112 protein-coding genes, 1 tRNA gene and 2 pseudogenes (2 of these 115 running past the window's edge) are annotated in these 112289 nt (G+C 62.2%); 50 read left to right on the top strand and 65 right to left on the bottom strand.

Features of this window, described 5'->3' with window-relative positions; genetic code table 11:
• A protein-coding gene (locus VIZ63_RS08435; RefSeq protein WP_331609115.1) for a class I SAM-dependent methyltransferase crosses the window boundary here: on the bottom strand, positions 1-110 show its 5' portion. It extends 616 nt beyond the left edge of the window; 110 of the gene's 726 nt are visible here — the first part of the coding sequence; the start codon lies at positions 108-110; the stop codon falls past the left edge of the window.
• 309 nt (positions 111-419) lie between these two features.
• On the opposite strand from VIZ63_RS08435, the gene VIZ63_RS08430 reads away from it, so the two are divergent.
• Positions 420-1274, top strand: a complete 855-nt coding sequence (locus tag VIZ63_RS08430) for a peptidylprolyl isomerase (RefSeq protein WP_349261156.1) — start codon at positions 420-422, stop codon at positions 1272-1274.
• 303 nt (positions 1275-1577) lie between these two features.
• Here the strand turns inward: VIZ63_RS08430 and VIZ63_RS08425 are convergent, their stop codons facing one another.
• From VIZ63_RS08425 to VIZ63_RS08410, 4 genes are all read right to left on the bottom strand, one after another.
• Positions 1578-3122, bottom strand: coding sequence for a PH domain-containing protein (locus VIZ63_RS08425; RefSeq protein WP_331609113.1), 1545 nt, complete (start codon positions 3120-3122; stop codon positions 1578-1580).
• Positions 3112-3570 (bottom strand): PH domain-containing protein, encoded by a 459-nt coding sequence (locus VIZ63_RS08420; RefSeq protein WP_331609112.1) that lies wholly within the window; start codon positions 3568-3570, stop codon positions 3112-3114. Before VIZ63_RS08420 ends, VIZ63_RS08425 begins: the two co-directional genes overlap by 11 nt.
• A gap of 237 nt (positions 3571-3807) precedes the next feature.
• On the bottom strand, positions 3808-4965 hold the full coding sequence (locus VIZ63_RS08415) for an acyl-CoA dehydrogenase family protein (RefSeq protein ID WP_331609111.1): 1158 nt from the start codon (positions 4963-4965) through the stop codon (positions 3808-3810).
• A 155-nt stretch (positions 4966-5120) separates the two neighbouring features.
• A complete protein-coding gene (locus tag VIZ63_RS08410; protein WP_331609110.1) occupies positions 5121-5906 on the bottom strand; it encodes an SDR family NAD(P)-dependent oxidoreductase in 786 nt (261 codons plus the stop codon).
• Positions 5907-6069: 163 nt separating this feature from the next.
• On the opposite strand from VIZ63_RS08410, the gene VIZ63_RS08405 reads away from it, so the two are divergent.
• The 3 genes from VIZ63_RS08405 (at position 6070) to VIZ63_RS08395 (ending at position 10828) form a co-directional block, all read left to right on the top strand.
• Complete coding sequence (locus VIZ63_RS08405; RefSeq protein WP_331609108.1) at positions 6070-7605, top strand: acyl-CoA synthetase; 1536 nt, start codon at positions 6070-6072, stop codon at positions 7603-7605.
• Positions 7606-7883: 278 nt separating this feature from the next.
• On the top strand, positions 7884-9107 hold the full coding sequence (locus VIZ63_RS08400; RefSeq protein WP_331609107.1) for a hypothetical protein: 1224 nt from the start codon (positions 7884-7886) through the stop codon (positions 9105-9107).
• A 173-nt stretch (positions 9108-9280) separates the two neighbouring features.
• Positions 9281-10828, top strand: a complete 1548-nt coding sequence (locus tag VIZ63_RS08395; protein ID WP_331609106.1) for an ATP-dependent DNA ligase — start codon at positions 9281-9283, stop codon at positions 10826-10828.
• A gap of 68 nt (positions 10829-10896) precedes the next feature.
• On the opposite strand, the gene VIZ63_RS08390 is transcribed toward VIZ63_RS08395, so the two are convergent.
• A complete protein-coding gene (locus VIZ63_RS08390) occupies positions 10897-11532 on the bottom strand; it encodes a glutathione S-transferase (RefSeq protein WP_331609104.1) in 636 nt (211 codons plus the stop codon).
• A 173-nt stretch (positions 11533-11705) separates the two neighbouring features.
• Here VIZ63_RS08390 and VIZ63_RS08385 point away from each other — a divergent pair, with 173 nt between their 5' ends.
• The 4 genes from VIZ63_RS08385 to VIZ63_RS08370 all read left to right on the top strand — a co-directional run bounded on the left by VIZ63_RS08385 (position 11706) and on the right by VIZ63_RS08370 (position 14233).
• Positions 11706-12107 (top strand): hypothetical protein, encoded by a 402-nt coding sequence (locus VIZ63_RS08385; protein ID WP_331609103.1) that lies wholly within the window; start codon positions 11706-11708, stop codon positions 12105-12107.
• Positions 12108-12306: 199 nt separating this feature from the next.
• Positions 12307-13176, top strand: coding sequence for an RNA polymerase sigma factor SigJ (sigJ, locus tag VIZ63_RS08380; protein ID WP_331609102.1), 870 nt, complete (start codon positions 12307-12309; stop codon positions 13174-13176).
• A gap of 70 nt (positions 13177-13246) precedes the next feature.
• Positions 13247-13720, top strand: a complete 474-nt coding sequence (locus VIZ63_RS08375) for a carboxymuconolactone decarboxylase family protein (RefSeq protein WP_331609101.1) — start codon at positions 13247-13249, stop codon at positions 13718-13720.
• Between the two features lie 108 nt (positions 13721-13828).
• Complete coding sequence (locus VIZ63_RS08370) at positions 13829-14233, top strand: cupin domain-containing protein (protein WP_331609100.1); 405 nt, start codon at positions 13829-13831, stop codon at positions 14231-14233.
• Between the two features lie 95 nt (positions 14234-14328).
• Here the strand turns inward: VIZ63_RS08370 and VIZ63_RS08365 are convergent, their stop codons facing one another.
• From VIZ63_RS08365 to VIZ63_RS08355, 3 genes are all read right to left on the bottom strand, one after another.
• Complete coding sequence (locus VIZ63_RS08365) at positions 14329-16104, bottom strand: DUF885 domain-containing protein (protein WP_331609099.1); 1776 nt, start codon at positions 16102-16104, stop codon at positions 14329-14331.
• A 152-nt stretch (positions 16105-16256) separates the two neighbouring features.
• Positions 16257-17273: a PstS family phosphate ABC transporter substrate-binding protein gene (locus tag VIZ63_RS08360; protein ID WP_331609098.1), complete on the bottom strand. Its 1017-nt coding sequence runs from the start codon at positions 17271-17273 to the stop codon at positions 16257-16259.
• A gap of 308 nt (positions 17274-17581) precedes the next feature.
• Positions 17582-18103 carry a DUF2938 domain-containing protein gene (locus VIZ63_RS08355; protein ID WP_331609097.1) on the bottom strand — a complete coding sequence of 174 codons (522 nt, stop codon included), beginning with the start codon at positions 18101-18103 and terminating at the stop codon, positions 17582-17584.
• A gap of 134 nt (positions 18104-18237) precedes the next feature.
• On the opposite strand from VIZ63_RS08355, the gene VIZ63_RS08350 reads away from it, so the two are divergent.
• Positions 18238-18678, top strand: a complete 441-nt coding sequence (locus VIZ63_RS08350; protein WP_349261152.1) for a helix-turn-helix domain-containing protein — start codon at positions 18238-18240, stop codon at positions 18676-18678.
• Positions 18679-19086: 408 nt separating this feature from the next.
• On the opposite strand, the gene VIZ63_RS08345 is transcribed toward VIZ63_RS08350, so the two are convergent.
• The gene (locus tag VIZ63_RS08345; RefSeq protein WP_331609096.1) at positions 19087-19278 is read right to left on the bottom strand and encodes a hypothetical protein; all 192 of its coding nucleotides are present in this window, start codon (positions 19276-19278) and stop codon (positions 19087-19089) included.
• Positions 19279-19382: 104 nt separating this feature from the next.
• Positions 19383-19505, bottom strand: a complete 123-nt coding sequence (locus VIZ63_RS08340; protein ID WP_331609138.1) for a hypothetical protein — start codon at positions 19503-19505, stop codon at positions 19383-19385.
• Between VIZ63_RS08340 and VIZ63_RS08335 the strand changes: the two genes are divergently transcribed.
• The 4 genes from VIZ63_RS08335 (at position 19476) to VIZ63_RS08320 (ending at position 21621) form a co-directional block, all read left to right on the top strand.
• Positions 19476-19949 (top strand): excalibur calcium-binding domain-containing protein, encoded by a 474-nt coding sequence (locus tag VIZ63_RS08335; RefSeq protein ID WP_349261154.1) that lies wholly within the window; start codon positions 19476-19478, stop codon positions 19947-19949. The genes VIZ63_RS08340 and VIZ63_RS08335 overlap by 30 nt on opposite strands.
• Positions 19950-20028: 79 nt before the next feature.
• On the top strand, positions 20029-20412 hold the full coding sequence (locus tag VIZ63_RS08330; protein ID WP_331609095.1) for an RDD family protein: 384 nt from the start codon (positions 20029-20031) through the stop codon (positions 20410-20412).
• Between the two features lie 46 nt (positions 20413-20458).
• On the top strand, positions 20459-21121 hold the full coding sequence (locus tag VIZ63_RS08325) for an outer membrane beta-barrel protein (RefSeq protein WP_331609094.1): 663 nt from the start codon (positions 20459-20461) through the stop codon (positions 21119-21121).
• A 110-nt stretch (positions 21122-21231) separates the two neighbouring features.
• Positions 21232-21621: a VOC family protein gene (locus VIZ63_RS08320; RefSeq protein ID WP_331609093.1), complete on the top strand. Its 390-nt coding sequence runs from the start codon at positions 21232-21234 to the stop codon at positions 21619-21621.
• A gap of 177 nt (positions 21622-21798) precedes the next feature.
• Here VIZ63_RS08320 and VIZ63_RS08315 read toward each other — a convergent pair whose 3' ends face one another.
• Complete coding sequence (locus VIZ63_RS08315; RefSeq protein ID WP_331609092.1) at positions 21799-22509, bottom strand: UPF0149 family protein; 711 nt, start codon at positions 22507-22509, stop codon at positions 21799-21801.
• A gap of 115 nt (positions 22510-22624) precedes the next feature.
• Here VIZ63_RS08315 and VIZ63_RS08310 point away from each other — a divergent pair, with 115 nt between their 5' ends.
• From VIZ63_RS08310 to VIZ63_RS08290, 5 genes and pseudogenes are all read left to right on the top strand, one after another.
• Positions 22625-23002, top strand: a complete 378-nt coding sequence (locus VIZ63_RS08310) for a hypothetical protein (protein WP_331609091.1) — start codon at positions 22625-22627, stop codon at positions 23000-23002.
• A 10-nt stretch (positions 23003-23012) separates the two neighbouring features.
• Positions 23013-23695, top strand: a pseudogene (locus VIZ63_RS25380) (FMN-binding negative transcriptional regulator).
• A 100-nt stretch (positions 23696-23795) separates the two neighbouring features.
• Positions 23796-24890: a J domain-containing protein gene (locus VIZ63_RS08300; protein ID WP_331609090.1), complete on the top strand. Its 1095-nt coding sequence runs from the start codon at positions 23796-23798 to the stop codon at positions 24888-24890.
• Between the two features lie 141 nt (positions 24891-25031).
• Positions 25032-26309 carry a Xaa-Pro peptidase family protein gene (locus tag VIZ63_RS08295; RefSeq protein ID WP_331609089.1) on the top strand — a complete coding sequence of 426 codons (1278 nt, stop codon included), beginning with the start codon at positions 25032-25034 and terminating at the stop codon, positions 26307-26309.
• Between the two features lie 136 nt (positions 26310-26445).
• A complete protein-coding gene (locus VIZ63_RS08290) occupies positions 26446-26733 on the top strand; it encodes a hypothetical protein (protein WP_331609088.1) in 288 nt (95 codons plus the stop codon).
• 66 nt (positions 26734-26799) lie between these two features.
• On the opposite strand, the gene VIZ63_RS08285 is transcribed toward VIZ63_RS08290, so the two are convergent.
• Positions 26800-27306: an MOSC domain-containing protein gene (locus tag VIZ63_RS08285; RefSeq protein ID WP_331609087.1), complete on the bottom strand. Its 507-nt coding sequence runs from the start codon at positions 27304-27306 to the stop codon at positions 26800-26802.
• A gap of 141 nt (positions 27307-27447) precedes the next feature.
• On the bottom strand, positions 27448-28395 hold the full coding sequence (locus VIZ63_RS08280; protein WP_331609086.1) for an AEC family transporter: 948 nt from the start codon (positions 28393-28395) through the stop codon (positions 27448-27450).
• A gap of 186 nt (positions 28396-28581) precedes the next feature.
• Between VIZ63_RS08280 and VIZ63_RS08275 the strand changes: the two genes are divergently transcribed.
• Positions 28582-29064 (top strand): glutathione peroxidase, encoded by a 483-nt coding sequence (locus VIZ63_RS08275; protein WP_331609085.1) that lies wholly within the window; start codon positions 28582-28584, stop codon positions 29062-29064.
• 121 nt (positions 29065-29185) lie between these two features.
• Here VIZ63_RS08275 and VIZ63_RS08270 read toward each other — a convergent pair whose 3' ends face one another.
• On the bottom strand, positions 29186-29632 hold the full coding sequence (locus VIZ63_RS08270) for a CBS domain-containing protein (protein ID WP_331609084.1): 447 nt from the start codon (positions 29630-29632) through the stop codon (positions 29186-29188).
• A gap of 206 nt (positions 29633-29838) precedes the next feature.
• On the opposite strand from VIZ63_RS08270, the gene VIZ63_RS08265 reads away from it, so the two are divergent.
• On the top strand, positions 29839-30405 hold the full coding sequence (locus VIZ63_RS08265; RefSeq protein ID WP_331609083.1) for an isoprenylcysteine carboxylmethyltransferase family protein: 567 nt from the start codon (positions 29839-29841) through the stop codon (positions 30403-30405).
• Positions 30406-30547: 142 nt separating this feature from the next.
• Positions 30548-31963, top strand: coding sequence for a short-chain fatty acid transporter (locus VIZ63_RS08260; RefSeq protein ID WP_331609081.1), 1416 nt, complete (start codon positions 30548-30550; stop codon positions 31961-31963).
• Positions 31964-32129: 166 nt separating this feature from the next.
• Here VIZ63_RS08260 and VIZ63_RS08255 read toward each other — a convergent pair whose 3' ends face one another.
• The gene (locus VIZ63_RS08255; RefSeq protein WP_331609080.1) at positions 32130-33314 is read right to left on the bottom strand and encodes a GGDEF domain-containing protein; all 1185 of its coding nucleotides are present in this window, start codon (positions 33312-33314) and stop codon (positions 32130-32132) included.
• Positions 33315-33426: 112 nt separating this feature from the next.
• On the bottom strand, positions 33427-34233 hold the full coding sequence (locus VIZ63_RS08250; RefSeq protein ID WP_331609079.1) for a tyrosine-protein phosphatase: 807 nt from the start codon (positions 34231-34233) through the stop codon (positions 33427-33429).
• Positions 34234-34393: 160 nt separating this feature from the next.
• On the opposite strand from VIZ63_RS08250, the gene VIZ63_RS08245 reads away from it, so the two are divergent.
• Positions 34394-35227: a hypothetical protein gene (locus VIZ63_RS08245; protein WP_331609077.1), complete on the top strand. Its 834-nt coding sequence runs from the start codon at positions 34394-34396 to the stop codon at positions 35225-35227.
• Positions 35227-36312, top strand: coding sequence for a porin (locus VIZ63_RS08240; RefSeq protein ID WP_331609076.1), 1086 nt, complete (start codon positions 35227-35229; stop codon positions 36310-36312). Before VIZ63_RS08245 ends, VIZ63_RS08240 begins: the two co-directional genes overlap by 1 nt.
• A 7-nt stretch (positions 36313-36319) precedes the next feature.
• Here the strand turns inward: VIZ63_RS08240 and VIZ63_RS08235 are convergent, their stop codons facing one another.
• On the bottom strand, positions 36320-36724 hold the full coding sequence (locus VIZ63_RS08235; RefSeq protein WP_331609075.1) for a hypothetical protein: 405 nt from the start codon (positions 36722-36724) through the stop codon (positions 36320-36322).
• A 92-nt stretch (positions 36725-36816) separates the two neighbouring features.
• Here VIZ63_RS08235 and VIZ63_RS08230 point away from each other — a divergent pair, with 92 nt between their 5' ends.
• Complete coding sequence (locus VIZ63_RS08230) at positions 36817-38058, top strand: CaiB/BaiF CoA-transferase family protein (protein ID WP_331609074.1); 1242 nt, start codon at positions 36817-36819, stop codon at positions 38056-38058.
• A 121-nt stretch (positions 38059-38179) separates the two neighbouring features.
• Here VIZ63_RS08230 and VIZ63_RS08225 read toward each other — a convergent pair whose 3' ends face one another.
• Both VIZ63_RS08225 and VIZ63_RS08220 read right to left on the bottom strand, forming a co-directional pair.
• Positions 38180-38425 (bottom strand): hypothetical protein, encoded by a 246-nt coding sequence (locus VIZ63_RS08225; RefSeq protein ID WP_331609073.1) that lies wholly within the window; start codon positions 38423-38425, stop codon positions 38180-38182.
• A gap of 90 nt (positions 38426-38515) precedes the next feature.
• Positions 38516-38860 (bottom strand): energy transducer TonB, encoded by a 345-nt coding sequence (locus VIZ63_RS08220; protein WP_331609072.1) that lies wholly within the window; start codon positions 38858-38860, stop codon positions 38516-38518.
• A 233-nt stretch (positions 38861-39093) separates the two neighbouring features.
• Between VIZ63_RS08220 and VIZ63_RS08215 the strand changes: the two genes are divergently transcribed.
• Complete coding sequence (locus VIZ63_RS08215; RefSeq protein WP_331609071.1) at positions 39094-39705, top strand: TetR/AcrR family transcriptional regulator; 612 nt, start codon at positions 39094-39096, stop codon at positions 39703-39705.
• A 42-nt stretch (positions 39706-39747) separates the two neighbouring features.
• Here VIZ63_RS08215 and VIZ63_RS08210 read toward each other — a convergent pair whose 3' ends face one another.
• The gene (locus VIZ63_RS08210; protein WP_331609070.1) at positions 39748-41661 is read right to left on the bottom strand and encodes an ATP-binding cassette domain-containing protein; all 1914 of its coding nucleotides are present in this window, start codon (positions 41659-41661) and stop codon (positions 39748-39750) included.
• A 188-nt stretch (positions 41662-41849) separates the two neighbouring features.
• A complete protein-coding gene (locus VIZ63_RS08205) occupies positions 41850-44282 on the bottom strand; it encodes a putative bifunctional diguanylate cyclase/phosphodiesterase (protein ID WP_331609069.1) in 2433 nt (810 codons plus the stop codon).
• Positions 44283-44607: 325 nt separating this feature from the next.
• On the opposite strand from VIZ63_RS08205, the gene VIZ63_RS08200 reads away from it, so the two are divergent.
• Positions 44608-45294: a M15 family metallopeptidase gene (locus VIZ63_RS08200; protein WP_331609067.1), complete on the top strand. Its 687-nt coding sequence runs from the start codon at positions 44608-44610 to the stop codon at positions 45292-45294.
• 22 nt (positions 45295-45316) lie between these two features.
• Here the strand turns inward: VIZ63_RS08200 and VIZ63_RS08195 are convergent, their stop codons facing one another.
• The 6 genes from VIZ63_RS08195 to VIZ63_RS08170 all read right to left on the bottom strand — a co-directional run bounded on the left by VIZ63_RS08195 (position 45317) and on the right by VIZ63_RS08170 (position 52329).
• Positions 45317-46153: an SDR family NAD(P)-dependent oxidoreductase gene (locus VIZ63_RS08195; protein WP_331609066.1), complete on the bottom strand. Its 837-nt coding sequence runs from the start codon at positions 46151-46153 to the stop codon at positions 45317-45319.
• Positions 46154-46223: 70 nt separating this feature from the next.
• Positions 46224-47474 carry an MgtC/SapB family protein gene (locus VIZ63_RS08190; RefSeq protein WP_331609065.1) on the bottom strand — a complete coding sequence of 417 codons (1251 nt, stop codon included), beginning with the start codon at positions 47472-47474 and terminating at the stop codon, positions 46224-46226.
• Between the two features lie 127 nt (positions 47475-47601).
• Positions 47602-48597 (bottom strand): hypothetical protein, encoded by a 996-nt coding sequence (locus tag VIZ63_RS08185; RefSeq protein ID WP_331609064.1) that lies wholly within the window; start codon positions 48595-48597, stop codon positions 47602-47604.
• A 133-nt stretch (positions 48598-48730) separates the two neighbouring features.
• The gene (xth, locus tag VIZ63_RS08180; protein WP_331609063.1) at positions 48731-49504 is read right to left on the bottom strand and encodes an exodeoxyribonuclease III; all 774 of its coding nucleotides are present in this window, start codon (positions 49502-49504) and stop codon (positions 48731-48733) included.
• Between the two features lie 78 nt (positions 49505-49582).
• On the bottom strand, positions 49583-51004 hold the full coding sequence (locus tag VIZ63_RS08175) for a pitrilysin family protein (RefSeq protein ID WP_331609062.1): 1422 nt from the start codon (positions 51002-51004) through the stop codon (positions 49583-49585).
• Complete coding sequence (locus VIZ63_RS08170) at positions 51001-52329, bottom strand: pitrilysin family protein (protein WP_331609061.1); 1329 nt, start codon at positions 52327-52329, stop codon at positions 51001-51003. Before VIZ63_RS08170 ends, VIZ63_RS08175 begins: the two co-directional genes overlap by 4 nt.
• Before the next feature lie 359 nt (positions 52330-52688).
• On the opposite strand from VIZ63_RS08170, the gene VIZ63_RS08165 reads away from it, so the two are divergent.
• The gene (locus VIZ63_RS08165) at positions 52689-53087 is read left to right on the top strand and encodes a polymer-forming cytoskeletal protein (protein ID WP_331609060.1); all 399 of its coding nucleotides are present in this window, start codon (positions 52689-52691) and stop codon (positions 53085-53087) included.
• A 182-nt stretch (positions 53088-53269) separates the two neighbouring features.
• Here VIZ63_RS08165 and VIZ63_RS08160 read toward each other — a convergent pair whose 3' ends face one another.
• The gene (locus VIZ63_RS08160) at positions 53270-55633 is read right to left on the bottom strand and encodes a PQQ-dependent sugar dehydrogenase (RefSeq protein WP_331609059.1); all 2364 of its coding nucleotides are present in this window, start codon (positions 55631-55633) and stop codon (positions 53270-53272) included.
• Between the two features lie 290 nt (positions 55634-55923).
• Here VIZ63_RS08160 and VIZ63_RS08155 point away from each other — a divergent pair, with 290 nt between their 5' ends.
• Entirely contained in the window at positions 55924-56691 is a 768-nt protein-coding gene (locus VIZ63_RS08155) for a glycerophosphodiester phosphodiesterase family protein (protein WP_331609058.1), read from the top strand.
• 120 nt (positions 56692-56811) lie between these two features.
• On the opposite strand, the gene VIZ63_RS08150 is transcribed toward VIZ63_RS08155, so the two are convergent.
• The 3 genes from VIZ63_RS08150 to VIZ63_RS08140 all read right to left on the bottom strand — a co-directional run bounded on the left by VIZ63_RS08150 (position 56812) and on the right by VIZ63_RS08140 (position 60352).
• Positions 56812-57843, bottom strand: a complete 1032-nt coding sequence (locus VIZ63_RS08150) for a YheT family hydrolase (protein WP_331609057.1) — start codon at positions 57841-57843, stop codon at positions 56812-56814.
• The gene (locus tag VIZ63_RS08145) at positions 57840-58892 is read right to left on the bottom strand and encodes a saccharopine dehydrogenase family protein (RefSeq protein WP_331609056.1); all 1053 of its coding nucleotides are present in this window, start codon (positions 58890-58892) and stop codon (positions 57840-57842) included. Before VIZ63_RS08145 ends, VIZ63_RS08150 begins: the two co-directional genes overlap by 4 nt.
• 86 nt (positions 58893-58978) lie before the next feature.
• The gene (locus tag VIZ63_RS08140; RefSeq protein ID WP_331609055.1) at positions 58979-60352 is read right to left on the bottom strand and encodes a response regulator; all 1374 of its coding nucleotides are present in this window, start codon (positions 60350-60352) and stop codon (positions 58979-58981) included.
• 164 nt (positions 60353-60516) lie between these two features.
• Here VIZ63_RS08140 and fusA point away from each other — a divergent pair, with 164 nt between their 5' ends.
• Positions 60517-62565, top strand: coding sequence for an elongation factor G (fusA, locus tag VIZ63_RS08135; protein WP_331609054.1), 2049 nt, complete (start codon positions 60517-60519; stop codon positions 62563-62565).
• A 6-nt stretch (positions 62566-62571) separates the two neighbouring features.
• On the opposite strand, the gene VIZ63_RS08130 is transcribed toward fusA, so the two are convergent.
• The 3 genes from VIZ63_RS08130 to VIZ63_RS08120 all read right to left on the bottom strand — a co-directional run bounded on the left by VIZ63_RS08130 (position 62572) and on the right by VIZ63_RS08120 (position 66997).
• The gene (locus VIZ63_RS08130) at positions 62572-63390 is read right to left on the bottom strand and encodes a hypothetical protein (RefSeq protein ID WP_331609053.1); all 819 of its coding nucleotides are present in this window, start codon (positions 63388-63390) and stop codon (positions 62572-62574) included.
• Positions 63387-64244 carry a DUF6279 family lipoprotein gene (locus tag VIZ63_RS08125; protein WP_331609052.1) on the bottom strand — a complete coding sequence of 286 codons (858 nt, stop codon included), beginning with the start codon at positions 64242-64244 and terminating at the stop codon, positions 63387-63389. Before VIZ63_RS08125 ends, VIZ63_RS08130 begins: the two co-directional genes overlap by 4 nt.
• 173 nt (positions 64245-64417) lie before the next feature.
• The gene (locus VIZ63_RS08120; RefSeq protein WP_331609051.1) at positions 64418-66997 is read right to left on the bottom strand and encodes an exo 1,3/1,4-beta-D-glucan glucohydrolase; all 2580 of its coding nucleotides are present in this window, start codon (positions 66995-66997) and stop codon (positions 64418-64420) included.
• Positions 66998-67211: 214 nt separating this feature from the next.
• Here VIZ63_RS08120 and VIZ63_RS08115 point away from each other — a divergent pair, with 214 nt between their 5' ends.
• The gene (locus VIZ63_RS08115; RefSeq protein ID WP_331609050.1) at positions 67212-69347 is read left to right on the top strand and encodes a hypothetical protein; all 2136 of its coding nucleotides are present in this window, start codon (positions 67212-67214) and stop codon (positions 69345-69347) included.
• Between the two features lie 81 nt (positions 69348-69428).
• Positions 69429-70031 (top strand): YdbL family protein, encoded by a 603-nt coding sequence (locus VIZ63_RS08110; protein WP_331609049.1) that lies wholly within the window; start codon positions 69429-69431, stop codon positions 70029-70031.
• Positions 70032-70429: 398 nt separating this feature from the next.
• On the opposite strand, the gene VIZ63_RS08105 is transcribed toward VIZ63_RS08110, so the two are convergent.
• Positions 70430-72481 (bottom strand): ATP-binding protein, encoded by a 2052-nt coding sequence (locus VIZ63_RS08105; RefSeq protein ID WP_331609048.1) that lies wholly within the window; start codon positions 72479-72481, stop codon positions 70430-70432.
• A 55-nt stretch (positions 72482-72536) separates the two neighbouring features.
• On the bottom strand, positions 72537-73229 hold the full coding sequence (gene pdsR / locus VIZ63_RS08100) for a proteobacterial dedicated sortase system response regulator (protein WP_331609047.1): 693 nt from the start codon (positions 73227-73229) through the stop codon (positions 72537-72539).
• Positions 73230-73423: 194 nt separating this feature from the next.
• Here pdsR and VIZ63_RS08095 point away from each other — a divergent pair, with 194 nt between their 5' ends.
• Positions 73424-73642, top strand: a complete 219-nt coding sequence (locus VIZ63_RS08095) for a hypothetical protein (RefSeq protein ID WP_331609046.1) — start codon at positions 73424-73426, stop codon at positions 73640-73642.
• A gap of 36 nt (positions 73643-73678) precedes the next feature.
• On the opposite strand, the gene VIZ63_RS08090 is transcribed toward VIZ63_RS08095, so the two are convergent.
• Positions 73679-74863 (bottom strand): acyl-CoA dehydrogenase family protein, encoded by a 1185-nt coding sequence (locus VIZ63_RS08090; RefSeq protein ID WP_331609045.1) that lies wholly within the window; start codon positions 74861-74863, stop codon positions 73679-73681.
• Positions 74864-75032: 169 nt separating this feature from the next.
• On the opposite strand from VIZ63_RS08090, the gene VIZ63_RS08085 reads away from it, so the two are divergent.
• A complete protein-coding gene (locus VIZ63_RS08085; RefSeq protein ID WP_331609044.1) occupies positions 75033-75500 on the top strand; it encodes a DUF962 domain-containing protein in 468 nt (155 codons plus the stop codon).
• Between the two features lie 95 nt (positions 75501-75595).
• Positions 75596-76288 (top strand): OmpA family protein, encoded by a 693-nt coding sequence (locus VIZ63_RS08080; protein WP_331609043.1) that lies wholly within the window; start codon positions 75596-75598, stop codon positions 76286-76288.
• 81 nt (positions 76289-76369) lie between these two features.
• Here the strand turns inward: VIZ63_RS08080 and rpoH are convergent, their stop codons facing one another.
• The 4 genes from rpoH to ftsY form a co-directional block, all read right to left on the bottom strand.
• On the bottom strand, positions 76370-77254 hold the full coding sequence (gene rpoH, locus VIZ63_RS08075; RefSeq protein WP_331609042.1) for an RNA polymerase sigma factor RpoH: 885 nt from the start codon (positions 77252-77254) through the stop codon (positions 76370-76372).
• 182 nt (positions 77255-77436) lie between these two features.
• On the bottom strand, positions 77437-78351 hold the full coding sequence (gene ftsX / locus VIZ63_RS08070; protein ID WP_331609041.1) for a permease-like cell division protein FtsX: 915 nt from the start codon (positions 78349-78351) through the stop codon (positions 77437-77439).
• A gap of 2 nt (positions 78352-78353) precedes the next feature.
• Positions 78354-79061: a cell division ATP-binding protein FtsE gene (gene ftsE, locus VIZ63_RS08065; RefSeq protein WP_331609040.1), complete on the bottom strand. Its 708-nt coding sequence runs from the start codon at positions 79059-79061 to the stop codon at positions 78354-78356.
• Entirely contained in the window at positions 79061-80035 is a 975-nt protein-coding gene (gene ftsY / locus VIZ63_RS08060; RefSeq protein ID WP_331609039.1) for a signal recognition particle-docking protein FtsY, read from the bottom strand. Before ftsY ends, ftsE begins: the two co-directional genes overlap by 1 nt.
• Before the next feature lie 102 nt (positions 80036-80137).
• Here ftsY and rsmD point away from each other — a divergent pair, with 102 nt between their 5' ends.
• Both rsmD and coaD read left to right on the top strand, forming a co-directional pair.
• Positions 80138-80743, top strand: a complete 606-nt coding sequence (gene rsmD, locus VIZ63_RS08055; protein WP_331609038.1) for a 16S rRNA (guanine(966)-N(2))-methyltransferase RsmD — start codon at positions 80138-80140, stop codon at positions 80741-80743.
• A 12-nt stretch (positions 80744-80755) separates the two neighbouring features.
• Positions 80756-81250: a pantetheine-phosphate adenylyltransferase gene (coaD, locus tag VIZ63_RS08050; RefSeq protein ID WP_331609037.1), complete on the top strand. Its 495-nt coding sequence runs from the start codon at positions 80756-80758 to the stop codon at positions 81248-81250.
• Positions 81251-81260: 10 nt separating this feature from the next.
• Here coaD and mutM read toward each other — a convergent pair whose 3' ends face one another.
• Positions 81261-82076, bottom strand: a complete 816-nt coding sequence (gene mutM, locus VIZ63_RS08045; protein WP_331609036.1) for a bifunctional DNA-formamidopyrimidine glycosylase/DNA-(apurinic or apyrimidinic site) lyase — start codon at positions 82074-82076, stop codon at positions 81261-81263.
• Positions 82077-82262: 186 nt separating this feature from the next.
• Between mutM and VIZ63_RS08040 the strand changes: the two genes are divergently transcribed.
• Complete coding sequence (locus VIZ63_RS08040; RefSeq protein ID WP_331609035.1) at positions 82263-83441, top strand: DesA family fatty acid desaturase; 1179 nt, start codon at positions 82263-82265, stop codon at positions 83439-83441.
• A gap of 425 nt (positions 83442-83866) precedes the next feature.
• Here the strand turns inward: VIZ63_RS08040 and rpmG are convergent, their stop codons facing one another.
• The 3 genes from rpmG to radC all read right to left on the bottom strand — a co-directional run bounded on the left by rpmG (position 83867) and on the right by radC (position 85087).
• Positions 83867-84022, bottom strand: a complete 156-nt coding sequence (gene rpmG / locus VIZ63_RS08035) for a 50S ribosomal protein L33 (protein WP_331609034.1) — start codon at positions 84020-84022, stop codon at positions 83867-83869.
• A gap of 16 nt (positions 84023-84038) precedes the next feature.
• Positions 84039-84275, bottom strand: coding sequence for a 50S ribosomal protein L28 (rpmB, locus tag VIZ63_RS08030; RefSeq protein ID WP_331609033.1), 237 nt, complete (start codon positions 84273-84275; stop codon positions 84039-84041).
• Positions 84276-84412: 137 nt separating this feature from the next.
• A complete protein-coding gene (radC, locus tag VIZ63_RS08025; RefSeq protein ID WP_331609135.1) occupies positions 84413-85087 on the bottom strand; it encodes a RadC family protein in 675 nt (224 codons plus the stop codon).
• Positions 85088-85276: 189 nt separating this feature from the next.
• Here radC and coaBC point away from each other — a divergent pair, with 189 nt between their 5' ends.
• Positions 85277-86542, top strand: coding sequence for a bifunctional phosphopantothenoylcysteine decarboxylase/phosphopantothenate--cysteine ligase CoaBC (coaBC, locus tag VIZ63_RS08020; RefSeq protein ID WP_331609032.1), 1266 nt, complete (start codon positions 85277-85279; stop codon positions 86540-86542).
• Positions 86529-87026 (top strand): dUTP diphosphatase, encoded by a 498-nt coding sequence (dut, locus tag VIZ63_RS08015; RefSeq protein ID WP_331609031.1) that lies wholly within the window; start codon positions 86529-86531, stop codon positions 87024-87026. The genes coaBC and dut overlap by 14 nt, the downstream gene beginning before the upstream one ends.
• Before the next feature lie 218 nt (positions 87027-87244).
• Here dut and VIZ63_RS08010 read toward each other — a convergent pair whose 3' ends face one another.
• Positions 87245-87889 (bottom strand): DUF4124 domain-containing protein, encoded by a 645-nt coding sequence (locus tag VIZ63_RS08010; protein ID WP_331609030.1) that lies wholly within the window; start codon positions 87887-87889, stop codon positions 87245-87247.
• Between the two features lie 136 nt (positions 87890-88025).
• Positions 88026-88661 carry an orotate phosphoribosyltransferase gene (gene pyrE / locus VIZ63_RS08005; RefSeq protein ID WP_331609029.1) on the bottom strand — a complete coding sequence of 212 codons (636 nt, stop codon included), beginning with the start codon at positions 88659-88661 and terminating at the stop codon, positions 88026-88028.
• 167 nt (positions 88662-88828) lie between these two features.
• Between pyrE and VIZ63_RS08000 the strand changes: the two genes are divergently transcribed.
• Entirely contained in the window at positions 88829-90139 is a 1311-nt protein-coding gene (locus tag VIZ63_RS08000) for an AmpG family muropeptide MFS transporter (RefSeq protein WP_331609028.1), read from the top strand.
• Positions 90140-90324: 185 nt separating this feature from the next.
• On the opposite strand, the gene VIZ63_RS07995 is transcribed toward VIZ63_RS08000, so the two are convergent.
• From VIZ63_RS07995 to VIZ63_RS07985, 3 genes are all read right to left on the bottom strand, one after another.
• Positions 90325-90660: a DUF6763 family protein gene (locus VIZ63_RS07995; RefSeq protein WP_331609027.1), complete on the bottom strand. Its 336-nt coding sequence runs from the start codon at positions 90658-90660 to the stop codon at positions 90325-90327.
• A 252-nt stretch (positions 90661-90912) separates the two neighbouring features.
• A complete protein-coding gene (trmB, locus tag VIZ63_RS07990; RefSeq protein WP_331609026.1) occupies positions 90913-91629 on the bottom strand; it encodes a tRNA (guanosine(46)-N7)-methyltransferase TrmB in 717 nt (238 codons plus the stop codon).
• 64 nt (positions 91630-91693) lie between these two features.
• A complete protein-coding gene (locus tag VIZ63_RS07985; protein WP_331609025.1) occupies positions 91694-92581 on the bottom strand; it encodes a LysR family transcriptional regulator in 888 nt (295 codons plus the stop codon).
• A 71-nt stretch (positions 92582-92652) separates the two neighbouring features.
• On the opposite strand from VIZ63_RS07985, the gene VIZ63_RS07980 reads away from it, so the two are divergent.
• The 3 genes from VIZ63_RS07980 to VIZ63_RS07970 all read left to right on the top strand — a co-directional run bounded on the left by VIZ63_RS07980 (position 92653) and on the right by VIZ63_RS07970 (position 95352).
• A tRNA-Gly gene (locus tag VIZ63_RS07980) sits at positions 92653-92726 on the top strand.
• Positions 92727-93035: 309 nt separating this feature from the next.
• The gene (locus VIZ63_RS07975; RefSeq protein ID WP_331609024.1) at positions 93036-94421 is read left to right on the top strand and encodes a nodulation protein NfeD; all 1386 of its coding nucleotides are present in this window, start codon (positions 93036-93038) and stop codon (positions 94419-94421) included.
• Between the two features lie 187 nt (positions 94422-94608).
• Complete coding sequence (locus tag VIZ63_RS07970) at positions 94609-95352, top strand: slipin family protein (RefSeq protein WP_331609023.1); 744 nt, start codon at positions 94609-94611, stop codon at positions 95350-95352.
• A gap of 87 nt (positions 95353-95439) precedes the next feature.
• Here the strand turns inward: VIZ63_RS07970 and VIZ63_RS07965 are convergent, their stop codons facing one another.
• The 3 genes from VIZ63_RS07965 to VIZ63_RS07955 are packed head-to-tail and all read right to left on the bottom strand — an operon-like array spanning position 95440 to position 97793.
• Entirely contained in the window at positions 95440-96810 is a 1371-nt protein-coding gene (locus VIZ63_RS07965; RefSeq protein ID WP_331609021.1) for a sensor histidine kinase, read from the bottom strand.
• Entirely contained in the window at positions 96807-97472 is a 666-nt protein-coding gene (locus tag VIZ63_RS07960) for a response regulator transcription factor (RefSeq protein WP_331609020.1), read from the bottom strand. Before VIZ63_RS07960 ends, VIZ63_RS07965 begins: the two co-directional genes overlap by 4 nt.
• Entirely contained in the window at positions 97473-97793 is a 321-nt protein-coding gene (locus tag VIZ63_RS07955; RefSeq protein WP_331609019.1) for a PepSY domain-containing protein, read from the bottom strand.
• A gap of 111 nt (positions 97794-97904) precedes the next feature.
• Between VIZ63_RS07955 and VIZ63_RS07950 the strand changes: the two genes are divergently transcribed.
• From VIZ63_RS07950 to VIZ63_RS07935, 4 genes and pseudogenes are all read left to right on the top strand, one after another.
• Positions 97905-98195, top strand: a complete 291-nt coding sequence (locus tag VIZ63_RS07950; protein ID WP_331609018.1) for a PepSY domain-containing protein — start codon at positions 97905-97907, stop codon at positions 98193-98195.
• Positions 98196-98580: 385 nt separating this feature from the next.
• Positions 98581-99216 (top strand): UPF0149 family protein, encoded by a 636-nt coding sequence (locus VIZ63_RS07945; RefSeq protein WP_331609017.1) that lies wholly within the window; start codon positions 98581-98583, stop codon positions 99214-99216.
• Between the two features lie 96 nt (positions 99217-99312).
• Positions 99313-99537 carry a hypothetical protein gene (locus tag VIZ63_RS07940; protein ID WP_331609016.1) on the top strand — a complete coding sequence of 75 codons (225 nt, stop codon included), beginning with the start codon at positions 99313-99315 and terminating at the stop codon, positions 99535-99537.
• A gap of 302 nt (positions 99538-99839) precedes the next feature.
• A pseudogene (locus VIZ63_RS07935) lies at positions 99840-100168 on the top strand (transposase); the annotation flags it as partial.
• A gap of 52 nt (positions 100169-100220) precedes the next feature.
• Here the strand turns inward: VIZ63_RS07935 and VIZ63_RS07930 are convergent.
• Complete coding sequence (locus VIZ63_RS07930; RefSeq protein WP_331609015.1) at positions 100221-100751, bottom strand: dihydrofolate reductase family protein; 531 nt, start codon at positions 100749-100751, stop codon at positions 100221-100223.
• A 324-nt stretch (positions 100752-101075) separates the two neighbouring features.
• Here VIZ63_RS07930 and VIZ63_RS07925 point away from each other — a divergent pair, with 324 nt between their 5' ends.
• Together VIZ63_RS07925 and VIZ63_RS07920 are read left to right on the top strand one after the other, a co-directional pair.
• Positions 101076-101360: an EF-hand domain-containing protein gene (locus VIZ63_RS07925; protein ID WP_331609014.1), complete on the top strand. Its 285-nt coding sequence runs from the start codon at positions 101076-101078 to the stop codon at positions 101358-101360.
• Between the two features lie 8 nt (positions 101361-101368).
• Entirely contained in the window at positions 101369-101926 is a 558-nt protein-coding gene (locus VIZ63_RS07920; RefSeq protein WP_331609013.1) for a GyrI-like domain-containing protein, read from the top strand.
• A 46-nt stretch (positions 101927-101972) separates the two neighbouring features.
• Here the strand turns inward: VIZ63_RS07920 and VIZ63_RS07915 are convergent, their stop codons facing one another.
• The 6 genes from VIZ63_RS07915 to VIZ63_RS07890 form a co-directional block, all read right to left on the bottom strand.
• Positions 101973-102362, bottom strand: coding sequence for a GFA family protein (locus VIZ63_RS07915; RefSeq protein WP_331609012.1), 390 nt, complete (start codon positions 102360-102362; stop codon positions 101973-101975).
• A 76-nt stretch (positions 102363-102438) separates the two neighbouring features.
• Positions 102439-102843 (bottom strand): PPOX class F420-dependent oxidoreductase, encoded by a 405-nt coding sequence (locus VIZ63_RS07910; protein WP_331609010.1) that lies wholly within the window; start codon positions 102841-102843, stop codon positions 102439-102441.
• A 120-nt stretch (positions 102844-102963) separates the two neighbouring features.
• The gene (locus tag VIZ63_RS07905) at positions 102964-104235 is read right to left on the bottom strand and encodes an FAD-dependent oxidoreductase (RefSeq protein ID WP_331609009.1); all 1272 of its coding nucleotides are present in this window, start codon (positions 104233-104235) and stop codon (positions 102964-102966) included.
• A 447-nt stretch (positions 104236-104682) separates the two neighbouring features.
• On the bottom strand, positions 104683-105996 hold the full coding sequence (locus VIZ63_RS07900) for a Gfo/Idh/MocA family oxidoreductase (RefSeq protein ID WP_331609008.1): 1314 nt from the start codon (positions 105994-105996) through the stop codon (positions 104683-104685).
• Positions 105997-106001: 5 nt separating this feature from the next.
• Positions 106002-107084, bottom strand: coding sequence for a Gfo/Idh/MocA family oxidoreductase (locus VIZ63_RS07895; RefSeq protein ID WP_331609007.1), 1083 nt, complete (start codon positions 107082-107084; stop codon positions 106002-106004).
• Positions 107085-107371: 287 nt separating this feature from the next.
• A complete protein-coding gene (locus VIZ63_RS07890; protein WP_331609006.1) occupies positions 107372-108475 on the bottom strand; it encodes a sensor histidine kinase in 1104 nt (367 codons plus the stop codon).
• Between the two features lie 486 nt (positions 108476-108961).
• Between VIZ63_RS07890 and VIZ63_RS07885 the strand changes: the two genes are divergently transcribed.
• Entirely contained in the window at positions 108962-109561 is a 600-nt protein-coding gene (locus tag VIZ63_RS07885) for a hypothetical protein (RefSeq protein WP_331609005.1), read from the top strand.
• Positions 109562-109612: 51 nt separating this feature from the next.
• Here VIZ63_RS07885 and VIZ63_RS07880 read toward each other — a convergent pair whose 3' ends face one another.
• The 4 genes from VIZ63_RS07880 to VIZ63_RS07865 form a co-directional block, all read right to left on the bottom strand.
• Entirely contained in the window at positions 109613-110302 is a 690-nt protein-coding gene (locus tag VIZ63_RS07880; RefSeq protein WP_331609004.1) for a class D sortase, read from the bottom strand.
• 161 nt (positions 110303-110463) lie between these two features.
• Positions 110464-111636 carry a hybrid sensor histidine kinase/response regulator gene (locus tag VIZ63_RS07875; protein ID WP_331609003.1) on the bottom strand — a complete coding sequence of 391 codons (1173 nt, stop codon included), beginning with the start codon at positions 111634-111636 and terminating at the stop codon, positions 110464-110466.
• The gene (locus VIZ63_RS07870; protein WP_331609002.1) at positions 111633-112262 is read right to left on the bottom strand and encodes a chemotaxis protein CheB; all 630 of its coding nucleotides are present in this window, start codon (positions 112260-112262) and stop codon (positions 111633-111635) included. The genes VIZ63_RS07875 and VIZ63_RS07870 overlap by 4 nt, the downstream gene beginning before the upstream one ends.
• On the bottom strand, positions 112262-112289 hold the 3' portion of the coding sequence (locus VIZ63_RS07865; RefSeq protein ID WP_331609001.1) for a CheR family methyltransferase. It continues 794 nt past the right edge of the window; the window shows 28 of its 822 coding nt (coding positions 795-822); its start codon lies off the right edge, out of view; its stop codon occupies positions 112262-112264. The genes VIZ63_RS07870 and VIZ63_RS07865 overlap by 1 nt, the downstream gene beginning before the upstream one ends.

Here is a 112289-nt window from a genome sequence, read left to right as displayed (position 1 = left end):
GAATCAAGCAGGAAGTGCAGGCAATTCTTGATCGGTGCCGTCTTGGCCCACTGCGCATCGTAGTTGGCGGCCTGTTGATCGAATATTGTCTTTATCTCGTCTTGATTCATATCGTGCTCTCGGTTGTTGCGCCTGACAGCGTTTCACGCGCGGCAACCGCTTGTTGGCGCGCAATCCACAGGAGCGGATCCTACCCGATGCCGCTGCCAACACCGGGAGCAACCGCGGCGAAGCCGACCATGCAAGGTCGAGCGCGTCCGCGGCCCAGTCAACTACCGATCGTCGATCACGTCGAGGTTGAGTTGCAACGCGACTGCGTGGAATATCGGGATCACCCGATGTAACGGTCGACACTCATGCACAGCAATCCCGATTGGTTTCGAGCTCCAGTTCAGAGTTTCGGTTTCGTCGCCATCGTGATGACGGTCGCGATGCTCGCTGCGTCTGCGAACGCTGCAGGACGCACGATGCCGGAGGTGCTCGCCGCCTCGAAGCCGGCGGATTGGCGTCCGCTCGATCCGGCCAACACGCTGTACATGGACATTCCGGCCGGACGGGTGGTGATCGAACTGGCGCCGCAGTTCGCGCCACGGCATGTGGAGAACGTGCGAACGTTGGTGCACGACGGGTACTTCGATGGGCTCGCGATCACGCGATCGCAGGATAACTTCGTGGTGCAGTGGAGCGATCCGACCGGCGCGCGACCGTTGGGTGCAGCGAAGAAGACGCTGCCAGGTGAGTTCACTCGGCCTGCACAGGGTCTGTCATTCACTGCACTTCCAGACCCGGACACATACGCACCGCAGACCGGATTCGTCGATGGCTTTCCCGCTGCGCGAGATGCAGCGACCGGGACGGCGTGGGCAGTGCATTGCTACGGCGTGGTTGGCGTCGGACGCGACAACGCTGCGGATAGCGGCGGCGGGACCGAGCTCTATGTCGTGACTGGCCACGCACCGCGACAACTCGATCGCAATATCACGGTGCTTGGACGCGTAGTGCAGGGAATGGAGTTGCTCTCGGCATTGCCGCGAGGACCGGCGCCCATGGGTATGTACGAGAAGCCCGAGCAATACACTCCGATTGCGCATATCCGGCTCGCCGCCGATCTGCCGGTCGATCAGCGACTGAAGATCGAAGTCCTGCGTACGGACACGGCAACGTTCACCGATCTGATCGAGTCGCGCCGCAATCGTCGCGACGACTGGTACAAGGTTCCTGCCGGGCGGATCGACGTCTGCAATGTGCCGTTGCCGGTGCGCATCGCGCCCTGATTTATGTGTTTCTCAGGCTCCGGCTTGAGCCCGATGGCGCCGACTTAAGGAAGGTCTGATTAATTCCGTTCGTGCTGAGTTTATCGAAGCACGTCCCGAAAATAATGCACCAGTTTCAACAGTGCAGCGTTCACCCTTCGACTGGGCTCAGGGCGAACGGAGAATAAATCAGAGGTTCCTTGAGCCTGCAAGTTCGAACTTGGAGCTTTGTGAGTCCGACTTTCCCGTGGGATTTTCTACGGTCACAGTCGGACATCTGAGGCTCGGGGATGTTCGACTGCAGTCAGACCCAAAAAATGGTCTTCACCCAGCAGTTGCTCGTCTCCGCGCAACGTCGATATGCGAGTGATACAGGCGCACCGCGAGAGCCTGTGCGATGTCACGCGGCAGGAAGCGGACGTAGATGCTGCTGTTCATTCCGCCGCCTGCGGTGTCGATCGACACATTGGCCATGCGGTGACGTCGATCGAATGGCGACGCCGTGAGTTTCACGGACTGCAGGCGATTGCGCGGCGTGACGATCAGTCGCCGGGTCAACCAGCCGTAACGAAACAGAATGGCGTCGGGTGTCAACGCCCAGCGCGTGTGCTTCACATAGACGTGCGCGCGCCACCAGCCAATCAGGGCCATGCCGAGCAGGAATATTGCAATCCAGCGCGCATCCGGCCTGAACGGCGCTTCGGGCAGCAGGTGCAGCGCAGCCGCCGCCGCGCCGGTGACGATGAGCGCGAAATACAGGCTATGACGGAACAGCCGCATCCGTGCGCCGGCCGCCAGTGGTTGCCAGTCCGGCTGCGTCGTCGGATCGACATCGGGCAATGCGATGGCCAGCAGAGCGGATGCCTGCACCGGCGTGCAGATGGGCGCGAGCCAGCGCGTGCGAACCTGCGATTTCTGTTTCCCATCGTCGGACGAACCACTGTCGCCGGCCAGATCGACGCGTAACGACACTCGCCCGAACAGGCGATGCAGCAGCGACTCGGTCTGATGGACCGACTGAATGCGGCGGATGCGCAGCGTCAGCGCCAGGCGCGTCAACAGGCCGTGACGCACGCGCAGATCCTGCCCGTGCCGGGTCAGTGTGAAGTCGAACAGCGTGACGAGCGCGAAGCCGACGGACAGCAGTCGCAGGGCCAGGATGAACGTGATCACGCCCGCAAGCGCCAGCCCCGCCTGCATTGCAATGCCCAGCGCCGCGAGATGGTTCAGCCGTGAATCGCCGAACCAGGCTTCCGCTGCCTGGCGCGACAGTTCAAAGGCGCCGGCCTGGTAGAGGAAGCCGAACAGCGCCGCGACGACGATCATGCCGCGGTTGTCGATGAGACCGAAACGAATCAGTTCTGCAGGCGGCAGATTCAGGAGCACCTCGTCCTCTGCATCGACGGTCTCGCGCGACTCGGCAGGCTGCGAGCGTGTGAACACATGATCGCGCAGCTGCTGCGTGGCTTCGAGACTGAGCACGCGAATCGTGGCTTCGGCCTTGCCGCCGGTGGAAGTGGCGATACTGACCTCCGCAACGCCGAGCAACCGATGCAGCAGGCCGCGCTTGACGTCGATGTTCTCGATGCGCGGGTACTCGATCTGGCGCACGTTGCGAAAGAACAGCCCTTCGTTGATCACCAGGCCGCGCGGGCCGAAACCGTACCGGTAGAGCCATTGCTGCCATAGCGCGCCGATGAGCAACGGCACGATGATGAGTGCGCCCCAGATTTCAGCGTCGTTGCGCGCACCGAAAATGATGAACGCAATCACGGGCACGATGAACTGACGGATGAAGGTCGTCAGCGCGAACAGCCAGGACAGCGGGTGCAGTCGCAGTTCCGGCTTGAAGTCGCCGTCAGACGCCACTTGCGCTGCTCTCGGCCAGCAATGCGTCGCGCAAGGCGATGGCGTCGGAATGCGCCAGGCCCGGCAGCTCGATCATCGTGTACCGGCTGCCGGCCGTGTACAGCTTGAGCGTGCCGACGCCATAGCGACGTTGCAGCGGACCCTGCGAAACGTCGGTGTGCTGAATGCGCGCGCGCGGCAGCGCAATGTGTGAGCGCCACAGCACGCCGCGCTCGATCACGATGCCGGTCGCGTCGACGCCGTAGCGCAGGTGGCGATAGTAGATGGGCGGCCAGAGCCATGTGAGCAACAGTCCCGTGAGAGCCACGACGATGACGGCGCTGGCCCACAGGCTGCCACTGCGCGGCAGCAGCATGACCGTGACGCCGAACAGCACAACGAGGAGGGCAATGACACATTGCCAGCGCCAGACGCTGATGATTGCGGGATCGGTGTTCTCGGTTTGCATTCGGGTCCAGTTCAGAGAAGCGCGCTGGCATTCTAGATGAAAGGGCTGTTCGGCAGAGGCGTTCTAGAAATCCAGAAGTGCAGGCTGGGCAGGACCGCAATGGCTGACGCGGAGCGGACCTGAGTCAGTAGTGATGGAGAGATCCGGATGTGGGTCCGGCTTCGGCCGGACTGCGAGGCGCAGAATGTCCCGCTAAAGCCGGACCCACAGTAGAAGGCCGCAGTCACGGTGTGGCGGCTACGCCTTGGTCAACTTTCTATCGTCCAGCTCCAGCGACCGCCCGATGATCTCGCGCATGATTTCATTGCTGCCGGCCAGGATGCGGCTGATGCGCGCGCCGGTGTACATGCGGCAGATCGGGTATTCGTCCATGTAGCCGGCGCCGCCGTGCAGCTGCACGCATTCGTCGACGACGCGACCTTCCAGTTCAGTGGTGAGCAGCTTCACCTTGGCGGCGGTGACGGGATCGAGGCGGCCGGCATTGTGTTCCATCACGCAATGGTCGACGTAGACCTGCAGGGCGTCGATCTCTGCGCGCATCTGCGCGAGCTTGAAACGCGAATTCTGGAAGGTGCCGATCGGCTGGCCGAAGGCTTTGCGCTCCGTGACGAACTGCAGCGTGACGTCGAATGCATTCTGTGCCACCGAAATGGCGCCAGCGGCGGTGATCAGGCGTTCCTCGGCCAGGAAATGCGTCAGCGAATGGAAGCCCTTGCCGGGTTCTCCGAGCACATTGTTCTTCGGGACCTTGACGTCGTGAAAGAACAGCTCGGACGTATCTTGCGCCTTCAATCCCATCTTCTTCAGGTTGCGGCCGCGCCGGAATCCCTCCATGCCGCGCTCGACGATGAACAGGCCAAGTCCGTGGCGTTTCTGCGGATCGGTGCGCGCCACGACGATGAAAACATCGCCGATCTGACCGTTGGAGATATAGGTCTTCGAGCCGTTCAGCAGCCAGTGATCGCCCTTGTCCTCAGCGCGTGTCTTGATGCCTGCCAGGTCACTGCCCGCGCCCGGCTCCGTCATCGCGATGCCCAGGATCGTCTCGCCACTGACGCACTTCGGCAGGAACCGTGATTTCTGCTCCTCCGTGCCGAGTGCGCCGATGTACGGCGCCACCAGTCGCGAATGCAGCGTCATGAAGAAGCCGCCCTCACCGTAGCGATTGTTCTCCTCGATGAGGATCTGCTCGTAGCGAAAGTCCTGTACTCCGGCGCCGCCGTACTGCGGATCCGCCCACATCAGCAGGTACCCCTGCTCGCCGGCTTTGCGAAAGGCCTCGCGATCGACGCAGCCCTGCTCGCGCCAGCGCTCGCCGTGGGGTCCGATTTCCGCTTGAAAGAATCGCCGCGCGGAATCGCGGAACTGTTCGTGTTCGGATTCGAAGAGACGCATAAGGATAATTGATAGTGGATAGTTGACAGTTTTGGAGCGAGAAAGGCTTCCTCACTGGAGAGAAGTGGAGAGTTGAAAGTGGATAGCGACGAGCGGCGGCGTTTCTTCTCTCGAACTATCAACTCTCAACTTTCCACTATCAACTCTCTTGATGTTTATCTCGGCGCCATCCTGATCGCCCCATCCAGTCGCACGTCTTCGCCGTTGAAGTAGCTGTTGCGGCACATCTCTACGGCAAGCGACGCATATTCTTCCGGCAGGCCGAGGCGCTTGGGGAAGGGGACGGAGGCGGCGAGTGCGGTTTTCACGTTTTCCGGCGCTCCCTGCATCAACGGCGTGTCGAAGATACCTGGCAGGATCGTGTTGACGCGAATGCCTTCGCTCATGAGATCACGTGCGATCGGCAGCGTCATGCCCACGACGCCGGCCTTCGATGCGGAGTAGGCCGCCTGTCCCATCTGGCCGTCTTCGGCCGCTACGGAGGCCGTGTTGATGATGACGCCGCGTTCGCCCTGCGGGTCGAGCGGCTGTAGCGTGACCATTCCTGCGGCGGACTTCGCGATGCAGCGGAACGTGCCGATGAGATTGATCTGGATGATCTTGTCGAAGGCATGGAGCGGGAAGTGCTTGATCTCCCCGGTCTGCTTGTCGCGGCTCACGGTCTTGAAGGCATTGCCGGTGCCGGCGCAGTTGACCAGGATGCGTTCCTGACCGATGGCGGCGCGGGCCTGAGCGAAGCCGGTGTCGACGTCGGCGTCCGATGTGACATCGACCTTGCAGAAGATGCCGCCGAGTTCCTGTGCCAGGGCCGTGCCTTTGTCGGCATTCATATCGAAGATCGCGACTTTGACGCCGTGTGCTGCGAGTGCACGTGCGGTCGCTGCACCGAGTCCGGAAGCTCCGCCGGTGATGACGGCGGCGATGGAGTTACTGAGGAGCATGTTGTTCTCTGTCTACGGGACGGAAAGGCCACTAGACACGACGACGCTGCCTTAATCAATCGTCGGAACGGATGATTGACCTGTCATCGGGACCGAGGGCAGAGTCTGTTGTGCAGATCCCGGCGTCCGCCGACCGACAGCACAAGAATACGAGCATCGCCGCATGCATCCGAGCGTTCATTCGCGCAGCCACCCTGACAAGGCCGCCTGCATCATGGCAGGCAGCGGTGAAGTCATTACCTACCGGCAGCTGAATGAACGGTCGAACCAGGGAGCGCACCTGCTGCGATCGCTGGGCCTGCGACGCGGTGATGTCGTCGCGCTCTGTGCGGAAAATCATCCACGCTATTTCGAGATCGCATGGGCGGCGCAACGCACGGGGCTGTACCTCACGTGCATCTCCACCAAGCTCACGGCGTCCGAGGTCGAGTACATCGTTCGCGACTGCGGCGCCAGGGCCGTCATCGTGTCCGCGGCCTTGCAGCCGCTGGCTGCAGCGCTGACAGCGACGCTTGCCGATCTGCCGCTGCTGATGGTGGGTGCATCGATCGCATCCTGGCGTTCGTGGAAGAGTGCCTGCGCAACCCTGCCAGTAATGCCGGTCTGCGACGAAAGCCCAGGCACCGACATGCTGTACTCCTCTGGTACGACCGGACGGCCCAAGGGCATCAAACCGACACTGCCTGCCGATTCAGTGGATGCGCCCCGCGTACTGACTCAGCTCGTCCGCAAGCTGTACGGTCTCGACGAAAGTGCCGTGTACCTGTCACCGGCGCCGCTGTATCACGCTGCCCCTCTGCGCTGGTGCATGGCGATTCATCAGCTCGGCGGCACGGTCATCGTCATGGAGTCATTCGATCCCGAAGCGGCCCTCGCTGCTATCGAGAAACATCGCGTGAACTGCGCGCAGTGGGTGCCCACTCATTTCGTCCGACTTCTGCGACTGCCGGCCGCAGTCCGGGCGCGTTACGACGTATCGTCGTTGCGTACGGTGCTGCACGCAGCGGCGCCCTGTGCCGTGGAAGTGAAGGAGCAGATGATCGCGTGGTGGGGTCCGATCCTGTTCGAGTACTACGCGGGCACGGAAGGCAATGGCATGACCGCCATCTCGTCGTCGGAATGGATGAAGAAGAAAGGATCGGTCGGCCGTGCGGTCTACGGCGATCTGAGGATCTGCGATGACGAGGGCGAGCCCGTTCCACCTCTTACTGCGGGCACCGTGTATTTCGGCGGCACGCCGTCGTTCGAGTATCACAACGACGCACAGAAGACCCATGAGTGCCGCAATCGCCACGGATGGACCACGCTCGGCGACGTCGGCTACGTCGATGAAGATGGCTACCTGTTCCTGACGGACCGCAAGGCGTTCATGATCATCTCCGGTGGCGTGAACATCTATCCGCAGGAAATCGAGAATGTGCTGATCACGCATCCCGCCGTCATGGATGTGGCCGTCATCGGTGCGCCCGACCCGGAGATGGGCGAGAAAGTCGTCGCGATCGTGCAGCCGGTCGACTTCGCCTCTGCGGATGCCGCTCTGGTGCAGGAACTGCTGGCGTTCGTCCGGGCCCGGCTGAGTCATGTGAAAGCGCCCCGCTTGATCGAGTTCACTCGCGAACTGCCGCGTCATCCAAACGGCAAGCTGTACAAGCGCCTGCTGCGCGATGCCTGCTGGGGTCGCGAAAGCCGGATCGTTTAGGGAATCTCGGATTTATTCTCCGTTCGCCCTGAAAATTCCTCTCTGGGTCTGCCTGTCCCCACGGGGAAGTCGGACCCACAAAGAGCCACTCAGACCGTCCCGAGCGCACAATTGTCAGGATGCGCTTCGGTAGGCTCAGCATGAACGGAATTGATGAGCCCCGCCGTAGATAAGCATCCCCTCACCCCATCATCGCGGGAACTTGCTCCCCGCCCCCGTGCTTTTGCTGACGTAGGCTCAAGGAAGAAAGGCATAGTGCGGGTGACTCAGTGGCGGAAGTGAAGAAGTTCCATGAACAAGCGAACAGCTGGTTGTCGGCCGGCAAGATGACTATGGGTCGGATACCTTGCGGCGGTGTGTTCAATGGCGTGGTAGTAACGGCGCTATTGCTGGCGGCGTCGCCGTGCGTGCGCGCACAGAACGAGCCGCCGCCTGAGCAAACGGAATCCAGCGTCGCCGAGTCCGGCGCCCCCGAGTCCAGCCCAGCGGAATCCACCGCCGCCCCGGCTATGGAAGAAGACCAGCTCGCACCCGTCAAACCGACCGCCCAGGAGCTCAGCGCCATGGACGTCTGTACGGGAATGCACGACGAGAGCGCCCTGTCGATGATGGAGCGCGCGCGCCGCCGCCTGTCCATCACGGCATGCGCCTCTTCCGCCTGGCTCGACGGGTTGTTCGGCGACCAGATGCTCTACGAGGAATATCGCGAGACTTACGGCACCGTCTCGATGGGCACGCTGTGGAGCGACTACGACGGATTCGACCCACGCCTGCGCTTCCGCGTCCGCCTGCAACTACCCCAGTGGGACGAGCGGATTTCCGCCTTCGCCGGTCGTGTCGGCGAGGAGGACTACATCAGCGACGTCGAAGACGACTTTGATGCATTGCCGACGCGCCAGTTCGGTAACCTCGAGGACGAAAGCGTGTTGCTCGGCCTGGGCTACGCCAATCCGAAACGCACCGGCAACGATTTCGATGCCAGCGTCGGTGTGCGTCTGGCCTCGCCGATCGATCCCTATGTGCGGACGCGGTATGAAATCGTGCGCAACTTCTCCGAACACTATGTGTTCAGCGCCCGCGAAACCGTTTTCTGGCAGAACTCCGAAGGGTTGGGCAGCACCACCCGTTTCTACCTCGATCGTGCCATGTCCGATCGGTTCCTGGTGCGCTGGCTGAATCTCGGCAAGTACACCGAAGAAACGGAAGGTCTCGAATGGTATTCGCAGGTGACTCTGTTCCAGAGCGTGGGCGATCGGATGGGCCTCGCCTGGCAGGCACAGATCGAAGGCGCCACCGACAACGAAGTGCAGATCACGCGCACCGCGGTACGGCTGATCATGCGCCGGCAGTTCCGCAACTTCGACTGGCTGTTCCTCGAACTGCGCGGCGGCGTCGGCTGGCCGCGCGAGGAACTGGAGGAAGACCGCAAGCCCAGCCCCGAACTCGGTATCGCGCTGGAGATGCAGTTCGGAAAGCGCCGCCCGCGGTGGCACAACAGATGAGTAGTTGATAGTGGATATTTGATAGTGAATAGCTGAAGAGTCGCCACTGTCCACTTGGTGATTTTCTCATCCGGCATGGCAGCTATACAGACGCGTTGGCAGTGAACAGTGCATAACTGAAAGACGAGCTTTTCACTATCCACTTTCAACTCCACTATTAACTGCCTTCCCCTGTGTTTTTCTCCGACCTCGTCGCCGCTTCGAATCGCATTGCCGCCACGCGCAGTCGTCTCGCGAAGCTGCGCGAGCTGGCGCAATGCCTGCGGGCAATGACACCCGAAGAGATCGAGGCTGGCGCCTTGTGGCTCGCCGGTGAAACCCGGCAGGGCAAGATCGGCGTCGGATATTCGGTAGTGCAACAAGTGCGGGGAACTGTTGCTGCGTCGGCCGCGCAGCTTTCTCTGCACGATATCGATGTCGCGCTGACGGAGTTGCAGGAGACAAAGGGTTCGGGTTCTGCGGCCCGACGGCGAGCTGTGCTCGAAAACGTGCTGGCGCGAGCGACGGCTGACGAACAGGACTTTCTGTTGCGCCTGATCGTCGGCGAGCTTCGTCAAGGCGCGTTAGCGGGGCTCATGGTCGATGCGATCGCGGAGGCGGCGGGCCTACCGTCCCAGGAGGTGCGACGCGCATCGATGTACGCCGGCAATGTCGGCGTGCTCGCACATGTGGCATTGACAGAAGGGCGCGAAGGCCTGCAGCGGTTTCGCATCGAGGTGTTGTCGCCTATCGCACCGATGCTGGCGCAAACCGCGACCGATGTCGCCGACGCGTTGACGCAGTTGGGTGGCGAAGCCGCCTTCGAGTGGAAAGTCGACGGCGCGCGCGTGCAGGTACACAAGGCGGGTGAGGTCGTGCGCGTGTACACCCGCAACCTCAATGAAGTCACGGATGCCGTGCCCGAAGTGGTGGCGGCAGTACGGTCGATTCCGGCGCAGGTGATCGTGCTGGACGGCGAGACGATCGCGCTCGATGCCAATGCGCGGCCGCTGCCGTTCCAGATCACGATGCGCCGTTTCGGTCGTCGCCTCGATATCGAATCACTTCGCAAGGAACTGCCGCTGCACGTTTACTTCTTCGACTGCCTGCAGCTCGACGGCGAGACCCTGGCCGATCGAACGGCCCATGAACGATTTGCTGCGATGGATCGGACGTTGCCGGCGGCGATCCGCGTCCCGCGCATTGTCGCGACCGATGAGGCGACGGCGCAGGCGTTCTACGACGATGCGCTGTCGCGCGGCCACGAAGGGGTGATGGCGAAGTCGCTTCACTCCATCTACGAGGCTGGCAATCGTGGCGCAGGCTGGCTCAAGATCAAGCGCGTCCACACGCTCGATCTCGTCGTGCTCGCGGCGGAATGGGGCAGTGGTCGACGCAAAGGCTGGTTATCGAACCTGCACCTGGGCGCCCGCGATCCGGCCAACGGCGGTTTCGTCATGCTCGGCAAGACATTCAAAGGTCTGACCGATGCGATGCTGGACTGGCAGACGAAGGAGTTCCTGGCTCGCGAGGTCCGACGCGACAACTACACCGTGTACGTGCGTCCGGAGATCGTCGTCGAGATCGCTTTCAACGACATTCAGGCGAGTTCACAGTACGAGGGTGGTTATGCATTGCGCTTCGCGCGTGTGAAAGCGTATCGCCCCGACAAGACAGTAGAGCAGTCGGACACCATCGATGAGGTCCGGCGGATACTTGCGGCGCAGAGCCTAGGCAACTAACAATTCACAATTGGCAATGAAACTCTCTGGAATTGCCAATTGTTCATTGTCGATTATCCATTGCGCTTCTATTCATTGCGCTCCGCACCTCTCGGCATCAACTCATACGGATGCTTCCAGCCTGGCAGTGCCCGAATGCGCTGTATCCATGCCGTGAGATTCGGGAATTCGCTGCGATCGATCGTCGTCGCTTCGTCGTAGTAGTGATAACCGACCAGCGAGAAGTCGGCGATGGTGGGTGAATCGCCGAGCAGGAAAGCGCGGGTCGCCAGGTGCTTGTCGACAATCTGAAATGCGCCGACCGCGCGTGCGCGCAGGAACTCGACCACGGCTGGATCATTTTTGCCGGCGATACCGACCATCCAGCGCAGCGTCGCGTAGTAGCTGGTGAATTTGTGATTGTCGAACAGCATCCAGCGCAGGACTTCCATTCGTTCTGCGTCGTTGCGGCCGCCGAACCGGCCGGTCTGCTGCGCCAGCCACGTCAGGATCGCGCCGCTCTGGGTCAGTCGGAGTCCGTCCGCTTCCAGCATCGGCACTTCGCCGAGTTCATTGACCGACTGCCGATAGGTGTCGCTGCGGGTCTCGCCGCCGAAATAGTCGACGAACACCGGTTCCCATGGCAGGCCGCAGAACTCGAGCATCAATGCAACTTTGTAGCAGTTGCCCGATTCGCCGACGCAGTGCAGTCGATACTGGCCCATGATCCCTCCCGTTATCTGCTTCACTGTAGGGGCAGCATGCCGGTACGTAAATGTCAGAAACGGACAATCGTGCATGGGCCGCTGTATGATCGCGCCGCGTTAACTTTCATTGATCGGACACGCGTGCGGCGTCAATTTTTGCTTTACGCCGCTGGCCACAGAAGGAAAGAACCATGGTCGGGGATATTGCCGTTCGTCGACGTGGCGGATTCAAACGCGCACTGTGGATCGTGCTCGCCCTGCTGCTGCTGGGAACGATCCTGTGGACCTGGTTCTCCCTGTCCTGGTCGTATTCCGACGGCGACCGCGCCGGCGTGCTGCTGAAGTTCTCCAAGAAGGGCTGGATCTGCAAGACCTACGAAGGCCAGCTCGCCCTTTACGTGGTCGGCGGGGTCGCACCCCAGTTGTGGGATTTCAGCGTTCGCGATCCGGCAGTCGCGGAGAAGATCACCGAGGCGGTCGGACAGGAAATTCAGCTCCACTACACGGAGCATCGCGGCGTACCCACGAACTGCTTCGCCGAAACGCCTTACTTCGCTGACGACTTCACCATCGTCACCAGCCCACGGAATTGAGAACGTAAGAAGTTCACCCGGAGATCTGGCCAACGGCGACCAACGGAAGTCCCATGGGGGAATTCCGCGGGACCTGGATCAAGTGCCTCTCAGATTTCGTACCTCCGTGTTCTCCGTGTGAAATCCGATTTCTCAGTCCCGCGGTCACAGATCGGAAGGCTCGCCCGTCTTGGGGGCAACGGTTTCAGTTCGAGGCGCTATGTCTTCCAAAGCCGACATATTCACGCAGCACCGACCGCGACTGTGGGGTGTCGCGTATCGCATGCTGGGAGCCAAAGCCGATGCTGAGGATGTGCTGCAGGACGCGTACCTGCGATGGCACAGCACGGACTCCGCGCAGGTCGAGTCGCCGGAAGCGTGGTTGATGACCGCGACGACCCGTCTCTCCATCGACCGGCTGCGTCACAGGAAGATCGAACGAGAGGCGTACTTTGGCCCGTGGCTGCCCGAACCGCTGAGTGCCGCCGATACACAGACGCCGGAAGTGGCGGCGGAGCTCGACAGCGACGTGTCCATCGCGTTCATGGCGATGCTGGAAGCGTTGTCACCGGAAGAGCGCGCCGCGTTCATCCTGCATGACATCATCGACGACGATTACGCGGACATCGCTGATGCGCTGGGGAAATCGGAAGCCGCTTGCAGGCAGATGGTGCATCGTGCGCGGGAGCGAGTGACCTCGCGTCGTCGCCGCTTCGTGGTCGACGATGCGACGCGCACACGGATGCTGCAGAAGTTCATCTGCGCGATGGCCACCGGCGATCGCCAGCAGATCAAGGCCGTCTTCGACGAGAACAGTGTCCACGTATCGGATGGCGGCGGTAAGGCCACGGCCGCGCATCGGCCGCTGCACGGAGCCGAGCGCATCTCCATGCTCTGGTATGCAGTGACGCGCCGTTTGTCGGGTGATTTCAGGTACAGCATCGTGCGTGTCAACGGCGAACCCGGCCTGGCGCTGTTCATCCGCGGTCGCCTGTTCGCCGTCACCGCGGTCGAGACGGATGGCGAGAAAATTCACGGCTACTACAGCATCACCAATCCCGAGAAGCTGCAGGGCTTCCTCGCCGGCTGATCTTCCGTCCTGTCACAGCCGTCGCGCCTCGCGCGTCTGGGTTTCACAACAACCCGCGGAGGAGCTGAAAATGACGACTCGTATCGCTTTTCAACCGGCCAGGATGGAGGGCATCACTCAGGCCATGGCCGGCCTGCATGCGGTGGTCGACCGCTCGACCCTTGAACCGACGCTGGTCCACCTGGCGCGTATTCGCGCTTCACAGATCAATGGCTGCGGCTTCTGTATCGACATGCACACCAAGGAAGCGCGTGCCGGCGGCGAGACGGAGCAGCGTCTCTACCTGCTGAGCGCCTGGCGTGAAGCGAACGTTTACACAGAGCGCGAACGCGCGGCGCTTGCCTGGGCGGAAGCCGTGACGACGCTGGAGCACCAGGACGTTCCCGATTCGGCGTACGAGCCTGCCCGCGCACAGTTCAGTGAAACGGAATTGCTGACGCTGACGCTCGCCATCGTCGAGATCAACGGCTGGAATCGTTTTGCGATCTCGATGCGCTACGTGGCCGGCGATTACAAGGTGGGCAGCCTTTCCAAGGGCTCATAGAACGTAGAGCCGCAAAAGACCGCACAAAAGATGCAGTTGGCGGAAAGTCATTGCCTTCTCGCGGTCCTTTGCGGCCTATTTCTTCCGTGGTTCATCGAAGGAGTCGATATGCGAATCATCACGACAGGCTGCGCGCTGCTGATCTGCACGTTCTCATTGAGCCCAGTGGCAGCGGAAACGGCCGCTGGCGCGAAGGCCGTTCCGCTTCTGACCAAGCCGCTCAGCGGCATCGACGGCAAGGAAGGCTTGATGCTGACGGTCGAGTATCCGCCCGGTGGGTCGTCGCCCAGTCATCGTCACAACGCGAACACGTTCGTGTATGTCCTCGAAGGCAGCATCGTCATGCAGGTGGCGGACGGCGAGGAGGTCACGCTGAACCCAGGTGAGACGTTCTACGAACAGCCCTCCGACATTCACGCAGTGTCGCGCAATGCGAGCAGGACACAGCCCGCGAAGTTTCTCGTATTCATGGTCAAGGATGTCGGTGCGCCAGTGTCGGAGCCGGTGCGATAGAGGCCACTGGGCTGCTGGCCAGAATGCTGAGCATGCCTTCTTGCTGCTGGGCTCTGGCCAGCAGACCAGAGCCCAGGACCCAGCAGCCCCGTGCGCTACTTCCCCTTTACCGACCGCACATACCGCTCGACTTCCTTCTCCAGCGCACCGAGCGGGGTCGTGCCGGTATTCAGCACAGTGCTGTGGAAATCGCGCAGCGAGAACTTGTCGCCCAGCTCCTTACGCGCATGATCGCGGATCTCCAGGATCCGTAGCTGGCCAATCATGTACGAGCAGGCCTGGCCCGGATTCACCACGTAGCGATCGATCTCGCTCGCTTCGATGCCGTAGTCGATGGCCTGCTGTCGCGTCCATTTCTTGGCGTGCAGTCCGGTGTCGACGACCAATCGGCGCGCGCGCCACAGTTCCGCGCTGAGTTGTCCAAGCAGGCCTTCGGGATCGCCGTCGTACCAGCCCGATTCAGCCGCGAGCTTCTCCGCATACAGCGCCCAGCCCTCGGACATCGCTGAAATGCCGCCGAGTGCGCGCGCCTGACGGAAGCGCGGCAGTGCGGCGTTCTCCTGTTCGAGCGCGATCTGGAAGTGATGACCCGGAATCGTCTCGTGATAGACCAGCGTACGCAGGCCGAGTCTGGTCATGCGCTGCACGCGCAGCGGCATCTGGAAGATGGCGGGTCGTGAGCCGTCGAGGGGCGCGCGGTTGTAGTTCGCTGCGGCGCTGGCTTCGCGGAAGCGTGGGAAGGGCTGCGCGATCACGGGTGTCGTCGGCATCCGCGCGAACATCGGTGTGCTGCGAACGACCGCATCCTTCATCAGGCCGTCGATATCTTTCATGATCTGCTCGCGCGACGCGTCGGACGTGGGATCCGGGTAACGCAGATCGTCCTCGAGCTTCTTCATGCGCTCCTGCACCGTGCCTTCGGTACGGCCGAGCTGACGCAGGATGCCATCCATCTGCGACAGGATGGCGTCGACCCGCCGCAGTCCGATCTGGTGGATTTCTTCCGGCGTGAGCGTCGTCGTGGTGAAGCGCTGCAATGAGTTGGCATAGGCGGCATCGCCGCCGTTGAAGCGCCACAGCCCGGCATCGTCCGTCGTCTTCGGCCCGATGCTATCCAGCAGCACGATGGCCTTCTGCCAGGATGGATAAATTTCCTTCTGCACCAGCGTCGCCACCTGCTGCTGCAGTTCGGCGCGCTTGTCTGCGGGAAGCCCGGCGATCGCAGCTGCTTTCTGTGCGAACACCGTGACGAGCGGATTCTGGTCGACGGGCGCATCGGCAAACGTACGCATCGATGCGAGCGTCGCCTGCACGATGAATCGTGGTGGCAACATGCCCTTGTCGGCGAGTTGCCTTGCCTCCGTGACTACTTCGTTCATGCGGTCATCGGCCAGCGCCAGGCGTGCGACGAAGTTCTCTGCGTCTTTCGGCGTGTTCAGCGGATGTCGCAGCGTGAATGTTTCGACCAGGTCGACGTTGGCACCGCTGAACTGCTGCAGCGGAAAATAGAAGTCGCGATACGGCTCTGCCTTGACCACCGCTTCCAGCAGCCATTGCATGAGGTCCGCAGAGACCCGCTGGGTGTCGTCGAATCTGGAACGATCGAAACGGGCCAGTTCGTCCAGTCCCTTGCGCGCCAGTTGCGTGCGCTGTTGCTGATAAGCGCGCGTCAGTGGCGTGAGCTGACGCTCCAGTCGATCCTGTTCGTCGCCGCTGAAGTAGCGCAGCGAAGTCGCCAGGTCGGGATTGCCGCGAACCCAGTCGGCGGTGAAGCGATCGAAGAATGCATCGATGGTGTCGGCCGCCTGGATCTGCCAGGGCATGGCCATCGCGAATACGATCAGGCTGGCGCGCAGAAAGGACTGGATCATCGTGGTCTCCGGAGGTCGGGAACGGATGTTCTCTTCATATTCCTGTGGGTTCGACTTTAGTCGAACTGAGGGCCGGGCCCATAGCGACAGGAAATGTCCGGCTAAAGCCGGACCCACTGGAACATAAAGTAGCAAGCCGCGCCATCGCGCTGCTATTGCTTCGCCTCGCGGCTCAGCACATCTTCGATCGTCACCCCGACTTCCGGCACGCCGCCAAACACGGTGCCGAGCCGGTTGTTATGCACATGTTCGAGTGCGATCTGCGTCGCCTCCGGGGGTAGCGGTACGAAGCCGACTTCCTTGACCAATTCGGGTCCCTCCGTCAGATAGAACTCGATGAACTGGCGGACTTCGGGTCGCTGCAGCGACGATTCCTTGACGTAGATGAACAGCGGGCGCGAAAGCGGCTGGTAGCTGCCGTCGAGAACCGTCTCGAGGCTGGGCAGCACGGCAGTGCCGTCAGGCCGCTCGATCGGCAGCAGTCGCATGCGGTCCTTGTGCCCGATGTAGTACGCATAGCCGAAGTAGCCGAGCGCATTCTTGTTGTTCTCGACGCCCTGGACGAGCACGTTGTCGTCTTCGCTCGCCGTGTAATCGCCGCGGCTGGCCTTGGGTTTGTGCGCGACTGCTTCGGTGAAGTAGTCGAACGTGCCGGAATCCGCACCGGGACCGAACAGCATCAGGCGCGTGTCGGGCCATTCGTCGCGCACCTGCTTCCAGGTCGTGATCTTGCCCTGTGCAGCCGGCTCCCACATTTTCTTGAGATCGTCGATGGTGAGTGACTTCACCCAGTCGTTCGCCGGATTCACCACGATCGTGATGGCGTCGAAGGCGATCGGCAGCTCCAGGTACTTGACGCCGGAGGCGCGGCACTTCTCCATTTCTTCGATGAGGATCGGTCGCGATGCATTGGCGACATCGATTTCGCCGCGGCAGAGCTTCTTGAAGCCGCCGCCGGTGCCGGAGAGGCCGACCGTGACCCGCACCCGATTGTTGCCAGCGAGCTGGAATTCCTCGGCTACTGCCTCGGCGACCGGAAACACGGTGCTGGAACCGTCGATGCGGATCACCGCCAGCTCATCGCTGCCGCCGGAACCGCCGCAGCCGGTCAAAGTCGCGAGGCCGACGGCCGTGACGATCCATCGGGTCAAGGTAGGTACTGCGGTCACTGGCGATGCCTCTGTGCACTTCGATTGCGAGGCGCCGATTCTATTGATCGGCGCGCCCCGTGGCGACAGCGGTTTTCGCCCAGGGGCAATATCGTGCTTCACGCTACGAGTGTTTGCCCGCCATGCGTACTGATTGAGGGAATGGCTTCATGCAGCATTTCTCACGCTGTCACGCAAATCAGGGCCCATCGATGGTTCCAGTCAGGATGCGTGGAGTTTCCGCAGCGTTCATTGGCATTCTGGGATAGGGCATTCTCGGATGGGCAGCCATCGCCGCGACGCTGGAATGCAAACGAGTAAGGAATTAATCAGTGAGAAGCTGCGCACTGGAAAGCCTCCAGTGATCTCGCGAGCAACGCAGCCACATACAGGCCGACACCGAAGATCGCGTGAGTGACCAGACTGCGCAGACGAGCCTGAGTTGGACGAGGAGTGCGGCTGGCAGCAATACCACCCCCCATCCCCGGCTGCATCAGCATGAAGGGTGCGACCACGCTGCCTATGCCAACGAGCAAGGCGGCGCCGATGGTCGGATGGCATGACCAGCGAAGACCGAAGATCGCGAGCAGCAGGCCTGCGAACGCGACACCGATCAGGTAGTGAGCGCTCCAGCCGATCAGTAGCTCGCCGCGAATGCGAGGCGTCGTTGCAATCGGATCCTGACGAACCTGCCCGCGTGCAACATTGGCCAACCATCGGCCCACCAGGCCGTAGTCAGGCGAAGGAACACCGAACAGCCGTGTCCGCGCTACCGCCACCAGGTCCGTGAACGTTGTTGCTCCGGCTCCGATGATCAGAGCAGGCAGCAAATATTCAAGCGCGTCATCCACGGTCGATACCCTCCACGTCGATCGATAAGACCCGCGCACCCGATCTGTTGTTGTCCGCGCGCATGTGAATCCTCTTGTTGAGTTCGGAGTCCTTGAAGTGCACTGTGCCACTTCAAGTCGACTTGAGGTCAAGCATGAAAGGTCCCACCAACGAACTGGACATCGCCGAGGTCGCCCGCAGTGCCGGGATTCCCGCCTCCACGCTGCGGTACTACGAAGAGAAAGGACTGATCAGGTCCATTGGTCGGCATGGCCTGCGTCGGATGTTCGATCCGCGCGTGCTGGAGCGGCTCGCTCTGATTGCGGTCGGACGCGCAGCGGGCTTCTCGCTCGAAGAGATCGCGCGCATGTTCACGCCGGATGGCAAACCGCGCATCGATCGGAAGCTGCTTGCCGCAAAGGCCGAAGAGCTGGACGCCACGATCCGGAAGCTCACCGCGATGCGTGACGGTTTACGACATGCCGCCGCATGTACCGCACCGAGTCATATGGAATGTCCCAGTTTCCGCAGGCTCGTGAAGGCTGCCGCGTCGGGAGTGATCAGATCACCGAAGAAGAAAAGTCTGGGTCGGTGATCGGCGGTTGCAGTAACCGGCGCCAAACCGGTGGTGGCGTGTAGCGCTGTTCCGATCCACTGCCTGAGAGAGCGATCCGTGCAACGACAGGTACGGATAATTGCCCTGGTCCAGACTCGTCCCGGAAACAGACTCGTCAGGCCGCTTCGCTATCCCGCTTGCTGTTGACGGATTGCGCGTCGCGGGAGCACGCTTCGGTCAAAGACAACGCAGAAGCGTTGAGAACGATAAATCAGACGGGTGGGATATGGAGATCGGTAGGGAAACGGTTCGCTGCTGGATGAGCTGTCCGATGTCCATCAATCAGACGCGTGAACCTCAGGAGCAACGCTCTCCGAGACGCTGTTGCTTTGGACCGCTTAGACGGATTCCGCCTGAATCTCTATTCCTGATTCGTTGAATTGCCTTCTAGCCGGGAGCGCGTCGTAGATGTCGTGCAGCGTTTGTGAAGGCGTCGTTGAACGAGCCTACATCCCGCACGTAGTCCGGTCGTGCGCTGGATGCGGGCGCGAGTTGCATATCCATGTGCCTGGCGAGCATGGTCGTGGATTCCAGATACGCGTGGGAGATCGAGTCACCATCCCGGCCGGTCTGGCTCAAGTTGTCTCTTGATGCGCTTCAGAGCACCGGGTAATTCACAAGAATCGGCTTGGAGGGATTTGCACAGAGCTCTTTGTAGGATGGCGCAGAGATATTGATCCCCGTCAGTTGCGCCAGGCGAAACCAACAACACAATGAAAGCCCACGGAACGCTGATCAAATGGAACGACAACAGAGGCTTCGGCTTCGTCGCGCTTTTGCAAAGCCACGAAGAACTCTTCGTACACATATCCGCCTTTCCCAGAGACGGCATTCGGCCTCGAATCGGCGAGACGATCTCATTCGAAGTGCGGAGCGGACCGGATGGCCGGAAGCGCGCGGAACGCGTGGAGCGTCCAGAATCTCGTCCGCCGCCGCGACCGATCCGCCGCGCTCCCGTCGCGTATAAGCGCAGTCCGTTGAGTGCGGCGCTTTCGACCGTCATCGTGGCCGTCCTCGTGTTCGCTGGCTACAGCGCCTATACATCGCGTTGGGATGCGAGCAATGGCGCATCGTTTGCCGTTCCGCAATCTGTCGAATCCAGTAACCAGCAGTTCAGTTGCGATGGTCGGACCCACTGCTCTCAGATGACTTCTTGCGCTGAGGCGACGTACTTCCTGAGGCACTGCCCGAATACACAGATGGACGGCAACAACGACGGTGAGCCCTGCGAACAGCAATGGTGTAACTGACGTACGCCGCGTGGACGCGGAGTTTTCGTCGTCGTTCTGGTTCTGTACTACTTCGTATCTCGCGGATGGAGGTGACACCGTGGAATATCCAAACGTTCTTCGCCGATATCTCGCCACCGTGATCGACTTCTTCGTTCTGTGGTGCATCGTCTACGCGTTCTCGCGCCTGCCGAATGTCAGCGAGAGCAGCACCCTGGTTTACTGGGTGCTGGGTCTTTCGTTGTTGCTCTACGAACCCTTGCTGACGACTTACGCCTGCACGCTTGGGCAAATGGTGATGCGGGTTCGAGTCAGAACGCCAGATGGTCTGAGACGCGTTCGTATCGATCAGGCGATCGGTCGCACGGTCGTGAAGTACCTGCTCGGAATCATCTCGTTTCTCACCGTCCCGGCACGCAAGGATCGGCGCGCGATTCACGATCTGGCGTCCGGAACCATCGTCTTCGAAGCTGCAAAGGCGTGATGCCAGCGACGCCAGTCGTCGAACACGAAAAAAAAAGGGAGGTCGTATGAGTTGTTTCGTTTGGGTAGCCACTATTGCATTGACCTTGACGGGAACAGCTGCTGGAGCCGAGGAAGTAGAGGAGAAGGGCTTCTACGTTGGCGCCGCCGTCGGTCAGGCGAATCATGATTTCGCGAAGAGCGACGGAATCAATATCGCCATCTTTGGAGAAGGGTTCGTCCTCCATGTCAATCCAGTTAGCGTCGATACCGAGGACGCTGTGTCTGCGTGGAACGCGACGCTGGGTTATCGGATCAACCGATACGTCGCGGCAGAGATCAGTTACATGGACTTCGGCGATGTCAACGTCGTCGAGACGTACGACACTGCAGGCTTGGTGCCTTTCTTCCCGGACATCACCCGGGACTTCAACGTTGCGTTGGCCGGTTCGGCTGCCTCAGTTCTGGGTTCGATTCCGGTGGGTGGGGGATTCGAACTTCAAGCTCGCATCGGCTATCTGTTTGCGCATCAGGACGTGGTGGAAGGACCCTTTGCGCAGCACCAGTCGCTCGGCAACGACGCATGGATCGGCGGCGTCGGCGCCACGTGGTCGTTTGCGAAACGATGGGCTGTCCGACTCGAGTACCTGCGGACGGATCGCGACGCTCGCGAGCGGCTCGGCGAGAGCAAAGTGGAGATCCTGAATCTGGGTGCGCTGTTTCGGCTGTAGCCGCATTCGAACTGGCGGGGCGGCACGAGCACAGCGACTACTATCAAGAATGGGCATCTTTCGGAGCGGTCTTCGTTCGGTGCATCGAGCGTGACTTGAGGAGAGTCGGTATGGACCCACAGCTTCCGATTCGCAGCCTGGATTACACGGTCATCTTCGCCAGAAACATGCCGGCCATGCGCGCGTTCTACGGCACGACGCTCGGCTTCCCGCTGCACAAGACACTGGGTTCGCAATGGCTGGAGTTTCGCGTCGGCTCGAACCTGCTGGCGCTCACCGAGCGTGGTGTGATCTTCAATGATCCGGCACCGCCCGAGGGTGCGCTGTCTTTGCAGTTGGCATTCCGGGTCGCCCCCAGTGAGGTTGCGACCTGTGCTGCCACTCTTACCAAGAGGGGCGTCCAGATCATGTCCGGGCCCACCGATCAGCCATGGGGTCATCGGACGTTGTTCTTCCGTGATCCTGACGGCAACGTTCTGGAGATCTATGCGGAGATCTAGCCGGATCGGCCAGTGGGCGCGGACATCGGGGTCTCAAGTATTATCCGACTGAAGCCCAATGCTACTTACTTAGCGTGTGTATCAAGAGATAAAGACTTTCCCCGTGTTCCCCGTGGAGATCTTCCGCTTTTCTTAACCTGGGGCCGCCGCGATGCTTATGGCCGAGTCGACGATCGCTCAGTGAACCCGCATCGCGCAGCACTGCTTGTATTTCTTGCCGCTGCCGCATGGACACAGATCATTCCTGCCGACCTTGGGGCTGGAGCGAACGACGGAGCTGCGAGCCTGTGGCATGTCGCCTGAGCGTTGTTGCAGGAAGTGCTCGTACAGCTGCCGCATTCCGTACGTCATGGCTTTCAGGAAATCCTTGCGCAAGGGCGGCGGCGGCAGCTTGAAGCGGCGGGAGTCGGTCGATTCGTTTTCCTGGGACAACGCCAGCATCGGCACGATGGCCTCGCTGAGCACCTGGTCCGTGAATACCTCCGCCCATTGATCGGAGCGCAGCGCCACGCCTTGCATGAAGCCTGTCGCCCATTCATTGCCGCGGAGGTGGCCGTCATCGTCGGTGAGGAACACGGGGCTGTAGATTTTGTCCGCACTGAGCGTGCCCGCAATCGTGTTCCAGAATTTCTTGGCCATGCCGAAAATCCGCTCGTATTCCTGCTGACTGCCGAACGCCTCGTACCCGGACGGCCCCGACCCCATGACAATGGGCCAGTACTCGCTCGGCAGCACCACGTCGGGTCCAATCACCAGGGCACTGAAGAAGCCGTCGAGCCGCTCGATGGTCATCGCCGTCTTGACGCTGTCGAGAAAGTCGGACAGCTCGTCGATTTCATCCTCGCTGATGCGGGAGTCCAGGGGCAGGGTGGGATTAGCGTGTGTCATGGCCGGAGTGTGACCGATCGGGTGACATTGTAGGAAGGTGGCAGCGAAGGTTTGATTTCGCGGCTGAGGGCCCCGATGATCGGACCGCGGCAGAGTGTTGGCAGAGGTGAACACGATGGACTACCAGGCCCGCTGTCATTGCGGACGCGTGCGCTTCTCGTTTCGCAGCCCCGAGATCAGGACCGGGGTGCGCTGCGATTGTTCGCTGTGCCTGCGCCGGGGCGCGGTGCTGTCGTCCACCTACATTCCGTCGGCCGATTTCACGCCGCATCACGATCCGCGCGATCTGGGCGTATATCTCTGGAACGAGAGGGTGCTCAACAACTATTTCTGCAAGGCCTGCGGAATTTTCACGTACGTCGGCGATGGCGAGAATGCCAGGGATGGTTATCGCGTCAATCTGGGCTGCGTCGAGGGTATCGATCCGCTCGCGCTCGACATCCGTGTCATCGACGGTCAGTCCGTGCCGCTGGTTCACGCAGTGGATCCATGAAGGAACCGGGATGTACTTACCTGCGCATTTCGCAGAGACGCGAGTCGAAGAGCTGCATCGCGTCATTACTGAATATCCGCTGGGCGCATTCGTGATCCACGGACCGAACGGTCTGGACGCCAATCATCTGCCCTTCGAGCTGGATGCAAGTGCCGGCGGGCAGGGGCGCCTCCTGGCGCATGTCGCTCGCGCCAATCCGGTCTGGCAGGACGTGAAGGATGGCGATGAGGTTCTCGTCATTTTTCGCCGGCGGAAGCCTACATCTCGCCGAACTGGTATCCGAGCAAGCACGAGGCCCACCGGCAGGTGCCGACCTGGAACTATCAGGCGGTGCATGTACATGGAAAGGTCACAGTGCGTGATGACGAACGTTTCGTGCGCGGTCTCGTCGCGCGTCTGACGCGCACGCACGAGGCGGGCACGGGTTCGGAGCGGCCGTGGAAGATCACCGATTCATCAAAGGAATACATCGATCAGATGCTGGCCGCGATCGTGGGTATCGACCTCGAGATCACGCAGATGATCGGCAAATGGAAGCTCGGTCAGAACAAGGACGCGCGCGATCGCAGCAACGTGGCCGAGGAACTGCGCAAACGGGGCGAGCAGGTGATTTCCGCAGCGATGATGGATACGGTGAGCGGGAAATCGACTGATGGCGCCTCGATGAGCCGCGGGTGTCCCGATTTCCCTTAATCCATACGCCTAAGCGGCGACCGGGGGCGAAGTCTGGTTGCTACGCCTCCCGGCGCCTCCCACAATGCGGGCTCCGTTCGCACCCACTCCCGCTGGATTCATGTCCCGAACCTCTTTACAGATCTCTTCGCGCGCGGCCCCTGCGCGCCTGACGCTGGACCAGGAGCGATTCCATTACCTGATCGCGCAGATCGAGCGTACACGCGCGGCGCATACGCAGTGGGAGGCGACCATCGCAGGGTTTCGCCAGAACCAGCTGCAGAAACTGCAGCCATTGCGCGATTCGCTCACCGGCGTCTGCAGGCAGAGCGTATTCGCGCTCGACCGCCTGATCGACCAGACCGGATGGTCGCGTGCCGAGCGTGCCGAGTTGCGCCAGATTCTGCGCGGGTCGTCCGAAGTGCTGCTGGAAGTGAATGGCGCTGACGCGGAGATACGGGCGCTCTATGACAAGCACAGCGACGTGGATTTCGCGACATTGAAGCAGGACGAGTTGCAGCGCCTGAAGGCAGAAGCCGAGGAGATGACGGGCCTGAATCTCGGCGAAGACGAGGGCATTCTCACCGAGGAAGATCTGGTCCAGCGGATGTACCAGGAAATGGCGGCGCGGGAAGCGGCGGACGCGGACCGGTTGAATGAAAAGGCGCAGCGACGCCGCAAGTCGGCGGCCGAGCGGCGCAGCGAAGAAAACGCGCAGCTCGCGCGGCAATCGTTGCGTGAGATCTATCGAAAACTGGCGAGTGCGGTGCATCCCGATCGTGAAGCCGATCCACAGCGGCGCGAAGAAAAAAACGAACTGATGCAGCGGATCAACCAGGCCTATGCAGCGAACGATCTGCTGGCCCTGTTCGAAGCGCAGATGCAGATCGAGAAGCTGGATGGCCACGCCATCGGCAAGGTGAGCCAGGAACGGCTGAAGCAGTACAACAGACTGCTGGCCGAGCAGCTCAACAAAGCCAAGGCAACGCTCACGGATCTGCGATCCAGCTTCTGCGTCGATCACGGACTGGATCAGCACGGCGTCGTGAGCCCGCAGAAACTGCATATCCTGATCCAGCGGCAGGCCCGCGGCCTGCGAGGCGAGATCGCCCAGCAGCAACAGTTCCTGCGCGTCCTCGCCAGCAAGACATCGACCAAGCGCTGGCTGAAACAGCAGCGACGGTTCGATTACTCGGCTGACGACGATGACGTCTGACCTGGCGAATGCGGGTCGCGAGCAGGATGTGACAGTGGCCTGCTGAACTCAGGCTGTGGTTCGGCTTTGGTTTCTGGACCGCCGGGCTGAATCGTACGATCCTGCAGCCAGGCCCAACCGAATCACAACGAGGGAGCTGCAATGCATTCAGGCCGACGAGCGTTCCTGGGAATGGCGGTGGCGGCGGGTGCAGTGGCATTCAGACCCCCGGCGCTGTTTGCGCAGAACTCCGACTCAGCTCCGCCACCTCCGCGCGATGCAGGAGTGCCTGATATCGCCCTGCCGCCGCCCATCCAGACGGCCGAGTATCTGCAACGCATCGCGAAGGCACAGCAGCTGATGCGTGCAGCGGGATTGAAAGGGCTGCTGATCGAAGCGGGGAGTTCGCTGGTTTACTTCACGGGCATCCAGTGGTGGCGCAGCGAGCGTCTGACCGCTGCATTGATTCCTGCGGAAGGCGAACCGCTCATCGTGACGCCGCAGTTCGAGGAGCCTTCGATCCGCGAGAGCCTGAAGATTCCGGCGCAGGTTCGCGTCTGGAACGAGCATGAAAGTCCTTCCGCTCTGCTTGCAGACTGGCTGAAGTCGCGTGGCAACGCCGCGGGCCCTGTCGGTGTCGAGGAGACCGTCCGCTTTTTCGTGTTCGACGGCTTACGAGCGCTCGGCGTCGAAACGCGCGGCGACGCTGGCGTCGTGCGCGCCTGCCGCATCATCAAATCGCCCGCTGAAATCGCGCTGATGCAGGCGGCAAGCGATATCACCATCGCTGCGTATCGCGACACAGGACCGCAGATCGCACGCGGCATGACACCGGCCGACATCGGCCAGATCATGTCCGCGGCCATGGCGAAGCGCGGCGCCACGCCCGAGTTCACGTTGATCCTGCTCGGCGAGGCGAGTGCCTATCCGCACGGGTCTGGCAAACCGCAGGAAGTCAGAGCCGGCGAAATCGTACTCATGGACTGCGGCTGCCGTGTCGAGGGGTATCAGGCGGACGTCTCACGCACCATGGTGTTTGGCGAGCCGACGAAGCGGCAGCGGACTGTCTGGGATCTGGTCAGGCGCGGGCAGCAGATTGCGTTCGACACTGCGCAGGTCGGTACGCCGGCAGGTGCAGTCGACGATGCGGTGCGTGCCGCTTATGAGAAGGCGGGTTATGGACCCGGCTACGAGCTGCCTGGAACCTCGCATCGCACCGGTCATGGCATCGGCCTGGACGGGCATGAGCCCGTCAATCTGGTGCATGGCGAGACGACACGGCTTGCGCCTGGGATGTGCTTCTCGGATGAACCCGGCATCTACATTCCCGGCAGCTTTGGCGTGCGGCTCGAGGACTGCGTGCAAATGACGCCGAGTGGACCGAAATGGTTTTCGGTGCCGCCGTCGTCGCTGGATGAACCGTTCGGCCGAGTTGCGTGATGCGGACGACTCAGTCATCGCAGGAGTTACAGATGCGAACGAATCGCCTGACCGAGTTTCGACGCGATGATTCCGACGGCACCGGTTGCGGATCGGGCGGATCATGTCGACGACGCAATCCCCCTGAGTACTGACGATGCCACGAAAAAGAAATCCGGTCGGAATTGCAGCAGGCAAGCTCATCCTTGCCATCCAGGACGAAGCGAATCCGGGCAAGGACGTGCAGGACGCCGTGTCGACTCAGAAGGTCATGCATCGGGCACGCACCCTGCTGCAGGCGTCGCAGAGTTCATCCGTCCTCAACCTTCTCGACGGAAGATCCGTCGTGGAGTACCTCGATCCCGTGTGGGTGGAAGAGCATCCGGCCGTTCAACCCAGCATTGCGGCGTTTGTTGCTACCTTGAGCGCGAACGGGAGCGTGTGACCATGCGGTCCCGGAGTACTCAGTGGCGTTGAGCCAGGCCGGCCACACAGGCGGAGTTCAGCGGACTCAACTCTCGTGCCTGGCGAGCTGACCGCCGCGCACCATTCGGACTTCATCGCCGATACGAATCACGCCGCTTTCGAGCACGCGCGCTGTGAGGCCGCCGTGGCCACGCATTGCGTTGTAACCGCCAGCACCGAGCGCTTCTTCCATACGTGAACAAGGATGGCAGCCGCCGGTGCCCTCGAACACGGCGTTGCCCACCTGGAACACCGCGCCATTCAACGCCAGCAGGTTGATGCCGCTGACGACGATGTTGCGACGAAGGAGCGCAGGATCGATCGCATCGCGATGCAGCAGCCGGCCGATGACGTCGAGATGCTCGGCCTGGATCAGCGTGACCTGCCGTTTGCTTTCAGGGCGACCGGAGAAACGATCGCCGGTGAGGCCCATGCCTGTACGCGCTTCAACGCTGTCCACGACGATCGGTGCAACCCGCCGCGCCGGGCGTACGCCGATCCAGCGAACCGTGCCGACTTGCGGCAGCGTGGCCAGTAATTCCGTGAGCGTCATGCGGCAAGAGTAACCGTGACCGACAGCGAATCCCAAGGGAAGGGACTGACGGCAACGAACCCGCAGGCACTGACCGAAGAATGAGGGCGTTGAAATTCAACGTCACCGTGAGCACGCCGGCATGCGGTTTCCTGAGGTCTGCTACATCACCGCGTGCAGAGCCGCGAGGATCAGCGGGGTCGTGATTGCAGCCAACGCCGTCGACAGGATCAGGCTGCTCGCAATCGGTCCCTGCAAGGCCTGGAACTGCATCGCCATCAGATAGACGTTCGCGCCGACGGCCATCGATGCCAGCAGCACGATGACCTGCAGCTCCATGGGTGGCAGTCCGAGCAGGGCGCCGATGATCCACACGGCGCAGGGTTGCGCGACCAGCTTCAAGGCGGTGATTGCCACGGACAGTTGCCAGTCACGTTTGAATCCGTATTCGACCAGGCCCATGCCGAGCACCAGCAGTGCAGCAGGCGCGGCCACGTCGCTGAAGCCCTGCAGGACCCAGTCCACCGGTTCTGGCATCGACCAGCCGGACAGGCCGAATACGGTCCCGGCCACGATGCCGGCTACCAGCGGATTGGTGATGACGCCGAAAGCCGTTTTGCCAAACCCCGCGATCGAGAACGAGCCGTGGCGCGCCCACTCGATGGAGACGCTGACCAGCGTCCACAGTATCAGCGCATTGAAGATGAGGACGAGCGCGACCGATGGCACGGCGGCTTCGCCGAGCGTCATCTTGGCGATCGGCAATCCCAGCATCACGTTGTTGGAGAAAATGCCTCCGAGCGCGAACACCGACTGCGACACACCGTCAAGCCGGAATGCCCAGCCGCCCACGAACCTGCCAATGGCGAAGACGACGAAACAGCCGCCGAAGTACGCGATCAGCAGACGGGCATCCACGGCCGGGAGGTGGCCGTCGAGATTACTCATCATCCGGAACAGCATTGCCGGCAGCACTACGCTGAACACGGCCTTCGATGCGAATCGGGTCCATTCGCTGCGCCAGTGACGCCATGCGCCGATGACGAATCCAACCAGGACGATGACGAACAGCGGCGCGGATAGCAGGAAGTAATGCCAGGCAGTGGACATGGGGAACCGGGGAAGGAAAATGGGCCAACGGGTCTGCTGGGCTCTGGCCAGAGACGGGTTCTGAGTTTTCGGGCTGCTCCGGCCAGTTGACCAGTTGGCCAGCGGACCAGTCGGCCTTCGCAGTGCGTGTAGAGTGTAGATGCCGGCATCGCTTTACGTCAGACCCAAATACATCGAGTGACTCCCATGACCACCGCCTACGACTTCGATGCGAAATTGCTGGACGGCAAGCCTGTGCAACTGCAGGACTTCAAGGGCAAGGCGCTGCTGATCGTCAACACGGCGAGCAAGTGCGGTTTCACTCCGCAGTACCGGGGGCTCGAAGACATCTACAAGCGGTTTCGCGACCGCGGGCTGGTGGTGCTCGGATTTCCCTGCAACCAGTTCAGTGAACAGGAACCGGGTACCGCCGATGAGATCGGCGCCTTCTGCGAAAAGAATTACGGCGTCACCTTTCCGATCTTCGACAAGATCGACGTCAATGGCGACGCCGCGCATCCTCTCTACAAATGGCTGAAGGACGAAGCGCCGGGTGTGTTGGGCAGCAAGGGCATCAAATGGAATTTCACCAAGTTCCTGGTGGATCGCAGCGGCCAGGTGAAATCGCGCTATGCGCCCATGACCAAGCCGGAGGATCTGGTGGGGGACATCGAAGCGGTGCTTCGATGAGCAGTTGACAGTTGATGGTGGACAATCAACAACGAAGAATGCGCGCTCTGGAAACTCAGTGCGTGGCTCAGCTGCGGAAGCCGGAGGAGGCCAGCCTCCGACTCCTCGTTAGATGGTCGACTCAATGTCTCGCCGTCGACTGCGAGTGTTCGCCGCCGGGTCGCGAGATGCCGCACAGTGCTTCGCCGGCTTCGTCCTGTGCGCTTTCATCAATGGCCAGGTCGCCGAGCGAGAGAATGCCGACGAGGCGTTTGCTGCGATTCACGACGGGCAGACGCCGCACGCGAATGTCCGCCATGTTGCGCGTGACTTCGTCGACCGACTGATCGTCGTAGCAGTACTTCACGTCGCGTGACATCACGTCGCGGATGGGGGTCTGCGGCCCATGTCCTTCCGAGACGGCGCGCACGGCGATGTCGCGATCGGTGATCATGCCGACCATCTTGTCGTTGTCTTCGACCGGCAGGCAGCCGACATCGAGTTCGGCCATCAGGTGGGCGGCTTCGCGGATCGTCTGGTCGGGGCGCACCAGGCGCACGTCATGGGTCATCGCTTCTCTGACTTTCATGGTCATCTCCCGAAAATGGGTTCCCGGACTGAACTCGTGAATTACGAGGGGGTTCCCGCTGCACGTCTGCCGAGAGACAAAGCCTACGCCGGGCAGGCATCAAGCAAAGCCGGGGAAATACGTGTCTGTCGGCTTCAACCCGACATCCGTCGATTGCTGCTGCTGTATCTTGCAGTGAGTGGACTGTCTGCAGCAGGAATGCATTCATGCACTTGCCGAACCCGGAATGGATCGGGCTCGCCTTCGGGGTTTCGGAGGCGGCGCTGTCGTGGTGGCGACGTTCCAGTAGCGGCGTGCGGCATCGCGATGATCGTGGCTCACTTCGGCTCATCTGGATCGTCACCGCCATCGCCATGACGGTCGCCATGCTGTGCTGGCGGTTTCTGCCGCAAGCGAGGGTGTCCATGTCGCTGGCCTGGCAAGTCGCGTCGCTCGCCATCTTCGTGGGTGGATTGCTGCTGCGTTGGTATTCGATCCTCTACCTCGGAAAATATTTCACCGTGGATGTCGCGGTGGCCGCCGATCACAAGGTGATCGATACCGGGCCTTACCGCACTATCCGGCATCCCTCATATACCGGTGCGTTGCTGGCGTTCCTCGGGTTGACGCTGTACATGGGCAACGTGGCATCCCTGATCGTGGTGATGACTGCGGTGTTGTTCGTGTTCATGCGTCGCATCCGGATCGAAGAACAAGTGCTGCAGGCAGGATTGGGCCAGTCCTATACCGACTATATGCAGCGGACGAAGCGGCTGATTCCGTTCGTGTACTAGAACCGATGGGCCTTGGTGACGCTGATCCGGATTCCCGGGCCGCCGTCACCACTGTTCGTGCGGTGTCGTTCAGTTGCGGCATCGTGCAACAATCGGCGCCGGCTGATCATCATCGGGTCGGCACATAACGAGAATGAACAGCATGAGCGATGCATCGACTACCCGCCTGGAACGTTTTGCGCTGAGTTGCTGTGCCTGGTCCGAGCGCTGGATTCCCGACGCGTATGTCTTCGCTGCACTTGCGGTGGTCATCGTGGCGGCCGTCGCGATGCTGCTCGGCACTTCGCCAGTCGACACGGCGCGAGCGTTCGGCGACGGTTTCTGGAGCCTCATTCCCTTCACCATGCAGATGAGCTTCATCATCATCGGTGGCTACGTGGTGGCGACTTCGCCGCCCATCGAACGCCTCATCGATCGATTGGCGAGCCTGCCGAAGACAGGTCGCGGGGCAGTGTGCTGGGTGGCGCTCGTCAGCATGTTGCTATCGCTGATTCACTGGGGATTGAGTTCCATCGTCGGCAGTCTGCTGGTTCGCGCACTGGGCCGGCGCAGCGATCTGACGATGGACTATCGTGCCGCAGGCGCCGCGGCGTACCTGGGCATGGGGTCCGTGTGGGCGATGGGGCTTTCGTCATCGGCCGCACAGTTGCAGGCCAATCCGGCGAGCATGCCGCCATCGCTGCTCGCCATCACCGGCGTCATTCCGTTCACCGAAACGATCTTTCTGTGGCAATCGATCACGTTGACCGCGGTGCTGATGGCCGTCACGTTGTGGATTGCCTGGATGACAGTGCCGCGAGGGGAGCAGGCGCGAACGGCGGCAGACCTTGGAATCGCGACAACAGCCACGCCGCGCGATACGGCACAGCGCACGCGTCCCGGCGAATGGCTGGAGTTCAGTCCGCTGCTCAATGTAGCGATCGGGTTGCTGGGTGCATTGTGGCTGGCCCATGAATTCAGCAGCAAGGGCGTGGCGAGCGCGATCTCCAATCTCAATACATACAACTTCCTGTTCGTCATGCTCGGCTTGCTGCTGTGCTGGCGGCCGCGAACGTTTCTGGATCGCGTGACACGCGGTGTTCCCAGCGTCAGCGGCGTGCTGATCCAGTTCCCGCTGTACGGCGGGATCGCGGCGCTCATCACCAACGCGCTCGGCCGCGACGGCGCGAGCATCGCCCATCACCTGTCGACGTTCTTCACGGAGGCGGCGACGCGCGAAACCTTTCCCGTGTTGATGGGCATCTATTCCGCGGTGCTGGGATTCTTCATTCCATCGGGCGGCGGCAAGTGGATCATCGAAGCGCCGTATGTCATGCAGGCGGCCAACGAACTGCAGGTCAACCTCGGCTGGACGGTGCAGGTGTACAACGCCGCCGAGGCATTGCCGAATCTGATCAATCCATTCTGGATGCTGCCGTTGCTGGGAATTCTGGGACTGAAGGCACGCGACGTGGTCGGCTTCACCGTCGTGCAGTTCATGCTGCATGTACCGGTGGTGCTGTTCCTGCTGTGGCTGTTCGGACTGACGCTGGAGTACTCGCCGCCTCTCATTCCGTGAGAAGCGAGATCGGGAGTAACCGCAAAGAACGCAAAGAAAGAAAAAAGTAGCCGCAAAACGCACAAGGCAAGAATTCAGCTCGTTCTTTCCTTGCGCCTTTTTACCGACATTCTTCTCTCTCTTGATCTATGCGTTCTTTGCGTTCTATGCGGTTACTCCGTCTTCTTCAGGCGACCGCTGCCGTTCTCGCCTCCACTGCGATGCTGCGGTCGCGGCCCTGTCGTTTCGCCGTGTACAAGGCACCGTCGGCGAGACGCACGACGGCGTCGTAGGTCGAGGCGATCGTCGGGATCTGGGTTGCCGCGCCAACGCTCACGCTGACGCGAGTGCAGCCGCAGGATGATTCGTGCGGGATATCGAGCGCGGCGACCTCGGTGACGATGCGCTGCGCGATCTCCTGTGACTCGCTGTAGGAGCGATCGAACACGACGGCAATGATCTCTTCACCGCCGTAGCGCGCGACGAAATCGCCGGGACGCGTACCGACAGCTGAACGCACTGCGCTGGCGACGTTCCGCAGGCATTCGTCGCCTGCCTGATGGCCGTAGTGATCGTTGTAGAGCTTGAAGTGATCGACGTCGATCATGAATACCGTGACGGGGCGCTGCTCTGACACGGCGCGTCGCCACGTATCGCGTACACGCGATTCGAACGTCTGACGGTTGAGCAGGCGTGTGAGCCCGTCGAGTTCCGCGATTTCCACCAGCAGCCTGCGTTCCAGGAACGAGGTGCGGTTGGCGTGCTCGAGCGCATAGGCGCCGGCAGTGCCGATGATGATGGCGCAGACGAGGGCGAAGGACAGGTACGTGGCCACTTCCGGTCGCATCACGCCCACGACGCCCGCGGTGATCAGCGCGATCAGGATGACGAAGTTGCTGCGCAGGGCCTGCACCAGTCGCATACCCAGCATGAAGAAGGCGAAGAAGGCGACGAGCAGGATGCGCGCACCGACCAGTGCGGTGTGCTCGGGCTGCGCATAGCTGGCCAGTAATACGGTGCCGATGCCGAACAGGGATGCGCCGATCTGAATCGTGGGTTCATACCACCGCGAATAGAACCGCGAATTGGTTGCCAGCAACGCGACGACCAGCACTGGGAACTGCAGTCCGAAACGCACGACATCCGGAATCATGTTGTGCGCGTGGATCACGCGGTGGTCGATGATGGCGAAGCCGATGGTCGTGCCGACCGCCACATACACGCACATGCGAATCCAGCGCAGGGCGTTGCGCCGATAGTCGGCGCGGAACTCGCCTTCGAGCGGTTCCGGAAAACGCAGACGGCCGTAACCTTGCGCGAGCACGCCCGAGACCAGCGATTCTTCACTCTGCGACGGGGCTGCGGGCGGCATCAGGAGTGGACCGTGTTCCCTGTTCGGATTGACGCAGCACAACGAGTGGCGACTGCCTGCGATTGTGCGGTCTTGCCAACGATCCGGGCAAGCTGCAGCAGGCAGTTTCGCGTTATGTGAGCATCTGCTTTCTGACGGTTTCCAGCATGCGATCTTCTATCTGCACGGAGTTCCTGAGGTACTCCTCGACGCCGCCAAATTCTTCGTCGATGCGATCGAACGCGGCCTGCAGATACCGGGCATCGGCGGCGAACAGCACGCGGCGCATCTCTTCCGGCATCGACAGCAGCGGCTGGTGTGTGTCACCCAGCCCGAGCTGCCCCTGGCGGGTGGTGATGAACTGTTCGAAGTCGCCGGCGCTGTTGGTCATCAGATAGTCCTCGACGATGGTCTCGCGCGCGACGCCCAGGGAATCCAGCAAGACGGCGATGGCGAGTCCGGTCCGATCCTTGCCCGCAGAGCAGTGCACGATGACGGGCATGTTGCCGGTCGCGATGCATTCGAAGAATCCACGGATACGCGGCGCCATCCAGTCGGGCAAGGCGCGATACAGGTGGATCATCGACTCGTACATGCCGGCCGCATCGCGCGGACGGGCAGCGGCGAAGCCACGGATGGTGGGTGCGTCGCCGTCGGCCCAGCTCAGTGGAGTGACGGCAGCGTCCGGCCAGCGTGTCGGTTCTCGCTGGCGTTCGTCGTCGCGGCGCAGATCGCAAATCGCGCGCACGCCGAGTTGCAGCAGCGACGGGTGATCGTCGGCGGTGAAATAACTGAGCACGCCGGTGCGAAAGACCTGCCCCCAACGTACCTGTCGGCCGTCCAGGGCAACGTACCCGCCGATGTCACGAAAGTTGCAGCCTCCCCGAAGGGCAAGCAGTCGTGGACGGTCGGAGTCGAGCGGAAGGGTCGATGCATTCATGAGGAATCAGTCCGGTGAACAGGACGCGATTCTCGCATACGGCGCAGTCCAGCATCGAGACAGGCCAGACATTGCACAGCGTTCCTCGTTGACCGCACCGCATTGAACCTGCAGTCGCTTCAGTGTCACTCAACAAAGTGGCAAGAGAGGGAGCGGCACGATGCGCCTCGGATTATTGATGACTGCGGCATCGCTCGCGGTCGCCGGTTGCGCGGGAAATGGCGAGGGACTGGACGAGAACGGACGGCCCATCGACGGTGGACCGGTGCCGCTCGCGCCAACTTTCGCTTCGATCCAGCAGAACGTGTTCACACCGATCTGCACGGGGTGCCATGTGGGCGCGCAGGCACCGCTCGGTCTGCGTCTGGATGAGGCCTCGTCTTACGCGATGCTGGTGAATGCACCCAGTGCTGAAGTGCCCTCCCTGATGCGTGTGCGGCCCGGCGATCCGGATGGGAGTTATCTGCTTCACAAGCTGCAGGGAAGCGCGGCGATCGGTGGACGCATGCCGCTGGGCGGTCCGCCATTGCCGCAGGCAACCATCGATGTCATTCGCCAGTGGATTACCGACGGTGCGCAACAATCCGTCGCCGATGCAATGCCCGCCACACTCAGCGCCGTGTCGCCGACGAATGCGGAAATTCTCGGCAAGCCGCCGATCGAGCTGCTGGTCCAGGCGTCCGCGGAACTCGATACGAGCCGGCTCCAGGCAGGCGGCGTGACGCTCGTCGCCAGCGGTCACGATGGCAGCTTCGAGGAGGGCAACGAAGTTTCGATCAATGTCATGCAAGTCGAGGTGCGCTCGCTCGATCCCACCGTGCTCGCGATCCTCGTGCCACGCGAACAGTGGACGGTGGACAGTTACCGATTTCGCATTGCCGGTCACGATTCCGAGGCGATCACTGATCGCGCCGGCAACGTCATCGATGGCGACGGCGATGGCGCGGCCGGGGGTGACTTCGTTGCGTACTTCGAACTGGGAGGAACGCTGTGATGAACGGACGCATCGGATTCTTCCTGTGGTTGCTGCTGGCCGGCAGCGGCACAGTGATGGCGGAGCCGTACTTCGCCGTCCAGCAGGGCATGAAGTGCGTGACCTGCCACGTCAATCCCACCGGCGGCGGTATGCGTAACGCATTCGGCAACACGTGGGCACGTACCAGCCTGCCGGCACGTCCTATCGATCTGCAGATGGGTGAGGACTGGACTGGCAGTCTCAGCCGCTACATTTCGCTTGGCTCGAACCTGCGTGCGAGCGCCGCCTACGTCGATACGCCGCATCAGCAGTCGCGATCGGCGTTCGATCTGGACGAAGCGCGCCTGTATCTCGAACTGTCGGCAATCCCGGATCGTCTGGCCGTGTATCTGGATCAGCGCGTCGCCCCCGGAGGCAGCGACAATCTGGAAGCCTATGCGCGTTACTGGTCGGCGAATCGCAGCTGGTATGTGAAGGCCGGGCAGATGTATCTGCCCTACGGTCTGCGGCTCGAAGATGATTCCGCATTCATTCGCCAGGTGTCGGGCATCAATATGGAGACGCCTGATCGTGGCGTCGAAGCGGGAATCGAGATGGGAGCGTGGTCGGCGCAGTTGGCGATCACGAACGGGACGGCGGGTACCGCGGAGAACGATCAGGGTAAGCAGTTCAGCGGTCGCGCGGAGTTCGTGAAATCACTCTGGCGCTTTGGCGCGAGTTACAACTTCAACGATGCGGATGTCGGTGAGCGCCAACTCGCCGGTCTGTTTGCGGGTCTGCGCACCGGCTCTGTCGCCTGGCTGGCCGAGGCGGACTACATCGAAGACAAGGGACTCGTCGGCGGCAAACGTAATCAGTGGGCAGGCCTGCTCGAAGCGAACTGGATGCTGAGCCAGGGCAACAATCTCAAACTCAGCGCCGAGTATTTCGATCCGGATGACGATCTGAACGAGGATGAGCAGACCCGCTGGAGTGCGGTGTGGGAATACACGCCCATCCAGTTCCTGCAGTTGCGACTCGGTGTGCGGATTTACGATGGAATTCCGCAGAACGATCTGCAGAATCGCCGGCTCGCGTTTCTGCAGGTCAACGCATTCCTGTAGATCGCAATCAGAACTCCGGCAACGTCGGTGGGCGGTAGGAATCCGTCGCGTCTGCTGCCAGGTTGCCAATGAACTGCGCCTGATCCGGCGGAATGGGCGCGAAGATGCGCCATGCCTCGGTCGGGTGTGCGAGCGCCCAGAACGGCGCGTAGATCGAGGATGCCACCCACGGTGACCGGATCACCGGCGTCGAAGGGGGCGGCTGGATCCGGCGCAGCCCTTCCACTTCCACTTCCTCGATCGTATCGGGGTCGCGAATGCTGGTGAGTAGCCGCTGGATCTGTTCCCGCGTGAACAGCGTCGTAACGTCGGGTAACCGCAGGTCGAGCGATGGCGCCGTTTGCTGGGGTTCGGCCGCAAAGCCCGGCTGGCAGATGGGCACCAGCAAGACGGTAGCGAGGAGGGTGCGCATACGTTCGATTCCATCCGTGCAGCGACAGTTCTCAGACAATTCAGAGCCGGAGCCCATGAAATCGTTCCATCGGCTCATCTACACTCTTGCATATGAGTGCATTGAACCAGCGCGGCGCCCTGTCGCATATCCGTGTTCTCGACATGAGCCGTGTGCTCGCCGGCCCGTGGGCCGGACAGATCTTTGCCGACCTGGGCGCGGACGTCATCAAGATCGAACGCCCCGGCAGCGGTGACGATACCCGCGGCTGGGGTCCACCGTATCTCAAGGATCAGGACGGTCGGGATACGCATGAGGCGGCGTACTTCCTGGCCGCCAATCGCGGGAAGAAGTCGGTCGCGCTGGATATCGCCAGACCGGAAGGCCAGAACATTCTGCGGCAGCTCGCCGCGCAGTCGGACGTGCTGCTCGAGAACTACAAGGCGGGCGACCTGGCGCGCTATGGACTCGGCTACGAGGACCTGAAAGCCATCAATCCGGGGCTCATCTATTGCTCTATCACCGGTTTCGGTCAGACGGGCCCGATGCGGCACGTCGCCGGCTACGACTTCATCGTCCAGGGCATCGGCGGCCTGATGAGCATCACCGGCGAACGGGACGATCTGCCGGGTGGCGGGCCGCAGAAGGTTGGAGTCGCGGCCGCTGATATCACAACGGGCTTGTATTCAACGGTGGCCGTGCTGGCGGCGCTGGCGCATCGATCGCAGACCGGGGAAGGCCAGTACATCGACATGGCGCTGCTGGACGTGCAGGTCGCGATCATCGCCAACATGAACATGAACTATCTGGTCTCGGGCAAGGTGCCGCAGCGCCAGGGCAATGCCCACGCGAACATCGTGCCGTACCAGGTCTTTACGGCAGCGGACGGGGAACTCGTGCTGGCAGTGGGAAATGACAGTCAGTTTGCAAAGTTCTGCGAAGCGGCGGACTGCACGTTTGCTCAGGACCCACGCTACCGCAAGAACGCCGACCGCGTACGCAACCGTGCCGAGCTCGTGCCCTTGCTCGAGCAAGTGCTGCAGCAGCGCACGGTCGCTGACTGGGTTGCGCTGCTGGAGCCGCTGGGCGTTCCCGTGGGTCCCATCAACGATCTGGCGCAGGTGTTCGAGCACCCGCAGGTTCAGAGTCGAATGATGCGCGTCGATCTGCCGCATCCATTGGCGGGTTCAGTGCCGCAGGTGGCGAGCCCGATCAAGATGTCGGTGACCCCGCCGCAGTATTCGTCGGCACCGCCAACGCTTGGTCAGCACACGCGTGAAGTACTGCGCGAACGGCTGGATCTATCGGATGAAGAACTGGCGCGACTCGTGGCGAGTGCGGTGATCGCGGATTGAACAGGCAGGTACACCAAAGAGCACAAGGGAAAGGATTTATCCGTCAGAAAATCGGGATCCCTTTGTGTTTTCCTGGGCTCGTCTGCGCTCCTTTGTGTCCCTGCCTTTCCCTGTCTTGCTATCAGATTCCGAGAAGCGTCCTGGCTTTGCCCAGCGCGTCGACCGATTCCTGATGCTTGCCTGCCTTGTGCAGTTCTTCGCCTTCGGCGCGATATTTCTTGACCCCGGTGAGCTGCCCGGCCGCAAGCTTCGGTTGTGCAGCCAGCGCGGCATCGATCTGCTCCATGTCCATCGGGCAATGAGCGGCGATGGCCGACGAGGTGAGTGCGAAGAGTGCAGCCGCAAGGAATGCTTTGCGCAAATTCATTATCCGTCTGCGTGATGCCAGGGCTTGGTTGCAAGCATCCAGGGCCGTTGCGAAGGAAGAGGCGAGTGCGCTGAGCACTCGCCCGAGGCATCAATACTCACCATTACGAAAATCAACCCCGATGCGGTGAGTCGCTGGTAAATCTTTGCGAACACAATTCGAGATATCGAAGGTCCAATGGTTGCGGACACTTTCCAGCGCGGCCCGGTCCAGGAGGCGATAGCCGCTGGAGTGTTGCAGTTCAGTCCTGGTGGCGCGGCCATTCGAATCGATCTGGACGTCGATGTAGACGATGCCCTCCTGTCCGCGCAGCTGCGAGCGCATAGGGAAGGTCGTGCGGCTTTCGAGGATGCGAGGTTGGCAGGTGGTGTCAGCGACGGCGAGCGTCGGAAGTACCGCAATGGCAGTGGCCAGAATCGTAAGTGGGGCGTTCATGGGAGATCCCTCGATGGAAACGTCAGCCAGGAAGAAAATCCGTCGCAGGAACCGCCAGGACGGGTCTGCGTCAGTCGGCACTGCGACGGTGGACGGTATGCTGCGTTGCGACGGTGATGCGCCCTTGAACTGGCCGGGTTCAGACGCTACTGTATGAAACGCTACAGACCTGTCTGTTTTAATGCTACGTACAGGTCTGTAGCGTTGTCAAGCGTGACTATCGGAGGTAGACGATGGGCAGACCCGCAGCGACCAAACCCGGCGAAGAGGCGACGGAGAGCGTTCGGGACCGGATCCTGAGCACCGCCCGCGACCTGTTCTATCGCGAGGGCGCACGCGCGGTGGGCGTGGACATGGTTGTCGCGCAATCCGGCGTGGCCAAGACCAGTCTCTATCGCTGGTTTCCCTCCAAGGACGCCTTGATCGCCGCCGTGCTGGAGCAGGAGGCGAAGGATCGTTGGGCTGGCTGGGACTACAACCTCGGACGCAGCGGCCTGACACCGCGGGAGCAACTACGGGCGCAGTTCGAGGGCCTTGCTCGCTTCGTCAGCAGCACGAAATATCGCGGCTGCCCGTTCCGGAATATCACGGTCGAATTTCCCGATCCGGAACATCCCGCGCGCAAGATCGCGAGTGAAGTGCAGTTCGAACTCGCACGACGCATTCGCGCGCTCGTGGATCAGATCGAGGGGGTTCGCGATCCCGCCGAACTGACCGGTCATCTGGTGCTGCTGGTCGATGGCGCCTTTTCGGCCGCTCAATGCATGGGTCGCGATGGCCCACAGCAATTCGTCGTGACGGCTGCCGATCGGCTCATCGACTATCAGTTGCAGAAAACAGCCTGAAGCACCCCAGCTCGTTGCCGAGCCAGGCCGTGAACGCGCAGGTCAGCTGGCCGTCGCTTTCTCGAGCTTTTCCGATTCTTCGAGCCATGCCGATTCGATGTCGTCGAGTTTGCGCTTGAGCGTCTTCTGGGAATCGAGCAGTTGCAGCAGACGCGGCTTGCCCTGTTCCTGGTAGATCTCCGGCTCGGCGAGAGCGGACTCGATCGCGCTCAGTTCCGTTTGCAGTTTCGTCATGTCCTTTTCCAGGCGCGCAATCTGGCTGCGCAGCCCGCTCAGGCGGTTACGCTGTTCGGCTTCCTCGCGCTTGCGCTGCTTCTTTTGCTCCGCGCTGTTCTCAACGGACGTGTCCCGCGCAATCTCTTGCTCTTCCTGCTGTTCGCGTGTCGTGAACCAGCGGGCGTAGTCGTCCAGATCGCCGTCGAATACACGGGCCCTGCCCTGATCGACCAGCAGCAGATCGTCGGCCACGGCGCGTAGCAGGTGACGATCGTGCGAGACCAGCACTACGGCGGCCTCGAAATCCTGTAGCGCCACCGCCAGCGCCTGACGCATTTCCAGGTCGAGATGGTTGGTCGGTTCGTCGAGCAGCAGCAGGTTGGGACGCTGATAGCTCACCAGCGCGAGAACCAGTCGCGCCTTTTCGCCACCGGAAAACGGTCCAACCGGTTCGAACACGCGATCCCCGCTGAAACCGAACTTGCCGAGGAAATTGCGCAATTCCTGTTCCGTGGCGCGCGCCGCGGTAGCGCCGCCGACGCGTTTCAAATGCGCCAGGGGCGATTCCTCGATCGACAGCTGTTCGAGCTGGTGCTGCGCGAAGTAGCCGATGCGCAGGTCGCGTGCCTCGGTGCGTTTGCCGGACAGCGGCGTCAGTTCGCCCGCCAGCATTTTCATCAGCGTCGACTTGCCGGCGCCGTTACGGCCCAGCAGCGCAATGCGACTGCCGGGGGCGATGTTCATGCTGATGGATTTCAGCACGGTCCGCTCGCCATAACCCACGGACTGATCGTCGATGGTCAGCAGTGGTTGCGGCAATTTGTCGGGCGGCAGGAAGGAGAACTCGAACTCCGAATCGACATGCGCAGGTGCGATGCGTTCCATGCGCTCCAGCGCCTTGAGGCGGCTCTGCGCCTGCCGAGCCTTCGTCGCCTGGGCCCGGAAGCGCTCGACGAAGCCCATCATGTGTTTGATCTCGCGCTGCTGGCGCTCGAACATCGTCTGCTGCTGCGCCAGCTGCTCGGCGCGTTGTTCCTCGAACTTCGAGTAGTTGCCGGTGTAGATGCGCGCCGTGCCCTGCTCGATGTGCACGATGCGATTCACGGTCCGGTCCAGGAACTCGCGATCGTGCGCGATCATGAGCAGCGTGCCCGGATAGTTGCGCAGCCAATCTTCGAGCCAGATGACCGCATCCAGGTCGAGGTGATTGGTCGGTTCGTCGAGCAGCAGCAGATCGGAACGACACATCAGCGCCTTGGCGACGTTCAGGCGCACCCGCCAGCCACCCGAGAAGGCGCGGATGGCGCGGTTCTCATCCTCGGAAGAGAAGCCGAGTCCGTGCAGCAGGCGGGCGGCGCGGCTGCGGGCGTCATAGCCGCCCATCGCGGCATAGCGGGCGTGCAGTTCACCGAGCCGGATGCCGTCATCCGCCGCTTCAGCGCGCGCGATCGCCTGTTCGGTAGCGCGCAGTTCCTCATCGCCATCCATCACGAACTCGATGGCGCTCTGCCCGGTGGCCTCGAGTTCCTGGGCGACGTGCGCCAGCACCAGCTGCGAAGGCCGGTCAAAACTGCCCGCATCCGGCTGCAGTTCCCCCAGCATCAGAGACAGCAGACTCGACTTGCCCGTGCCGTTCTTGCCGACGATGCCGACCTTTTCGCCACGATAGATCGTGAAAGACGCTTCCTTGATGAGCAGGCGCGTGCCGCGACGAAGCGATAGAGAGGAGAAGGTGAGCATGGGTTGAAGGCCAGGGCGAACGGGCCAACTGGCTGACTGGCAAGAAAAATGGAAGCGGAGGATAAGCGTGTAGGCAGCGCTGACGCCAGAGCAGCAGGCAGCGATGTGTGGCAACGAAGCGGTGCGTCTGCGTGAGGGCAGAACGCGGACCCGCTTCCTTCCTTATGGCCAGCTTGCCAGTTGGCCGCTTACGCGAACAGCCTGCTGACTTTCGTACGGCCGTTGGACTGTGCGAGCAGCAGGGCGAAGAATTCGTCCGCGCTCATGGCGTCGCCGAACAACCGGCCCTGCGCGTAGTGGCAGCCGCGGGCACGCAGCAGGTTGAACTGTTCTTCGTTCTCCACACCTTCGGCCACGACTTCCACTTCGAGCGCCTTGCCCATGTCGATGATGGTGCGCACGATCGTCGCATCGGCCGGATTCACGGCGGCGTCGCGCACGAACGATTGATCGATCTTGAGCGTGTTGATCGGGAACTGCTGCAGCGCGCTCAGGGAGGAGTAGCCGGTGCCGAAGTCGTCGATGGACAGATGCAATCCCATCGCATGCAGTTCGTTCAGCAGCTTGATGGTGCGCTTCGGATCCGCCATCAGGGTCGTTTCCGTGATTTCGAGTTCGAAGCAGGTGGGCGACACGTCATGCCGGCGGAACACCGCGCGACAACGCGTGATGAAACTCGCCTGACGCAGTTGCTTCAGCGAGAGATTGATCGAGACCCGACCCGGGTCGGGGATGCGTTCGGTCCAGCGCTTGAAGTCGGAGCACACGCGGTTCAGCACCCAGTCGCCGATGCCGAGGATCAGGTTGGTTTCTTCGGCGAGCGGAATGAACTGCGATGGCGGAATGTCGCCATGACCCGGCAGCCGCCAGCGCAGCAGCGCTTCCGCCCCGATGATGCGGCCGTCCTGCAGGTCGACCTTCGGCTGGTAAAACATCACGAGTTCATCGCGTTCGAGCGCGCGCCGCAGTTTGCTTCGCAGCATCAGGCGTTCGACGGCCGCTGCATTCATCTCGGGTGAGTAGAACGCGAAGCTGTTGCCGCCGTTCTGTTTCGAGTGATACATCGCCGCGTCGGCGTTGCGGATCAAATCGATGACGTTCTCTGCGTCCTTCGGGCACAGCGCGATGCCGACGCTTGCAGTCAGGAAGACTTCCTGTTCGTCGACGTAGTAAGCCTTGCCGACTTCCGCGAGCACCATGCGGGCAAGGTTGGCCGCCTGGGCGCGCTCGTGCTCGGCTTCGCTGAAGCCCTCGATGAACAGGCCGAATTCATCGCCGGCCAGGCGTCCGACGACGGCCTCGCGGGGCAGGATGCGCGTCAGGCGTTCGGTCAGCACTTCCAGCGTGCGATCGCCCGCGGCATGGCCGAACGTATCGTTGATTTCCTTGAACCGGTCCATGTCGAGGTACAGCAGCACGATGCCGCGGTCGGCCTTGCGCGCCCGCGCAATGGCCTGCTGCAGCATGTGCTGGAACTGCATGCGGTTCGGCACCTTGGTCAGCGCGTCGTAACGTGCCAGGTAGCGGATACGGCGTTCGGCGCGCTTGCGTTCAGTGATATTGCGGACGACGAAGATGGTGCCGGCAAACTGCGGATCGTCCGCGGCGATGGGCGCGCCCGAGAGCGATACAGGAATCGTCTGGCCGCTGGCTGTCGCAATGACTGTCTCGCGCGTTTCGACCGCCGATGCTTCCAGCGAGAAGTTCTCGCGTTCGTTGTCGGCAATCAGGGTGATGAACTGCTTGCCGACGACTTCTTCTTCGCGATAACCGAACAACCGTACCGCGGCGTCATTCGCGCGAGTCACGACACCCGCAGGAGAGGTCACCAGCACCGCATCGTTCATGCTGTTGAGGACGGTGTTGAGATAGTCCTTGGTGATCGTGGTCTGGCGCAGGTTCTGGCGCATGCGGTCGAGCGCCATTTCGAGATCCGCCATCTCGTTGTTGCTGCTGATGGCATGAGGGCGCGTGTAGTCGCCTTCGCCGATGCGTTCGGCAGAGCGGATCAGTTCGACGATGGGGCGTTCGAGTCGTCGTGCGAGCAGCCAGGCGACGAGCGTCATGACCGCGGTGATGAGGACTCCCGCCGCGCCGATGATCCACATCCAGTTCCTGAAGTCGCGCTGTTCGACGCTTTCGAGTTGCTGGCGCAGGCCGCGGGCGGAGTCGAGCAGCCCGGGGCGGCCGACTTCGATCCGGACGGCGCCAGCAGCGCCGACGCGTTCTTCGATGAGGCGCCGCTCCTCGACGCCGAGTGCGCCTACCCAGGGCTCGCTCTTCCGACCGACGAACAGCGCCTTGTCGTTGGTATCGTTGATGGATACGGACGTGACGATGGGTGAAGCGAGAATGGCGCGGCCGAGGCTTTCCGCTTGCCCTCGATTGCCGGTGAGCAGGGCGGCTTCGAGTTCGGGAGTGCGTACCGTGATGAGCGAGCGACCTTCATGGTCGAGTCGCGTCGACTCGGCGGCAAGCAGCGACAGTTCGCCATTGACTCCGCTGGCAGTGACGGATCGCCGGTACTCGAAATACTCGAGCGACAACAAGACGGCTGTAATGCACAGTCCTGCTGCGATCGCGATGCCGAGTAATCTGACCCTGAGGCCGTGCGTTCTCAAACCCTGCTCCAGCGCCGTTCGTACTCGTGCGCGTCGAGGCCGCCTGCATCGACGGTCATGAGTATTGGTGACCGTGCGACCGACCTGAATTCGTATTTGACCCCGAAACCGGTAGTTTCGCGCATGGGTCTTTAGTCACAATCCGCCGCTCACCAAGCTACGCTGATCGCCGCACAATCCGGCGTCATCATAGCGGGGTTTCTCAGTGTGCATGCCACTGCGTGCGCTGAATCTGATGTTGAAAAAACCGAACACGCGCGCGGTTGTCGGGTTTTTTGACATACTCGCGTTGTCGTTACTGAAAGTGTCGAAGGTTTGAACACGAATGAATGAGCTCGAGCTGACTGGTCGGGCGCGTAGCCACGTCGTCGAACTGCTGCATCCCCGATGCGTAGTTCACTACGAGGCAGCGGCCTCCTTCCTCGCGATGCGAGATGCCGCGGCCGACGACGGTATCGATCTGGCTGTGCGTTCGAGCTTTCGCGACTTCGACACGCAGCTGCAGATCTGGAACAGCAAATGGTCAGGAGAGCGTCAGCTCTACGACCGCAACAGCCAGCCCATTGAACGGGCAAGCCTGGGCGACAACGAGGCAGTGGATGCAATCCTGTGCTGGTCAGCCATCCCGGGTGGCAGTCGCCATCACTGGGGCAGCGATATGGATGTGATCGATGCGGGCGCGGTTCCCGAAGGTTATTCAGTCCAGCTCGTGCCATCCGAGTACGGCGCGGACGGTATTTTTGCCAGGTTGAGCCGGTGGCTGGACGACAACATGAACCGGTTCGGTTTCTTCAGACCGTATCGCGTGGATCGCGGTGCGGTGAGTCCCGAGCCCTGGCACCTGAGCTATGCCCCCGTGTCGGTGCCAGCTCTCGAATCCCTCAGTCTGTCGATGCTGCGCCAGGCCATCGAGGCGAGCGCCATCGCCGGCAAGCCGCATGTCCTGGCGCGACTGCCGGAAATCTATACACGTTTCATGCTGACGATCGATGGCTGGGGCCGGCTGGTCTGAGGATTCTCCGCCTCAGGAGCGGTCAACGGCCCGCCCGCATCTTCTCGCGCATCGCCACGACGCTTTTCAGGAACACTCCGGGCATCCAGCGTTTGAGGCGCCACAACCAGCGCGCCGAACCGGGCAGGACGATGTGGGTCCGCCCCGCGCCAGCCTGCACCAGCACATCGCGGGCGACCTGGTCCACGGCATAGGTCGAGTTGTCCATCGCCCGCGCGGCGCCCGCGCGGTGCTCGTCGCTGCCGCGGAACGATTCCAGCAGGCCGCTGCGGAAAAAGGTCGGCATGACCACCGACACCTGCGTGCCGGCGTCGCGCAGTTCGGTGCACAGGGTTTCGCTGATCGACAGCACGGCGGCTTTGGTGGCGTTGTACGCCACCATGCCGGGTGCGGAGGCAAAGGCCGCTGCACTGGCAACGTTGATCAGCAGGCCTGAGCCGTTGCGTTGCAGATGCGGGATCGCTGCCCGGCTGCCATGCACGACACCCATGAGATTGATGTCGACGATCCACTGCCAGTCGTCGAGCGATGTATCCATGAGATTGCCGGCACAGGCGACACCGGCGTTGTTGACCATGATGTCGAGGCCGTTGTTGCTGGTGGCGAATGTGTTCACCGCAACCGTGAGTTCATTGGAATGAGTGACGTCGCCCGGGTACGCGAGCACCGCGACACCCGCTGCCGACAGCTCGCCTTCGATCGCCGTCAGTCGCGAGAGATTGTGATCGAACAGGCCGAGCGACCAGCCATCCCGCGCCAGAGCGTGCGTCAGCGCCAGTCCCAATCCACTGCCGGCGCCGGTAATGAAAGCGCGCTTGCGCGGAAATCGCGCCGCGAGTCGCGGAAATTGCAGGGACATGGGATACCTGATCGATCGGCGTGGTGGCGGGCGGCGCAAGGGTAGCCGCTGCAATGCGGATCGACCAGCGTCATTGCAGCAGTCGCTGCGCGAACAGCGTCATCCAGGCGGCGGCAGCGCTGAGCACGATGCCGGGAGCGAATTCGAAACCGAACATGCGATCGCCGACCGAAAAGGCGACGGCGCATTTGCTGATCGTGTTCACCGAAAAGCCGATGAGGACGGCGAATGCCGCCAGTTCGAGCGCGACGCTGTCATTCGCCGCGAGCGAGGCAGCCGAGACCGCAGACGCATGCGCATCAGCCAATCCGCTGATGGCGCTGGCCAGCAGCAAGCCGCTGTCGCCGAGCCATTGCGTCAGCAAGGCGGAGACGATGAGTGCGCAGCCGATCACCAACACGAAAATCAGCACGGTTTTTGGATTGAAGGGACGACCCGCGGGGCTTTTACGTTCGCCGCTGTCGCGCTCGCTGCGAATGGCGAACAGCGCGGCATATACCGCGACGACACAGCCTGCGGCGAAGAGGGGCAGCGCCATCCTCAGCAGCAAGGGGCGACTGACGAGGCCGATGAGGATGGCGATCTGCAGGATCGATGCCACGGATGAGATCGTCGCGCCCGCCACCGCACCACGTCGCAGTTCCGGGTGTTCCTTGGCGCGCGCCGCCATCGTTGCGGTGGTTGCCGTGCTGGAGACGAATCCCGAAAAGAAGCCGGCAATCATCAGGCCGACGCGGGGGCCCAGCGTCCGCAGCGCGATGTAGCCGAGGCCATTGATCGCCATGATCGTGACGGCCAGTGCCCACAGCTGGCGTGGCTTGACGACTCCCCAGGGGTCGACGGCTTCCTGTGGCGTCAGGGGCAGGATGATCAATGCCGCCGCCGCCAGCAGCAGGCCATCGCGAATCTCGGCATCCGTGAGCTTTTCGTGCACCCAGTGATGCAGCTTCGTGCGTGCCGCCAGCACTATCACGATGACGACAGCCAGCGCGGCGGCGAGTTGCGGTTCGCGCATCGAGAGGCCGCCGAGTACGAATGTGCCGAGCTGCGCGATCTCGGTCGTCATGCCGGGACTCTGATCGTGCGTGCGCCGGTAACTGATCGTGATGAGCGCGGCGACGGCAAGGCCGAACGCGATGAAGGTGATCTCGTCGCCCACCAGCAGGCTGATTGCACCCGTCAATGACGTCAGCGTGAAGGTGCGTACGCCCGCGGAACTCTGTTCGGGTTTATCGGCGTGACTGCGCTCGCGTTCGATGCCGATGAGCAGGCCAACACCGAGCGCAACGGCCAGGCGGATGAGAGGGTGTTCGAGAGGCATGCGTAGGAGGCTAACTGGCTAGCTGGCTAACTGGCTAGCTGGCCAGACAAGCAAGAAGCCCGCGCTTTGATTCTCTATGATCGGGCCAGTCGGCCAGCAGACCAGTTTGCCAGTTGGCCGACCCGCGTCAGCCCTTCCAGGCCTGCTTGATGTGTCCCAGCACCAGCGAGCGGATGTTCTGGACCGGGTTCTTTTCCCAGGTGAAGCATGGCGGGTCACGTCGCAGCATCGGCCAGCTGCCCGTGCGCAGGACCTCGCTCAGATAGTCGAGATTGGCCTGGATCGCTTCCATGTACGGATTGCGGCCATTGAACAGCACGCTCAGGTGCCTGTAGAGCCCGGCGAACTCGCCGTCCAGGCGCGTGCGCCGGACTTCCTCGACGAACTCCGGCGTCTGTCGCAGGACGTCCAGGCCCGAGCGGTATTTGACCGCCATGTTGCCTTGCTGATCGCTGGGCATCGCGATTCCGCCGAGGACGAATTCGGGGTAGAGACGATCGCGGCATTTCTCGAGGTAGCAGCGATCTGACATCTGTGCGATGAGATCGCCGGTGCCGACGATGTGACCGACGATGCGATCGCGCAGATCGTCGAGCCGGATCTGGTCGAACTGGACTTCGTAACCGGTGAAGTGCACGACCTTGGTCGCGACCGGCACCCATTGCGCCATGCCGATGGTGGGCAGGTAACGGCCGATGAATTGCGCGCTGCGACCGACATGGGTCAGCGTGAACTCGGCACCGTTGCGATGCGTCTGGTCGTCGGTCTGGCGGATATAGCCGGCGTCATGGAACAGCGCGATCACCACCGCGAGGATGGCGCGTTCGGGTCCCAGGCGTTCGTCGGCGATGTGTGCGCGATCGTATCCGGCGATCAGGCGCGCGGTCGCCAGTGTGCCGTCGAGCGAATGTTGCAGATCGTGGTAGACGGTGTCGCAACCGTAGTACCCGGGAAACTGACCGTTGAAGAGCCGCTCGAAATCGCGGAAGGCGCTATCGATGCGGTCGAACGGGTAGTGCGGCCACTGCTGGCGATAAAGGTCACTGACCGCACGGCGCACGGCATCTGCCGAGCTCACCTGTACGGTGTTGGTGACATCGAAATCGCTGCGGCGGTATTGCATGGATGTGTGCCGCCCGTGCCTGAAGAATGTCGGTGCACGGGGCGGATTCGCAGCAGTCTAGCCACTGGTTGCGGTTTGTCCATGTCGGAATAGTTGGCAGCGACGCCGGCAAAAACAACGAAAAAGCCTGTATTTATGCGGAAATATTGAAGCTGCCGACGACCGGCGCATGATCCGAGGGCTTCTCCAGTCGTCGCGGCTCTTTATCAATGTGACACGCGTCACACAATTCAGTGAGGGCGGAACTGGTCAGCAGCAGGTCGATCCGCAAGCCATGATTGCGACGGAATCCCAGCATGCGGTAGTCCCACCAGCTGAACATCCGTTCCGGCTGTTCGAAACGGCGAAAGACATCGGTCAAGCCGAGTCCCAGCAGGCCGCGCAGGTGTTCCCGTTCCGGTTCGCTGCAGAGCACCTGACCCTGCCAGGCGACGGGATCGTGCACATCGCGATCTTCGGGCGCGATGTTGTAATCGCCGAGCACGACCAGCCGGGGGTGCGAGCCCAGCTGTTCCTGCAGGAACGCCTTCAGCGCGTCCAGCCAGACGAGCTTGTACTCGTACTTCGGCGAGCCGACGGCCTGGCCGTTGGGTACGTACACATTGACGATGCGCACGCCGCCGGTCGTTGCGCTCAGCACGCGGCGCTGTTCGTCGGTGTAGCCCGGCATGTCGCGCACGACATCTTCGAGCGGGAACTTCGACAGGATCGCGACGCCGTTGTAACTCTTCTGTCCGTTCGCGATGACGTGGTAGCCGAGTGCGGCAATTTCCTCGAATGGAAAACCTTCGTCGGGGACTTTGGTTTCCTGCAGTGCAATCACATCGACCGGGTTTTTGGCCAGCCAGTCGGTGAGATGCTGCAGACGGGCGCGCAGCGAATTGACGTTCCAGGTGGCAATTAGCATCGGGGAAATTTCAGCAATGAGTAACGTGTGCAGTGTAGAGGGTCGGACCTCTGCACGTCACACGCTACGCATGGTCATTTACTTTCCCGATGCGAACTCCGGATCGGACAACTTCATCTCGGTCACCGGCCCGTACTTGCGCAAGCCCTCGCGGATCGCGCTGGCCTGACCGATGACGACCAGTGTCAGGTCGTTGCTGGTGGGAAAGCGTTCGCGAATCACCTTCTGTACGTCGCCATCGCTGACGGCCGCGAGTGCGGGCGCATAGCCCTCGATGTAACGGCGATCCAGCCCGTAGAACTCCAGATCCGCCAGCGTGCCGGCCCATTGATCGGCCGTCTCCAGCGCCAGCGGAAACTGACCCTGCACATAGGCTTTGCCCGAGGCGAGCAGCGCGGTATCGAGCGGTTCGGCGTGCAGTCTGTCCAGCACGGTGAGCGCCAGATCGATGGCATCGATCGTGGACGCCGTCTTGGTGAACGAACTGAGCGCCCATGTGCCGGGCTGCGACAGGCGCTCGAACCGCGAATTGGCGCCGTACGACAGGCCCGTGCGGATGCGCAGCTCGCTGTTGAGCATGGATGTGAAGCGACCGCCGAATAGTGTGTTCACCACGTCGAGCGGTGCGCGCTCCGCGAACGAGCGCGCGACGCCGACGTTGCCGGCCCAGAAATAGGACTGCACCGAGTCCGGCGCATCGATCAGCAATACGCGGCGACCCGTTGCAGCGGTGGCAGCCGGAATCGCAGGCAGCGTTCCTTCGGCCTTGTGCCAGCTGCCGAATGCCCGGCTCAACGACTGCTTCATCGCGGCAGTCTTGAAGTCGCCGGCGACGGCAATGATCAGACGATCGGCGCCGAACTGCTGCCGGTAGTGCTGCACGAGCGCCGCATGCGTCACTGCGGCCAGCCCGCCTTCGCTGCCCATCGCCGGCTTGCCGTACGGATGACCTCCAAATAGCGCGCCCTTGCCGTAAGCGGAGGTGAGTGACCCCAGTTCGGAATCCTTGGCGGCGCGGATGAATTCGATCTGCCGCGCGCGGACCGCATCGAACTGGGCCTGCGTGAGCTGCGGACGCTGCAGCACGTCCGCCAGCAGTTCGGTCATCAGCGCCTGATCGCGCGACAGGAAGGAGCCGCTGACCACGATGCTTTCCGCCTGCGCGCTGGCGGACATGAGGCCGCCGACGGAAGCGAGTGTGCTGGCGAACTCTGTCGCGTCGCGTTTGCCAGCGCCTTTTTCCAGCAGGCTGGCCAGCACGTTCGACAACCCCGACTGTGTTGCGGGGTCGATCGACGCGCCACCGCGGACGACGGCCTGGAATGCGATCAGCGGCACATCGTGTCGTTCCATGAGCAGCAGCACCGTACCGTTGCCAAGCTGTACGCGTTCGAAGGGCGGTACCTTCACACCGCTCTCGGCAGCTTGCGCAGAGACGCACAGGACGAGCACGCCGATCAACGCGAATGTTCGATGGAAAATTTTCTGGATGGCGCTCATGGCGTCTGCTCCGCGGTCGCTGCGGCGCGGAGCACCCCGACCGTTCGATTCGTCGGTCGAAGCAACTCAGCGGCAGCTTTCTTTATTTCATCGACAGTGACTCGTTCGTAGGCGGCAGGCGCATCCGCCAGCTTCTGATGGCCGCCTTTGAGCACGGCATACGAGCCCAGCAGGTCGGCCTTGCCATCGATGGTGGCGAGCTCACGCCAGAAGTCTGCGATGGCCTGATTGCGCGCGCGATTGAGCTCGGCGACGGTGACGCCTTCGCGTGCGATGCGATCGATCTGCTGATCGAAGGCCTTCTCCGCCTGCTGCAGATCGCCCCCGGACGGCAGCGACAGGAAGAGCCACACGAGTCCCGGATCGAAACCGGCGTCGAGGTAGCTGTCGGCCGAGATTGCCACCTTCTGTTCTTCGACGAGAGATCGCCGCAGCCGCGACGCGTCGCCGTCCGTAAGGATACGCAGCAACAGTTCCAGCGCGGGTACGCGGGCGTCATTGCCGGCGACGCCGTGATACGCGAACTGCAGCAGCGGCGTCTGTGCTTCGGCCTCGACCGTCACCCGGCGTTCGCCGGATTGCTCCGGCTCCCTGGTGCGGATCGGCTCGGGTGGTTCCTGGCGTGGTAGCGGCTCGAAGTATTTGCGTGCCAGCGTAAAGACCTGCTTCGGGTCGACATCGCCCACCAGGATCATCGTGCAATTGTTCGGCGCGTAATGGCTGGCGAAGAACGTTTTCAGATCGTCGATCGTCCAGCCTTCGATGTCGGACGGCCAGCCGATGGTCGGGTTCGTGTAGGGGTGAGCGACGAACGCGGCGGCCTGCACCTGCTCCATCAGACGTCCGAAGCTGCTGTCATCGACGCTCAGTCGCCGCTCCGAGTACACCACGCCGCGTTCGCTTTCGATGACCTTGGGATCGAAGGCGAGATTGCGCAGCCGATCGGCTTCGAGGTCGAAGACCAGTTCCAGCGCGCTGCGCGGAAACCAGTCCTTGTAGATGGTCACGTCATTCGACGTCGACGCATTGTTGTTGGCGCCGGCGGCTTCCAGTTGCCGGTCGAACTCGCCGGGCGCTCGCGTGCTGGTGCCATTGAACATCATGTGCTCGAAGAAATGCGCGAGCCCCGTGATCCCAGGCACTTCGTTGCGACTGCCGACACGCACCCAGTTGTACAGCGCCACGTTGGGGATGTCGGGATCGGGCCAGACGATGATGGTCATGCCATTCGCCAGCGTGACCGATTGGATCTTGTCCGTGCCGGCGACCTGCGCATGCGCAGCCGAAACGAACAGCAACAGCAGAAGCAACGACGCACGCATCATGGACCGGCCTCGATCGGGGAGGGCGTCCATCATAGCGGCGGATAAACGCGGGAGAAAAAAAACGCCGCCCGCGGGGAAGACGCGTGGCGGCGTGGAATGCGAACCTGCTTGCCCTCAAGGAGATGGCTCGAGGTTCTGCGCACGAGGGGATCGTTGCAAGGCATATGCCAGTGCTCGAGGCTCAAGCCAATCAGCGGGTTAGGCAACGGACGGTCTGTGAACGGGTGACCGGGATTGTCAGGTTCGGACGCGGCGCGAATCCCTCGTCAGACATTGACGCCGCTTGGCGACGTTTCCAGTACACAGGGAACGCGCCGCAGAGTGAATAATTGCCTTCGTCACAGCGCGAGGAGACTTCGATGACCGATACCCCACGCCGCCGGTCCAGCGACCGTGCCATGAGTAGCCCCACGTTCATCGGTGTGGGTACGACGGTCACCGGCAACCTGAACTGCGAGGGCGATCTGATCGTCGGCGGCACCGTGCTGGGAGACAGCAGCGTCCGCGGCAGCATGACGTTGTCCGAAGGCGGTCGCTGGGAAGGCCGGCTCACCGTGAAAAGCGCAGTGATCGCCGGCGAATGGCATGGCGAGATCACCGCCAGCGAGAAACTCGAGATCCGCAAAAGCGCCCGCATCCGCGGCGCCGTCAGCGCTCGCAGCATCGCCATTGCGCAAGGCGCGGTGGTCGAAGGCGAAATGTCCGTGACCAGCGGCCAGCCGGTCGTTCACTACGAAGAGAAGAGGAAGGAGGAGTAACCGCAAAGAGCGCATAGAAGGCAAAAGAAGGACAGGAAGATGAACTGGCCGCAAAAAAGCGCAAAAGACGCAAATCAGGCTCATCAAATCTGACTTTGCGTGCTTTGCGCTTTCTTGCGGCTATTTTCCCCGGCCTTCTGTCGTCTATGCGTTCTTTGCGGTTACTCCGGATTCCTTTGATCTCAGCAGCCCGTCAACCCATTGATCCACTGAGTCAGCAGTGCCACCCCGGCGGTGTCGATCTGGTTTGAGCCGACGGGTGGCATCGCATTGGCGTCGCGACGGTTGGTGCGATTCACGACGATGGAATTCGTGGCGCTGCCGGGATCGATCAGGCGCGCGTTGGTACCAATACCCAGATCTCCTGCCTGCGGCGCTGCTTCGCACGCATTCGTTTGATTCAGAGGCGTCGTGTAGCGCAGATCCAGCGTGCTCGGCGTCGGGCCGCCGGTGCGATGGCACTGGGCGCAGTTGGTGTGCAGGTAGGCGCGGGCACGATCATTCAGCGATGCCGATGTGTCCGACGGATCGGGCATCTTCGGTTGCGCGGCTGGATCAGGAATGGCCGGTGTCAGCGTCTGGATGTGATTCAGTGTGAACAGTTCATTCGCTGTACGTCCCGTTTGCGGATAGAGCAGGTCGCGATTGAGCTGTGCGGTTTCCAGTCCGAGCGAACCGCCTGCTGCGTTCGTATGGCATTGCACGCACTGGCCTTCGCTCGGATAAATCCATTGCTGGCCGTTCATCGCGCGCACCGAGCCGCCCTGCACCAGGGTCGCGTCCGTCTGCGCATCGTTCCAGGCATACGTGTAACCGCCCCATGAGCCGTCGGGATGGCGCATGAACAGGCGTGTTTCGATCAGTCGGGAAGCGAGCGTGAAGTTCTTCATCAACACGGTGCCGTTGGGAAAATCCCAGTCGCCGCTGGCCTGCACGGTGATGTTCTGGCCATCCGGCAGGCCGATCCAGCGATCCTTGGCGGCGCCATCGGACCAGAACGGCGCGTTGATGGCATAGGGAATGAGGCCCGAAGCCGGTTGCTTCGGATCGGCTGGAGTCACGCACCCTGTGGCGCTGAGCGAAGCAGGTACGGTGCCGCCGCCTGTCGGCGCTTGAAAGACGAGCCGGTGGAGCGAGTTGTAGTTCACTACATACATCTCGCCATCGTTGCCTTCGCCGAAGGAGACGATGCTGAGAGTCGTGTCCGCCAATTGCGTTGGCTGGCGAGGCGCTTGGGCGGTCGCGTTTTCCGGCAGCCAGGCCCAGATACGGCCGGTGCCGGAGTCGCCGAAGAGGTACCGGCCTTTGAGCGGCGTCGACTGCGTGCCGCGATACACATAGCCGCCGGTGATCGCTGTGCCGAGCGAATGGTCGTATTCCGTTTCCGGATCGATCAACGCTGCGGTGCTGCAGCCCGGGGTGTCAGGGTCGTAGCCGTGTGCGCCTTCGCGGCAGCGCCAGCCATAATTGCCGGCGCGGGAAATCCTGTTCACTTCTTCCCACTGGCCCTGGCCGACATCGCCGACCCACAGCTCGCCCGTGGCGCGATCGAAGCTCCAGCGCCACGGATTGCGCAGTCCCCAGGCATAGATCTCGGGACATTCGCCGCTGCTGCGACCATCCGCCGGACAAAGTGCCTGAGAGGCAAACGGATTCCCGGCGGGGATGCCGTACGGCGTTGCGGAGTTCACGTCGATGCGCAGCATCTTGCCGAGCAGTGTCGTGAGCCGTTGACCGTTGCCCGTGCTGCCGTGATTGTCGCCAGCGCCGCCACCGTCGCCGAAGCCGATGTACAGGAACCCGTCCGGCCCGAAATGAATGTCACCGCCATTGTGGTTGTCTTCGGGCTGGGTCACGCGCAGCAGGATGGTTTCGGTGCCGCCCAGCGCAGTCGTGCTGCTGTTGGCGAACGACGAGATTCGCGACTCGAGTCGGTTGCTGACGCGAATGGTGTAGGAGAGGAATACGCGGCTGTCGGTGGGAAAGTCGGGATGGAAGGCCATGCCCAGTAGTCCCATCTCGCCGCCGGACGTCACCGTCACGGTCCCGTAGGTGCTGGCGCTGGCGGGATTCGTGCCGCTGAAGCGCTTGATCGTGCCGCCCTGCTCCACGACGTACCAGTTGCCGTTGTCGTTCGGCGCCTGCAGCAACGCAACCGATGCATCGAACGAGAGGCTCGTGAAGGGCTGCACCTGGATCGAACCGTTCGCAGGCTTTTCCCAGGCCACACAGGTGCTGTTCGCGGGTCGTGAATCGAGCCCCGCCGTGCCAGGCGCGGAGGGTGCCTGCGTAGTCGCGCTCGCGGCGGTCGATGCGCCGGATTCATTGCCGGCGCCATCGAATGCGCGCACGACGTAGCTGTACTGCGTGCTGGCCGAGAGCGTGGTATCGGCATACGTAGTGCCTGGCGCAGTCACCGTGGCAATCGCCGTCGTCACGCCATCGCGATAGATGCGGTAGCCCGACAGTCCCGAGCCGCCCGAATCCGTGGCGGCTGTCCAGCTCAGGTCGATCCGCGTACTGCCGGCGACGGTTGCGGTCAACATCGTCGGTATCGTCGGCGCTGTCGTATCGGTCGCTGGTGCTGGCGGTGGCGAGTCCGATGAGCCGCTGCCGCAGGCTTGCAGCAGACCTGCAAAAAGCACAGCAAGCACGCAGACTGCCGGGCGATGCGTCAGACGGAGGCTGTTTATATTCATAGATGCGTTCTTGCCGATCCGGAAAGCTGACATACCAGAGCCGCCTCGCGCCGTCGTCTGTCGGTGAACGCATACGTATGAGTCAAGGGTCCCGAAAAGTCTAAGATGCAGCCGATTCAACTGCTGTCGTTGCAGGGATGTCGGCCGCTATCCAACAACAACTTCCCGACCTGATTGCCCATCGTGGCAATGCGGCGGAGTACCCCGAGAACACCTTGCCGGCATTACGTTCGGCGCTGGAACTCGGCGTGCGCCATATCGCCTTCGATGTGCAGCTGTCCGCCGATCGTCAGCCGATGCTGCTGCACGATTCGACGCTGGCGCGCACCGCGGGGCTCGAATTGCACGCGCTGGAAATGTCATCGCAGGAGCTGGCAGTGGTCGCGGTAAACGAGGACCGCCGCTTCAACAAGCGGTTCACCGATATCGGCATTCCGACACTCGCGCAGGCCGTCAACGTACTCGAGTCGCATCCCGCCGCGACTGCTTTCGTACAGCTCAAGCGCGCCAGTCTGCGCGCCTTCGGCCATGAACTCGTGGCCCGCCGTGTATGTGAAGTGCTCAAGCCGATTGCGCGTCAATGCGTGCTCATTTCCGCTGATCTTGCGGCCGTGCATCACCTGCGGCAGGTCTCGCCGTATCGCGTCGGCTGGGTGCTGCCCGATTACTCGACGGTTTCCGCACTCAAGTGCGAAGCGCTGGCCCCGGACTATCTGTTCTGTGACCACCAGTTGCTGACGGACAACGCATCCCGCCTGTGGCGTGGCCCCTGGCGCTGGGCCATCTACGAAGTGAGTTCACGTAGTCAGGCGCTCGCGCTGGGCAAGCGCGGTGCGCGGCTCGTGCAAACGATGCTGGTGCGGGAGATGCTGCGTGAGTTCCGAAGTCTTCAGGCCCGCGTTTAAACGCCGGATCTCACACGGAGATCACGGAGCGGGAAAAAACAGTGGATCTGCTTTCTCTTCGCAAGGCATCTCGTCGTCTTACCTCCGTGTACTCCGTGAACTCCGTGTGAAATCCGATCTTCAGCCCAGCCCCATCAGCGAGGCGATCTGGCGATCGGCCCAGCTCTCGCCACTGAATCGATCCATGAATCCGCAGTGACCGCCGCGTGGGATGGCGTTGACGTGCAACTGCGGATTGCGGTCGAGGAGCTTCAGATCGGCGGCAGGAATGATGGGATCGTCGAGTGCGAACAGGATATGGCTGGGGATTTCCAGCGGGGCCAGGACGTGATCGACGATCGAATAACCGTTGAGGTAGGCGTCGAGGCTGGCGAATTCGCTGTAACGCTCGACCATCACCTCGGTCATGGTGCGGATGCTGCGCTGGGTGAAAATCGGACCGAAATCGTAGAGATCGGGGAACAGCGACTGCTTGATACGCAGCGAGCTTTTCCACTTGTTGACGAAGTACTGCTGGTAGATGAACGGAGCGCTCTCGAAAATATCCATCGTGCTGTGCGGGCGCAGCACCGGACACACGCCGATCGCACGCTCCAGCTGAATCGCCGCGGCGGGCGCACGAGCTGCAATTCGCAACGCGAAGTTGCCACCGAGTGAAAAGCCCGCGAGGGTCAGGCGCTGGCCGATGTGCTGTTGTTGAATCGCACGCACGGCGCCGACCACTTCATCGAGGCGGCAGGAATGAAAGATCTCCTTGTTCAGGTGATGCGTCGGCCCGTGATCGCGGAAGTTCAGCCGGAACACATCACAGCCGCGCGCAAACAGATGACTGCCGAGCGACAGCACATACATCGAGTCGGCATTGCCTTCCCAGCCATGCAGCAGGATGGCCAGATCCCGCCCCGGCTCGCGTCCGGCGCTCACCTGGCTGGAGTAGTGACCCAGCAGTCGTACACCGTCGCCGCAATCGACGATCTGTTCCTGTGAACAGGCCAGCAGCTGGCGGGCGCGCCGCATGACCAGAGGCCGCCGTATCCGGAGGCTCGGCAGGATCGATTGCAGGTGCGGGTTCGCGAGCCAGGCCGGCGGATTGAAACTGGCTGGGTCGGACGATGGTGAGCTGTTGAGCGAGGCGGTGAGACTGTCGGTCATGCGTCGAGACGAATGGGCGAGGATCCGGGTAGCGTGCTGACGAAATCGGCGCCGAGCAGCATGCCCGGTGTGGCAAAGCCTGGCGGAGGCGTGGAGACCAGCGCGCGGCCGATGATAGCCAGTGAAGAGGCAATAGTCAGTGCGTAGCCGTTCGCAGTCACCAGGCGTGCGGTCACGGTCTTCTGCGCAGCATTGCGCGCCTCGCCCCAGACGAAGCTGGGATTGCTGCTGCGTTGCGCTTCGGTCGGTGGTTGCAGCTGGCGATCGATGCCGAACCTGGCGATGCCCTGCACGAGTCGCGTACGCAGCACCGCTCGCAGCATATTGGCCCGGCGCATCCTGGCGAGGCCCTGCGGCGTGGTCGCGGTGAAGACTTCGATATTGGGAATGCGGGTGCTGTAGTACGCGGTACTGACATCGCCCCACGGAATTCCCACGGCCAGCCGTTCGCCATTGCCGAAGTCGATGCGTCGCTGCTGCGAGCCGAGTGGCACGCTGACGAGCTGGCCGTTGCGGCGGATCCTGGAGCCTTCGGTGCTGGCTTCGAGCGATGTCTTGGCCGTGCCTTTGCTGAGACCCGATCGACTGTCGAAGCCGAGCGCCAGGTGCGTCGCATCCGGCAGCGCTTCTTTCAGCTTGATCGCGAGGCAGTCCGTCGGCACGACATCGAATCCCACGCCCGGAACCAGCGCGATGCCGGATCGCACGGCTTTGTCATGCACGCCGTGGGCGAGTTCGAACACGGGGATCTCGCCCGTAATGTCGAAGTAGTGGACATGCGTGGCGAGGCAGGCCTGCATCATCGAACGGGCCGTCGCGGAGAAGGGCCCCGCGCAGTGGAGCACGGCCGCGACATCGGCGAGTGCGGACACCAGCGAGGTGTGATCGTCCAGATCGAAGACGGCGCTGGGGCAGCCAAGTTCGGCGGCCAGCTTGCCGATCTTCTCCTTCGATCGGCCCGCCAGCACGGGCTTCATCCCGCGTCGCACGGCTTCGCGTGCGATCAGTTCGCCGGTATAGCCATTGGCGCCGTAAAGCAGGAACGTCATTGCAGAGTGGGATCAGGCGGCGGATAAGAGGATGCGGCGGGCATTGTGCGACCCACGTCCCGCGCCGTCACGCCTGAATCCCGGCACTACTCCAACTCCAGCACGAACTCGACGCGATTGTTCTGCGCAGCAATGCGGTTCCACTCGCCGGCGGTGGCCCGGGTCAGCGCTTCGCCTTCAGGGTACGGCACTGCCACAGAGCGCCCGCCATTCGCTACTTCCACCGATAAGGCATTGCCGGTCTGTTGCGGGACGCTGGTTGCCAGATTCGCGAAGCTCAGCGACTGGCGCTGGGCCGCGGTGAGGCTGTCGTCGAACGGGTTGCCGATCAGATCACAACGTTTCACGGGCAGATCGTCGGCGGCGATCGAATAACCCTCGATGCCATTGCCGATCAGGCAGAACTCGCCGGTGTACGTCGATGCGCGCACGCGTCCTTTGAAGCCGCCGGTGCGCAGCGACTCGATCATTTCGCGCAGCCGGTCCAGTCGCTTGCCCGCGAGCGGCGTCTCGCCATAGGGAACGGGTTCAAGGTGGTTCGTGCTTAGGGCCGTTGTCGTGGCAATGGGGATCGCCGCTGCCGCCTTGGCCGCCTGCTGCAGCGCTGCCAGTTGCGCCTGCTGTTCTTCCACGACCGAGGCGAGATGTGCGTTCGACTGCATCAGGGAGCGGGTCGATTCCACCGTCCGCTGATGCAGAACGGCGAGCACGAGCGTGGGAATCAATGCGATGGTGGCCACCGCGAGGAGCAGTGGCCAGCGGGTCGAGGACGGCGCCGGCGGCGCGACGATCGGCTCCACCGGGTGCTGGAGCGCCTCGGCGGCGGGTTTTTCTGCAGCTATCTTGCGCGTCAGCACTTCCATGCTCGCGGCGATATAGCGACGCAGCTCTGCGTTGTACTCACGCATCGCGGGTGCAATGGCATTGCGAACCGCCACTTCGACCTCGCCCACCTGCGTTGGTGCTGCGTGTTCCACGCGATGCGCGCCGGTGCGCAGAGCTGCAGGGGTGCGTTCCGTGCGCTCCGGCAGTGCCGTCGGCGTCTCGTCCGGATCGAACAGCGGGGAGCGGCCGTCGCGTCGCTCGGGCAGCAGGTGCAGCTGATACAGCACGCGCGACACGTCGCCGGGCTTCACGGTCTTGGGCAGTACGCCCACCGCACCAAGTGCCCGCGCCTGACTGACGTACAGCTCGCCTTCCTGCGAGGTGTACATCATGACCGGAATGGTCGCCGTGTCCGGGTTGCTCTTGATCGCCTGGATCGCCTGGAAGCCGTCCATTCCCGGCATGAGGTGATCCATGAAGACCACGTCCGGACGGTTCTGGCGCAGATATTCCAGGGCCTGTTCCGCCGATTCGGCGGCGTCGACCTTGAGGTCGTAGGCTTCCAGCATCCGGCAGAGAATGACGCGGGCTGACCTCGAGTCATCCACGATCAGGGCGCGCTTGGCTGTTGTCATTATCGGATGCTGCTGAAGGCGGGGTGGCGATAGGGTAAGCGCACGCCCGATCCGGCTCAATCGCCACGCGCGTCCGCCTAGTCACTATCCGCTATCCGCCCGGTGCGTTTGCCGGGAGTATCCTCGAACCGTGCGGAAAAACGACTCTCGGGAGGATGGCAACGATGGCTTACTCCACCGCGGATATCCGCAACATTGCCCTGGTCGGGCAGGCGGGCGCCGGTAAAACCTCGCTGGCTGAGCACCTGCTGGAGCAGGCGGGCGCCATCCGCAGTCGCGGCAGTCACGAACGCGGCACGCTGGTATGCGATTTCGATCCCCAGGAGAGGCAGCTCGGGCATTCGCTCGACGCGTCGATCGTCAATTTCGAAACCGGCGGCGCGCGCGTCAATCTGATCGACACGCCGGGCTATCCGGATTTCGCGGGTCGGGCCCTGACGGTGCTCGAAGCCGTGGAGACCGCGGCCGTGGTGGTGAGCGCGGTCAACGGCATCGAGCCGATGACGCAACGGATGATGGATTTCGCGCGCGACCGCGGTCTGTGCCGCCTGATCGTCATCAACAGAATCGATGCGCGTGAGGCCAGGACGGAACTCGTGCTCGCTGAGCTGCGCGAGACGTTCGGACGCGAATGTCTGCCGTTGAACCTGCCCTGTGACAACGGCAGCGGCGTCGTTGACTGTTTCTTCAAGCCGGGCGACGCCACGCCCGATTTTGCGTCGGTGGCGACGGCGCATACCGAGATCATCGATCAGGTCGTGGAAGTCGATGAGGCGCTGATGGCGCTGTATCTGGAACAGGGTGAGGAGCTGACGCTGGAGCAGCTTCACGACCCTTTTGAACGGGCCTTGCGGGAGGGCCATCTCATTCCCGTCTGCTTCGTCTCCGCCGAGACGGGCGCGGGCATCCCGCAACTATTGGAGGTGATCGCGCGACTGATGCCGAATCCACTGGAAGGCAACCCCCCGCCGTTCCTCAAGGGCGAGGGTGACGCTGCTGAGCGCGTCAAGGTCACGCCCGATGCGGCAAAGCACGTGGTCGCTCACGTGTTCAAGATCAGCATCGATCCCTTCGTCGGGCGGATGGGCGTATTTCGTGTGCATCAGGGAACCGTGCGCAATGGGTCGCAGCTCTTCGTCGGCGATTCGCGCAAGCCGTTCAAGGTGGCGCACCTGTACCGACTGCAAGGAAAGGATCACATGGAGGTGCCGCAGCTGATTCCGGGCGACATCGGCGCCGTCTCGAAGGTCGAGGAACTGCACTTCGACGCGGTGCTGCACGACTCCCATGACGAGGACCATTTTCATCTGAAGTCCATTGCATTCCCGCCCGCGATGGCGGGTGTGGCGATAGAGCCCGAGCGGCGTGGCGAGGAACAGAAACTCTCCGATGCATTGCATCGACTCGTCGCGGAGGATCCCTGCGTGAGGGTCGAGCATCACGCGAGCCTCAATGAAACCGTGTTGTACGGCATGGGCGATCTGCATCTGCGTGTCATGCTCGATCGCATGAAGGAGCGTTACGGTGTGCAATGCAAGACGCACACGCCGAGTATTCCTTATCGCGAGACCATCACGCGCCCTGCGGATGGTCATCACCGGCACAAGAAGCAAACGGGAGGCGCCGGTCAGTTCGGCGAGGTGCATCTGCGCGTGGAGCCGCTCGATCGCGGCCAGGGGTTCGAGTTCGTCGACGACGTCGTCGGCGGCGCGATCCCGTCGCAATACATTCCTGCCGTCGAGAAAGGCGTGCGGCAAGTGTTGAGCGAAGGGGTGATCGCGGGCTTCCCGCTGCAGGACTTGCGCGTCAGCGTCTACGACGGCAAGCACCACTCGGTCGATTCCAAGGAAGTGGCCTTCGTCGCTGCCGGTCGGCGCGCCTTCCAGCAGGCGTTTCGCGAGGCCAGTCCGATCGTGCTCGAGCCGGTCGTGCGTGTGGAAATCACGACGCCGAGCAGCGTGACGGGCGACATCACTGCGGATCTCGCCACCCGTCGCGGCCGCATCAGTGGCAACAGTGCCCTGGGAGATCAGCGCACGCGCATCAGCGCCCTGGTGCCGCTCGCCGAGCTGAATGACTACCAGTCGCGGCTCAAGTCACTCACCGGCGGCGAAGGCAGTTTCACCATGGACCTGAGTCACTACGATCCCGTGCCGGGCCGCAAACAGCAGGACCTGACGCGCGCCTACAAGTCCGTCGACGACGAAGACTAGGTCGTCCTACGGCTTCCTGAACCGGTACATGAACTGATCGGTCTTGTGACGGATGGACTCGTCGAAGACGGCTTTGGTGTGATCGTCCGCAGGATTACTGAAGACCGGACTCTCGGCATCGAATACCAGTCCCGCGGCTTCGAAATCGCGTTTGACCGCTGCGGGGTCGATGCGGTGTGTCGCATCGACCGTCACCGCCGGATCGCTGCCGGCGGCAGCGACATGGTCTACGACCACTGCGATGCCGCCAGGCTTGAGTGCAGCAACGACGCGCGCCAGCGACTTCGCCGGATCGGTCGGTGTCCAGGATCCGTCTTTCGCGCGCCAATGCAGGTCGTGATACGACTGCACGAACAGCACCGCATCGAGCGATGCAGGATCGATCGCCAGTGCCTCGGGTACGCCACTGAGTTGCGTCACGTTGGCGAGGCGGTTGCCCGCGTAGCGCTGCGCCGGTGTGTCGCCGGCGTACTTCGCATACTCGGGATTGTTGTAGGCGTAGACGCGACCGCTCGGGCCGACCACACCCGACAGCAATTCAGTGTAGTAGCCGCCGCCTGCGAGATAGTCGAGGACGTGCTGGCCGGGCTGCAGATTCATGAAGGCCAGCACCTGCGGGGACTTGCGCCAGACGTCCTCCTGGGCATCGCTCGCGAAGCGGTCCGGATTGGCGAGCAGCGTTTGAAAAGAGTCGGCAACCACAGGGGCTGCCGCAGTCGTCGCAGGTTGTGGCGGCTGCGCGGGTGCGGCGGGCGGCTCTTGCCGCGAGCAGGCAACAATGAAGAACGTGAGCAGGATGGCAGTCGCAAAAGGCAATGCGTTCATGACTTTCCCCCGGCGATGGAGTCGAGTTGTCCGGCCAGCTTCAGCAGTTCGGATTGCAGATGTTTTCGTTGCCGCGAACTCAACGTGGCATCCAGTGAGCGTACGAGGTCGAGGTGACGCTGGCGATTGCGTTGCGACTTGTCGACGTATTCCTGCGTCCACTCGTTGTTCGCCCTCGCCAGCAACTGCTCGATTCGGTGGGTCCTGTCGGCCGACGGCTCTGCCATGAGCGCCGATTGCAGGGCACGCCGCCACGCATCCTGGCTCGCCAGCCACTCTGCCTGGCTGGGCTCGAGCTGTGACGCCGTCGCGGTGATGAGCGCCAGCTGTTCGTTCGATACACTGCCCGTACAGCGCCTGACGAATCGCGAGAGACGTTTGATCTGATCGCGCTGCCACTTGCCAGGGTCGCTCGCCTCGTCGGCTGCGCGATCGCGCGCCTTCTCGTCCAGGTTGCGGACCAGTTCATTCGTTTGATCGATCGACAACCCCTGCAGCAGCGTGGTGGCTTGCGGCGTGGTTTTCGTGACGAGTTCCTGCCAGAACTCCTCGAATCGCTGCTGGGTCTGTGCGTAGGTTGAGGGTGTTCCCGGCTGATGCATCTGTTGCGACAGGTCGCGGAGAAAGCCGGCGTAGCGTGTGAGTTCCGAGCGTCGATGCCAGTCGAGTGTCTGCGTCAGCCATTGCTGCAGCTGGCGCTCCTGGTCCTCATCGAGCGACACCAGGGACCCGAGATACCAGCCGGCCAGCGTGTCGAGCCGGTTGTAGACGAAGCTGCTGCTGCAGGCAGTCGTCAGCAATGCCACGACGCAGACAGCCAGCGTTCTCAGTCGGAGCCGGGCGGATTGGACCATACCCGTACTGTCTCGCCGATGGAATCGCTGCCGCAAGCAGGATCCACCGACATACGCGTATCACTATCGGGTGGAAGAACGCGGGCGACTCGCGCCTTTTCGGGGGGGAGGCAGACGGCTGCCGAGTCACCCGCGTTGCTAGCTGACCTTATCGGGGTTATCGCTGTCGGTCGTCACGGACAAGGAATGACGTCCTGCAATCCGGTATCCAACCGCACATCCGCTATGCCGACCTGCAACTCGCCCGCCGTGGAGAGCGAGAGAGGCGCGGTCACCGCACGCATGTTGGCGCCAGCCGCCTGAAAGCAGCTCAAAAGGAATCGCGCCTGGCGCCATTCCCCCCGAGGGGCTGAACGGAGCAGCTCAGTGACTGGCAGGGAGCCACGACAGCGCGACTGTGCGTCCCCGCGGCACTCCACGCTCAGTGTCACATCGCCCGCTGGAGGTGTTTCCACCCGATAATCGAACACGAGTGACAGTTGACCATTCGCTTCGCGCTGCAGGTCGATGGGATCGGTTCTTTCGATGACGAACGTGGCGGGGCCGCTGCCGGACCACTGGAGCAGTCGCGCATCCTCCTGTGCGGCTCGATCGATGGCGCTGACTTTCAATGCGCCGCTGGCGCTGCTGCCCGTAGCCGCAGAAAGTGGGCTGCGCGCTGAATCGGCTTCGGCGACCGCAACAGTCCAGCCACTGCCGGCGCGACCCGACTGAAAATATTCGCGAGTCGATGCCGCGTCCGCCGATCGTGAGGGTGCGGTTTCGGAGAGCGTTGCGAGTTCGCCGTCGGCGGCATACGTAAGACCAAACCCATACACGAACGGCTTCGCCTGGTTGCCGCGGGCGGCGATCGCGTCCGTCGTCGGCCAGGCGAACGACAGCTTGCCCTTGAAGTCGTGATTGATCGAGCCATCCCGTTTGCCGAACAGCACGTCGGCGACGCCGCCACCTTCAGTGCCAGGCAGCCACGCGGCGACGAACGCATCCGATGCATTCAAATATGGATTCACCCACATCGGCCGTCCCGACAGAAATACCGAGATGACGGGAATCTGCGCGTCGCGGAATCGCTTCAGCAGGTCCAGGTCGGTCTTGTTGCCCGGCTTGTATTCCAGTGTGTCGATGTCACCCTGGAATTCGGCGTACGGGTCCTCACCGAAGACGACGATCGCAACATCCGGTTTCGCCTTGTAGTTGCCATTTGCACTCAGTGTGGCTTTGCCGCCGCCAGCCGTCGCCGCGGCGCGAATACCGGAGAAAATGGATTCGCCGTTGGGAAAGTTCGCATTCGTGATGCCGGTGCCCTGCCACGTAAGCGACCATCCGCCGCTTTGTTTAGGAATATTGTCTGCGCCGTCACCGGCCACCAGCACGTTGAGCGTTGGCTTGAGCGGCAGCCGATGCTTTGAATTCTTGAGCAGGACGAGTGATTCGCGCACCGCCTGCCGGGCAACCATGCGGTGTTCCGGAGCGCCGAGAAGTTTGAAATCACCCGCCAGCGGACGCGAGGAGGGTTTGCCCGCCTCGAACAATCCGGCGCGCAGCTTCACGCGCAGGATGCGACGTACCGCATCGTCGAGTCGCGCCATCGGAATTTCGCCCGAGCGCACCTGCGCCAGGGTGTTGTCGTACAGTTCTCTCCAGCTGTCGGGCGCCATGAACATGTCCAGTCCGGCGTTGAACGATGCGGCGCAGCTCGTGTTGCTGCAGCCGTCCACCTGGCCGTGTGCATTCCAATCGCCCACCAGGATGCCATCGAAACGGAAGCGATCCTTCAGGACATCGGTGAGCAGCCCTTTGTGACCGTGGACTTTCCCGCCTTGCCAGCGTGAGAACGAAGCCATGACCGACTGTGCGCCCGCATCGATCGCGGCGGTGTAGCCCGCTGCGTGGATGTCCCGCAGCTCCTCTTCGCTCGCGCGATTGTCGCCCTGGTCGCGGCCTTCGAATGTCCCGCCATCGCCGATCCAGTGCTTTGCTGTAGTGATGACGTGTTTGCCCTTGAGGAAGTCCGGCGATCCTGGCTCGCCCTGAAGGCCGAGGACCATCGCCTTCGCATACTCGTGCACGATCTCTGGCCGTTCGGAGTACGACTCGTAGGAGCGTCCCCAGCGCACGTCCTGCACGACGGCGAGTGTCGGCGCGAACGTCCATTCCTGTCCTGATACCCGCGTCTCGATGGCCGTCATCTCGCCGATGCGACGAATCAGCTCGGGATTGCGGGCTGCGCCGAGGCCGATGTTGTGCGGAAAGAGCGTGGCGCCGACGATGTTGTTGTTGCCGTGAACGGCGTCGGAGCCCCAGACGATCGGAATCGCGTGGCCGCCGCTACTGGTATCCATCGATGCCAGGTAGAACTCGTCGGCAAGCTTCAACCATTCGCTGGCGGGCGCGAGATCATTGCCATGGGGGCCGGAGTTGCCGCCATTGAGCACCGATCCGAGTCGATACTTGCGAACGTCGTCGGCTGTAACGCTTGCAATGTCGGCCTGCACGACCTGGCCGACTTTCTCTTCGGGTGAGAGCGACGTCAGCAGCCCTTCGAGTCGCGCATTCAGTTCAGGATCATCTTTCACTGGCGGCGACAGCTGCGGCCACAGTTCCGGATGGATGCGCGACGCAGGCGGAGTGGCACTGACAGGTTCCGATGCCGGCTCGTTGGCTCGCTTGCAGCCGGATAGGGCGCAGGACAGGGCCACGAACGCTCCCAGGGCCGCGCTGCAACGTGCGCGACGACGCCAAGCATCAACCATGGTCGATCCCCCGATCAGATTGTCTGTTCTGTGCTGACATCGTCAGAGTCCCATGGACCTGACAACGTTGTCAATTTGCCAGTCCAGGCTGATTTGGCCGATCGATACTCTGTATCAGCAGGTCTGGAACGCTACGAGTCGATCGGGCGCAGAGATTTCGCGACTTGGCGATGTTGCGTGTGCCCGTCATCATCCTTCGATGAAGAATAAGGGCATGAGAAAGAGCGGACGGCGCACTGGATGGACCGCCGCGTTCGTGTTCCTCGTCGTCTGTGCATCGGCAACCCTTGTTGGGGCCATCGAGAATGCGACCTTTGCAGTCGAGCGCGTCGAGGGAGCGGGCTGGATCGCGGAAGGAGTCGTGGTGCAGCTGGATCTTCCGGCTCGCGGTGCGGGGGCATCCGCGGCGGTGTCGCGACTGTCGCTGCAATCTCCGCAACGGACGTTCAGCAATGTGCGGATCGAGTGCCCGTCGGTCGCTATCTCCGCGGAGACGATTGCCTGCGAGCACGCGCGCATCACTGGCGTGATGGGTCCGTTGGGGGCACAGACGCTGACGGGGCAGGTTGCCTACAGCCGCAGCAATGGCGACCTGGAGGCGCGGCTCGCTGGCGTGCGATTGGGTGCGGGACGGGTCTCGCTCCGGGCTGCTTTGCGGGAGTCGGGCTGGCAGATTCGTGCCGATCTGGATCGGGTGGATATCGAACCGCTGCTCGCGCTCGCGACCAGTTTTCAGATCCCGCTGCCGAACGTTACTGGCGCCGGTTTCGTTACAGCGTCTCTAACAGCCTCCGGGAAGGATGACGCCATCGGGCAGGCCGCAATGACGGCGAAGCTGATCGATATCACTGCGGCGAATGCAGAGGGCAGTCTGGCGGCCGAAAAATTCTCCGTCGACATGCAGGCTGAAGTGACCCAGTCGCGCGGCGACTGGCATTTCAACTCGCGGCTAAGGTCGGATAGTGGCCAGGCCTACGCCCAACCGATCTTTCTGGATCTGGGCGCCCACCCCATTCAGGCAACGGCGCGAGGTGTGTGGCTGCGCGATGGTGTCCTGCAGGTCGATCATTTCTCCCTCGATCATCGCGAAGTCGCGCAGGGCAAGGGTCGCGCGCGCGTGAATTTTGACGCTGAACAGCCCTTGCAGGATCTCCAGTTGCAGCTCGATGGACTGCGATTCCCGGGCGCCTATGCGGCCTATTTTCAGCCGCTGTTGCTGGACACTGCATTCAGATCGATGACGACCGCCGGCGCGCTCGCCGGCGGGATCTCGATCGTCGATGGAGTTCCCCGCCGCATCGATCTGCGCTTCGACGGTCTCACGTTGGACGATGGCGCACGCACCGTCGTACTGCGCGATCTCAGCGGCGATTGGCATTGGCTCGACGCGACTGAATCCACCGCCGCCGATCGTGACGATGATGACGATACTGATGAGCCACAGACGGCGGCGGCATCGCATTTACGCTGGTCCGGCGGCGCACTCCTCAATCTGGATCTGGGCGCGAGCGAACTGAAGTTCCGGACCGAGGGCCGACAGGTCCGTCTGCTGGAGCCTGCCCGCATTCCGATTCTCGATGGCGCGCTGAATCTGGAAAGCTTTCGGGTACGTAACGCGGGGATGCCGAACATCGCCTTCATGGTCGACGCCGCCATCGAGCCCATCAGCGTGCGTCTGTTGTGCAATGCCTTCGGCTGGCCCGAATTCGGCGGTCAGATCTCCGGCAAGATCTCCAAGCTGCGCGTTCGGCAGAATGTAGCCACATTGGGAACGACGCTGCAGGCGCAGGTGTTCGATGGCACCGTAAGGATCAGCGATCTGAAGCTCGAGCAGCCGTTCAGTAAATGGCCGCGCTTCTACTCCAACATCGCCTTGCAGGACCTGGATCTTGCACTGGTCACCGGTGCGTTCTCCTTCGGTGGCATCTCTGGACGACTCTCGGGCGACATCAAAGGGCTCGAGCTTTTCAACTGGTCACCCGTGGCGTTCGACGCGAGCCTTTATACGCCAGCGAACGATCGCTCGAAGCATCGCATCAGCCAGCGCGCCGTCCAGGACATCGGCAGTATCGGTGGCGGAGGTGCCGGCGTTACGGCGGCTCTGTCGAGCGGCGTCATGCGCTTCTTCGATGATTTCAATTACGACCGGCTTGGATTCTCCTGTCGTCTGCAGAACGACGTCTGCCACATGGATGGGGTGGCACCCGCGCCGAACGGTGGCTACTACCTGGTGAAGGGCAAGGGTCTGCCGCGCATCGATGTCATCGGTGGCGCACGCAGGGTCGATTGGCCCCGTCTGATACAGCAGCTCATTGCGGTGACGGAATCCCAGGGCCCGGTCGTGAACTAGCGCGCGGGCCGAACGAATGTTCGCGGGCAGCACGATTCATTTATGATCGGACGTCGTCGATGGATTTTTCGAGGAAACGATATGTCACGATATTTCCCGCTGCAGCTCGCCGTGATCACGCTGGCGCTGTCGGCCTGTGTCACGATCAATGTGTATTTCCCGGCGGCTGCCGCGGAGAAAGCTGCCGACAAGATCATCGAAGACGTGCTGGGTGACGCCGCTGCAAAGAGCGATAAGCGCACATCGGTATCTGACGGCGCCTCGAAGGTGCTGCTCGCTGCGGCCGGCGGCGTGCTGGATTTGCTGGTGCCTGCGGCTAACGCGCAGTCGCAGGCGGACCTCAACATTGCGACGCCCGCGGTGCGGCAGCTGACGCAGTCGATGGAGGCCCGATTCCCACAGCTCAAGAAATATCTCGACAGCGGGGCGGTCGGATTCGCGCGCGACGGTTTGGTGGAAGTTCGCGATCAGAATCTCATCCCGCTGCCGGAGCGCAACGCGGTGCGCAAGCTGGTTGCGGATGAGAACGCCGATCGTGCAAACCTGTATCGCGAGATTGCGAGCGGCAACGGACATCCCGAGTGGGAAAGCGACATCCGTTCGACGTTCGCATTGCGTTGGGCAAGCAAGGCGGCGGCAGGCTGGTACGTGCAGGACAGCAGCGGCGCCTGGAAGCAGAAGTAGCGTCCAACCCGGTCTCCCGGCGCAAAAAAAAAGCCCTGCATTTGCAGGGCTTTTCGTTTCCGAGCCGGCGACTCTTCTAGTTGTTGGGTTGCGCCGACCAAATCCAGAAACGGTGCTGTCGCTTCAAATCGCAATCACTTGGCCGGAAATTCCGGCGCGTCGTCCTGACGCTTAATCGCTCGATCCTTTTTCTCCCCTTGCGGTGCCATCCCCGCTTCTCTGCTGGCTGCGGCGCCCATGCGCTGGCAGTTACCTTCCAATTAGCACGTGGTGTGCCAGTGCGCGGAGTATGGGCTTGAAAACAGAAACTTAGCAAGCACTGTGGCAAACGAACAACAGAACTCAATGCGATCGTGAGCAATCGCTGTAAATCGGTTCGACGTCCCCGCGATGTGGAATCAACGAGGTGCGGTTTGCGGCAGAGTGATGAGCACGGCAACCCCGCTGCCGTCCTCCAGATTCCTTGCTGCGGCGCGACCACCGTGGAAATCCGCGATCAGACGCACGATGTACAGACCCAGGCCGAGGTGCGGTTTGCTGTCGGGTACGGTGCGTGAACTCACCAACGATTCGAACAAGCGCCCGTCAAGCTGCGGCGGCAGTAGGGGGCCTTCATTACTGACCGTCAGGCGATAGTCGCTCACGTCCATTTCGAGGCGCAGCCGGATATGACCGCCAACGGGGCAGAAGCCGATGGCGTTATCCAGCAGCTTGTCGAGCATCTGAGCGATCAGCTCGGGCGATCCATTGAGTGGGCAATGCTGCTCAGGAGTCTGAGTGTCGATGGTGACGTGCGTGAACGTTGCCGAGTACGCCTGACCCATGTCGCGCAGCAAGGCGGCCAGATCGAACTCGATTCTTTCGGTGTGCTCGATGATCTGCTCGACCCGTGTCGCTTCCGACATCGCCGTCAGGATCGAATGCAGCCGTCCGGTGCCGGTTCGCGCCCTTTCCAGATAGCTCTGCGATGTCGCCGGCAGTTCCTCATCGGAGGCGAGATTGTCGAGCGATGAACTGACGATGGTGAGCGGCGTCCGCAACTCGTGCGAGAGCTTGGTGCCGAGCGTCTGCAGGTAACTGGTGTGTTCTTTCAGCCGCGCCAGCAGCGTGCTGTAGTTGCGCGCCAGCGTGCCCAGTTCGTCCCGCGCATTGGTATCGGGGATACGCGGCTCGAACCGGCCTTCCGGTGTCAGCGCCGTCGATACTGCCCGGCTCAGGCGGCGGATGCGCTGTGAGAGTCGCGCTGCAAACGCCAGCGTGATCACGATCGAGAACAGCGTGGCCAGCAGCGTGAGATTCAGCAGTCGTGTCAGCGCGTCTTCGCGGACGACGGCCAATTGTTCGGCGGGCTGTTCGACCACCAGCGTCGCGAGCGTTTGCTCGTCGTAGTCGATAGGCACGGCCGCGCGGACCAGTGACGGCTCGCCGCCCGCTGGTTCGAACCAGATGGCTTTGGGATGACCGGCGCGGGCTTCGTCGACCGGCGATCCCCACATGCCGTAGGGAAGGCCGTAAGGCAGTGACGGCGTGTCGCGGTCGAACAGGCGACGATAGATCGAGCGTGCAAAGCCATCGGCGTCGCGTTGCAGGCCGGGAAAGTCGCTGGTGGCTGGGGTTTCGACGGATCCTGCACGCGCCAGCAACCAGCCCTGACGATCGACGACCGACACACGCAGGCCATTCGGAGCGTACTGCGCCAGCCGATCGCGCAGTGCATCCGATCCCGTGTGCAGCCTGCCGAGCGTCGGTGTGTGTCGCGCGTTGCCGCTCGCGTCGAGTGCAAAGACGGCGACCCGTATGCCAAACATGGAAACCGGCGCTCGCAGTTCGATGGCGTACCCCGCGGTCGTTGCGCGCCATACGCCGCTGATGCTGCCAATCTGGTCCTGCGACACTCGCCACGGCGCGCCGACATCGCTCGATCGCGCGATGATCGGCCCCGGCGCCACTGCGCTGATCGACCAGGCGCGCTCACGGCCGAACTCATCGAGCGTCAGGAAGAGAGTGCGGCTTGGTGTCGGGTCGACGCCAGACTCTGTCGTGGGGTCTTCGTAGCGGATGGCAGGGTCCGTGATCTCGACATAGACGTGCATGAAACGTCCAAAGACGCCGAATCGTGGTCCCGTGTCGTCTGCGTCGAATCCTGCGACCGGCCGTGATGGCACGGGCCATTCGTCGGCGAATCCGTCGAGCAACGGTCGGGTCATGAGCAGCGGCGCGAAGAAATCGCCACGCGCGGGATCGAATTCTTCGCGCAATTCATCGGGAAAGCGATACAGCAACTCCGGTTGCGAGGCCACGACGCGACCGAGAACGTCCGCCGTGCGTATCAACGAATCTTCCTGTCCACGGCGCAGCGTCGATTCCATTCGCTGCGCGTACTGCCAGCCTGCCCAAGGGAGGATCAGGGTCAGCAGGCTGACGAGCAGGAGTTTGGTGCGCAGGGACATGCGAGGCAGCGTGATCAGCCAGCAGCCGTCAGCCGCTCGCGGGAAGAACTCCGCATCAACCTTCCTGCCATCGGTAACCCATGCCGTACATCGTTTCCACGCCATCGAATGTGGGGTCGATCGCCTGGAACTTGCGACGGATGCGTTTGATGTGGGACGTGATCGTATTGTCGTCGAGCACGACGTTCGCGGCATCCATCAGCTGCTGCCGGTTCTTGACGTGTCCTGGATTCTTGGCGAGTGCATGCACGATCCAGAATTCCGTGAGCGTGAGTCCGAGCGGTTGATCCCGCCAGGTGGCGTGCAGGCGCGCGGTGTCGATCACCAGCGATCCGCGGGCAACGATCTGGTCGCGATTCGATGGCTGGGTGAGCGCATCGATGCGGCGGAACAAGGCAACGACGCGGGCGATCAGGTGCGTGAGGCTCAGATCCTTGGTCAGATAGTCATCGGCGCCGAGCCGCAGGCCCGACACGGCATCGAGTTCACTGTCGCGCGCGGTGAGGAAAATGATCGGCAATTCAGCCGACAGCGTGCGTAGTTCGCGGCACAGTTCGAAACCGCCTTCGGGTTCGTCGTGCAGCCCGACATCGATGACCGCGAGATCGGGCAGGCGGCCGCGAAAGGCCTCGATCGCTTCCTTGCGGGTGCCGTACGTGCGCACGGTGTAGCCGTGACGCTGGAATGCGGCGGCATAGTTGTCGCGAATAGCGGGTTCGTCTTCGACGATCGCAATCAGTTTCTTCATGAGACACGCGGTGGCATTGATACGGCGATGACAGTGTAGCGCCCGCGAGGCGCCAGATCGTACCCGCCATGATTGATCACAATCCGCCCGCGCCGGGCCAGTTGCTGGCACAGGCGCGACGTACCGTCGCCGTGAAATGGCTCCCAGGTTGAAACGGGAGCAAGGCGATGAGAGCGGTCGGGTCGGAGCAATCGATGTCGATCAGGGCAATGCCAGCGGAGGATCAGGCGTCCGGCGAAGCAAGGCGTCGTGCCCGGCGCGAGCGGCTGTGGGCCTGGGCGTCGCTACTGGTGTTGGTCGTCGCGTGGGACGCGGCCAGCCGGCTGGATGAACGTGCGGCGATTCTGCGGATGCGGATCACTCACGTGCTGGAGGAGGCGCATGGATCGCAGCGATCCGACTCCACGGATTGATGAATCAGGCTCCGGAGCATCTCCGGAGCCGTTGCATCAGAACGCACTGATGCCGGTCAAAGCACGACCGACAGTGAGCTGATGAACTGTTTCCGTGCCTTCGTAGGTGATCACGCTTTCCAGATTGAGCGCGTGACGGATGGGCGAGTACTCGACGCTGATACCGGCGCCACCCAGCAGATCGCGGGCGTCGCGAGCCACTTCGATGGCCGCGCGGGCGTTATGCCATTTCGCGACTGAGACCTGAGTCGGCACCATCAGGCCCTGGTCCTTGAGTCGGCCGAGCTGTAAGGATAGCAGTTGCGACGTGGTGATCTTGCGCGCCATCTCGGCGAGACGAATCTGCACGGCCTGCGTGGCCGCCAGCGGCTTGCCGAACATCATGCGTGTCTTGGTGTAGTCGATCACCTGCGTGAGGCAGGCTTGCGCAGCGCCGATGACTCCCCAGCAAATGCCGTAGCGCGCCTGCGTGAGACACGACAGCGGGCCTTTCAGTCCAACGACTCCGGGCAGTACGTTTTCTTCCGGGACGACGACGTTGTCGAAGAACAGTCCCGAGGTGACGGACGCGCGCAGGCTCATCTTGTGTTTGACGATGGTGGTCGTGAAACCCTTGAAGTCCTTCTCGACCAGGAAGCCGCGGATGCCCTCATCGGTCATCGCCCAGACCACGGCGAGATCGGCGATGGCGCCATTCGTGATCCACATCTTCGCGCCGTTGAGAACCCAATCCTTGCCTTGCTTGCGCGCGTGCGTCTTCATGTTGGCGGGGTCGGAGCCGCCGTGCGGTTCGGTCAGGCCGAAGCAGGCGATCACTTCGCCCTTCGCCATGCCCGGCAGCCAGCGTTGCTTCTGGTCTTCGCTGCCGAAGGCGTAAATTGGATACATGCACAGGCTGGACTGAACCGAAACGAAGCTGCGCAGGCCGGAGTCGCCACGCTCGAGTTCCTGGCAGATCAGGCCATAGGACACGGCATTCAGTCCGGCACAGCCGTACCCTTGAATCGAGCTGCCCAGCAGGCCGAGTTCGGCAACGCCGGCGACGAGTTCGCGTGGAAAGCGTTCATGTTCGAAGCAATCGCCGATGATCGGGATGACCTGATCGTCGACGTACTTGACGACCGAGTCCTGAACGAGGCGCTCTTCGTCGGACAACATCGCGCGGACGTTGTACAGATCGACGGGGTCGAGGTCGGGTGCAGCAGTGGATTTGTGAGCCATGGCGGGCATCTTGTGTCTTTCGCGGGGCAGCATCATAACCTGACAAAACGTCCATGCAGGATGATGCGATGCAAGCAGGTGTCGAGACGCCGCCGATTGCATTCAGGCTTGTCGCTGGCGCCCGGACGGGCGTAGCGTGACGATGCGGTCGTATCAGGGGAACAAGAACATGAGAACCGTGAATCAATGGCTCAGCGAGTACGGTGAGAGTCACCGCGATCCCACGAACAAGTGGCTGCACTGGATCTGCGTGCCAGTCATCGTCATCAGTCTGGTCGGTTTGTTGTGGTCAGTGCCGGTGCCGGCGGCATTCAGCGACATCTCGCCTCTGCTCAATTGGGGCACCATACTGCTGGCAGCGGGTGTCCTGTATTACTTCGCGATCTCGTGGTCGCTGGCGCTCGGCATGGTGCTGTTCGTCGGTGTCGTGGTTCTCGCCATCCTCGGGCTGCAGGAACTTCCCTGGTCGCTCAGGTCGGTTTGCCTAACTTTGTTCGTGGTCGCGTGGATCGGTCAATTCATCGGTCATCATTACGAAGGGCGACGGCCGTCCTTCTTCAAGGATGTGCAGTTCCTGATGATTGGCCCGTTATGGTTGCTCAGCTTCATCTATCGCCAGTTCGGTATTCGCTACTGACACCGGGGAACCTCATCTCCCGATGTCGAGTTCAGTGGATATTCAGTGGTGATTTCCGAGGCTGCGGCTGTATTTTGATGTTAGGTGGAGTGGTTATGGAAAAACGTCATTTGAGTTCGCGTCCTTCAAAAATTGCGCAGTTCAGCGCGGCAGCGGCGTTGGTCGTATTCGTGAGCGGTTGTACGACGGTCAATCCGTACACGCGCGAAGATCAGACCAGCAAGGCGGCGAAGGGCGCAGGTATCGGTGCGGCCGCGGGTGCTGTGGTTGGCCTGCTGACCAAGGGCGACAAGCTGCAGAATGCACTCATTGGCGCCGGCGTCGGTGCAATCGCCGGCGGCGGGGTTGGCTATTACATGGATGTGCAGGAAGCCAAGCTGCGCCAGAAGCTCGAAGGCACCGGCGTAAGCGTCACCCGCATCGGAGACAACATCACGCTCAATCTGCCGAGCAACATTACCTTCGCCACCAACAGTGCGGATCTGAATGCCCAGTTCTACAACGCGCTGGACGGCGTTTCGATGGTGTTGAAGGAATATGAGAAGACCGTAATCGAAGTGGCGGGCCATACCGACAGCACCGGGACCGAGCAATACAACCAGGCGTTGTCGCTGCGTCGCGCGCAATCCGTGGCGACCTATCTGAGCAGTCACGGGGTCGTGAGCACGCGGCTGCTGACCGTCGGAGCCGGTGAAGCTCACCCGGTGGCATCCAATGACACGGAACAAGGCCGCGCGGCGAATCGTCGTGTCGAACTCACGATCGTGCCGATTACCAGTAAGGGCTGAGCAGCGCCGAAAACCGGGCCAAAAATAAAGGGCCGGCTCAGTGATGAGCCGGCCCTTTTTCGGTGCGGTCCTCTGAGCGAATCAGGCTTCGGCAGGTGCCGTGATCAGGCCGCGCAGCTTCTTGATCGCGTTGGCTTCGATCTGACGGATGCGTTCGGCAGAGACGCCGTACTGGTCCGCCAGTTCATGCAGGGTCGCCTTCTGATCCGTCATCCAGCGGCTGCGCAGAATGTTCTGGCTACGCTCGTCCAGCGTTTCCATCGCATCGGCCAGTCGATCGGACGTGTCGTCGTCCCACTGTTCGCGCTCCACGGCAATCGAAGGATCCGATTCTGCCGATGGCAGGTACGACGACGGGGAATAAGAGCCCTCTTCGTCATCTGCATCCGGGGCCGGATCGAACGACAAGTCGCGCGAACTCAGGCGCTGTTCCATGTCCGTTACTTCAGCGGGCGTCACGCCCAGCTCAGTCGCGATGGCCTGCGTTTCCGCACCTGACAGCCAGCCCAGATTCTTCTTGGACTTGCGCAGGTTGAAGAACAGTTTGCGCTGCGCCTTGGTGGTGGCGATCTTCACCAGCCGCCAGTTGCGCAGGACGTATTCGTGAATCTCGGCGCGGATCCAATGCACGGCAAACGACACCAGCCGCACACCGACGGTCGGGTCGAAACGCTTCACGGCCTTCATGAGACCGACGTTGCCTTCCTGGATCAGGTCGCCCACGGGCAAGCCGTAGCCGCTGTAGCCGCGAGCGATGTGAACGACAAAGCGCAGGTGCGAAAGCACCAGTTCGCGGGCAGCGTCCAGGTCGCTGTCATTCTGGAAGCGCCTCGCAAGCGCCAGCTCATCTTCCCGGGTCAGTACCGGGACCCGCGACACTCGTTCGACGTACGCATCCAAGCTGCCGACAGGGCCGGCCAGGACCAGGTCTGTATTCGAGCGAATCAACGCGGTTGCAGTGGTCATGTTGAAGATTCCCCTCCTAGCGATGCGGGTTCGAGTCTAGCAGTCAGGTGATTGGAGTGCTAAAGCCCGCAAAGGTTCGCAGAGTGGGGGTCGCGGCGCGATCCTTCAATGGGGATCCAGAATACTGATTTTTATCGATATTTTCATTCGTGCCGCCGCGGAATGAACTACATGAAAGACTCTTAACTGGGCTCGATTTCCCTGAGGTGCCGGTTGGCTGCGATGCAGGATCCCAGCCAGCCCAAAACGACGCCAGAGGCGAGCAGGATCAGCGTCGGATACAGACTCAGTCCGGCGATCTGAAAGCCACTGCCATACAGACCCGCAATGCGGCCGATAGGTTCACGCAGGACGCCGACCACCACGGCCGTAAGCAGCCACGCGATCAGGGATCCCCCGATGCCGTACCACACGCCGCTGTAGAGAAAGGGCCGACGGACGAAGGCATCGCTGCCGCCCACCAGCTTGGTGACCTCGATTTCGGTGCGCCGGTTCTGGATGTCCAGGCGGATGGTGTTGCCGACGATGGCCATCACACCAATGGCCAGAAATGCGGCGGTCAGGATCACCGCACGACGGATCGCCTCCAGGATGGCCTGCAGTCGATTCACCCACGCCGTATCCAGCTGAACCAGCTCCACTGAGGGTTGGGAGCGAATGTCATCGGCCAGCTCTTCGAGATGATCCGCCGTTGCGTATTCGCTCTTGGGGTGGACCACGAGGGAGTGCGGCAGCGGGTTACTGGTCAGGGCGTCGATGGCCGAGCCAAACCCGGAATTGCGGCGGAATTCCTTCAGGGCGTCATCGGCCGTCAATACCTCGACGTCCGCCACGTCACGCCGTTGACGCAGACGCTGCGCGATCCGGTTGGCCTCGTCGACAGAAGAGGGGATCTTCAGATACACGGACAGATCCACGGCGCGATTCCAGTTGCCTGTCGCCGTCTGTGCGTTGGCGATCAGCAGGTGCAGGCATGCCGGCAGGGCAAGCGCGATGCCGATGACGAGCGTCGTCAGTAACGTCGCCAGCTTGTGCTGGGTCAGTCGGCCGAGCGCGCCCACCAGTGTTTGCAGATGACGTGTGAACCAGGCGCCCATGATCAGTGCTTCCCTACCAGCTTCGCCGGATCCAGCAGCTTCTCTGTCGCGGCAGCTCCCTCGACGATGCGTCCACCCTCGAGGCGGATGCGGCGCACCGGAAACTGCTCCAGCAGGTACACATCGTGGCTCGCAATGAGCACGGTCACGCCCACTTCGTTGAAGCGCCGGAAGATGTTCATGACTTCCATGGAGAGGTCGGGGTCGAGATTTCCCGTCGGCTCGTCCGCTATCAGAACGGGCGGCTTGCTGACGACTGCGCGTGCGATGCCGACCCGCTGCTGTTCGCCGGTAGATAGCTCCAGCGGACGACTCTGTTCGCGACCCAGCAACCCCACCTGGTCGAGCGAGGCGCGCACACGCTTGCCGAGTTCCTTCGCGCCAACACCCGCGATGATGAGCGGCAATGCCACGTTGTCGAAGATCGTCCGGTCGTGCAGCAGTTTGTGGTCTTGAAAGACCACACCGATCTGCCGCCGGAAGTGCGGGATTTTCGAACGCGACACCGAGCCCACGTTCTGTCCATTGACGATCAGCTGGCCGCGCGAAGGGCGCTCGATCAGTGCAATGAGTTTCAGCAGGCTCGACTTGCCTGCCCCGGAATGTCCGGTGAGAAAGGCGATCTCGCCGCTGGCGAGTTCCAGCGACAGATCGCTCAGCGCCTCGCGGCCATTCGGATAGCGTTTAAAGACGTGATCGAAACGGATCATTATTGCTCTTTGCGTTTCAACAGCGAGTCAACGAAATCCTCAGGATCAAACTCGTCGAAGTCCTCGGCGCTTTCTCCCGTGCCGATGAATCGGATCGGCAGTTTCAGTTCGCTTGCGAGCGCGAACACGATACCGCCCTTGGCCGTGCCATCGAGTTTCGTCAGCACGACGCCGGTAACGCCGAGTGCTTCATTGAACAGGCGCGCCTGTTGCAGGGCATTCTGGCCCTGGCTGGCATCGAGAACGAGCAGCACCTCGTGTGGTGCAGTCGGATCGACGCGGCCCATCACACGCTTCACCTTCTTCAATTCTTCCATCAGGTTGGACTGGGTGTGCAATCTACCCGCGGTGTCGGCGAGCAGCACATCGATGCCTCGTGCTTTCGCCGATTGAAGGGCATCGAAGGTGACGGCGGCAGGATCGGTACCGGCACTCTGTGCAATTACGGGTACACCATTGCGCTCGCCCCAGATCTGCAGCTGTTCGACGGCCGCTGCGCGAAAGGTATCACCGGCAGCCAGCATGACCTTGAGGTCATGATCCTTCATGCGTCGCGCCAGCTTGCCGATCGATGTCGTCTTGCCGGCGCCATTGACGCCGACGACCAGGATGGCAAAAGGCCCGGCCGACCGGTCGATCACCAGCGGAATCGCAGCGGGCTTCACGACCGACAGCAGCGAGGCGCGTAGCGCGTCGAGCAGTGCTTCTAGGTTGCCGAGTTCCTTGCGTGCGACCTGTTTGCGCAGGCTTTCGAGGATCTTTTCTGTCGTCTCGACGCCGACGTCGGCCGTAATGAGCCGGGTCTCCAGTTCATCGAGCACGTTGTCATCGATGCGGCCGCCCGGAATCAGATTGGCGAGATCGTAGGTCAGCCACGAATCGCCGCGGTTCAGGCGCGCACGCAGGCGCTGGAACAGGCCGGGCTTGCCCTTGTCGGCGGCAGCCTCGGAAGTCTTCGATTTAAAACCAAACATCGGCGGAATGAAGTTCGTCGAGCGGTGGGGCGGAGGATTCTAACAGTACAGGCCGCGCGATCAGACGCATCCCGCGTGGTGCGGGTATGCTTCGCGCCCACCATGAGCCGCCCTCCCGGAAAACCCAGTCGCGCCAGGCCCGCCGGCAAGCCGCTGCCGAACCGCTTACGCATCATCGGCGGGCGCTGGCGCAGCACGCCGATTATTTTTCCGGCGATCGATGCGATCCGGCCCTCGCCAGACCGTGTCCGCGAAACGCTGTTCAACTGGCTGCAGCCGGTCATCGTCGGTTCGCGTTGCCTTGACCTGTTTGCCGGCAGCGGTGTCCTGGGTCTGGAGGCATTGTCGCGTGGCGCTGCCCGCGTCGATTTCGTCGATAGAGAGGCAGCGATCGGTCGGCATATCGAAGCGATGCTCGAGCGCCTGCGCACGACGGACGGTGTCGTGCATGTCGGCGATGCGCTGCGCTTTCTTGGCCGGCCATCGCAGCCGTTCGATATCGTATTCCTCGATCCGCCATACGCCTCCGATCTGCTATCGCAGGTCTGCAGCAAGCTGGCCGAAGGCTGGCTCGCGCGGGAGGCGTACATTTATCTGGAATCTCCGGCCGATCGTTCGCTGCCGGATTTGCCTGAAGGTTGGTCGCTCCATCGCAGCAAGCGAGCCGGACAAGTCGGCTATTATCTGCTGCGCGCACATTCCGACTAATCAAGGTGACTCATGACCGGCGCCATGTACCCCGGCACGTTCGACCCGATTACCAATGGTCACTACGACCTGGTACGTCGTGCCGCCGATATTTTCGAGCGCGTCGTCGTCGCGATTGCCGCCAATCCAGGTAAGGCTCCGTTGTTCTCGCTGGAGGAGCGGGTCAGTCTGGCGCGCACGGTGCTCGGCGATATTTCCAATGTCGAAGTCACTGGCTATGCGGGTCTCACGGTCGATTTCGCGCGCCAGCACGGACTGCGTGTCGTGGTGCGTGGTCTGCGCGCCGTATCGGACTTCGAGTTCGAATTTCAGCTGGCGACCATGAGCCGGCATCTGACCGACAAAGTCGACTACGTCTTCCTGACGCCGACCGAACAGTTCAACTTCATCTCATCGACACTGGTGCGCGAGATCGCCGGCCTGGGCGGCAACGTCGGCAAGTTCGTCCACCCGGAAGTCGAGGCCGCGATCACGAAGGCGTGGGCCAAGCGGCGCGCTGCGGGTTGAGTGCCCTCACTTATTTCTGGCACTGAGGGCAGAAGTACGTCGAGCGCTGTCCCTGCACGATCTGCCTGATGGGTGTGTGACACACGCGGCACGGCTCACCGGTGCGTTCATAGACGAATAATTTCTGGCGGAAGTAGCCAGGCATCCCTTCCGGATTCACGTAATCGCGCAACGTCGTGCCGCCTGCGCGAATCGCCGCGTTCAACACCTTGCGGATCGATCGGACCAGTGCCGGAAATTCATCGCGCCGCACGCGGGTCGCGCTGCGTTGCGGGCGGATGCCAGCATGAAACAGCGCTTCGCTCGCGTAGATGTTGCCGACGCCGACCACCAGTTGACTGTTCATCAGCAGCTGCTTGATTGCCACCTTGCGGCCCTTCGCGACGCGCGCCAGATACGCGGCGTCGAAATCGTCGGACAGCGGCTCGGGTGCGAGCATGCGAAGCAACGGATGAGTCAGCGGGTCATCCTCCGTCCACAGCAGGCTGCCGAAACGCCGCGGGTCGTTGTAGCGCAGGCACTGGCCGGTCTCGATCACGATATCGACATGGTCGTGGGGCAGGGGCGGTGTATCCGCCGGCATGACGCGCAGGCTGCCTGACATCCCCAGATGCAGGATCATCGAACCGCGCTCCAGATCGAACAGCAGATACTTTGCCCGGCGACGCAATTGCTGCACCCGCTGACCCGCTGCGAGCGCTGGGAGCTCATCAGGCACCCGCCAGCGCAGTCGCGGCTCGCGAACGACGATCCGATCGATCACACGGGCGATCACCGCAGGCTCGATGCCGCGCCGAGTCGTTTCAACTTCCGGTAATTCCGGCATGACGAGGGTCTTGAAGCCAGTGAGATAGGCGTCACAGTATGGAATGAGCGTCCACCTCTTGGGGCAAGCTCAAGTCCAGAGCAGGGATTCGCTCATTTGTGGGGTAGGGAGGGCTCCGCTATAGTCCGCGCCTCTTCGCCATCTTATGTCCCGCGAATTATTCTTTCGGTTTTGCAGGGGTACACAGTGAACCTCGATTTTCTCTATGGAATTCTGAATCTTAACTTCTGGGGCTACGTCCTCGTGACCTTCCTGATGATTCAGGTCACCTTCATGGGCGTCACGCTTTACCTGCATCGCGATGCGACCCACCGCAGTCTCGATCTGCACCCCGCGCTGCGGCATTTCTTCCGCTTCTGGCTGTGGATGACCTCCGGCATCGTCACCCGCGAATGGGTCGCCGTGCATCGCAAGCATCACGCAAAGTGCGAGACGAAGGACGATCCGCACAGCCCGGTCATCCATGGCCTGAAGAAAGTATTGCTGGAAGGCGCAGAGCTGTACCAGGCCGAGGCGCGCAATCCCGAGACCACGGAGAAGTTCGGTCGCGGCACGCCCGATGACTGGATGGAGCGCAATGTCTATCTGAAGTATCGCAACTTCGGCATCGTGTTCATGGTCGTCATCGATCTTCTGCTGTTCGGCGTGCCGGGCATCATCATCATTGCCGCGCAGATGCTGGCGAATCCGCTGATGGCCGCCGGCGTCATCAACGGCATCGGCCACTACTACGGCTACCGCAACTTCGAGTGCCCGGATGCAGCGCGAAACGTGATGCCGTGGGGCTTTCTCGTGGCCGGCGAAGAGCTGCACAACAATCACCATGCCTTCCCGAGTTCGGCCAAGTTCTCGGTGCACCGCTGGGAGTTCGATATCGGCTGGCTCTATATCCGCGTTTTCCAGGCGCTCGGCCTGGCGAGGGTGATTCGCGTGGCGCCGTCGCCTGCTCGTGTCGCGCCGCGCAGCCATATCGATCTCGAGACGGTGCGTGCAGTGATCGTCAATCGCATGCACGTGCTGCGTGAGTACTCGCGCAATGTCACCGTGCCTGTGTTCCGCGAGCAGGTTACAGCGGCCAGCGGCCAGCTCACCGGTCGCGTCAAGAAGCTGCTGGTACGCGAGCCGGTGCTGCTCGACCAGGCGGCGCAGTCGAAGCTCAAGGAAGTGCTGGCCAACAACCAGACGCTGCACACCGTCCACGAATTCCGCGAACGTCTGCGGGTGCTGTGGAATGGCACCAACATGAGCAACGAGTCGCTGCTCGCACACTTGAGGGAGTGGATCGTTCAGGCCGAGGCGAGTCGGATCAAGGTCCTGCAGGACTTTGCGGCCAGCCTGCGCGGCTACGCGATGCAGCCGGCCTGACGAACAGGTGCGGAAGAGTCGAAGAAAAACCCGCCGCAAGGCGGGTTTTTCATTTGGGACGGAGAATTCAGAATATGGCTGCGTCTGAATGCTTCCCGCGGGTCCGGCGGGACTTCCGTTCGTCATCGCCGGGCGTGCGTGCCGCAGGCGGTACTCCGCTGATGTTCGACTAAAGTCGAACCCACCTCAGGAACTCACTCGGGTCGTCCTCGAGTCCGCGCCATTGGGCTTCAGTAGATGTGCCGCTGGCGGCTCTCCGTCGACGTTCGACTGTGCGCATTGGGGGATCCCGACCGCAGGCGACCAGCGGAAATCCCGCGGGGGAAAGTCGAACCCGCAACAACACTACCCCGGAAACGAAAAACCCGCCGAAGGGCGGGTTTTTCTGCATCCATCCGCTGACGTGGGCCAGCGGGCGACGGCTGTTACTTGATCTTCGCTTCCTTGTACGCAACGTGCTTGCGTACCTTGGGATCGAATTTCTTCACTTCCATCTTGTCCGGGTGCAGGCGCTTGTTCTTGGTCGTGGTGTAGAAGTGACCAGTGCCAGCAGTCGACAGCAGTTTGACTTTTTCGCGCATGGTTCAGTGCTCCGCGTTAGACCGTGACGCCCTGGGCGCGCAGTTCGGCAACGATCACTTCGATGCCTTTCTTTTCGACCGTGCGCAAGCCCTTCGTCGTCAGACGCAGACGAACGAAACGGCGCTCGGTTTCGAGCCAGAAGCGCTGCGAATGCAGGTTCGGCAGGAAGCGGCGACGACGCTTGTTGTTGGCGTGCGAAACGCGATTTCCGGTCATCGGCTTCTTGCCGGTGATCTGACAGACTCTGGCCATGGCGATTCCTCGGGTGGCGCGCCGCTTCAGTGTGTGAAGGGCAGGCCGGAAAAATGAGTCGCGCTTTATACCAGTGGGTTGGCGAACGAGCAAGGACGGAAGATCGGAAATTGCAGTCCTCGGTGTGCTTTCGGGGCCTACAAAAGCCCCCGTTCGGCAAAGGATTCGCAGACCCCGTCCCCGATGATCAGGTGATCCAGCACCCGGATGTCGACCAGCGCCAGAGCCTGCTTCAGGCGCCGCGTAATGAGTTCGTCCGCCTGGCTGGGTTCCGCCACCCCCGACGGGTGGTTGTGGGCCAGGATGACGCCTGCAGCGTTCCTTGCGAGAGCTTCCTTGACCACCTCCCGGGGATGGACGCTGGCCCCGTCGATCGTGCCCCGGAACAATTCGTCGAAGGCGATCACCCGGTTGCGATTGTCCAGGTAGACGCAGCAGAAGACCTCATACGGCAGATCCCGCAGCCGCATTCGCATGAATTCCTTTGTGGCGCGGGGGTTTGCAAGTGCCGAGCCGGTCAACATCAGCTGCTGATAATGCCTGCGGGTGAGTTCGAGGGCCGCCTGGAGAGCGGCATACCGCGCAGGCCCCAGTCCATGGGCTGCGCAGACCTTTTCCTTGTCGGCGGTCAATAACGAGCGCAGTGAGCCGAACTCGGTCAGCAGGTCTCGGGCCACGTCGATGGCGCTGCGACCGCGGGTCCCGGTCCGGATCAGGATGGCCAGGAGTTCCGCCTCACTGAGTGCCTGGGGGCCGAGTTCGAGGAGTTTCTCCCGCGGCCGTTCCCCCACCGGCCAATCGCAGATCGACATTCCCTTCATTCTCCGTCCGGAGATTCCTGATTCCCGGCCTTGCGTCATTATCGAAGCCCGGTCAGGCGCCGGATACCTCGATTCCTGCTCATTACCCCAAGAAATGCGCATCCACCATGCCCCTTGGGAATGCAGGTATGCCGCCTGTTCGTTTGCGGCTGTTCGCGGGCCGCGCCCATAATCCCGCCCATGACCCCAGCCAGAAAAATCCTGCTCGGCGTGACCGGTGGCATCGCCGCCTACAAGAGTCCCGATCTCGTGCGTCGCCTCGTGGAGCGCGGCGCGGACGTACAGGTCGTGATGTCCCGCGGAGCACAGGAGTTCGTGACGCCGCTGACCTTCCAGGCGGTTTCCGGCAAACCGGTTCGCACTGATTTGTGGGATCACGCGGCGGAAGCCGCGATGGGTCATATCGAGCTCGCGCGCTGGGCCGACGACGTCGTGATCGCGCCGGCGACCGCGGATTTTCTCGCGAAGCTCGCGCATGGGTTTGCGGATGATTTGCTCGCGACCTTGTGTCTCGCGACCACGGCGACCATCACCGTGGCACCCGCCATGAATCGCCAGATGTGGGCCAATGCGGCAACCCAGGCGAACGTGAAGCTGCTGCAGAGCCGTGGCATCCGTGTGCTCGGTCCGGCCAGCGGCGAGCAGGCCTGTGGCGAAGTGGGTGTTGGTCGGATGCTCGAGCCCGTGCAGATCGCCGAGGAAGTATTCGCCGCCGTGCCCGTCGAAGGTGTGCTCGCGGGCCTGAAAGTCGTGATAACCGCGGGCCCGACGCGCGAGGCTATCGATCCGGTGCGCTTCATCAGCAATCGCAGTTCCGGAAAGATGGGTTTTGCCGTCGCCGAAGCCGCGCGTCAGGCTGGCGCGAAGGTCGTGCTGGTCAGTGGCCCGGTGCAGATCGCTATTCCTCCCGGCGTCGAGAAGATTGCGGTCGAGACGGCGGATCAGATGCTGGCCGCTGTCCAGGCCCAGGTGGTCGACGCCAACATTTTCATCTCGGCGGCGGCGGTTTCGGACTATCGCTGTAGCGAAATCGCCTGCCAGAAGATCAAGAAGACCAGCGACAGCATGACGTTGTCACTGGCGCGCGCGCCGGACGTGCTCGCGACGATCGGCCGTAGCGAGTCGCCGCCGTTCCTGGTGGGTTTTGCCGCAGAGACCGAGAATGTCGAAGCCAACGCGCTGACGAAACTCAACTCGAAGAACCTCGACATGATCGCCGCCAACAAGGTTGGCGAAGGGCTCGCTTTCGACAAGGACGACAACGCGCTGACTGTGTACTGGCGCGGTGGCAAGCAGGAGCTGTCGCTGACCAGCAAGGCCGCGCTGGCGCGCCAGCTGGTCGAGGTAATCGCGGAGCGCTACCGGCAGCGCGATTCATCAGAACAAGCCGGTGCGCCGGCCACTACAACGATGCAGAACCGACCCGCTATTCATGCCACTCGCTGACGGGCTGACCGCCCCTGCCGCCGCTGCGCGGCGTCGACTCGAAGTCCGCATCCTCGATCCCCGCATCGGGCGCGACTATCCCTTGCCGCAGTACGCGACCTCAGGTTCTGCGGGTGTCGACCTGCGGGCCTGCATCGACGCGTCGCTGGAATTGAAACCCGGTGACACGCAATTGATCCCGTCGGGTATTGCGATTCATCTCGACGATCCGGGCCTGGCCGCGATCGTCCTGCCGCGCTCGGGCCTCGGTCACAAGCACGGCATCGTGCTCGGCAACCTGGTCGGCCTGATCGACTCGGACTATCAGGGTCAGATCTTCGTCTCGTGCTGGAACCGCGGTCAGACGACCTTCACGATTCAGCCGGGGGAGCGCATTGCGCAACTCGTCGTGGTGCCGGTGCTGCAGGTGGAATTCGACGTCGTGAATGAATTCGCGGCGTCAGAACGCGGCGCGGGCGGGTTTGGGAGTTCGGGACGGAGCTGACTTCCGTCAGTGTCGTTCCCGCATAGGCGGGAAGAATCTCGGAAAATTCCGTGCGGAATCCAAATTTCCTCATTCCCGCGAATGCGGGAATCCATCTGAGAATCCGCTGGATGGATCCCCGTCTACATCCCGCGGGATTCCCCCGTGGGACTTCCGTTGGTCGCCGTTGGTCACGGGGATGACGAAGCTTGCTGGAGCCAATGGCCTCAGCCGCGTCGTCACTTGATCCCCTTCAGTTCCTTGAAGCGCGCGATGTCGGCGCTGAAAGTCGATTTGATCTCGTCCTGTTCGCGACGCGTGCCCGCCAGGGTTTGCTGATAGACGCGCATGCCGTTCACCGTGTTCACCATTTCCTCCGCCAGATGGTCGGGCAGCGGCGGTGCATTCGGTTTGTCGTTGTAGGGTTTGAAGCGCGCGACCTGCTGCTCCAGGCGCTTCTGCCGGTCACGCAGGTTGGCAATATTCTGTTCGGTTACGCGGTACTGAGAATCGAGAAGCTCCAGTCGCTGGTCGCGCAAACGTTCGATGTCCTCGACCGCCAGGTAGGTATCCATGAGCATCTTGTCGCGCAACTGTCGCTGCTCGCGTTGCTTGCGAGCGCCCGACTCGCTGATCTCCCGCTGCTCGCGGGTTGTGCGTGACACGGTGCCCTCGATGACCCGGATCAAGATGCCATTGTTGTTCAGTACTTCGGTGTCGAGGCCTTCGCACTGACGGGGCTTCGAATCTCCGTAGTGCGTCTGGCCGGATGCATCCCGACAGCGATAGAACGCTGCCTGGGACGATGAGGACGATGCGGCCACGACGGGACCGCTACACGCAAGTGCTGCGAGCAGAGCGGCAGTCTGGATCGTGAATCGCACTGTGTCCTTCCTCAGCATCGCGACAGGTCGGCAATAGGAGCGGCAGCGCCGCCCAGCGGGATTTTCCGGATCGGGCTGCCCACTACTATAGGGCGGGCGCACCTTTCCAGGTCAACAGGGCGGGGGATCCGCGCGCTCAGGTCGCGACACCGTACTCATTTCTATAGCGCTGCAGAGCGGCCAGCTGCTGCTCATCCCCCTTGGCCTCGAGGTGGGAGATCAGGTCCATGAGCTTGAGGATGCTGGTGACTGGCAGTCCCAGAACCTGCTCGACTTCCTGCACCGCGGAGCGTTCCGTCTGTCCGCGCTCCTGCCGATCGAGTGCGATGACGACGCCCGACGGCGTTGCACCCGCGGCCCGTATCAATTCGACCGACTCGCGAATGGCTGTACCTGCGGTCATGACGTCGTCGATGATCAGCACCTGGCCTCGCAATGGCGCCCCCACGATGTTGCCGCCTTCACCATGAGCTTTGGCTTCCTTGCGGTTGAAGCTCCAGGGCACGTCGCGATTGTTCCAATCTGCCAGCGCAATGGCGGTTGCCGATACGAGCGGAATACCTTTGTAGGCTGGGCCGAACAACACATCGAACTGCAGATTGGCCTGCTGAATCGCACCGGCATAGAACCGGCCCAGCGCCGCCAGTGCCCGTCCGGAATGAAACAGGCCGGCGTTGAAGAAATAGGGGCTCGTGCGACCGGACTTGAGCTTGAACTCGCCGAAGCGCAGCACACCGAGGTCGAGGCACAGATCGATGAAGGATGCAGACATGCGAGTCGCCGCGCGGCAAGAGTGGAGGTGGCGCATAGTAGGCGAAGACCCCTCCGCGGCGACAGGCGCAAGCGTTGTCACGACTACGTCTGCTTTCGGATGGCGTCTTCGTTCGGCATCATCGCCGCATTAACCCTGTCGACGTCGGTCCCGCGGAGTCACGTTTCTTGAGTTCAACGCAGTCTCTCGGGTGGCGGGCCCATGTACCCGCCGCCGTTCGCCCGTACACGGAAGCAGCGCCGATCGCCGCACTGTTTCTCGGCATTTCCTCGGGGGCGCCCTACGCGCTGATCGCCTCGACGCTTACCACCCGCTTGGCGCAGGACGGCATCAACAAGCGCGCGGTGACCGCGTTCACGCTGGCTTTCCTGGTCTACAACCTGAAATGGCTGTGGGCCTGGGTCGTCGATGGCGTGCGGCTGCCGCTGCTGGGTCGACTCGGGCAGCGGGTGTCGTGGCTGCTGTTCGTCGGCGTGCTGACGATGGCTGCGATCATCAATCTGGCGCTGGTGGATCCGAAGGCCAGTCTGATGGCTACGGCTGTCGCGGCAATCCTGGTGGGCGCCGCAGGCGCGACGTACGACATTGTCATCGATGCCTATCGCATCGAATCGCTCGAGCCGCGCCAGCTCGGCGTCGGCTCCGGCATGTCGCAGTACGGGTGGCGCATCGGCTCAGTGGCCGCGGGTGCGTTGGCACTCGTCATCGCGGCACGGATGGGATGGCAGGCGGCCTATATCGCCTGCGCCATCTTCATGCTGCCGGCGATGCTGGTCGGTCTGTTGCTCGGCGAACCCGCACGCCATCGCGAGCCGGAGATTCGCAAAGGCCTCAAGTCCGTACTCGATTCGGTGCTTGCGCCACTCGCTGAATTTTTTCGCCGACGCGGCGCGGCACTGGTGCTGCTGTTCATTCTGCTGCACAAGATCGGCGACACGCTCGCAAATCTCACTTTCCGCCTGCTGTTCGACGATCTGCAGTTCACCAACGGCGAGATCGCCCTCTATGACGTGGGCTTCGGCTTCTGGGCCTATCTCATCGGTATCTTCATCGGCGGCGCCATGTATTCGCGCCTGGGGATGAAACGGGCGGTGCTGATCAGTCTTGTCCTGATGGCGGTGTCCAATCTGAGTTTCGCGGGGCTCGCGGCGCTCGGGCATTCGAACTGGGGCATGGCTGGCGCCATTGGCTTCGAGAACATCGCAAGCGGCATTGGCGGTGTGACGGTCGTCGCGTACTTCTCGGCGCTCTGCGATCTGCGCTATACCGCGACTCAGTACGCGCTCATCTCGGCCGCTGCCAGTGTCGTTGGTCGCGTGCTGACCGGTACAACCGCGGGAGCGCTCATCGAGCGTTTCGGTTACGTGAATTTCTATCTGTTGACGACATTGATTGCCGTGCCGGGCGTGGTTCTGTTCTGGATCATGATCCGGCGCGGATTCATCGACGACGTGGAGAGAGTCGCCTCTGGGAAATAAGAGGCATGGACTGTCGCCCTGCTTGTGAGCTCGGCCTACGCGTGAGATTTCCCGCGGGATTTCCCGTGGGATTTCCCCGTGGGATTTCCGTTGGTCACCGTTGGTCACCGTTGGTCACCGTTGGCCACCAGCGGTCGCGTTGGTGACCTTTCGATCACAGCCGAACGGTTGAGTTTATGGTCGGACTACAGTTCCCGCGGGGTTGGCCACTCTGAGTAGCCCGATGTTTCGGCACGATCCAGGCTCGTCAGTGGATCTGCCCAGGCCGCGCCCATCGACGTGACCTCGCGTTCGTTCTCGTAGTCTTCGGGTTCCATATCGACGGAGCCGCTCCAGTCCTCGGGCGCTTTCGCTTCTTCGAACTGCTGCTCGTCCCAGGATTCGAGATCGAATTCTTCCAGGGTGCCGTCGAAGTGTTGCGCCTCGACGGTGCCGTCATCGCGGTCGATGGCCACGACTTCGAAGAGTGAGCCGTCCATCCGGCGATACCAATCCCCAACAACCGGACTCGGCGACGTCATGACTTCCTCCGTAACAAGGTCCGTTCGGGCGGATTCGCAGTCCCTTGCAATCAAGGTCTTTCTGCGTGCATGTGTCGGCAGCGATGCTGTCGGCGAGATCTGTTGTATGCCTGTGAGCCTGCGGATTCAAGAGGGATTTTTTCCGCAGAGCATCAAGAGTATCAAATGACATGCGGTGACAAAGGTCACGAGGGGCACGAAAGTCGCGCGCGGTTGAAGCGAGTCTTGCCCTCGTCATTCACAGCACCTTCGTCACGTCCTGCGATACTCCATGTCCCACACGCCATGTCCCAATCGATGTCCGCGCTTTTCGAAGCGCGTCAGCGGACGCATCGCGGGACGGTCGATATAACCCTTCTCGCCGGCCACGTTGCTGAACTCTGCGGAAGCATCGAGCACTTCGCGCATCTGCAGCGCGTAATGCTCCCAGTCGGTGGCGAGTCGGAACAGTCCATCTCTTTTCAGTACGCGAGCGATCAGCGCGACGAACGGCGGCTGAATCAATCGGCGCTTGTGATGGCGCTTCTTGTGCCAGGGGTCGGGAAAGAAAACGTGCACGAACGAGATCGATGCATCCGGCAGCTGCTTCAGGACTTCAACTGCGTCGTGACACATCACGCGCAGGTTGGTGAGTGACGCGGACTGCGCGCCGAGCATCAGGTGGCCGACACCGGGTCGGTGCACTTCGATGCCGAGGCAGTCGATCTGCGGATTCGCTTGTGCGAAGTCGAGCAGCGCCTCGCCATTGCCGAAGCCGATCTCGATCATGCGTGGCGCATCGCGGCCGAAGAGCGATAGCGGATCGAGCGTCTGGTTCGTGAATTCGACGCCATACGTCGGCCACAGCTCGGTCATCGCGCGTTGCTGCGCGACGGTGGCACGCCCCGTGCGCAACACGAAGCTGCGTACGCTGCGATGTCGCGGAAGCTCCGGCGTCGGTGAATCGGAAGGAGTCTTGTCGGAAGTCATGTCGCGCTGGCAAAATCGGCTGTCTGGCCGAAACGGCGCGCGATGATATCAGGCCCATGTCGATTCAGCCGGACTCGCGCAGGTGGTCCAGCAGAACGCGTGCGGCCGAATGAAGTTCGGCACCGGATCGAGTGCACAGAAACAAGTGGCGCGCAGCCCAGTCGTCCGTCAATGGAATGGCAGAAAGCGCGAGCGACTTGATGTAGAGCGTGCTCGCTGCCCGTGGTACGACGCTGACGCCCAGCCCGGCGGCGACCATCGCACAGGCCACATCGAAACTCGTGACATGCATCTGCCAGTTCAGCGCGACACCGGCCTCGACCGCGGCGCGGGTCAGCAGATGATGCAGTGAACTATCCGCGTGCAACCCGATGAACGGCAGCTCCGCAACTTCCGCGAAGGTTAGTGAGGTGCGGTTCGCCAGCGCATGCGAGGGCATCGTGACGACGACCAGGTCGTCGCGGCGGAACGGCAACGCCGTCAGTCCGTCGATGGCCGGTTGTTCGCTGATGATCCCCAGGTCGGCAGAGTTGTTGGCCACGGCCGTCGCAATGACGGCGCTCACGTGCTCCTCCAGGTGCACATGGATGTCCGGGTGCTTCGCTGCAAACGACGCCAGGGCGGCCGGCAGGAACTCGACCATCGACGAAATGTTGGCGAAAACACGCACATAGCCGCGTGCGCCGGTCGCGTGGCGTCGCATCTCCTCGTCGAGTTGTTTGGCCTGATGCAACAGCACCCGGGCCCGGATGAGCAGCGCATGGCCGGCCGCTGTCAGCTCCACGCCTTTCGCGCCGCGCGACAGCAGCGCAGTGCCGAAATTCTCTTCCAGGTCCGAGATGCGCTTGCTGATGGCCGACGCAACCGTATGCGATCGCTCCGCCGCACGCGCAATGCTGCCCGCGTTGGCCACAGCCACGAACAATTCCAGGTCACGCAAATCGAATCGCACGATGCTGTCTTCCAATCAATAGCAAGTCAGGTTGCTGTTCAGCCGCCGGGGTGCATAGAATCACCGCCTGTGCGGGTGTAGTTCAATGGTAGAACTGTAGCTTCCCAAGCTACTAGCGTGGGTTCGATTCCCATCACCCGCTCCACTCTCTTCGTTTCCGTGTGACAGTAGCACCCTGAATGCAGGCGCAATACGCGCGTCATACCTCCGTTCGTAGTTGACGGTAGGTGGTGGGTGAAGCGCATCCCGGCTGCGGGTTTCTCTGGCTCGACGCCACCCGAACCAACAAAGGTCCTGGCGCTCGGGAAGCGCAGATCGCAGAGCTGAGGGAGCGGCCAGGCACCACTGGAACGGGCTCCGCGCGCGTCCTGGGCCGGTTGTGTTATCGCGAATAGCACTGCGGCAATCCGCTGCCTAAGATCTTCCGCGGGGTGGTCTGATCGGCGGAGGTGACATGAGCATCGCGAAGCGCCATCGATGGATGGGGTTGCTCGCGGTGATGTTGATAGGCGCCGCTTTCGGAGCGACGCAGGAAAAACCCGCCGCCCCTGAATCGAATGTTGCTCTGCTGCTCACCATTCATGACGCCATCGGGCCGGCTACCAGCAGTTTCTTCGTGCGCACACTCGAGAGCGCTCGCGAGCGCAATGCCAGGCTGCTGATTCTCGAGATGGATACACCCGGCGGCCTCGACTCTGCGATGCGCGAGATGATCCAGGCGATCCTGGCATCGCCGGTTCCGGTCGCGATCTATGTTTCGCCATCCGGCTCACGTGCCGCGAGCGCGGGTACCTACCTTCTCTACGCAAGCCATGTTGCGGCAATGGCACCGGCAACCAATCTTGGCGCCGCGACGCCGGTGCAGATCGGTGGAACTCCGCCTCCATCCGGTGACAAGGACAGGAACGACGAAGACAAGGGCGACGCGGACCAGTCCGAGCCTGACACGGCGATGGAGCGCAAGGCGGTCAATGACTCGATTGCCTATATCCGCGGGCTCGCCGAACTGCGGGGTCGCAACGCCGAGTGGGCGGAGTCGGCGGTGCGTTCCGCCAAGAGCCTGACTGCAACGGCGGCACTACAGCAGAAGGTCATCGATATCGTTGCCACCGACATGGCGGACCTGCTGCAACAGATGCACGGCCGCGTCGTGAAGGTGGTCGCCGGGGAAGTGACGCTCGATACGCAGCAGCTCGTCGTCGAGCGAGTCGAAACGGACTGGCGTACACAGCTGCTCGCCGTCCTCACGAATCCCAATGTCGCGTACCTGCTCATGCTGGTCGGCATCTACGGCCTGCTGCTCGAAGGTTACAGCCCCGGCGCCGTGCTGCCTGGCGTGGTCGGTGCGATTGCGTTGCTGCTGGCGTTGTACGCGTTCCAGGTGCTGTCGGTGAACTACGCCGGGCTCGGGCTGATCTTGCTGGGGGTCGCGCTCATGGTCGGTGAAGCGTTCGCTCCAAGCTTTGGTGTGCTGGGCGCCGGTGGCGTCATCGCGTTCGTGATCGGCTCCATCATTCTGATGGATACGCAGACGCCCGGCTTTCAGATTGCGCGACCTCTCGTTGGTGGCATGGCGCTCGCGGGCGCGCTGATGGTCCTGCTGATGGTGTCGTATTTCATGCGCTCACGCCGTCAGCCGGTTGCCACGGGTGCGGACCAGTTGCTGAGAGAGCCCGCGGTTGCCATGACCGATTTCGATGGCAGCGGGCCGGTGCGCATCCGGGGTGAAATCTGGAACGCCGTAACCCGCGCACCGGTGCACAGCGGTCAGTCATTGCGTGTCGTTCGGGTCAATGGGCTGACGCTGGAAGTCGAACCGCTCGATGCGCAGAAGCAGTGAAATCCGGAGTTCGTAGTGCGGTTTCCCTGTGGGGTCCGGCTTTAGCCGGACAGTTCCCTCAGGAAGTTCGACTATGACCGCAGGAAATCCCCTGGGGGAAAGTCGAACTCACAGGAAACAAAGACTGCGCTGTGGGCTTCAGTCCAATGGCACTGATAAATCCCAATGTTTCCACGGAGCATCCGCCATGGCATTCATCGTCGCCGCTATCATCGTTCTGATTCTGCTGTTCTCAGCGATCAGAGTGCTCAACGAATATGAGCGCGGTGTGATCTTCACGCTGGGCCGTTACACGGGCACCAAGGGTCCGGGCATCATCATCGTCGTTCCCTTCCTACAGCGCATGGTCAAGGTCGATCTGCGCCTGGTCGTGCTCGACGTGCCCACCCAGGACGTGATTTCACGCGACAACGTGTCTGTGAAGGTGAATGCGGTCGTGTACTTCCGTGTCGTCGATCCCGCCCGCGTCATCATTCAGGTCGCCAGTCCCTTCGAGGCGACGAGCCAACTCGCGCAGACGACACTGCGTTCCGTTCTCGGTCAGCACGAGCTCGATGAAATGCTCTCTGAACGGGACAAGCTCAACCTGGACATTCAACGGATTCTCGATCAGGCGACGGACGCCTGGGGCATCAAGGTGGCGAACGTCGAGATCAAGCACGTCGACCTCGATGAAACGATGATTCGCGCCATCGCCAAGCAGGCGGAAGCCGAGCGCACGCGGCGTGCGAAGGTCATTCATGCGGAGGGCGAGAAGCAGGCGGCTGCGATGCTGGTCGAGGCAGCGCGTGAGCTGGGTGCCGATCCGCGCGCGATGCAGCTGCGCTATCTGCAGACGCTTGCAGACATCTCGAGCGAAAAGACGTCCACGATCGTGTTTCCGTTGCCACTGGATCTGATCAAGCCGTTGATCGACGTTCGGCGCGAGTAGCGTGAGGGCTTCGACCTGGCTCGGTACGAACGCAGAAGAGTCGAAACGGCTTCCTCATCCGTTCGTCCCGAGCTTGTCGAAGGACAATCAGATAGCCGTGGCCCCGTCAGCAGCTGCTAGCGGCCACGCGATCGACACCTTCAGTCCGCCCAGCGCCGACCGGGTCAGCGCTAAACGGCCCCGGGTCGCTTCGGCGAGATCGCTGGCGATCGCAAGCCCGAGTCCGTGACCGCTGCCGATCTCATCGAGTCGTCCACCGCGCGCGATGGCTTGAGCAATCAGTTCCGCATCGATGCCCGGGCCGTCGTCCTCGACGCTCAGTTCGCTTTGTTGCAATGACGCGCTGCCATTGATCTGGACGCGACGCCGTGCGTAACGCGCCGCATTCTCGATGAGCGCACCCATCAATTCGAGCAGGTCCTCTGCCGCGACGGGGATCGTCAGCGCATCGGGCACGTTCACATCGAAGACGAGCAGGGCGCCGGACTCCGTGCGTTCGACCACGCCGACGATCGAGTCGATGAGCGGCAATGCCACACTGGTTGATACGGTGGGTGCAGCACGAATCGCGGCGGCGCGACTGCGTGCCAGTTCGCCGTCGACGGCCGCGTTGGCGGCCGCGATGGCGCGATCCAGGCCATCGGCTGCTTCGGCTGCGCCCGTCGTTCGAGCGCGACGGCTTTGTGCGGCGAGTGCCGCCAGTGGTGTCTTGAGTGCGTGTGCGAGATCGGCGGCGCGTCGCCGCGCTCTGGCCAGATCTCTTTCGCGCGCATCGGCGAGCTCGTTGATGGCGCGCGTCAGCGGCTCGATCTCTTTCGCGTGCGTCGTGCTGAGCCGTTCACGCGGATTGCGCTTGAGTGCTTCGACTTCGTTGCGCACCGCGCTCAGGGGGCGCAGGCCCAGCTCGACCTGAGCCCAGGCAGCGGCCGACAGAATGAGCCACAACAATGCGAGGAACAGAGCGAGTTCGTCGCCGAACTCATCGCGGGCCCGATGCAGTGACGCGTTCTCGAGGCCGACCTGCAGCAGCACATCGAGTCCGCCGCGTTCGGGTCGAACGATCCGCTCAACCAGCAACAGCTCTTTTTCGAACGGACCGGGGACGAAGCGGGTCGACCAGTCACCCGCCTTCGCCACAGCGGATGCGGGCAGGCTCTCGTCCCAGAGCGATCGCGACTGCAGGCTGCCCCTTTGAGTCGACACTTGCCAGTACAGACCGCTGGCCGGCTCCGCGAAGCGGGCATCATCGGGTTCGCGGCGCAGGGTCGGAACGCCGTCCTTGTTGACGGCGATGCTCGCGGCGAGCTGCGTGCCATCGCGGATCAGGTCGGCTTCAGCGCGATGTTCAAGGTGCCGTTCAAACAGCAGCGTCATTGCCAACCAGGCGGCGGCCAGCGCCAGAAACACGGCGACGGCTGCTCCCAGCAGCAGGCGTACGCGCAATGATCCGGCTTTCATTCGCCGCTGCCTGCGAGCAGGTAGCCGAATCCGCGACGGGTTTCGATGGCGTCTGCATCGAGCTTGCGTCGTAGACGCATCACGAGTGCTTCGATCGCATTCGCATCGCCTGGGTCCGCTGCACCGTACAAATGCTCCGCCAGTTCCCCGGCCGACACGGCGCGTCCAGTCTGATGAGCGAGGTAATGCAGCAAGCGAAACTCCAGCTGCGACAGTCGCACCGGTCGGCCCGCGTAGGTCGCTGACATGCGATTCGTGTCCAGTAACAGCTTGCCGGCGGCGATGGACGCGGAGGTGTGTCCGGCCGCGCGACGAATCAATCCCCGCACGCGCGCGATGAGTTCGCCGATCTCGAACGGCTTGCCGAGGTAGTCGTCCGCGCCGGCTTCGATGCCTGCAACGCGTTCGGTCCAGTCATTGCGGGCGGAGAGAATGATGATCGGGAACGAGCGCTGCTCACTGCGCCAGCGACGCAGCACGGTCAGGCCATCGATGCGCGGCAATCCCAGATCGAGAATGGCTACGTCGTAGTCTTCGGTGTTGCCGCGGAACCAGGCGTCCTCGCCGTCACTGGCGACGTCGACGACAAACCCGGCCTCCTGCATCGCCTGCGCGATATCCGCAGCGACGTCCGTTTCGTCTTCTACGATCAGCGCACGCATTCAGTCGTCCTCAATCGCCAGCACCGAGCCAGTGCGGGCATCGATCTCGATTTCCCGCACGCGACCCTTCGTCGTCAGTACTTTTATTTCGTAGATGAGCTTGCCGTCATCTCGTTCAAGTTCGACCTCGATGACCTCGCCGGGTACGGCCTGCTGCGCGATCGCCAGTATCCGCACCAGCGGCAGAGCCTCACCACGCTTCAGCGCCTGTCGGATCGAATCGCGATCAAGCTCGACAGCGTCGTCCGCGACGCTCGACGACACGCCGAGCGCGATGATTGCGCCCAACACGAACCCCGCCAAGTACTTGATCCTGTTCATATCGTTACGATGCCTGCGATGAGCTGACAAGACGCTGACGATCGCTGATGGCTGCGTGTCAGCCGGGGGTGGCTAAGGTCGCCGAACCCAATCAACGAACAGGAACTCATCATGTCCCATTCCAATTGCAAGTCGCTGCGCACTGCCGTCCTCGCCGGAGTGCTGGTCGTCACGGGAGGCGTCGCCCTGGCTCAGACGCAGACAACGACACCGGTGGAGGCAGCCGATGTGCTGAGTATTGCAGACATCGAAAGCCGGCTGGTTGCGCAGGGCATCCGCATCGAAGAGATCGAACTGCGCGATCTGGTGGTCGAAGTCGAAGGGCGCGACGCCAACGGTCGCGAAGTGGAGTTGCTGGTCGATCGCCGCACCGGAGAAATCCTGTCGCGGGAGATGGACTGACCAGTAACGCCAGCTGGAACGGAAAGCCATCCGGCAGCGGATGGCTTTCACTTCGCGTTCGCGGTTCCGTGACCGCAGGCAGACGATCGGACGTCGGCGCCGGACTTGGTGAGGGGCGACGAGATCCAGAGATCCAGCTGTGAGTCCCGCTTCCCGTGGAATTCCTATCGGTCACAGCCGGGCATGCTGTCGGCCACTGGGCCTCGCTTTCTGTGCGGATCGGAGCGAGTTCTGGCCAGAAGTAGGAAGTAGATTGCAGGACACACGAACTGCCGAACGTCGCGTCTCACGAAAAACGCCTTCGTCAGCGGCGATCCGACTGCGCAATGGTCGAACACACTCCTGATCGAGCGTAAACTGCGCACAGTTTCAGGAGCCCTTTGCATTGAATATCAATATCTCCAATCCGCTCGATGAGGACGAAATCGAGGAGCTCGATGATTTTCTGCTCGAGCGCATGGAAGTCGAAGCCAGCGATGCCATTGCTGCGGCCGGTGGCGATGAAGGCATTCTCGGCATTTCCGAGCTCGATGGTTTCCTCACGGCGATTGTCAGTGGCCCGAACGCGCTACAGCCGAAGACATGGTTGCCCGCCATCTGGGGAGATGAGGAACCGGCCTGGGAGTCGCCCGAGCAATTCGGGGACGTGCTCGAGCTCATCCTGCGCCATCAGAATGGTATTGCCGCGACACTGGCCGAGTCGCCAGATTCCTTCGAGCCGCTTTTCGAAGCCAGCGAAGTCGATGGACAGATCGAGCTGATCGTCGATGAATGGTGCGTCGGATACCTGCGCGGTCTCGCGCTGGACGAGGACGCATGGAACGAGGGCGGAAAGGAGATCGAAGAGCTGCTGCGGCCGATCGAGCTGTGGGGCAGCGAGGCGGGGGCGAGCGAGGTGGAAGCCATGAGCAAGTCGGAGCAAGCGCGTGCGCGTGACGCCATTCCGCAATGCGCTCGGGCTCTTCATCAATACTGGCTCGATCGGCGACCACCGCCGACGTCCAAGTGGCGCGCTCACTAGAAAATCCTGTGTAACGCGCCTCGCCCGGTGGCGGCGAAAGAAATGCAAGCGGTGTTGCTCGCAGTGAAGCAATGCGTCACGAGGTAGGTTCATCTCATGCTGGCTTCGCTTCTCAAGTTGTTCGAGCGACGCCCTCGGATACCGTCGCCTGATGAAATGGAAATGATGAGCACGAGCGACATTCTCGAGTTGCTCGAAGGTACGACCGATCGAGCTGTTCGCCAGATGGCGCGAGAAGAAATTGCGTTTCGCAAGAAATTCATGGCCGACACTCACGTCAGAACTTGCTGTGTCCACCACAGCGACGATGAAATGCGTTGATCGCGAAACGTAAGGCTGCGAGATCGACGTCGCAATGCCTACGCCTTCGTTGCCGTGGCTGCAGGCACATGACCTGACGTCGGCGTCGATTCTGGCGAAAGCGGCGAAGAGACCCAGAAAGCACGCAGCAAGCCTACGAGCGCGCGTTTACAGACTTCATGGGCAACTTCGACTCATCGCTGGCTTCGGCGGGGTTCTAGTCCCATGCGGTTCAACAGAGGTGGTCCCGCTTTTTGATACAGCCGGCTAAGTGACGGCTCTGCTCTTGTCGGCGAAGATATCGCCGGAATTCAGGAGCATCAATGAGCAAGAGATCCAGACGCAATCATTTACCGGCGTTCAAAGCCAAAGTAGCCGTGGAAGCGGTCAAGGGCCAGCAGACGGTGATCGAGATCGCCGAACGCTTTAACGTGCACTCGACGCAGGTGACGCAATGGAAGACGCAGCTGCTCGAGCGAGCGATGGAGGCGTTCGGCGCAAGTGCGGAAAAAACTGCGCAGCCGGCCATCAAGGAACTGCACGCAAAGATCGGCCAACAGGCACTGGAGATCGATTTTTTAGCCGGCGCGCTCGGTCGCATCGGCGATCCGAGCGCAAAGCGATGATCGATCGGGAGCATGAGCTGCCCTTGGATTCACCCAAGATCAGACTGCAGCGGCGACCCCATCCGTCGGGTCGCCAGATCAAGCAGGAACGTAGACCAGCCTGATCACATCCTCGCCAATCCGATCCATAGTCAAAAGGCGCAGCGGCGGTCGGGGTCCAGCGAAGTAGGGCTTGCCGTGACCCAGCACGACGGGGTGCAGGTAGATTCGATACTCATCGATCAGGCCAAGGCCGGTGAGGCTGTGTGCCAGATTCGGACCGGCTACTTCGATCTCGCCGTCGATCTCGGCCTTCAGCTTGCGCATCGCGCCTTCAAGATCATCCTCCACGAGCCGGGCGTTGGGGCCGACCGACTTCAACGAGCGCGACACGACCCATTTCGTCTGCTTCCGCCACGCTGCCGCGAAAGCGCGTTCGTCTGCATTCCATTCAGGGTGCTCGTCGTCCCAGTAACGCATGACTTCATACATCTGGCGACCGTACACACTGCCTGACTGCCCCTGAGCCTCCTCGATGAAGTGACGGAAGAGCGTGGGGCTTGGCCCAAACGCCAGGTGGTCGACGTAGCCGTCCAGGGACTGGTTCATTCCGAATACGAGCTTGGCCATACCCACTGCCTTTCCTTACGCGGCACATCCGCGTGGTTCTGGTTGCGATTGTGCGATCGGCTGCGAGCCAGATCGACTGATTCTGCATCGTCACTGCGCTTCCGGGTTCGGTCGTCCTCCGGGGGCTGCATCCCTGGATCCTGCACGATTTTTGTAACGCAAATGTACGCCCCCCGCGCGTCGACCGCAGATCGAGATCGCTTCCCCTGCGATCCTTTACAAACCCGCGACAGATTCTCTGCGCTGACCTATCTACGATTCCTTCTGTATTGCTGAAGCGAGCTGTTTCGCACCGGCGATACGCCGGTCACCAAGGGAGATGACATGCATTCGAGTTTCCGGTCGCCGGCACATTCGCTGGCTGCCTGTCTTGGTCTGGCGCTGTGCTGCGCATCGACGGCAGGGGTGGCGCAGGAGCAGCGTGCCGCAACGCAGATGCCGGCCTTCGAGCTTCTGGACAGGAACGGTGACAATCGCCTGAGCCGCACCGAAGCCGGTTACAACCGCCAGCTGCTGGATATCTTCGTCGACAGCGATGTGGACGGCGATGGATTCGTGACCCGCAGCGAGTTCGAGTCGGCAACGACGCGCGGCAAGGCCGATGGATGATGACGACCATGAGAGGACGTGGTTCGGCGCGCGCACTGCAACCAACGCGACATGCGCGTAACGAACGAATGCTCATCGCGGGCATGAGCGAGCGTTTCGCCGTCAAAGACTGTTCCGACGGCATTGCCGCGCTGTGGCGGCGTTTTGCTCCCTGCGTGGGAAACCTCGTCGGACAGGTGGGCGATGCTGCTTACGGGGTTCGCTATGACACCGAGCAGCCCGGCGAAATGGAATATCTCTGCGCAGTCGAAGTCGCGAACTTCTCCTCGGTGCCGCGCAACTTCACACTGATGTGCATTCCTGCCCAGCGCTGTGCTGTATTCCTGCATCGCGGCTCCGTCGCCTCGGTACGCACGACCTGGGATGGCATCCACGATTCGTGGCTGCCGGGCTCGGGACAGATCTGCGTTGGCACGCCGTTCGAGCGTTATGGGCCGTCGTTCGACCCGCATGCAGGGACGGGTGGCGTCGAAGTGTGGATTCCAGTCGCGCCGCGCAATCGCGCTGACGAACTCGCTGCCTCGTTGACCCGCCATCGCTTCGCCAGCGAGGGGCTCGGGGCGTAGTCGCCAGTCGCAGCATCGACGTTGCGTTGATGTCCGGTGGCCGCCGCTAGAACCAGTAATCCGCGACGCATCGTCCATCTCGCGGCAGATCGTCGAATGTCACCAATCCGTCGAAATGATCGATCGGAATCTGTGCGACTGCATCTGGTTCGGTGAGTCGCAAGTTGACGGCGATGCGCCGTCGCCCGTCAGCGTCGAGTTGCAACGATCGCCAGAATGCGATGCAGCCACACGTCGGGCAGAAGTGAAAGCCGATAGCCTTGCCGCGTACGTAGGCCTGTGTCGGACCAGACACATGAATGTCTTCGCCTTCGAAGTCGTAGGCCCACAGTGCGCCATAGCGGCGACACATGGTGCAGTTGCACGCCGTGGCGCCGTCCGGCATCCCGTCGACTCGCCATTGAACCGCGCCGCAGTGACATGAGCCTTCGATCATCGCTGTCCCTCGGTTCTGGAAAATGTCGCGTTTTTCCTGCGCGCCTTTACGCCGCGGTTTCGCTGACCGCGGCGGCTTACTGCGTTTCGGGGTGCGTCTTCAGGGAGATCTCGATATACGCGCGCTTTTGAAACCGTCCAGAGAGCTTCGCGAAAAAATCGGTGAGCCGCATCTGCAGGCCGTACTTGCGACGCAGCGCCTGCAATGCGGCGGCGATCCCGGTGGGTTCCGTGATGAGTCGCGCTTCACCATCGATCCAGGCGCTCTTCACGTTGCCGCGCAGATCGCACGCAGCCAGCCGCACGCGGGGCGTAACGCGGATGCGTTTCACCTTGCCTGCATCGCCCGCACTGAACACGTAGTAGCGATCGTCGCCTCGCGCGATCCATACCGGCGTTCTGACCTCGGCGCCATTGCGGCGATAGGTGGCGAGACTCACGTAGGTTTCGCCGGCAGGATCGAAAGGTCGTAAGTCGTTCATGGCTGAACAGTGCTCCCGGAGCGGGTGTTCTGGCAAATCCTGGTGAGGAGTGTTCCCTGTCCGCGCGATCGATTCCAGCCAGCAGCCCAGTGCCCGGCAGCCCTTCCGGTCGGGCTGCTTTCAATGCACGTCGCGATGCTGCTGCTGTGTCTTGCTCGCCAGGCTGAAGCGCGCTTCGATCGCGCTGTCGGGCAATTCACCGACGATGCGCCTGGCGGCATAGCGACCGACCGCGGGACCGTGTTTGAAACCGTGGCCGGAGCCGGCACCGATGAGCCAGGCGTTGTTCCATTGCGTGTGACGATCGATCAGCAGATCGCCGTTCGAACTGTTTTCGTACTGACACACCCGTGTTTCCGATACAGGCGCATCGGCGAGTGCCGGGAAGCGGCGTTGCATGAAGGTGCGCACGTCGTGCAGCTCGGCGGGGGCCGTCATCCGCTCTGCGGTGTCCGGATCCATCGGTGCGCCGTGCTGGTCGTGTGCGATCTTGAAGCCGCGCGCTTCGAGCGTCGGAAAACCGTAGTAGATGTCGCCGTCGTTGAAATCGGCCCAGCAGGGCAACTGCGTTGGCGCGAAGCGTTCATCACCGGGGGGCGGGCGAAAGAAAAAGACCGCCTGCCGCGTCGGGAAGATTCTCGAGCCCAGCAACTGCGGGAACAGCTTGGGCAGCCAGGGCCCGCACGCAAAGACGAACTGATCGGCTCGCAACGATTCCCCTGCACTCGTCTTCAATGTTTTCAATGTGTCCGAGGCGGCGAGCGGCGGGATGGCGCATTGACGATACTCGCCGCCAGCCGCGACGAATTCGCGCACCAGGGTCTGGACTGCGCGGCGTGCCATCAAGGCGCCGCGATCGCGTTCGAACAGGCCGACCTCGATGTCGTCCCACACCATCTGTGGATAGCGGCGTTTGAGTTCGGCCCGGTCCAGCGCTTCGATCGGAATGCCCAGGTCCCGGTGTGCCTGCAGCGATTGCTGCACATACGGTTCCATGCGTTGAAAGAAGAACAGGACGCCGATGGGATGAAAGATCGGCAGGCCCGCACGTGCCGACAGCCATTGCCAGTCGGTCAGCGATTCCCAGGCCATGCGGCTGTAGAGGGCATCCCGGCCATAGGCCGTGCGTGTGATGCGTGATTCGCCGCCGGAGGATGCCAGCGCATTCGCCGCGCCCCAGGCATCGACGAGCAGCACGCGCTTACCGAGTTTGGTCAGGTGCCATGCGGTCCACGCGCCGAAGACACCGGCGCCGATGACGATAATGTCGGGAGAGCCGGTCGACGGCTTTCTCGTGGACGGCTCCGTGGTCACTGCGGTGGCGGACGATACGCTCGCGGCCGCCGCGAGTGACGCAAGGACATCGCGTCGGGTGACTGGGTGGTCCGGCATTGGCGCACCTCACAAAACCTCGGTGTCGACAGGCTTTCCCGCGCAATAGTGCACCAAGCGTGCGCGGCTGCCCACTGCTGATCGGAGCGGGCGCCGCTGTTGTTCAGGACGGATCGCAGCGGAGTTCAGTCTGCGGGCAGGGCTTGTTCGCGTGCGCCTATCGGCCGGCGACCGGAAGGACGGGGGGAGGGTCTTGGCGAGACCTTCCGTTGTTTTATCGCAGCGTCGAAGAGGTCGCCGCCGCATCAGGGTCATGGCAGCGTTGCGTGTCGATTCGCTGTCGCGCACCGCACGGCTTAGTGCCATCCTGACTGGGGAGTGCCTACCTGCGTTGCCCTTCCCGGTGATGATCGGGCCCGCCAAGCCCCTCCCCCCATCCATCCAGTCGCCAGAGGCACGCTGCTTGGGTGGGCTTCCCAGAAGCGTGCTGATCGAAGCTGCGGATGCTCAGCGCCGATGCAGCGCAGCCACCACACCCGTGAGCAGCTTCTCCAAAAACTTTGGTCGATAGCGGGTTCGATAGTTCGGCGTGTCGTCGATTGCATCCGGAAACCAGTCGAACGACCCGAAGGTCGTGACGGGTGTCGTCGAGTGGCCCTGCGGACCGGCGCGCCCGATCATGAGCGTGAGTTCGTTGAGATGCAGCAGGAAATCGGCCGACATGGGCTGCGGCCGACCCTCGCGCATGGCCCTGACCATTTCGGCGAGGCCGAGGAATTTATCGGTGGAGTAAATCTGGCGGCGGCGCAGCCAGCTGACGAACTTGTGTTTGAGCGAGGTGCCGACGCCGCGTTCCTCGCCCGCGTGCGACTTCCAGCGTCGCATCAGCGGCAGGCGACGTCCGCCGATGCCGACCAGGCGGCCGATCATCGGATGCGTGCGCACCGTGTAGGCCTTGCGACCGCTCAGGCTGACCCGCGAGAAGCGTTCGAGCCGCACGGGCGATTGATCGTGAAAGATGTTGTCGACGCTGATCTCGCCTTCGTCGCCGATCACGCGAAAGCGATGATCGCGTGGCGCAACCCATGAGCAGGTCACGCGCGCCGCAACGCCATTGGCGAAGTCGATGCAGGCGACCGAGAGATCCGCGGTGTCCGACGGCGACAGCGGTACGGGAGTTCGCTTGTTGGGCACCAGGCATTTCGAAAAGGCAGTGACGGAGGTGGCCGGACCGAACATCGCGCATAGCCAGACGAGGTGGTACGCAACGTGTTCGATGGTGCAGCCTTCCTGCAGTTCCTCGGCATACGGAAAGGGTGCGCCGGTCGGGCTCTGCACCTTGTCGAGCTGCATGAGGTGCGCCGGGTTGTCGTCCAGCTCCGCATAGATGAGGATTGGCCGGCCGATCGCACCATCACGCACGGCTTTCCAGAGCGTGCAGATCGCGTCCGAGTACAGATTCGGCGGCGCGCCGGTGAACACTACGCCGCGCGCCTTGGCGAGTTCGACCAGTTCGCGGGTGCGTTCGAGTTCCGTGGTCAACGGCTTTTCGGAATAGACATGCTTGCCGGCTTCGATCGCGCGCCGGATCACATCGTAGTGCGACTGGATGCTGGTGAGGTTGACGACGATCTCCACCTGCGGATCTGCGAGCAGCGCCTCGTAACTCGGGTAACTGTGGAATCCATAGTGCTGCGACACGACGGCGGATCGTGCCGTGTCGATGTCGAAGATGCCGCAGACCTCGAGTTCCGGGTACGCCCACTTGGTGCGCATGTAGATGTCGAAGACATAGCCGCAGCCCACGAAAGCAATCTTCATGCGGATCAGAGTTCCTTGGCGGCCTGGCGGTGGATGCTGTTGCGGATCGCCTCCGACGTGGCGGCGACGGCGATGCTGTCGTCGAGCGGCATGATGCTGCTCTCGATGGCGCCGCGCTGGACACACGCACGGACTTCGTCCGCCTCGTAGTGATAGCCATTGCCCGCGTAGCGGAAGTCCATGGACTTGCCGCCGCTCCGACTCGATCGGCCGAGACGTTGCGCGATGTGGTGAATCAACCCGTGCTGACGCAGTCGTGCTTTCCAGCCGAACTCGGCGGCCTCGTAGCCGCGGGGCGGCTGGCGCGACAGGACGAGGCCATAAGGGCGAACGATCGAGCCGCGCACGCCGAGCATGCCTTCGGTGCCGAGCACGTGGAAATCGTCAGGAGCCCAGGCGCGCAGACTGACGAAGAACGAGCCGACGACGCCATTGCCGTATTGCAGCTGGAAGGCGGCGTCTTCGTCGATACCGGTCGGGCCGATGGTGCCCATGGCCTGCACGAGGGTCGGTGCGCCGAACAGCCATTGCCCCAGTGACAGCGGGTAGGCGCCGAGGTGCGCGATGGCACCGCCGCCGAGCGCAGGATTGAACATGCCGTTGGCGGCTTCGGGGATCTGCGAGGTGCCAAAGTTGCCGGTGACCCAGCGCACATCGCCGATGGTCCGTTCCTTCAGCCTGTCGTGCAGGGCCCGCGCAGCGGGCAGGAAACGCGTCCACATCGCTTCCATCGCGAAGACTGACCGGGTGCGCGCCGCTTCCGAAATACGGATGGCGTCGGTGGCGCTGCAGGTCATGGGCTTCTCGATCAGCACGGGAATGCCGGCCTCGATGCACAGCAGCGCATGGGCGGCGTGTTCCGACGGTGGGGTGGCGATGTAGACGGCGTCCACGCGGCCCTCGGCCGCCGCTTCGGCGTAGCCCTGGATCGCACGGGGAATGCCCAGCGCTGTGGCGAACGCCTGCGCCTTGTCACGAGAACGCGAAGCGATGAACTCGGCCCTGGCCCCTTGGGCGGCCGCGAGTCCAGCCACGAACTTTGCCGAGACCGCGCCCGTACCGAAGATGCCCCATCGAAATTGTGTCACTCACCCACCGCCAATCCAGCCGCAAGAGTTTCTGGTTCTGCGAATCCGCTGCGCACAAAAACGTCCGCGGAACCCGCTGGGCCCGCGGACGTGACTGTGCACACCACCGTCATCGATTGCGCGATCGCCAGACGGCCCGAAGTCGGATGTGCAGGATACGCGCCACAACGCCGAAACTGCGCCTGCAGTTCCAACAGGTGCGGCAAATGATTGCGTTTGCGCCACAGCGCAGCGTCGGTATGTTGCGACGAGCTGTCGCGCGGCAGGTGGCGAGGGCGCTCGGATCGTCAGGCAGGTCCACACGCCAGGGCCAGCGGGATGGCCAGCCTGACTTCGAACGTGGTGGCGCCTACCGGACCTGCGGCGAACTCGAAGTGACCGCCGTAGTGCAGGCGCAGCCGTTCGCGGACATTGGCCAGTCCGAGACCCGTGCCCTGCGTGCGGGTGGGTGCGGCGAAATCATTGGTGATGCGCAGTTCGAGCTGCTCGCCGAGGGCGCGCGCGGCGATGCGAATGCGTGCGATCTGGCCGCTGCCGCGACGGCCGTACTTGACGGCGTTCTCCACCAGCGGCTGTAACAGGAAGCTCGGCAGCGACGCGTTCTCGAGCCGCCGTTCGATGTCGTAGTCGATGGCCAGTTCCGGATGGCGCGTCTGTTCGATCTCGAGATAGAGCCGCTGGTTCTCGAGTTCCATTGCCAGCGTGGTGCAGTCGGCAGAGGTGTCCTCGAGCGCCATACGCAGGAAATCCGACAGTCGGCCGATCATGTGCCCGGCTTCTGCGTTGCGGCGATCCAGCACCAGCGTCGACAGCGAGTTCATCGTGTTGAACAGGAAGTGCGGATTGATCTGGTAACGCAGCGCCCGCAGCTGCGCCTCGCGCGCCGCGATCCCGATGCGGGCATGTTCCTGCGACTGGCGGCGCACCTGCTCGCTGTAATCGATGGCCAGGTGCAGCGCCGCCCAGGCCAGAAAAAACCAGGCCCAGAAGCCGTAGATGATGACGCTGAGGCCCAGCGTATCGCGCGTGGGTGCGGTGGCGACGCCTGCCCAGTGCAGCGCCGCATTGTTCGCCAGCAGATGTATGAACGCAGCGCAGAAGGCCAGCGCGAAGGTGAGCAGCGCGCGCCGGCGAAACGGACGCGGCGGTATCTGCATGATCAGCCGATGCATGCCGACGCACAGTCCAATGCCGAAAACTGTCAGCCCCAGGCGCAGCGCAGCACGTACCAGTTGATGCTCCATATCGCCGGCGATGCCGGAGAGGGTCACCATCAGGTAATTCGCTGCCCACAGTCCAACTGTCATCCGGGCTACGGTTGGCAGGATCGATGCCTCGCGAGCGTCCTCGCGCATCGTCGGATCGGTAGTTGCCGGAATGACTTCACTCATCGCTTCGGATTATGGCGACGTTCAATGGCAGCGTCATGGCTGGCTTGAAATGGGCGGGGTTCTGATCCATTCGTCTCTCCGGAAAGCCCGGTGCTCGGTGGACTGCGATGTTCACCAGGACTTCGAGCAACGTACGTGCTGCACCATCCGCAGGCGATGGCTTCAGAGGTCACAAATGGCTGCAGCACAGGGAGGATGCTCGCGCCAGTCGGCCCGCCCTGTGTGCGATGACTGAAAACCAGTCGGCCGCGATATTGCCGGAAGTCATGCCCGTTGATGAGTCCATGGGAGGCGGCGGCCGATATTTCGCACACGGTTTCTGCCGATATTCCACGCGCTTTTCGCGGCGTTTAATGGGGCGGGCGCGAGTTCCAGTTCATGTTCGCATCTGTGCGCACGGCTGCAATGCCTCACTCACGCGGTGACTGCAGAAGTAGTGCGCGTTCGGCTTTGCTCCAACGTATAAACAAGCAGGAGATTCTCAACATGCGCGGACCCAGTCTGTTACTTGGCGGCGTCATTGCTTCGGTGCTCGCCACCGCGGCGCTGGCGCAGACCAGCATCGATCGGTCATTCACGACAGTCAGCAAGGATTGCCCCGGAATCCAATGGTCGGCAGAAGCGCTGAAGGCCTATCCGAACATCGCCAGGGCCTGTCAGGCCGTCGAAGAACGCAATGGAAAGACCTACGTGAAGTTCGCGGGGCGCGTCGAGCGCAATATCAACAGAGGCGAACAGCTGACGATCAACTTCCGGGATGGCGGTACGCTGACATTGAGCCCCCCCGCCAACACCAAACTGTACGTGAATGGCAAGGAGACATCCGTCGCCAGCTTGCAGCGCGGTGATCAGCTGCAGTTCTACGTGCCGGAGGATGAGTTCGTAGCGCAGGTGGCGGAGGACGATACGCCGCAAACACGGTATGTGGTCGTACCAATCGTTTACCGCGAAGTCATCCAGGAACCGGAGCAATCAGCGGCCGTACTGCCAGACACCGCGGGCGAGATGCCGCTGGTCGCTCTGTCAGGACTGATGCTGCTCGGTCTCGGGGCCGGTCTTTCCGTCGTGAGAATGAGGAAGCGCTGAGCGGTCCACCCTGCGCGACCCTCTCTCTGCGAAGAGGATCGCGCAGGAGACTCAACCGCCTGCCGCGAGTGGCGTCGCCTGCGCGTGCACGATGAAGCGCTGCGGAGCCGATCCGACGAAGTAGAACGGATAGCAGGTCACCAGCGTGATCTGTGCGGTCTCGGTCGGTGCCAGCACGCTGGAAGCGCCGGGGTCGACGATATCCAGTCGGGTGATCCGGTATTCGCGGGTCGACGCAACCGTGTCCAGGAACAGGGTGTCGCCGACCCGAATGTCTTTCAGTACCCGGAAAAAGCCATCACGATGTGCGGCGATCCCGATATTGCCGGTGGCGCTGTCGATTGCCGCCGTGCCCGCGATGCGCCCGGCGCCGCGATTCAGCGTGAGGTCGCTGGTGCCCTCGTAAACCGGGACTTCCAGCTTGAGCTTCGGGACGCGCAGGACAGCTTCGGGCAATCCCTGGTGCTGCAATGCCGTCCGGTACTGCGCAAGACGTTTTGCATTCCACAATGACGTGTCGGGTTGGCCGGTCTGCAATGACTGAGCTCGCGGCGACGCAGGTGTGAAATCCTCCGTGGTGTTCTGCACCAGCAGCGCTGCGTGCTGGGCGCGCGCCTGTCGCATTGCATCGACGCCATCTGCGCTGGCATTCGCCGACCAGGTGCGGAAGCCGATATACGCGGCGAGCAACAGCGCGCCAGCGATCCAGGCAGAAATTTCCAACAGCCGGACAGGACGCATGGCGCTCGTGCTCACCAGATCCGCAGGAGCGGTTAGCGTACCTTCACTGGGCGCCCGATGCCGCTGGTCAGGGCTTCGGTGACTACCTATGACCGCTGCCTGTGAACAGGACCTCTGATAGTGGGTCCGGCTGAAGGCAGATCCACAGGCGGATTTACCAGCTACTCTCTCGCGGCTAGCGCCGCATTCGTCTGCGAAGCCAGGTTGTACTCCAGTCGATTCAGCGTGAAGTGCACGGTCGTGCCGCGTCCCAGTTCGCTCTCGATCCAGATCCGGGTGTCGTGGGCGTCGATGATCCGCTTGGTGATGTAGAGCCCGAGACCGGTGCCGTGACGACCTTCGCGCGAGCCTGACCAGTAAGCGTCGAACACCAGCGGCAGGTCCTTCGAATCGATGCCGGGCCCCGTATCGCTGACTGAGATCTGCAGGTCGTCATCACTGCGCTTGACGACGATCGTGATGGTGTCCCCATGCCGGCAGAACTTGATGGCATTGCCGAGCAGATTGGACAGGACCTGCAGGATGCGCTCACGGTCGCAATGGACGACATCGGTGGGAATGCTGCAGTCGACGACCAGATTGATGCCCTTGGCCTCGGCCAGAGGCTCGTGCACGGCCGACGCCTCGGCGGCGACCTTGCCGACCAGCTCGGGTTTGATCGATACGGCGATGTGGCCGTTGCGGATGTTGGCCATGTCCAGCAGGTCCGCGATGACGCGGCTCATCAGGTCCACGGTGCTGGAGAGGCGGCTGTGAATCGCGGTCCTGGCCTCGTCGCTCAGTTTCTCCGGTTTGCGGCTCAGCAGCTGCACACCGCTCTTGATCGCCTGCAGGAAGTTGCGCACGTCGTGCGAGACGACGGCAAGCACATCCTCGCGCGCCTGCACGGCTTCGCGCAGCTGGGCCTCGCTCTGCTGCAACTGCCGGAACTGGTCCGCGAGCCGCTTGCGCTGCTGGTCGAGGCTGATGAACGTATCGGCCTTGTGGCGCACCGCATGCGGGTCCAGCGGCTTGAGCAGGAAGTCCACCGCGCCGGATTCGTAGCCGCGGAACACGCGTTGTGCATCACCCGTGCCGGCAGTGACGAAGATGATCGGAATGTATTTGGAGCGTTCGGCGCCGCGCATCAGCTCGGCCAGTTCGAAGCCGTCCATCTCCGGCATCTGCACGTCCAGGAAGGCCAGCGCAAACTCGTGCTGCAGGATCAATTCGAGTGCCTGCGTAGCGGATTGTGCGAAGAGGATGTCCGCATCGTCACGTCGCAGCAGCGCTTCGAGTGCCACCAGGTTTTCCTGGATGTCGTCGACCAGAAGGATTTTTGACTTGCAGCTCATGCAGGGCTCCGTGAGGTGAGCGTCGGCGCAGGACCGGTCAGCAGCGCTGGCAGCTGGAGCGCCATTTGATCGGGCGTCCAGAGAAAAGTCGGATCGAACAGTTGCAATGCTGCCTGCGGCATGACGGTCGCGTCTGCCGAGGCCGGTGTCTGCACGATCGTTACGGCACCCGCCGCATGAATTTCCTGCATCGCCGCCGCCCCATCGACACTGGCGCCGCTCAGCAGGATCGCGACCAGGTCGCGGCCGTACACATCGCGTGCCGACTCGAACAGCACATCGATCGATGGTCGCGAGTAATGCACCGGTGGGTCCGCGGAAAGTGCGAAGGCCCGATGCGACTCGATCAGGAGGTGATAGCCGGGAGGTGCAACGTACACCGTGCCTGGCGCCAGCGGTTCCTTGTCTTCGGCCTGCTTCACCGGCAGCGGACATTCCCGGGCCAGCAAGCCGGTCAGAGTGTCAGGAGGACTCGGTGACAGATGCAGGAGTGCGATCACCGGCAGATCCAGCGTGACGGGCAGGCATTGCAGGATCGTGCGCACTACCCCCAGCGCGCCGGCTGAGCCTCCGATGAGGAGCGCCGCGGGAAGCGCCGGGTCGCGGGTGGTGCCGGCAGATCCCATCAATCCACCCTCCGGAAAATCTTCTGA

The organism is Povalibacter sp., from assembly GCF_036520495.1.
Taxonomy (GTDB): Bacteria; Pseudomonadota; Gammaproteobacteria; order Steroidobacterales; family Steroidobacteraceae; genus Steroidobacter.
Note: the sequence above shows the minus strand (reverse complement) of the source record. Positions and strands in the feature narration are given on the sequence as shown.

Bases quoted from the DNA above. Each gene is read 5' to 3' on its own strand.
- VIZ63_RS08145 (WP_331609056.1), bottom strand. From the start codon at position 58,892: ATGACGTTCCTGCTTTACGGCGCCAATGGCTATACCGGCGAACTGATC.
- VIZ63_RS08165 (WP_331609060.1), top strand. From the start codon at position 52,689: ATGACCGATACCCCACGCCGCCGGTCCAGCGACCGTGCCATGAGTAGC.
- VIZ63_RS08140 (WP_331609055.1), bottom strand. From the start codon at position 60,352: ATGACAACAGCCAAGCGCGCCCTGATCGTGGATGACTCGAGGTCAGCC.
- VIZ63_RS08095 (WP_331609046.1), top strand. From the start codon at position 73,424: ATGTCGATCAGGGCAATGCCAGCGGAGGATCAGGCGTCCGGCGAAGCA.
- VIZ63_RS08195 (WP_331609066.1), bottom strand. From the start codon at position 46,153: ATGTCCCTGCAATTTCCGCGACTCGCGGCGCGATTTCCGCGCAAGCGC.
- VIZ63_RS07905 (WP_331609009.1), bottom strand. From the start codon at position 104,235: ATGCCGGACCACCCAGTCACCCGACGCGATGTCCTTGCGTCACTCGCG.
- VIZ63_RS08105 (WP_331609048.1), bottom strand. From the start codon at position 72,481: ATGTCCCTGCGCACCAAACTCCTGCTCGTCAGCCTGCTGACCCTGATC.
- VIZ63_RS07890 (WP_331609006.1), bottom strand. From the start codon at position 108,475: ATGAGTGAAGTCATTCCGGCAACTACCGATCCGACGATGCGCGAGGAC.
- ftsY (WP_331609039.1), bottom strand. From the start codon at position 80,035: ATGTTTGGTTTTAAATCGAAGACTTCCGAGGCTGCCGCCGACAAGGGC.
- VIZ63_RS08225 (WP_331609073.1), bottom strand. From the start codon at position 38,425: ATGAATTTGCGCAAAGCATTCCTTGCGGCTGCACTCTTCGCACTCACC.
- VIZ63_RS07885 (WP_331609005.1), top strand. From the start codon at position 108,962: ATGCGCGGACCCAGTCTGTTACTTGGCGGCGTCATTGCTTCGGTGCTC.
- VIZ63_RS07995 (WP_331609027.1), bottom strand. From the start codon at position 90,660: ATGACGTCGCCGAGTCCGGTTGTTGGGGATTGGTATCGCCGGATGGAC.
- VIZ63_RS08315 (WP_331609092.1), bottom strand. From the start codon at position 22,509: ATGACACACGCTAATCCCACCCTGCCCCTGGACTCCCGCATCAGCGAG.
- VIZ63_RS07920 (WP_331609013.1), top strand. From the start codon at position 101,369: ATGAGAGGACGTGGTTCGGCGCGCGCACTGCAACCAACGCGACATGCG.
- VIZ63_RS08365 (WP_331609099.1), bottom strand. From the start codon at position 16,104: ATGATCCAGTCCTTTCTGCGCGCCAGCCTGATCGTATTCGCGATGGCC.
- VIZ63_RS08405 (WP_331609108.1), top strand. From the start codon at position 6,070: ATGCATCCGAGCGTTCATTCGCGCAGCCACCCTGACAAGGCCGCCTGC.
- VIZ63_RS08110 (WP_331609049.1), top strand. From the start codon at position 69,429: ATGTCACGATATTTCCCGCTGCAGCTCGCCGTGATCACGCTGGCGCTG.
- VIZ63_RS08130 (WP_331609053.1), bottom strand. From the start codon at position 63,390: ATGAACGCATTGCCTTTTGCGACTGCCATCCTGCTCACGTTCTTCATT.
- VIZ63_RS07940 (WP_331609016.1), top strand. From the start codon at position 99,313: ATGCTGGCTTCGCTTCTCAAGTTGTTCGAGCGACGCCCTCGGATACCG.
- VIZ63_RS08215 (WP_331609071.1), top strand. From the start codon at position 39,094: ATGGGCAGACCCGCAGCGACCAAACCCGGCGAAGAGGCGACGGAGAGC.
- VIZ63_RS07925 (WP_331609014.1), top strand. From the start codon at position 101,076: ATGCATTCGAGTTTCCGGTCGCCGGCACATTCGCTGGCTGCCTGTCTT.
- VIZ63_RS08375 (WP_331609101.1), top strand. From the start codon at position 13,247: ATGACGACTCGTATCGCTTTTCAACCGGCCAGGATGGAGGGCATCACT.
- ftsE (WP_331609040.1), bottom strand. From the start codon at position 79,061: ATGATCCGTTTCGATCACGTCTTTAAACGCTATCCGAATGGCCGCGAG.
- VIZ63_RS08210 (WP_331609070.1), bottom strand. From the start codon at position 41,661: ATGCTCACCTTCTCCTCTCTATCGCTTCGTCGCGGCACGCGCCTGCTC.
- VIZ63_RS07960 (WP_331609020.1), bottom strand. From the start codon at position 97,472: ATGCGTGCGCTGATCGTAGAAGACGAAACGGACGTCGCTGCGGATATC.
- VIZ63_RS08280 (WP_331609086.1), bottom strand. From the start codon at position 28,395: ATGTCCACTGCCTGGCATTACTTCCTGCTATCCGCGCCGCTGTTCGTC.
- VIZ63_RS08270 (WP_331609084.1), bottom strand. From the start codon at position 29,632: ATGAAAGTCAGAGAAGCGATGACCCATGACGTGCGCCTGGTGCGCCCC.
- VIZ63_RS08350 (WP_349261152.1), top strand. From the start codon at position 18,238: ATGAAAGGTCCCACCAACGAACTGGACATCGCCGAGGTCGCCCGCAGT.
- radC (WP_331609135.1), bottom strand. From the start codon at position 85,087: ATGTCGATCTGCGATTGGCCGGTGGGGGAACGGCCGCGGGAGAAACTC.
- VIZ63_RS08080 (WP_331609043.1), top strand. From the start codon at position 75,596: ATGGAAAAACGTCATTTGAGTTCGCGTCCTTCAAAAATTGCGCAGTTC.
- VIZ63_RS08190 (WP_331609065.1), bottom strand. From the start codon at position 47,474: ATGCCTCTCGAACACCCTCTCATCCGCCTGGCCGTTGCGCTCGGTGTT.
- VIZ63_RS07910 (WP_331609010.1), bottom strand. From the start codon at position 102,843: ATGAACGACTTACGACCTTTCGATCCTGCCGGCGAAACCTACGTGAGT.
- VIZ63_RS07880 (WP_331609004.1), bottom strand. From the start codon at position 110,302: ATGCGTCCTGTCCGGCTGTTGGAAATTTCTGCCTGGATCGCTGGCGCG.
- VIZ63_RS07975 (WP_331609024.1), top strand. From the start codon at position 93,036: ATGAGCATCGCGAAGCGCCATCGATGGATGGGGTTGCTCGCGGTGATG.
- xth (WP_331609063.1), bottom strand. From the start codon at position 49,504: ATGCTAATTGCCACCTGGAACGTCAATTCGCTGCGCGCCCGTCTGCAG.
- rpoH (WP_331609042.1), bottom strand. From the start codon at position 77,254: ATGACCACTGCAACCGCGTTGATTCGCTCGAATACAGACCTGGTCCTG.
- VIZ63_RS08410 (WP_331609110.1), bottom strand. From the start codon at position 5,906: ATGCTCCTCAGTAACTCCATCGCCGCCGTCATCACCGGCGGAGCTTCC.
- VIZ63_RS07870 (WP_331609002.1), bottom strand. From the start codon at position 112,262: ATGGGATCTGCCGGCACCACCCGCGACCCGGCGCTTCCCGCGGCGCTC.
- VIZ63_RS08290 (WP_331609088.1), top strand. From the start codon at position 26,446: ATGCCACGAAAAAGAAATCCGGTCGGAATTGCAGCAGGCAAGCTCATC.
- VIZ63_RS08260 (WP_331609081.1), top strand. From the start codon at position 30,548: ATGAGCGATGCATCGACTACCCGCCTGGAACGTTTTGCGCTGAGTTGC.
- pdsR (WP_331609047.1), bottom strand. From the start codon at position 73,229: ATGAAGAAACTGATTGCGATCGTCGAAGACGAACCCGCTATTCGCGAC.
- VIZ63_RS08370 (WP_331609100.1), top strand. From the start codon at position 13,829: ATGCGAATCATCACGACAGGCTGCGCGCTGCTGATCTGCACGTTCTCA.
- VIZ63_RS08295 (WP_331609089.1), top strand. From the start codon at position 25,032: ATGCATTCAGGCCGACGAGCGTTCCTGGGAATGGCGGTGGCGGCGGGT.
- pyrE (WP_331609029.1), bottom strand. From the start codon at position 88,661: ATGTCTGCATCCTTCATCGATCTGTGCCTCGACCTCGGTGTGCTGCGC.
- rsmD (WP_331609038.1), top strand. From the start codon at position 80,138: ATGAGCCGCCCTCCCGGAAAACCCAGTCGCGCCAGGCCCGCCGGCAAG.
- VIZ63_RS07970 (WP_331609023.1), top strand. From the start codon at position 94,609: ATGGCATTCATCGTCGCCGCTATCATCGTTCTGATTCTGCTGTTCTCA.
- VIZ63_RS07900 (WP_331609008.1), bottom strand. From the start codon at position 105,996: ATGAAGATTGCTTTCGTGGGCTGCGGCTATGTCTTCGACATCTACATG.
- VIZ63_RS08170 (WP_331609061.1), bottom strand. From the start codon at position 52,329: ATGATGCGTGCGTCGTTGCTTCTGCTGTTGCTGTTCGTTTCGGCTGCG.
- VIZ63_RS08310 (WP_331609091.1), top strand. From the start codon at position 22,625: ATGGACTACCAGGCCCGCTGTCATTGCGGACGCGTGCGCTTCTCGTTT.
- VIZ63_RS08320 (WP_331609093.1), top strand. From the start codon at position 21,232: ATGGACCCACAGCTTCCGATTCGCAGCCTGGATTACACGGTCATCTTC.
- VIZ63_RS08385 (WP_331609103.1), top strand. From the start codon at position 11,706: ATGGTCGGGGATATTGCCGTTCGTCGACGTGGCGGATTCAAACGCGCA.
- VIZ63_RS08265 (WP_331609083.1), top strand. From the start codon at position 29,839: ATGCACTTGCCGAACCCGGAATGGATCGGGCTCGCCTTCGGGGTTTCG.
- VIZ63_RS07955 (WP_331609019.1), bottom strand. From the start codon at position 97,793: ATGAACAGGATCAAGTACTTGGCGGGGTTCGTGTTGGGCGCAATCATC.
- VIZ63_RS08390 (WP_331609104.1), bottom strand. From the start codon at position 11,532: ATGGGCCAGTATCGACTGCACTGCGTCGGCGAATCGGGCAACTGCTAC.
- VIZ63_RS08255 (WP_331609080.1), bottom strand. From the start codon at position 33,314: ATGCCGCCCGCAGCCCCGTCGCAGAGTGAAGAATCGCTGGTCTCGGGC.
- VIZ63_RS08185 (WP_331609064.1), bottom strand. From the start codon at position 48,597: ATGCAATACCGCCGCAGCGATTTCGATGTCACCAACACCGTACAGGTG.
- VIZ63_RS07930 (WP_331609015.1), bottom strand. From the start codon at position 100,751: ATGGCCAAGCTCGTATTCGGAATGAACCAGTCCCTGGACGGCTACGTC.
- VIZ63_RS07965 (WP_331609021.1), bottom strand. From the start codon at position 96,810: ATGAAAGCCGGATCATTGCGCGTACGCCTGCTGCTGGGAGCAGCCGTC.
- rpmB (WP_331609033.1), bottom strand. From the start codon at position 84,275: ATGGCCAGAGTCTGTCAGATCACCGGCAAGAAGCCGATGACCGGAAAT.
- VIZ63_RS07915 (WP_331609012.1), bottom strand. From the start codon at position 102,362: ATGATCGAAGGCTCATGTCACTGCGGCGCGGTTCAATGGCGAGTCGAC.
- VIZ63_RS08155 (WP_331609058.1), top strand. From the start codon at position 55,924: ATGTCGGCCGCTATCCAACAACAACTTCCCGACCTGATTGCCCATCGT.
- VIZ63_RS08160 (WP_331609059.1), bottom strand. From the start codon at position 55,633: ATGTTGACCGCAACCGTCGCCGGCAGTACGCGGATCGACCTGAGCTGG.
- VIZ63_RS08300 (WP_331609090.1), top strand. From the start codon at position 23,796: ATGTCCCGAACCTCTTTACAGATCTCTTCGCGCGCGGCCCCTGCGCGC.
- VIZ63_RS08115 (WP_331609050.1), top strand. From the start codon at position 67,212: ATGAGAAAGAGCGGACGGCGCACTGGATGGACCGCCGCGTTCGTGTTC.
- ftsX (WP_331609041.1), bottom strand. From the start codon at position 78,351: ATGGGCGCCTGGTTCACACGTCATCTGCAAACACTGGTGGGCGCGCTC.
- VIZ63_RS08285 (WP_331609087.1), bottom strand. From the start codon at position 27,306: ATGACGCTCACGGAATTACTGGCCACGCTGCCGCAAGTCGGCACGGTT.
- VIZ63_RS08235 (WP_331609075.1), bottom strand. From the start codon at position 36,724: ATGCGCACCCTCCTCGCTACCGTCTTGCTGGTGCCCATCTGCCAGCCG.
- mutM (WP_331609036.1), bottom strand. From the start codon at position 82,076: ATGCCGGAATTACCGGAAGTTGAAACGACTCGGCGCGGCATCGAGCCT.
- VIZ63_RS08230 (WP_331609074.1), top strand. From the start codon at position 36,817: ATGAGTGCATTGAACCAGCGCGGCGCCCTGTCGCATATCCGTGTTCTC.
- VIZ63_RS08220 (WP_331609072.1), bottom strand. From the start codon at position 38,860: ATGAACGCCCCACTTACGATTCTGGCCACTGCCATTGCGGTACTTCCG.
- VIZ63_RS07950 (WP_331609018.1), top strand. From the start codon at position 97,905: ATGTCCCATTCCAATTGCAAGTCGCTGCGCACTGCCGTCCTCGCCGGA.
- VIZ63_RS08245 (WP_331609077.1), top strand. From the start codon at position 34,394: ATGCGCCTCGGATTATTGATGACTGCGGCATCGCTCGCGGTCGCCGGT.
- VIZ63_RS08250 (WP_331609079.1), bottom strand. From the start codon at position 34,233: ATGAATGCATCGACCCTTCCGCTCGACTCCGACCGTCCACGACTGCTT.
- coaD (WP_331609037.1), top strand. From the start codon at position 80,756: ATGACCGGCGCCATGTACCCCGGCACGTTCGACCCGATTACCAATGGT.
- VIZ63_RS08150 (WP_331609057.1), bottom strand. From the start codon at position 57,843: ATGACCGACAGTCTCACCGCCTCGCTCAACAGCTCACCATCGTCCGAC.
- VIZ63_RS08200 (WP_331609067.1), top strand. From the start codon at position 44,608: ATGAATGAGCTCGAGCTGACTGGTCGGGCGCGTAGCCACGTCGTCGAA.
- VIZ63_RS08175 (WP_331609062.1), bottom strand. From the start codon at position 51,004: ATGAGCGCCATCCAGAAAATTTTCCATCGAACATTCGCGTTGATCGGC.
- trmB (WP_331609026.1), bottom strand. From the start codon at position 91,629: ATGACTTCCGACAAGACTCCTTCCGATTCACCGACGCCGGAGCTTCCG.
- VIZ63_RS08090 (WP_331609045.1), bottom strand. From the start codon at position 74,863: ATGGCTCACAAATCCACTGCTGCACCCGACCTCGACCCCGTCGATCTG.
- VIZ63_RS08125 (WP_331609052.1), bottom strand. From the start codon at position 64,244: ATGGTCCAATCCGCCCGGCTCCGACTGAGAACGCTGGCTGTCTGCGTC.
- fusA (WP_331609054.1), top strand. From the start codon at position 60,517: ATGGCTTACTCCACCGCGGATATCCGCAACATTGCCCTGGTCGGGCAG.
- VIZ63_RS08430 (WP_349261156.1), top strand. From the start codon at position 420: ATGACGGTCGCGATGCTCGCTGCGTCTGCGAACGCTGCAGGACGCACG.
- VIZ63_RS07875 (WP_331609003.1), bottom strand. From the start codon at position 111,636: ATGAGCTGCAAGTCAAAAATCCTTCTGGTCGACGACATCCAGGAAAAC.
- VIZ63_RS08085 (WP_331609044.1), top strand. From the start codon at position 75,033: ATGAGAACCGTGAATCAATGGCTCAGCGAGTACGGTGAGAGTCACCGC.
- VIZ63_RS08240 (WP_331609076.1), top strand. From the start codon at position 35,227: ATGAACGGACGCATCGGATTCTTCCTGTGGTTGCTGCTGGCCGGCAGC.
- rpmG (WP_331609034.1), bottom strand. From the start codon at position 84,022: ATGCGCGAAAAAGTCAAACTGCTGTCGACTGCTGGCACTGGTCACTTC.
- dut (WP_331609031.1), top strand. From the start codon at position 86,529: ATGCCACTCGCTGACGGGCTGACCGCCCCTGCCGCCGCTGCGCGGCGT.
- VIZ63_RS08275 (WP_331609085.1), top strand. From the start codon at position 28,582: ATGACCACCGCCTACGACTTCGATGCGAAATTGCTGGACGGCAAGCCT.
- sigJ (WP_331609102.1), top strand. From the start codon at position 12,307: ATGTCTTCCAAAGCCGACATATTCACGCAGCACCGACCGCGACTGTGG.
- VIZ63_RS08420 (WP_331609112.1), bottom strand. From the start codon at position 3,570: ATGCAAACCGAGAACACCGATCCCGCAATCATCAGCGTCTGGCGCTGG.
- VIZ63_RS08325 (WP_331609094.1), top strand. From the start codon at position 20,459: ATGAGTTGTTTCGTTTGGGTAGCCACTATTGCATTGACCTTGACGGGA.
- VIZ63_RS08120 (WP_331609051.1), bottom strand. From the start codon at position 66,997: ATGGTTGATGCTTGGCGTCGTCGCGCACGTTGCAGCGCGGCCCTGGGA.
- VIZ63_RS08415 (WP_331609111.1), bottom strand. From the start codon at position 4,965: ATGCGTCTCTTCGAATCCGAACACGAACAGTTCCGCGATTCCGCGCGG.
- coaBC (WP_331609032.1), top strand. From the start codon at position 85,277: ATGACCCCAGCCAGAAAAATCCTGCTCGGCGTGACCGGTGGCATCGCC.